72 protein-coding genes, 3 pseudogenes and 1 riboswitch are annotated in these 83,671 nt (G+C 58.7%); of the genes and pseudogenes, 34 read left to right on the forward strand and 41 right to left on the reverse strand.

The features are described 5' to 3' along the window. The 6 genes and pseudogenes from PH547_RS28490 to PH547_RS28515 form a co-directional block, all read right to left on the reverse strand. A pseudogene (locus PH547_RS28490) lies at nucleotides 1-412 on the reverse strand (Re/Si-specific NAD(P)(+) transhydrogenase subunit alpha); the annotation flags it as partial. Between the two features lie 180 nt (nucleotides 413-592). After that, the gene (locus PH547_RS28495) at nucleotides 593-1,720 is read right to left on the reverse strand and encodes an S-(hydroxymethyl)glutathione dehydrogenase/class III alcohol dehydrogenase (protein ID WP_285170042.1); all 1,128 of its coding nucleotides are present in this window, start codon (nucleotides 1,718-1,720) and stop codon (nucleotides 593-595) included. A 240-nt stretch (nucleotides 1,721-1,960) separates the two neighbouring features. Beyond that, entirely contained in the window at nucleotides 1,961-2,545 is a 585-nt protein-coding gene (locus tag PH547_RS28500; protein ID WP_104827956.1) for a YceI family protein, read from the reverse strand. A gap of 18 nt (nucleotides 2,546-2,563) precedes the next feature. Then, the gene (locus tag PH547_RS28505) at nucleotides 2,564-3,391 is read right to left on the reverse strand and encodes a hypothetical protein (protein WP_285170043.1); all 828 of its coding nucleotides are present in this window, start codon (nucleotides 3,389-3,391) and stop codon (nucleotides 2,564-2,566) included. A gap of 389 nt (nucleotides 3,392-3,780) precedes the next feature. After that, nucleotides 3,781-4,386, reverse strand: a complete 606-nt coding sequence (locus tag PH547_RS28510; RefSeq protein WP_483315590.1) for a TetR/AcrR family transcriptional regulator — start codon at nucleotides 4,384-4,386, stop codon at nucleotides 3,781-3,783. Nucleotides 4,387-4,452: 66 nt separating this feature from the next. Next, nucleotides 4,453-4,803: a DoxX family protein gene (locus PH547_RS28515; protein WP_285170044.1), complete on the reverse strand. Its 351-nt coding sequence runs from the start codon at nucleotides 4,801-4,803 to the stop codon at nucleotides 4,453-4,455. Between the two features lie 151 nt (nucleotides 4,804-4,954). Between PH547_RS28515 and PH547_RS28520 the strand changes: the two genes are divergently transcribed. Together PH547_RS28520 and gfa are read left to right on the forward strand one after the other, a co-directional pair. Continuing rightward, complete coding sequence (locus PH547_RS28520; RefSeq protein ID WP_285170045.1) at nucleotides 4,955-6,061, forward strand: alcohol dehydrogenase catalytic domain-containing protein; 1,107 nt, start codon at nucleotides 4,955-4,957, stop codon at nucleotides 6,059-6,061. Between the two features lie 261 nt (nucleotides 6,062-6,322). Further along, nucleotides 6,323-6,895, forward strand: coding sequence for an S-(hydroxymethyl)glutathione synthase (gfa, locus tag PH547_RS28525; RefSeq protein ID WP_283052300.1), 573 nt, complete (start codon nucleotides 6,323-6,325; stop codon nucleotides 6,893-6,895). A gap of 110 nt (nucleotides 6,896-7,005) precedes the next feature. Here the strand turns inward: gfa and PH547_RS28530 are convergent, their stop codons facing one another. After that, a complete protein-coding gene (locus tag PH547_RS28530) occupies nucleotides 7,006-7,950 on the reverse strand; it encodes a LysR substrate-binding domain-containing protein (protein WP_285170046.1) in 945 nt (314 codons plus the stop codon). Between the two features lie 88 nt (nucleotides 7,951-8,038). On the opposite strand from PH547_RS28530, the gene PH547_RS28535 reads away from it, so the two are divergent. Next, nucleotides 8,039-9,589, forward strand: coding sequence for a trimethylamine methyltransferase family protein (locus PH547_RS28535; protein ID WP_285170047.1), 1,551 nt, complete (start codon nucleotides 8,039-8,041; stop codon nucleotides 9,587-9,589). A 152-nt stretch (nucleotides 9,590-9,741) separates the two neighbouring features. After that, nucleotides 9,742-11,400: a choline dehydrogenase gene (locus PH547_RS28540; protein ID WP_285170099.1), complete on the forward strand. Its 1,659-nt coding sequence runs from the start codon at nucleotides 9,742-9,744 to the stop codon at nucleotides 11,398-11,400. A 69-nt stretch (nucleotides 11,401-11,469) separates the two neighbouring features. On the opposite strand, the gene PH547_RS28545 is transcribed toward PH547_RS28540, so the two are convergent. Further along, entirely contained in the window at nucleotides 11,470-11,925 is a 456-nt protein-coding gene (locus PH547_RS28545) for a hypothetical protein (protein ID WP_285170100.1), read from the reverse strand. 248 nt (nucleotides 11,926-12,173) lie between these two features. After that, nucleotides 12,174-13,226, reverse strand: a complete 1,053-nt coding sequence (locus tag PH547_RS28550; RefSeq protein WP_483315591.1) for an AraC family transcriptional regulator — start codon at nucleotides 13,224-13,226, stop codon at nucleotides 12,174-12,176. Nucleotides 13,227-13,463: 237 nt separating this feature from the next. Here PH547_RS28550 and PH547_RS28555 point away from each other — a divergent pair, with 237 nt between their 5' ends. Then, nucleotides 13,464-14,615 carry an ROK family transcriptional regulator gene (locus tag PH547_RS28555; RefSeq protein ID WP_285170049.1) on the forward strand — a complete coding sequence of 384 codons (1,152 nt, stop codon included), beginning with the start codon at nucleotides 13,464-13,466 and terminating at the stop codon, nucleotides 14,613-14,615. A gap of 36 nt (nucleotides 14,616-14,651) precedes the next feature. Here PH547_RS28555 and PH547_RS28560 read toward each other — a convergent pair whose 3' ends face one another. From PH547_RS28560 to ssuD, 4 genes are all read right to left on the reverse strand, one after another. Next, a complete protein-coding gene (locus PH547_RS28560; RefSeq protein ID WP_483315589.1) occupies nucleotides 14,652-15,899 on the reverse strand; it encodes an ABC transporter substrate-binding protein in 1,248 nt (415 codons plus the stop codon). A gap of 61 nt (nucleotides 15,900-15,960) precedes the next feature. Further along, on the reverse strand, nucleotides 15,961-18,054 hold the full coding sequence (locus PH547_RS28565) for a putative bifunctional diguanylate cyclase/phosphodiesterase (protein ID WP_285170102.1): 2,094 nt from the start codon (nucleotides 18,052-18,054) through the stop codon (nucleotides 15,961-15,963). Between the two features lie 490 nt (nucleotides 18,055-18,544). Continuing rightward, complete coding sequence (locus PH547_RS28570; protein WP_285170050.1) at nucleotides 18,545-19,600, reverse strand: hypothetical protein; 1,056 nt, start codon at nucleotides 19,598-19,600, stop codon at nucleotides 18,545-18,547. 320 nt (nucleotides 19,601-19,920) lie between these two features. Next, complete coding sequence (gene ssuD / locus PH547_RS28575; RefSeq protein ID WP_260304369.1) at nucleotides 19,921-21,084, reverse strand: FMNH2-dependent alkanesulfonate monooxygenase; 1,164 nt, start codon at nucleotides 21,082-21,084, stop codon at nucleotides 19,921-19,923. Nucleotides 21,085-21,532: 448 nt separating this feature from the next. Between ssuD and PH547_RS28580 the strand changes: the two genes are divergently transcribed. Continuing rightward, the gene (locus PH547_RS28580; protein ID WP_285170051.1) at nucleotides 21,533-22,750 is read left to right on the forward strand and encodes an SfnB family sulfur acquisition oxidoreductase; all 1,218 of its coding nucleotides are present in this window, start codon (nucleotides 21,533-21,535) and stop codon (nucleotides 22,748-22,750) included. 73 nt (nucleotides 22,751-22,823) lie between these two features. Here the strand turns inward: PH547_RS28580 and PH547_RS28585 are convergent, their stop codons facing one another. Together PH547_RS28585 and PH547_RS28590 are read right to left on the reverse strand one after the other, a co-directional pair. Next, a complete protein-coding gene (locus PH547_RS28585) occupies nucleotides 22,824-24,032 on the reverse strand; it encodes an acyl-CoA dehydrogenase family protein (protein WP_285170052.1) in 1,209 nt (402 codons plus the stop codon). A gap of 78 nt (nucleotides 24,033-24,110) precedes the next feature. Continuing rightward, nucleotides 24,111-25,157, reverse strand: a complete 1,047-nt coding sequence (locus tag PH547_RS28590; protein WP_285170053.1) for a substrate-binding domain-containing protein — start codon at nucleotides 25,155-25,157, stop codon at nucleotides 24,111-24,113. A 232-nt stretch (nucleotides 25,158-25,389) separates the two neighbouring features. On the opposite strand from PH547_RS28590, the gene PH547_RS28595 reads away from it, so the two are divergent. From PH547_RS28595 to galE, 6 genes are all read left to right on the forward strand, one after another. Further along, nucleotides 25,390-26,874: a sugar ABC transporter ATP-binding protein gene (locus PH547_RS28595; RefSeq protein ID WP_285170054.1), complete on the forward strand. Its 1,485-nt coding sequence runs from the start codon at nucleotides 25,390-25,392 to the stop codon at nucleotides 26,872-26,874. Next, nucleotides 26,871-27,923, forward strand: a complete 1,053-nt coding sequence (locus PH547_RS28600; protein WP_285170055.1) for an ABC transporter permease — start codon at nucleotides 26,871-26,873, stop codon at nucleotides 27,921-27,923. The genes PH547_RS28595 and PH547_RS28600 overlap by 4 nt, the downstream gene beginning before the upstream one ends. A 17-nt stretch (nucleotides 27,924-27,940) precedes the next feature. Continuing rightward, the gene (locus tag PH547_RS28605) at nucleotides 27,941-29,332 is read left to right on the forward strand and encodes an LLM class flavin-dependent oxidoreductase (protein ID WP_285170056.1); all 1,392 of its coding nucleotides are present in this window, start codon (nucleotides 27,941-27,943) and stop codon (nucleotides 29,330-29,332) included. A 223-nt stretch (nucleotides 29,333-29,555) separates the two neighbouring features. Next, nucleotides 29,556-30,176 carry a DUF2799 domain-containing protein gene (locus tag PH547_RS28610; protein ID WP_285170057.1) on the forward strand — a complete coding sequence of 207 codons (621 nt, stop codon included), beginning with the start codon at nucleotides 29,556-29,558 and terminating at the stop codon, nucleotides 30,174-30,176. Between the two features lie 302 nt (nucleotides 30,177-30,478). Then, on the forward strand, nucleotides 30,479-31,450 hold the full coding sequence (locus PH547_RS28615; RefSeq protein ID WP_285170058.1) for a UDP-glucuronic acid decarboxylase family protein: 972 nt from the start codon (nucleotides 30,479-30,481) through the stop codon (nucleotides 31,448-31,450). Further along, on the forward strand, nucleotides 31,447-32,421 hold the full coding sequence (gene galE / locus PH547_RS28620; RefSeq protein ID WP_285170059.1) for a UDP-glucose 4-epimerase GalE: 975 nt from the start codon (nucleotides 31,447-31,449) through the stop codon (nucleotides 32,419-32,421). Before PH547_RS28615 ends, galE begins: the two co-directional genes overlap by 4 nt. 3 nt (nucleotides 32,422-32,424) lie before the next feature. On the opposite strand, the gene PH547_RS28625 is transcribed toward galE, so the two are convergent. The 8 genes from PH547_RS28625 to PH547_RS28660 all read right to left on the reverse strand — a co-directional run bounded on the left by PH547_RS28625 (nucleotide 32,425) and on the right by PH547_RS28660 (nucleotide 42,877). Then, nucleotides 32,425-33,654 (reverse strand): glycosyltransferase family 4 protein, encoded by a 1,230-nt coding sequence (locus PH547_RS28625; RefSeq protein WP_285170060.1) that lies wholly within the window; start codon nucleotides 33,652-33,654, stop codon nucleotides 32,425-32,427. Beyond that, the gene (locus PH547_RS28630) at nucleotides 33,651-34,391 is read right to left on the reverse strand and encodes a class I SAM-dependent methyltransferase (RefSeq protein WP_260304379.1); all 741 of its coding nucleotides are present in this window, start codon (nucleotides 34,389-34,391) and stop codon (nucleotides 33,651-33,653) included. The genes PH547_RS28625 and PH547_RS28630 overlap by 4 nt, the downstream gene beginning before the upstream one ends. Then, nucleotides 34,388-35,572 (reverse strand): glycosyltransferase family 2 protein, encoded by a 1,185-nt coding sequence (locus PH547_RS28635; RefSeq protein ID WP_285170064.1) that lies wholly within the window; start codon nucleotides 35,570-35,572, stop codon nucleotides 34,388-34,390. Before PH547_RS28635 ends, PH547_RS28630 begins: the two co-directional genes overlap by 4 nt. A 119-nt stretch (nucleotides 35,573-35,691) precedes the next feature. Next, nucleotides 35,692-36,915 carry a glycosyltransferase family 2 protein gene (locus tag PH547_RS28640; protein ID WP_285170066.1) on the reverse strand — a complete coding sequence of 408 codons (1,224 nt, stop codon included), beginning with the start codon at nucleotides 36,913-36,915 and terminating at the stop codon, nucleotides 35,692-35,694. Then, a complete protein-coding gene (locus tag PH547_RS28645; RefSeq protein ID WP_285170068.1) occupies nucleotides 36,912-38,720 on the reverse strand; it encodes an ABC transporter ATP-binding protein in 1,809 nt (602 codons plus the stop codon). Before PH547_RS28645 ends, PH547_RS28640 begins: the two co-directional genes overlap by 4 nt. Then, the gene (locus tag PH547_RS28650) at nucleotides 38,717-39,781 is read right to left on the reverse strand and encodes a glycosyltransferase family 2 protein (protein ID WP_285170069.1); all 1,065 of its coding nucleotides are present in this window, start codon (nucleotides 39,779-39,781) and stop codon (nucleotides 38,717-38,719) included. Before PH547_RS28650 ends, PH547_RS28645 begins: the two co-directional genes overlap by 4 nt. Nucleotides 39,782-39,955: 174 nt before the next feature. Continuing rightward, the gene (locus PH547_RS28655; RefSeq protein ID WP_285170070.1) at nucleotides 39,956-40,963 is read right to left on the reverse strand and encodes a GlxA family transcriptional regulator; all 1,008 of its coding nucleotides are present in this window, start codon (nucleotides 40,961-40,963) and stop codon (nucleotides 39,956-39,958) included. Between the two features lie 42 nt (nucleotides 40,964-41,005). Next, nucleotides 41,006-42,877 carry an amidohydrolase family protein gene (locus tag PH547_RS28660; RefSeq protein ID WP_285170071.1) on the reverse strand — a complete coding sequence of 624 codons (1,872 nt, stop codon included), beginning with the start codon at nucleotides 42,875-42,877 and terminating at the stop codon, nucleotides 41,006-41,008. 324 nt (nucleotides 42,878-43,201) lie between these two features. Between PH547_RS28660 and PH547_RS28665 the strand changes: the two genes are divergently transcribed. After that, nucleotides 43,202-45,319 (forward strand): carboxy terminal-processing peptidase, encoded by a 2,118-nt coding sequence (locus PH547_RS28665; RefSeq protein ID WP_285170072.1) that lies wholly within the window; start codon nucleotides 43,202-43,204, stop codon nucleotides 45,317-45,319. A 107-nt stretch (nucleotides 45,320-45,426) separates the two neighbouring features. Here the strand turns inward: PH547_RS28665 and PH547_RS28670 are convergent, their stop codons facing one another. Then, nucleotides 45,427-46,806, reverse strand: a complete 1,380-nt coding sequence (locus PH547_RS28670; RefSeq protein WP_285170073.1) for an aminomethyl transferase family protein — start codon at nucleotides 46,804-46,806, stop codon at nucleotides 45,427-45,429. A 129-nt stretch (nucleotides 46,807-46,935) separates the two neighbouring features. On the opposite strand from PH547_RS28670, the pseudogene PH547_RS28675 reads away from it, so the two are divergent. Then, a pseudogene (locus tag PH547_RS28675) lies at nucleotides 46,936-47,235 on the forward strand (amylo-alpha-1,6-glucosidase); the annotation flags it as partial. 544 nt (nucleotides 47,236-47,779) lie between these two features. Here PH547_RS28675 and PH547_RS28680 read toward each other — a convergent pair. Continuing rightward, entirely contained in the window at nucleotides 47,780-48,028 is a 249-nt protein-coding gene (locus PH547_RS28680; RefSeq protein WP_104827436.1) for a hypothetical protein, read from the reverse strand. A 650-nt stretch (nucleotides 48,029-48,678) separates the two neighbouring features. Between PH547_RS28680 and PH547_RS28690 the strand changes: the two genes are divergently transcribed. Beyond that, nucleotides 48,679-48,891, forward strand: coding sequence for a hypothetical protein (locus tag PH547_RS28690; RefSeq protein WP_285170075.1), 213 nt, complete (start codon nucleotides 48,679-48,681; stop codon nucleotides 48,889-48,891). A 35-nt stretch (nucleotides 48,892-48,926) separates the two neighbouring features. On the opposite strand, the gene PH547_RS28695 is transcribed toward PH547_RS28690, so the two are convergent. Continuing rightward, entirely contained in the window at nucleotides 48,927-49,811 is an 885-nt protein-coding gene (locus PH547_RS28695; protein ID WP_285170076.1) for a hypothetical protein, read from the reverse strand. 142 nt (nucleotides 49,812-49,953) lie between these two features. Here PH547_RS28695 and PH547_RS28700 point away from each other — a divergent pair, with 142 nt between their 5' ends. After that, nucleotides 49,954-50,457, forward strand: a complete 504-nt coding sequence (locus PH547_RS28700; protein WP_285170103.1) for a metallophosphoesterase family protein — start codon at nucleotides 49,954-49,956, stop codon at nucleotides 50,455-50,457. Nucleotides 50,458-50,542: 85 nt separating this feature from the next. Continuing rightward, complete coding sequence (locus tag PH547_RS28705; RefSeq protein ID WP_016553206.1) at nucleotides 50,543-50,692, forward strand: hypothetical protein; 150 nt, start codon at nucleotides 50,543-50,545, stop codon at nucleotides 50,690-50,692. 102 nt (nucleotides 50,693-50,794) lie between these two features. Here PH547_RS28705 and PH547_RS28710 read toward each other — a convergent pair whose 3' ends face one another. Next, complete coding sequence (locus PH547_RS28710; RefSeq protein WP_283052353.1) at nucleotides 50,795-51,028, reverse strand: DUF2171 domain-containing protein; 234 nt, start codon at nucleotides 51,026-51,028, stop codon at nucleotides 50,795-50,797. Between the two features lie 150 nt (nucleotides 51,029-51,178). On the opposite strand from PH547_RS28710, the gene PH547_RS28715 reads away from it, so the two are divergent. Beyond that, entirely contained in the window at nucleotides 51,179-52,072 is an 894-nt protein-coding gene (locus PH547_RS28715; RefSeq protein WP_285170077.1) for an alpha/beta fold hydrolase, read from the forward strand. Between the two features lie 34 nt (nucleotides 52,073-52,106). Here the strand turns inward: PH547_RS28715 and PH547_RS28720 are convergent, their stop codons facing one another. The 3 genes from PH547_RS28720 to PH547_RS28730 form a co-directional block, all read right to left on the reverse strand. Then, nucleotides 52,107-53,129: an ABC transporter permease gene (locus tag PH547_RS28720; protein WP_104827443.1), complete on the reverse strand. Its 1,023-nt coding sequence runs from the start codon at nucleotides 53,127-53,129 to the stop codon at nucleotides 52,107-52,109. After that, nucleotides 53,113-54,633: a sugar ABC transporter ATP-binding protein gene (locus tag PH547_RS28725; RefSeq protein ID WP_285170078.1), complete on the reverse strand. Its 1,521-nt coding sequence runs from the start codon at nucleotides 54,631-54,633 to the stop codon at nucleotides 53,113-53,115. Before PH547_RS28725 ends, PH547_RS28720 begins: the two co-directional genes overlap by 17 nt. Before the next feature lie 161 nt (nucleotides 54,634-54,794). Beyond that, nucleotides 54,795-55,781, reverse strand: coding sequence for a sugar ABC transporter substrate-binding protein (locus PH547_RS28730; RefSeq protein ID WP_104827444.1), 987 nt, complete (start codon nucleotides 55,779-55,781; stop codon nucleotides 54,795-54,797). Between the two features lie 335 nt (nucleotides 55,782-56,116). On the opposite strand from PH547_RS28730, the gene PH547_RS28735 reads away from it, so the two are divergent. Beyond that, a complete protein-coding gene (locus PH547_RS28735; protein ID WP_285170079.1) occupies nucleotides 56,117-57,127 on the forward strand; it encodes a LacI family DNA-binding transcriptional regulator in 1,011 nt (336 codons plus the stop codon). Between the two features lie 115 nt (nucleotides 57,128-57,242). On the opposite strand, the gene PH547_RS28740 is transcribed toward PH547_RS28735, so the two are convergent. The 7 genes from PH547_RS28740 to PH547_RS28770 all read right to left on the reverse strand — a co-directional run bounded on the left by PH547_RS28740 (nucleotide 57,243) and on the right by PH547_RS28770 (nucleotide 64,338). Next, the gene (locus tag PH547_RS28740) at nucleotides 57,243-58,142 is read right to left on the reverse strand and encodes a carbohydrate ABC transporter permease (protein WP_104827446.1); all 900 of its coding nucleotides are present in this window, start codon (nucleotides 58,140-58,142) and stop codon (nucleotides 57,243-57,245) included. 15 nt (nucleotides 58,143-58,157) lie between these two features. Then, nucleotides 58,158-59,093, reverse strand: a complete 936-nt coding sequence (locus tag PH547_RS28745) for a carbohydrate ABC transporter permease (protein WP_285170080.1) — start codon at nucleotides 59,091-59,093, stop codon at nucleotides 58,158-58,160. 66 nt (nucleotides 59,094-59,159) lie between these two features. After that, nucleotides 59,160-60,473 (reverse strand): ABC transporter substrate-binding protein, encoded by a 1,314-nt coding sequence (locus tag PH547_RS28750; RefSeq protein WP_285170081.1) that lies wholly within the window; start codon nucleotides 60,471-60,473, stop codon nucleotides 59,160-59,162. A gap of 153 nt (nucleotides 60,474-60,626) precedes the next feature. After that, nucleotides 60,627-61,694, reverse strand: coding sequence for an ABC transporter ATP-binding protein (locus tag PH547_RS28755; protein ID WP_104827449.1), 1,068 nt, complete (start codon nucleotides 61,692-61,694; stop codon nucleotides 60,627-60,629). A gap of 100 nt (nucleotides 61,695-61,794) precedes the next feature. Beyond that, nucleotides 61,795-62,571, reverse strand: a complete 777-nt coding sequence (locus PH547_RS28760) for an SDR family oxidoreductase (RefSeq protein WP_285170082.1) — start codon at nucleotides 62,569-62,571, stop codon at nucleotides 61,795-61,797. Between the two features lies 1 nt (nucleotide 62,572). Then, nucleotides 62,573-63,556, reverse strand: a complete 984-nt coding sequence (denD, locus tag PH547_RS28765; RefSeq protein WP_285170083.1) for a D-erythronate dehydrogenase — start codon at nucleotides 63,554-63,556, stop codon at nucleotides 62,573-62,575. Between the two features lie 29 nt (nucleotides 63,557-63,585). Beyond that, on the reverse strand, nucleotides 63,586-64,338 hold the full coding sequence (locus PH547_RS28770; protein ID WP_104827452.1) for a FadR/GntR family transcriptional regulator: 753 nt from the start codon (nucleotides 64,336-64,338) through the stop codon (nucleotides 63,586-63,588). A 199-nt stretch (nucleotides 64,339-64,537) separates the two neighbouring features. After that, nucleotides 64,538-64,670: riboswitch (TPP riboswitch) on the forward strand. A gap of 92 nt (nucleotides 64,671-64,762) precedes the next feature. On the opposite strand from PH547_RS28770, the gene thiC reads away from it, so the two are divergent. The 5 genes from thiC to PH547_RS28795 are packed head-to-tail and all read left to right on the forward strand — an operon-like array spanning nucleotide 64,763 to nucleotide 69,161. After that, nucleotides 64,763-66,589: a phosphomethylpyrimidine synthase ThiC gene (gene thiC / locus PH547_RS28775; protein WP_285170084.1), complete on the forward strand. Its 1,827-nt coding sequence runs from the start codon at nucleotides 64,763-64,765 to the stop codon at nucleotides 66,587-66,589. Nucleotide 66,590: 1 nt separating this feature from the next. Further along, nucleotides 66,591-67,571, forward strand: coding sequence for a glycine oxidase ThiO (gene thiO, locus PH547_RS28780; protein ID WP_285170085.1), 981 nt, complete (start codon nucleotides 66,591-66,593; stop codon nucleotides 67,569-67,571). Then, a complete protein-coding gene (thiS, locus tag PH547_RS28785; RefSeq protein ID WP_283052375.1) occupies nucleotides 67,562-67,759 on the forward strand; it encodes a sulfur carrier protein ThiS in 198 nt (65 codons plus the stop codon). The genes thiO and thiS overlap by 10 nt, the downstream gene beginning before the upstream one ends. A gap of 2 nt (nucleotides 67,760-67,761) precedes the next feature. Continuing rightward, nucleotides 67,762-68,535 (forward strand): thiazole synthase, encoded by a 774-nt coding sequence (locus tag PH547_RS28790; protein ID WP_285170086.1) that lies wholly within the window; start codon nucleotides 67,762-67,764, stop codon nucleotides 68,533-68,535. Further along, nucleotides 68,532-69,161 (forward strand): thiamine phosphate synthase, encoded by a 630-nt coding sequence (locus tag PH547_RS28795; RefSeq protein WP_285170087.1) that lies wholly within the window; start codon nucleotides 68,532-68,534, stop codon nucleotides 69,159-69,161. The genes PH547_RS28790 and PH547_RS28795 overlap by 4 nt, the downstream gene beginning before the upstream one ends. Nucleotides 69,162-69,256: 95 nt before the next feature. Here the strand turns inward: PH547_RS28795 and PH547_RS28800 are convergent, their stop codons facing one another. Continuing rightward, entirely contained in the window at nucleotides 69,257-70,249 is a 993-nt protein-coding gene (locus PH547_RS28800) for an alpha/beta hydrolase family protein (RefSeq protein WP_285170088.1), read from the reverse strand. A gap of 142 nt (nucleotides 70,250-70,391) precedes the next feature. After that, a complete protein-coding gene (locus tag PH547_RS28805) occupies nucleotides 70,392-71,063 on the reverse strand; it encodes an ATP-dependent Clp protease proteolytic subunit (protein ID WP_285170089.1) in 672 nt (223 codons plus the stop codon). 238 nt (nucleotides 71,064-71,301) lie between these two features. Between PH547_RS28805 and PH547_RS28810 the strand changes: the two genes are divergently transcribed. The 3 genes from PH547_RS28810 (at nucleotide 71,302) to PH547_RS28820 (ending at nucleotide 75,861) form a co-directional block, all read left to right on the forward strand. Continuing rightward, entirely contained in the window at nucleotides 71,302-73,563 is a 2,262-nt protein-coding gene (locus tag PH547_RS28810) for a bifunctional diguanylate cyclase/phosphodiesterase (protein WP_285170090.1), read from the forward strand. A 224-nt stretch (nucleotides 73,564-73,787) separates the two neighbouring features. Continuing rightward, nucleotides 73,788-74,690: an alpha/beta hydrolase gene (locus PH547_RS28815; protein ID WP_285170091.1), complete on the forward strand. Its 903-nt coding sequence runs from the start codon at nucleotides 73,788-73,790 to the stop codon at nucleotides 74,688-74,690. A gap of 235 nt (nucleotides 74,691-74,925) precedes the next feature. Next, on the forward strand, nucleotides 74,926-75,861 hold the full coding sequence (locus PH547_RS28820; protein ID WP_285170092.1) for a sensor domain-containing diguanylate cyclase: 936 nt from the start codon (nucleotides 74,926-74,928) through the stop codon (nucleotides 75,859-75,861). Nucleotides 75,862-75,890: 29 nt separating this feature from the next. Here the strand turns inward: PH547_RS28820 and PH547_RS28825 are convergent, their stop codons facing one another. Both PH547_RS28825 and PH547_RS28830 read right to left on the reverse strand, forming a co-directional pair. Next, nucleotides 75,891-76,886 (reverse strand): aldo/keto reductase, encoded by a 996-nt coding sequence (locus PH547_RS28825; protein ID WP_285170093.1) that lies wholly within the window; start codon nucleotides 76,884-76,886, stop codon nucleotides 75,891-75,893. Between the two features lie 155 nt (nucleotides 76,887-77,041). After that, entirely contained in the window at nucleotides 77,042-78,040 is a 999-nt protein-coding gene (locus PH547_RS28830) for a LysR family transcriptional regulator (protein WP_260304390.1), read from the reverse strand. Between the two features lie 78 nt (nucleotides 78,041-78,118). Here PH547_RS28830 and PH547_RS28835 point away from each other — a divergent pair, with 78 nt between their 5' ends. The 7 genes and pseudogenes from PH547_RS28835 to PH547_RS28865 all read left to right on the forward strand — a co-directional run. Further along, complete coding sequence (locus PH547_RS28835; protein ID WP_104827464.1) at nucleotides 78,119-78,865, forward strand: RraA family protein; 747 nt, start codon at nucleotides 78,119-78,121, stop codon at nucleotides 78,863-78,865. Between the two features lie 5 nt (nucleotides 78,866-78,870). Beyond that, the gene (locus PH547_RS28840) at nucleotides 78,871-79,875 is read left to right on the forward strand and encodes a D-2-hydroxyacid dehydrogenase family protein (RefSeq protein WP_285170094.1); all 1,005 of its coding nucleotides are present in this window, start codon (nucleotides 78,871-78,873) and stop codon (nucleotides 79,873-79,875) included. Further along, complete coding sequence (locus PH547_RS28845) at nucleotides 79,872-80,660, forward strand: SDR family oxidoreductase (RefSeq protein ID WP_285170095.1); 789 nt, start codon at nucleotides 79,872-79,874, stop codon at nucleotides 80,658-80,660. Before PH547_RS28840 ends, PH547_RS28845 begins: the two co-directional genes overlap by 4 nt. A gap of 39 nt (nucleotides 80,661-80,699) precedes the next feature. Next, nucleotides 80,700-82,010 carry an MFS transporter gene (locus tag PH547_RS28850; protein ID WP_285170096.1) on the forward strand — a complete coding sequence of 437 codons (1,311 nt, stop codon included), beginning with the start codon at nucleotides 80,700-80,702 and terminating at the stop codon, nucleotides 82,008-82,010. Between the two features lie 198 nt (nucleotides 82,011-82,208). Continuing rightward, nucleotides 82,209-82,703, forward strand: a complete 495-nt coding sequence (locus tag PH547_RS28855; protein ID WP_285170097.1) for a cupin domain-containing protein — start codon at nucleotides 82,209-82,211, stop codon at nucleotides 82,701-82,703. Nucleotides 82,704-82,776: 73 nt separating this feature from the next. After that, nucleotides 82,777-83,223 (forward strand): RidA family protein, encoded by a 447-nt coding sequence (locus PH547_RS28860; protein ID WP_285170098.1) that lies wholly within the window; start codon nucleotides 82,777-82,779, stop codon nucleotides 83,221-83,223. A gap of 36 nt (nucleotides 83,224-83,259) precedes the next feature. Beyond that, a pseudogene (locus PH547_RS28865) lies at nucleotides 83,260-83,671 on the forward strand (Re/Si-specific NAD(P)(+) transhydrogenase subunit alpha); the annotation flags it as partial.

Consider the following 83,671-nt stretch of genomic DNA (forward strand, 5'->3'; position numbering starts at 1 on the left):
TATTGGCCATCGACGACAGGGCATCCATCTTCTGGGCTCGGCTGATGCGCGGCACCATGTCCATGGCGATGACGGTCGCTCCGCTGGACCTGGCCTGATCGAGAAGGTCCTTGTTCTGTGCCGGGTAGAAGAAGGAGATCAGCGTCTTACCCGGTGCCAGCCGATCGACCTCTGCGGCTTCGGGCGGACGGACCTTGGCAATGACGTCGGATGTCTCGTAGAGCAAAGCCGCGCTGTCGACCACCGTGACACCCACGCCACGATACGCCTCGTCCGAAAATCCGGCCGCTTTTCCAGCGCCGGTTTCGATGACGCACTCGTAACCGAGTTTCTGGAGCTGAAGAGCGGCCTCTGGTGTCAGAGCTACCCTCAACTCTCCAGGGGCCGTTTCCCTGGGAGATCCAAATTTCATCATTGCTGAACTTCCGGCGTAGCCGGCTCCTCTATCCCAATCCCCGTCGATGGTGAAAAGACCAAATGGGTGGCGAAAACGAGCAAACCGAATCCATTTTGTCTAGTGCACGGAGGCGTAAATTTGCAGGTTTTTGTCGCACTCAGGACTTCTTAAATCGATTTTTACTTTGCAACCATTTTAATAGACCACGACGCCGCGGATGCTTTCGCCCTTGTGCATCATGTCGAAGCCCTTGTTGATGTCCTCGAGCGGCATGGTGTGGGTGATCATCGGGTCGATCTGGATCTTGCCCTGCATGTACCAGTCGACGATCTTCGGAACGTCGGTGCGGCCACGGGCGCCGCCAAAGGCCGTGCCCATCCAGTTGCGACCGGTCACAAGCTGGAACGGACGGGTCGAGATTTCCTGGCCGGCGCCGGCAACGCCGATGATGACCGACTTGCCCCAGCCGCGGTGCGACGATTCCAGCGCCTGGCGCATCACCTTGGTGTTGCCGGTGCAGTCGAAGGTGTAGTCGGCCCCGCCGATGAGGTCGCCATTGCGCTTCGTCAGATTGACGAGATAAGGCACGATGTCGTCGCCGACCTCCTTCGGATTGACGAAATGCGTCATGCCGAATTTCTCGCCCCAGGCCTTGCGGTCGTTGTTGATGTCGACACCGATGATCATGTCGGCGCCGGCAAGCTTCAGGCCCTGCAGGACATTGAGGCCGATGCCGCCGAGACCGAAGACAATCGCCGTCGAGCCGATCTCCACCTTGGCGGTGTTGATGACCGCACCGATGCCGGTGGTCACGCCGCAGCCGATATAGCAGATCTTGTCGAAGGGAGCGTCGGGATTGACCTTGGCGACGGCAATCTCCGGCAGCACGGTGAAATTGGCGAAGGTCGAGCAGCCCATATAGTGATGGATCTTGTCCTTGCCGATCGAAAAGCGCGAGGTGCCGTCCGGCATCAGGCCTTGGCCTTGCGTGGCGCGGATCGCGGTGCAGAGATTGGTCTTGCGGCTGAGGCAGGAATAACATTCGCGGCATTCGGGCGTATAAAGCGGAATGACATGATCGCCCTTCTTGACCGAGGTCACCCCCGGGCCGACATCGACGACGATGCCGGCGCCCTCATGGCCGAGGATCGCCGGAAACAGGCCCTCCGGATCGGCGCCCGACAGGGTGAAATCGTCGGTGTGGCAGATGCCGGTCGCCTTGACCTCGATCAGCACCTCGCCGGCCTTCGGGCCTTCGAGCTGAACGGTCATGACTTCCAGCGGTTTACCGGCGGCAACGGCTACGGCGGCGCGTACGTCCATGATTAATATCCTCCTCGTTTGATCTGAAGGCAGCTATACGGCGCGTTGCTGCGGTCCCAGACAAATCGCATTTAACATACCAAAAAGAATTTGCATACTAAAAAGTATCTGAAATTCAACGATTGGTCGGCTACTGATCTCGGCCTTCTCCATGCATCGCCATGAAAAAAGGCACCGCCGATTTTCAGCCGACGGTGCCCCGCATTTATGAATGGTCGAAAATCCCTGAACCTATCGTGATCAGCCCTGATGCTCACGGCCTTCAACTTGGATCACCAGATCGACCTCATCGCCGATCATGCCAAGTGCAGCCTTCATCCCAAAATCGCTTCGCTTCACTTTCGTCGTTGCGCTGAAGCCTACGACATGGCTCTTGTCCCAAGGATTCTGGCCTTCCTTGTTGAACGTCACATCCAGGGTTGCGGGCTTCGTCACACCCGCGATGGTGAGATCTCCGACAATTTGGCCTGTCGTATCGGTCGTTTTCTTGAATTCTTTGCCGACGAATGTGATTTCCGGAAACTCCGTAGCATTGAACCAATCGGCCCCCTGGATGTCGCCGTCGCGCTGCTTGTTGTTGGTTGATATTCCCGCAACGCTTACCTTGACGGCGAGACTGCTGGCATCCGGTTTCGCGGAATCGAAATCGAAGGCTCCGGAAAACTCCTTTGCCACGCCGATAACGCGGGAAAAGCCCAGATGGTCGATATAGAATGCTATCCCGGAATGTACGGGATCAATGTCGAACTTCGTTGCCCATGCGGGGTTTCCCGCCAGCGTCAGCAGCGGCGCTGAAAGCAAGAGTGCTGCAAGTCGTTTTTTCATTTCCATCTTCCTCCTCAGTTAAACAGGGAAATCCGTGCCGTAGTTCAGGAACGCCACCAGTGCCGCCAATACGGCCGGCGCGACGGCGAACGTGATGTAGACAACGAGACGGGCAAAGGGCTTTGAAATGCCGATCCGACGGCATACGCGTTCCGAAACGAGCGGCGGGAGCACGACAGACAAGGCAAGCACAGCAAGAGCAACCAAATCGGTCTTGCGGGTAACCAGGACGACGGTGTCTGCGACCGATAGCAGCCCTCCAAGACCTCCCAGATAGGATACAGGCCCGAAGCGAAAGGCGGGCTTGGTCACATGCAGAACCAGAACTCCGAAGGAGGCGGCTGCATAAAGGAGGCAAAGCTGAAAAGTGGAAGACGACGCGCCAAGCAAGGCGATGGGGGCAAAGCCCAATGCAAGCACCGCAACACCGCCGCCCCGCCTGACATCGTCATCGCTAGCTTCTCCATTCCCGAAGAGAACGAACGCCATGACGGCTAAGCCCGCAATCGCCGCGAACAGAACCTCCAACGGCGCTGCGCCCAGGATCGGCTGGCCGATATAGAGGGCTGCCGCGATAGGTTGGAGCAATACGAGCATCTTTCCGAGACGCCGCAGCCCGCTGAATTCCAGGACAATGCCGACAAAGGTGCCCAATAGGGCGATATAGAAAATCTTGTTGACCGCACCGACCGGAGGGAATGCGGGTATCTTGTTGTAGACGAACCAATAGGCAGCCAGAAACGAAACCGGCATCAGAAGGTCGGTGGCCAGTATGGCTTTCCGCCATCGCATGAATGCCGAAACCACCGCCGTACCTGCAATGAAGGCAAGCACAGACGCGGCCATGATCTCCTGCGGGGAGTTGCCGAACCCTAGCATTTGAGCTTTTCCGATTATTACCGAGTGAAACGAAGATCGCACGCGATCTAGCGCGCGTTGCGATGTCCGCGAATGCCCTTAGGCCATGGTGGATGCAGGTTGATTCATTTTCCCCTCCCTTGACCGCCGCTCCTCAACGGCGTGGTCATTTTGACCAAGATACCATATAGACTTCACATACCATACAGTTTTCGAATTCAAAATAGTCTTCGAAATAATTTTTGCTGTCAAGTCGGAGAATTGGTTGGCCGGCCAGGGGAAGTGTAAGAGCACACCGCGTCCTGCCCGAATGCCTTGAGGGCGTTCGGACGGGACGCGCGATGGAACCGCCTAAAACTGAGAAGAGGCCGCGTGGCTTAGTTTACGCCGGAGATCGATTTCGCTTCTTGCGAAGAGCGGTACATCGCCCCGAGGACGATCCGCACCATGTCACCCGGCGCGCCGTCCTTCAGGAAGCTCGAAATACCGCCATAGGTCAGCTCAAGGACGATACCGCCGACGTAGAATGGGGTTGCCGGCGACCGCATCGTGAGATCAAGTTTGCGTATCAGGATTTCACCCACACCTTCCCACTGATCACGGAAAAGCTTGATGTGACGATCGCCAAGCGTCTTGTCGTGCTGGGCCATTCTCAAAAGCTCAATTGCGAGCATACCCCACTTGCGATCATCTCCGCGGTTGTTGGCCCAATTTGCCAACACGTCGATCAATTGCATCGGATCGTCGTATTTCCCCAGAAGATCGGTGAGTTCGACCACGTCCCCGCCTGCATTTCCGGCGAGGAGCTGAAGGAAGATGTCTTCCTTGTTGGTGAAGTTCGAATAGAAAGCGCCCTTCGAATAGCCGGCCTCTTCCGCGATGCGCTCAATCGACGCTCCCGCGTAACCAAACCGGGCCATAACTTCGTAAGCAGACTCGAGGAGCTTTTCCTTCGTCCTTGCCTGACTTTGCTCACGTGTCAGCCGTGCCATTTGCATTTCCTGTTCGTTCAGTATCTGGAAACTGACGCGTACCTCAAAATGCAATGATCATACAATAGCCAATAGCAAACAAATGAGCGCCCAGAAGATCGGATATTCCGGCCCCATCTTCTGCCAGCGCCAATTTGGGCCGTTGATTTTCACAATCGCGTAAGCTGCACCAAGCATGACAAGCGCGCCGACGATAGCGGCTATGCGCGGATAGATCGAAAAAACGAGACCGATCGCGGCGACGGCTTCCATCGCCATAGTAATGCCGACGAACAGCTTGGCGGGACGAAAACCTGCACTCTCGAATGTTCCGGCCGCCTTCTCGTAGTGGAGCCCCTTTCCGATCAGGTGCGGCAAGAACCAGATGCCGCAGAGGAGGCGGAGCCACTCAGCTAGATCGATATGCATTTGCTCCTCCTTGGACGCCCTGGCGTCTCCATTTTCCTTGGTTGCGAGAAAAATTGTGGCTTTCTTCGCTTGCCTTTTCGGATACCAAACGGTATTCACAATCTATATCGAATGTCAATACGATGCATTTTTTGAGAATGGGAGGATGGTTATGAATACGATGCGTGCTGCGCGGCTGCATGCGGTAGGCCAACCGATGAGCATCGACGAGGTCGAGCGCCCCGTCGCGACCGGAAGCGATGTTGTTGTCCGGGTAAAGGCTTGCGGAATGGTGCCGAACCTTGGGAACGTCCTGGCGAATTGGGAGACGTGGTATCCGCAAATGCCGCTGCCGCCGCGCCCCGCAATTCACGGCCTCGATCCCAGCGGGATCGTCCATGAGGTAGGTCCGCAGGTCGTCAGCGTTAAGCCAGGCGATCGCGTATATGTTAATCCGGGGCGCTTCTGCGGGGCTTGCCATCATTGCTCGTCGGGAAAGCCGCAAGCTTGCGAATATTGGACGCTCGGCGGCTATTTTGGCTATAATCCCAAGAGCTTGGAAATGTTCGCACGCTATCCGTATGGCGGCTTCGGCGAATATATGCTCGCTCCCCAGGCGCAGATCGTCAAAATTCCCGACAATATGAGTTTCGTGCAGGGGTCCCGTATGGGCTACCTCGGAACGTCCTACGCAGCGTTGAAAAAGTGCAGCCCTCTGATGGGCAAAACGCTGATCATCAACGGCGCAACCGGAACCTTGGGCCTCGGCGCAACACTGTTCGCTCTGGCGATGGGAGTTGCCAAAATCTATGCCGTCGCCAGAGGCGAGAAGCTGCTCGAGAGGCTGAGGGCGATCGCACCCGACAGGATCATGACGTTTTCCAATGCCAATGGATCCTCCGGAGCCTTCGTCAAGAAACAGACCAACGGCAGCGGCGCCGATCTGATGCTCGACACGCTTGGGGCGAAAGCGCCGCTCGAATCCATGTTGGATGCGATGGGTGGCGTCAAGCGCGGGGGCCGCATCGTGAACATCGGTGGCACCTCCGGCGAGCTCCCCGTGGACGTCAAATGGTGGATGGACGAGCAAATGGAATTGATTGGCTCGGTCTGGTTCACGGCGGCCGAAGGGATGGAGATCGCCGCCATGGTCGAAGCGGGGATCATCGATCTGTCGGTCATGTCGCCGATGGTTTGGCCGATCGAGAAAATCAACGAGGCGATTTCCGGCGTCGGCAAGGACGAGGGCGGCTTCACCTACTACGCCGTCGAATTGTAGTCGGGAGATCGGCACATTCCCATCGGTAACGGTCGAGCGGTTGGGGGCAAATCCCTGACCGCGACTGGAGCGATCGCGCGCCGGCGCGGGTTGTCGGGCCGACCCTGTGCACGCAGGAGGGTTATGGCCACTCCTACGGCTTCATCTCGACATTCATGAAAGACCATTTGAAGTGGCCCGCGGATCGGCTCATTCCCTGATCCGCCGCCTCGATGTTCAGGAAGCCGGGCATGGGGTCCGGCAATTTAGGAGGAAGCACTGATGGCAAGCATCGGAATACATCCCCATGTGGATGGCGGTCTTCGCAAAAGCGGCTCATCGTTTTCGGGAGGCACATTGGTCTGCGAGTGCACCACAAATCCCGTCCGCATCAGGATAAAGGGTGATATCGCCCACAATCATGCCTGTGGGTGCACGAAATGCTGGAAACCAACTGGCGCGAATTTTTCGATCGTTGCGGTGGCTCCTACCGAGACCGTTGAGATTCAGGAAAATGGCGACAAACTCGCTGTCGTCGACCCGAACGCCCTTATCCAGCGACATGCATGCCAGAAGTGCGGTGTCCACATGTATGGTCCCGTGGAACGCGACCATCCCTTCAAAGGCCTTTCGTTCATCCATCCGGAGCGCTTCGAGGAGAGCGGTTGGTCGGAGCCCGGCTTCGCCGCCTTCGTGTCCTCGATCATCGAAAGTGGTTTCGATCCCAGCAAAATGGATGAGGTCCGCACGAGCCTCAAAGACCTTGGGCTCGAACCTTACGATTGCCTGTCACCCGCATTGATGGACTATATCGCAACCTGGACTGCCAAGAAGAATGGAGTCCTGGCAGCGTAAGATGAGGTAAGCCTCCAAGATCGCTGACGCCTTTGGCTTGCCTCGATCACTCGACCGAGGCGAGCGCCACACTTCTTAGCGAAGGTCAGCTTTTGCGCCAGTGGCCGTCGCTATTGCGGACCGGGACGCGCCCTGCTTTCCTCGCGGCTGCGTCTTCCCTCCTCGACCAGCCAGTCACGTACTCGCCGCGCCGGGGTGTTCAGTTCCCGCGATTTCGGCCAAACGACATGAAACGCCAGATTGGTGTTCAGGACATGTCCGCCAACGGCGACCAATGCTCCTGAGGCAAGCTGCTCTTCGATCAGGTGCTGCCATCCAAGCGCTACGCCTTCGCCAGCTAGAACAGCCTGCATGACGAGCACGTAGTCGTTGATTGCCAGTCGCCGAGGCTGGGCAGAGTATCGCACGCCCGCGCTGGCGAACCATTCGGACCAGTCGCAGGCGGCTCTGACCGGCTCTTCGAGATGAATCAATGGCAGCGACAAGAGGTCTTCCGGACGCTCCGGACGTCCGCGTTTTTCGACGAAGCCGGGACTGGCAACGGGAAAGACGATCTCCGCGGCGAGCATGGCGGAGTGATAACGCGGCCAGTTTGCCGGGTCACCACCGCGCACGCCGAGCGGGATCGGCTCCTCATCCAAATCAAGGTCGCGCATGCTGGTCTGGATACGCAGGTCGATATCCGGAAGGTCGGCCCGCAGACGCGCCAGGCGCGGCAGCATCCACATGGAACCGAAGGCGGTCGACGCCGCCAGCGTGACGTTCGATTCACGTCCTTTCGTTCGAATGTCTTCCGCCGATTTCTGTATGCGCGATAGTCCGACGGTCACATCCGCGTGGAAGCGCTCGCCTATGTCGGTCAGTTCTACATTGCGATGCCCGCGATGGAAGAGAGGCACGCCAAGCTGATCCTCAAGTTTCCTGACGGCAAACGACACGGCCGCCTGGGTCATGCCGAGTTCCACGGCGGCCCGGCTGAAATTCTGGTGCCGCCCGGCAGCTTCGAAGATGATCAGCGCCGAGGCTGATGGCAAAAGCCTTCTAAAGGTTTCCATAAGCTCAGTTTATACAAAGGCCAAGTTTTTTCCAGCGTTACAGAACATCGAAGTCGACCTAGCCTCTATTCGGATTATGGAGGCGGATATGGCCGAAGCAGCAATTGACGAAAAGGCCGGCAGACGCGGACGCAGCGGTCGATCCGCGCGGCGCGATGGCGGCTCGAAGCCGCACGGCGTTCCCTATGTCGTTCGCAATATTCCGACCTACGACATCCTTTCGGAGGAAAATCTCCAGAAGATCGAACGGACGGCCGATCGCATCCTCGCGGAGATCGGCATCGAATTCCGTGACGATCCGGCAGCAATCGATCACTGGAAGCGGGCCGGAGCTGATGTCGACGGCGTCCGCGTCAAATTCGAACCCGGCATGCTGCGCGAGATCGTCGCTTCGGCTCCGCATGAATTCACGCAGCACGCCCGCAATCCCGCCAACAGCGTCCAGATCGGAAGCGACAAGGTCGTTTTCTCGCCCGCCTACGGCTCGCCCTTCGTCATGGATCTCGACAAGGGCCGCCGCTACGGCACGATCGAGGACTTCCGCAACTTCATCAAGCTCGCCCAGGCGAGCCCCTGGCTGCACCATTCCGGCGGAACGATCTGCGAGCCGGTCGACGTGCCTGTCAACAAGCGCCATCTCGACATGGTCTATAGCCACATCAAATATTCCGACCGCCCCTTCATGGGTTCCGTCACGGCAGAAGAGCGAGCCGAAGATTCGATCGAAATGACGCGCATTCTCTTCGGCGCCGACTTTGTCGACCAGAACTGCGTCATCCTCGGCAATGTCAACGTCAACTCTCCACTGGTCTGGGACGGCACGATGACGAAATCGCTGCGGGCCTATGCCCGTGCCAATCAGGCGGCCGTCATCGTGCCCTTCATCCTTGGCGGGGCGATGGGCCCCGTCACCAATGCGGGAGCGATTGCCCAATCCTATGCCGAGACGCTGGCGGGCTGCGCGCTCACACAGCTTGAACGCAAGGGCGCTCCGGTCATTTTCGGCAACTTCCTTTCCTCCATGTCGCTGCGCTCCGGGTCTCCCACCTTCGGCACGCCGGAACCGGCGATCGGCTCCACGGTCGTCGGTCAGCTTGCAAGACGACTGAAACTGCCCCTGCGCTGCGCAGGCAATTTCACCAATTCCAAATTGCCTGATGGCCAAGCCATGCAGGAAGGCCTGATGTCCATGCTGTCCGCCATCCACTGCGGGGCGAACTTCATCCTGCATTCGGCCGGTTTCCTGGATGGGCTTCTCGCCATGTCCTACGAGAAGTTCGTGATGGACGCTGACCTGTGCGGCGCGCTGCATTCCTATCTCGCAGGCGTCACGGTCGACGACAATACGCTCGCCTTCGATGCCTTCGAAGAGGTCGGCCCCGGCAGCCATTTCCTGGGTTCGGCCCATACGATGCGGAATTACCAGACCGCCTTCTGGGATTCGACGCTTTCGGACAACGAACCCTTCGAGAAATGGAGCGAGGAAGGCGGATCGACAGATATCGCTACCCGCGCCAATCGCCAATGGAAACGAACGCTCGAAGCCTACGAGGCGCCGCCGCTCGACGTCGCCGTTGACGAGGCCCTTTGCGACTTCATGGCGAGACGCAAAGCCTCGATGGCTGACGGCTGGTACTGACGGGAATTCCCGAAGAATGACGGTTTTGAAAGACCTGCTGCTGCAGCCGCACCGGCTGAGGCATCTACGATGCTGACCCTGATGAGGCGGCACAGAGCACGGGCAAACACGCCGGAAGACGGCATAGCTGATAGAGGGAAGGAAGATTGACCGTGATAGCATCGCCGTCCAAGGGGTACGACTATATCATTATCGGCGCGGGAACTGCCGGATGCGTGCTTGCCAATCGCCTCAGCGAAGACGGAACCGCATCGGTTCTTCTGCTGGAAGCCGGCCCGACAGACCGCAACTGGATCATCCGGATGCCCGCAGGACTGCGCTCGGCGTTCAAGCCGACGAGCAAATATAATTACTGGTTCAAGACCGTTCCGCAGCCACACCTGAACAACCGCGAAATCGATCAGCCGCGAGGCCGCGTTCTGGGTGGTTCGTCTTCGATCAACGGCATGGTTTTTCTGCGCGGCAATCCCAAGGACTTCGACGACTGGGCTGCACACGACGGCTGCGATGGCTGGTCCTTTGCCGATTGCCTTCCTTACTTCAAGCGCGTGGAGCGCCTGGACGCGGGAACGGAACCGTTCCGGTCCTCGCAAGGCAACGTCAAGATCAAGCAGCAGAAGGAACTCGGCGAGCTCAACAAAGCGTTTCTGGATGCTGGCCGTCAGGCGGGCTACGAGGAGGTCTCGGACTTCAACGGATTCCGACAGGAAGGTGTGGGCCGGTTCGATATCAGCGTCAACCAGGGCGTCCGGTCCAGCTCGTCAGAATCCTACCTTCATTCGCAGCCCTCCAGAAAGAACCTGCACGTCCGGACGGATTGCCAGGTTCTGCAAATCCTTTTCCAAGGATCGCGGGCAACCGGCGTCCGGATCAGACGCAACGGTCAGATCTCGGATGTGCATGTTTCACAAGAAGTGATCGTCAGCGCAGGGACATTCGGAAGCCCGCAAATCCTGATGCTGTCAGGGGTCGGTCCCGCCGACGATTTGAGGCGACTCGGCATCGACGTTCGCCTGGACTCTCCGAGCCTCGGGCAAAATCTGCATGATCATATCGAAACCCACATTCAGGTGGAATGCGACCTCAAATACAGCCTTAACCAGTACCTCCGGCTCGACAAGATGGTCACAGTAGGTATGCAGTGGTTCGCATTGAAGAAGGGCGTCGCCTCGGTCAATCAGTGCCATGTCGGAGCGTTCCTCCGCAGCGAGCCGACGGTCACGCATCCGAACCTCCAGATTCACTTTTTTCCTGTCTTCTTCGGGCCGAACTGGATTCCCGATTCCCGGAGAGGCGGATATCGGCTCGGCGTCGGTCCCATGCGTCCGGAAAGCCGGGGATCGCTGCGTCTGCGTTCGTCCAATCCGGCAGATTCGCCGCTCATCGATCCCAACTATCTCGCAACCGATCGCGATCGCCTCGAGATGCTGCAAGGCCTCAAGCTCAGTCGCGAAATTCTAGCGCAGCCCGCATTCGCTCCTTTCCGCATTCGCGAAGACGCGCCTGGCGAGGCCTGCCGAAGCGATGAGGAATTGCAAGCGTTCATCCGGGCCGACGCATCGAGTTCCTATCACCCCTGCGGCACCGCTCGCATGGGACGGCCGGGCGATCCGCGATCGGTGGTCGATCTCGACCTGCGTCTGATCGGAACCGACAACGTTCGGATCGTCGACGCGTCGATCATTCCCTCGATCCCAAGCGCAAACATCAATGCGACGACCTTCATGATCGCCGAGAAGGCGTCCGACATCATCAGACGCCGGCCCCATCTCTCGCCGACCAAGGTCGACTATTTCAAGGCGCCAACATAAGGGACAGCCACTTGCGAACGATCGGCGCGGTCACCTTCCGCGATAGCTCGCGACTTCAGGGGAAGCTCGTCATTCGATCTGAAAGTCGAGCGTCTTTGCAATGGCTTCGTAGTGTTTTGCGGAAGCGGAATTCTTCTCCGCGGCGTATTTGGAGCTGACCTGCCGCGCGGCGTCAGCCGCGATCCGAAATGCGTCGATCCTCACCTGAGGCTCAAGATCGGTTTGGTCGCCGATGTCGTCACCGCTGAACTTTCCAGCGCGATATCCGTCGCCGAGGTCGACAACACCGATCTCGGGAACTCCGTCTCGCATCTGCCCGAAGAATGCCGGCCCAATGCGATCACCGTCCCGACGCCGCAACATGCCGGCCCCGGAGGCCTTGCCGTCAACGCAGTCGCCCGTCCAAAAGGTAGGCCCGATCGTCAAGGAGGTTGGGATCACGAATTTGCAGTGACTGGCCGGATCCTGCGACCAATTTTCCGAGCCTGCGATGGCGCGGTCATGGGCGAACAGCAGTGCTGCCATTGCAATGCAAGTAATCAGGGATGTCGCATTCATTCAGCCGAACTCAAGTTGTTTCTTTCGCCATCTACTCGTCAGAAATTCTCGAATATCGGATTCTCCCACCGGTGGCGAATAGAAATAACCTTGTACTATGTGACCACCCAGATCCTTAAGCGCGGCCAATTTTTCCGTTGTCTCAACACCCTCGATGACGCCTCACAAGGCTCGAACAGCCTGGATCGAAATCGTCGAGCGGCGTGCCGTAGCCCTCACGTCTGCGCACCTAAAACCTGTGCGGCCTCAGAGAAGTTAACCGCGGCTCGTAAGCGTGTATCTCTCGGGCTTTCCCCAAAAACGCTGCGGTAAACTGCGGAAAACCTGCCCGGATGGAAGAAGCCCCATGTCGTACAAACCTCGTGAACGGACTGCTCGTTCAGGGGATCTTGTAGCTGGTTGCGAGCGGCTTGCAGCCTGATTGTGCGCAGATAATTGCCCGGCGAGGTTCCCCTGAAGGCCTTGAAGCCCATTTGCAGCGTGCGAAGTGAAACGCCAACCTCATCCGCCACCGTCGACATGGTGAAGGGCTCGGCGATATTGGCGTGCATATAGTCGATAGCGCGTCGGACATGCCAAGGTGCGATCCCATGCACTTTCTTGTTTTCCAAATGCCCGGAAAGACGATGCTGGGCAAATCGGATCACAAGAAGCGCGAGCGTTTCGCTTATCGTCGACACGGCAAGGGGCGAGGATAGAAGCGGGCCGCCATTGCGCATGCCCTGCACGATTGTTTGCGCCGTGTTGCCAACAAGCCTGCCCGCCGGCGTTGTGAGGTCCAGAACGGGGTCGAGGTCGAGCGACTCGAGCATCGGCGCTTCGACAAGCGATGCAAGCGTTCGGCTCACCACTTTCCAATCCAGGAAAAGAACGTCCGAGCAGTGCGGATCGCCTTGGACGACACGCTCACCAGCCTCATGGTTGTTGATCATGAGAATACGACCGGGTCCACCTTCGACCGTCCTCTTTCCGACGTTCACTCGAAAGGATCCGGTGTGCGGAATATTGAAGGCAAGATGTTGGGGAGTTTCATCGAGCGTTCGAACTTCCCAGGGAGTCCGGTAGATCGAATGAAGCGCTGTCAGCGTTCCACTTCTTCTTAGATCCGCCGCCCAGGAAAAGGCCCGATCATTGCCCAGCGGCTTCGCGTCAAAGACTCCATAACCTGTCGTAAAGGCTTGCACCATCGATTCGAAGTCACTGCCTTCATGCGTCGGCGTAAAGCCATAATCACGCTCGCGGGGGCGCGCTGGATTTTCAGATCTCAACCATACCATGCAGCTCGATTCTTTCTCCTTTCCACAACCCGCCGGCCAAGCGCCCTCTCCTGCCACACCCGGAAATAGTCCCCTCGTCCCGCAAAATGCCCTCATCTCGGCTGGTTTGGCCGACCTTGATGAGGTAAGCAGGACCTACAAATACGGGGTCAATCCTCGGTTTGACAGAAGCAGAGCATTTCCCTCGGCAAGTTTCACACTTGCAGTGTAAATCAAAATGATGCGAAAATGAAGTACGCTCCTCTAAACCATGTGGCTGCACATTTTTTGCGGGATACTCAACCAGCGCGTGTTGCGTCGCGCAACGAACGAGATCTGTTGCGACTGATCTGGAAGTCTCCCGGGATAGAGCGTTCCGATCTGACCGAGCCGCTCGATCTGACCCAGCAATCGTTGCATAGGATTGTTTCGCGGCTTCACGATCGAGGGATGATTGTCTTTTCTCCATCGGAGACTCGGCGTCCCGGACCGCCGAGCCCGGAGCTCACTCTTTGCAGGGACTGGTGCTTGACCCTCGGCATCTCGGTGAATGTCGGCACGATCGGCCTCTGCCTCATGGGTTTCGGAGAGCCCCTGGAACACATGGAGATCGCGCAGGCCGGATCGTCGCTGTCCGCGGAGATGGGGCGGATCGAAGCGGCGGTCGAAGAGCTTCTTGCCCGCCGTGACGCCAAACGGCGGAACGTCCTCGGTGTCGGTCTGGCGGTCGCAGGCCATCGTATGCTGGACACGGCCTTCAATTGTCCTTTACCGCTTGCTCACTGGTCATTGATCGACCTGGCGCCTGTGCTTGGAGAGCAACTCGGCTTGCCGGTCTGGGCCGACAATGTCGCCAGAACCGCCGCTTTAGCCGAAGCAATTTTCGGAGTCGGCCGCAATACAGCCGATTTCGCTTACATCGCCCATCTGCATGGCTACGGCGGCGGCCTCGTTTCCGGCGGCATGCCGTTTCGCGGCAGTTTCGGTAACGCCGGCGAATTTTCCGTTCTCTTCAACCGTCCGGACTACGAGGAGCGCCCCGCACTCAGCCTCTTGCTTGAACATCTGCGCGCTAAAGGGCGGGTTGATTTGACGCTGAAGGACCTGAAAAACGAGCGCTTGATGGATTGGGACGGCGTTGCGGAATGGGTCGACCGCGTCGCCCCGGCCCACAATCGCGCTATCAACGCGATCTGCGCGGTCTTCGACCCAGCCTTGATCGTCCTTGGCGGTGAGCTTCCGCATTCGCTGGCAAGAATGCTTATCGAACGGACGGAATTCAACAATCTGCCTCGGCATGGCGTATTGCGCGACGTCCCCAGGCTTGCCGTGGCGCAGGTCATCGATGCCCCCGGCGCAATCGGTGCGGCCTTGATCCCGCTATTCGAGACCGTTTTGTGAGATCATAGAAGCCAGGCGCTTCCGTACCCTCCCGGCTTATCGCTGCATCATGATATCGTACAGCCGCTTCTGCGCCTCGTTGGGAGACATGTTCTTGTTGTTAAAGAAGTCGCCGACCACGCCGATCCAGCCTTCCGACATCTGGCTCGGCATTGCCTGCGACTGGGCGCTGACCTCGCCCTTCTTCGCCCGGATCATTTGCAATCCAAGCTGACCGCAGCGATCGAGACCTGTCGGATCGACATCGGTGCGAACCGGAAGAGATCCCTTGATCCGGCTGAAAGCGACTTGATTGTCTCGATCAAGGATCATGCGTGCAAACGCCTTTTGCGCATCTGCCGTGCCATCGCGGTTCGTCAGCGGAAAGGCGAAGGCATCGATGACCATGAAATACGCAATTGAGGTGCCGGGAACGAGCGTGCAGTCGAAGTCATTATCGACCGCATAGCCCCGTGCGATAAGTTCGCCTTTCGCCCAGTCGCCCATGAACTGCATGCCAGCTTGACCGGCGCCAACCGCTGCCGTGGCATCTGCCCAGGTCTTATCTTTTCGCGTGGCGAACGGCTCCACATACTGCGACAACCGCGCAAGCATTTCCAGTGCCTCGATCATACGCGGATCCTGGACCAAGGCCGCGTCACCACTCATAAGGCGTGCATATCCCTCCGGTCCGAACTTCTGATAGATCATGTCATTGAAAATGAGGGACACTTCCCACCGTGAACCGCCGAGTGCAATCGCAACATGTCCGGCGGCTTTGATCTTTTCGGCGATGGCGAAAATATCATCCCAGGACGCCGGCACACTCAAGCCGGCGTCATTGAATATCTTTCTGCTTGTCCATAGCCAGTTTTCCGCATGAATATTGGTCGGCGCGAAGTACACTTTTCCTTGGTACGATATCCGCTCAAGGACCGTCGCGGGAATGATGTCCCGCCAGTGATCTGCCTGCGCAACGTCGTCGATATCCTGCACGATTCCCATCTCGGGCAGTTCGCGCGATCCGATATTCGCGTTCCATTGCATCACCGCCGGCGGATACCCATTGGCGATACGGTCGCTGACAACGCGCTGGACGGCGACCTTGTTCTGGGCAGGCATGTCAGCCCACTGATTACCAGACGCCGTCCAGGCTTTTCGAAACACATCGAGCGCTGCAGATTCACTTTTCGATATCCAGAAATGCACGACGTCCACCGACATTCCCTCGCCGGCAAACGCTGGCATCGAAGTGCCTGTGACCATCAAAGCAACCGCAAGCCATGCCCGCATCGTTCTATTCATCTGCAGTTCCGTCATCGATAAGTGTCGTTCGATCCGCCAAATGCGGAAGTCCTTTTGAAAGTTACGCTACGATCCGCCGCTTACGCAGCGGTGCGATGGGCGTGCCCCGGTCAGAGACAGTCAGGCGGTCAACCGCCGCCGAGGCGGGTTCGGGCTTGGCAAACAGATAGCCCTGACCGATCTCGCAGCCGGCGCGCAGAAGGAAATCGCGCTGCGTTTCGGTTTCGATGCCTTCCGCGACACAGCGCTTGCCGAGACTGCGGGCAAGATCGATCATCGCCCGCACGATCTGCTCCGATCGGACATCGCTACCGAGATGGGCAACGAAACTGCGGTCGATTTTCAGTTCATCAAATGGAAAGTCACGTAAATGCACGAGTGACGCGAAGCCGGTGCCGAAATCATCCAGAGACACCGACATGCCTCGTTTTCGAAAGCGAGTGATCGTCTCCAATATCTGGCTGGAGCCACGATTGAGGAACACATCCTCAGTCACTTCGACGGCAAAATCGGCCCATTCGAGCTCGTTGGTTTTGATCGCCGCAGCAATGAGATCATAGCCGTCGCCACCGACCAGCAGGACCTCCGGAAGGTTGACGGCCACTGATCCAGGACGCAGCCCGGCAATCTTCCATGCCTTGAGGTCCTGTGCGACTATATTGACCACGCAACGCGTCATGCTGCTGATGAAATGGGATCCCTCCATGAGCGGCAGAAAGCGCCCCGGCGGGAGGATGCCGAGCCGAGGATGATGCCAGCGCACCAGCGCCTCGAAGCCCAGATGTTCTCCGGATTCAACATTCACCTTCTGCTGATAGTGGACCACGAATTCGTTGCGGTCAGCGGCGAAGGCCAGGGCGGCTGCTAGTTGGTTCTCCTCAAGACGTTGTGCAAGGGATGCTTCGTCGAAGATCACTGCGGTATTGCGCTTGGCTTTGGCGGCATAAAGCGCCAGATCGGCAACGCGCATCAGCGTTGCTTCCTCTGCGGCATGCGTCGGTACAACCGCTCCGCCTATGCTGGCTGAGACCGGTAGAACCCGGCCGTCGAAACGAAATTCCGTTGCAATCGCAGTAACCGCGCGCTTGGCGAGCGCTTCCAGCGGCGTAAGATCGGAAAGCCCGGGGAGCAGAATGGCAAACTCGTCGCCACCAAGCCGCGCCACGATATCGGTGGAACGAAACGTTCCTTTAAGCGTGTGAGCGACATGGCGCAGGACCGCGTCACCCGCCGGATGCCCCGAGCTGTCGTTGACGCCCTTGAAATGATCGAGATCGACCAGCAGCATCGAAAAGCCCGTACCGGTTTGGGCGAGCGACACAAAAGACTGGTTCAGCGCTTCATTGAAGGAAGAGCGGTTGTTGAGACTGGTAAGCGCATCGGTGTGGGCTTGATGGGTTAACCTGGTCTCGAAATCCATGGTTCGCCGGTGCTCGTTGCGAAGCTTCTTCAGAAGCGGCATAAAGAGGACAGCAGTCGCCAGAATGAGCGCCGTGGCTGTCAGGGCAAGGAGCACCGCGCTGATCAGGCGCGCATGATCTATGCTTCCATCGCTGCGATCATGCGAACTGTCGATCAACTCGCTGAACCGACGCATGAGGAAGCTATCTGAAGACGCCGCAAAGTCGATCGGCCCCCAGAAGGAATAGCGCTGACGCCTGTCTTCCAATTTTGTCGACACGACCCTGTCGGCCCGTTCGAGAAAATCCTCCAGTCGCCCTGCAAGTTCGACCCGCATCTTTTCCGATGCGACATCGCGCGGATTGAGCTTCTCAAGCAGATTCCGTTCCAACCTGTCATGCAGCTCATTTAGCTGTCCGCTCATGGCGCGGATGTCGCCGATTGCCTTTCGAACGTCCTCAACCATCGGCTCGATGATGTATTCAGGCATGTCCGGGTTGATCGAGGCGCTCATAACGGCGCGCGTCTGATTGGCAAGCTGCTGAAAGCGGATGAACTGGCGCCCAGTAAGATAGCTGATGTCCTGCTGCAGCGAATGGCGATCGAGTGCGATCTCGACGGTCTGATACGTCGCACCGATCAGCATCGTCATGACAATCACAGCGGCGACATAGTGCCGGCCGATGGAGCGGATATATCCCTCCAACGAGGAGTGGCGTTTGTCGCGCGGGGCGGTCTCGGCGAGTTTCGGCATGTCGATCGGATTGGCGCTCGTGGAAACCACCGACTTGGCTGCCGTGAGGGCGCCCTCCGGCTGCCACTCGACATGGGAGGCATTGCGCGAAAGTAAGGGCAGCTTCATGGAGATCCTCGTGGCTGCAACGAGAACTGCCATCCATCCGGTCAGTTCTCATTGGGAGAGCCGCGCGACTCATTCGAGCGGAGACTACAGCGCTCAGCGTCCGGATATCCGAGGGTCGGTGCTGCAGGTGCATTAACCCTTGAAAAGTTTAATAGAATGCTGTGCATGCCATCCCGCACCGCCCTTGTTGCGCAATATGGATATGGCACGAAAAAAATGGATAATTCTGACTAGGCGTCGACCCACAAACCTCATTTGCCAAGTAGACGGCTAGAGCCGCCCTTTGGATATTCGTTTGTCGTGCTCGACTGGCGGCGAATGGACATCATGCCGAGATAAACGCGAGCTCTTAGGGAGCCCGCGTCAGGTAGAATTCAATCCATCACTTCCAGCTCGTGTAGTCTGAAGCGGTGCATCCGAAAGGCGCCCGTTGATCACCGAAACGCTTCTTGAGCTGATCGCACCCCCATCGGTTAAGGGGAGCCGGCATCATATTGTTGAGATCCATGGCAGGCGAAGTGAACTGCGAATCCGCACTGGTCACATACCAGAGCCAATAGCCAAAAACGCAGCCGACGATCAGCAGCACGACGAGGAAGAATCTGGCGAACCGCACCCAGATGGTCGGCCCTTTCTTTCTCTGCGCGAGGAGCTGCGGTGGACGCCCGCCGAGTTCGGCAACCAGCGGCGCAAGGGCTTTTGCTCGCTCTTCCGCCGCCATATCAATCCGCTCCAGACGCTCATCGAGAAGCACCGGTAGAGCCGTGCCTCCATGCCACACGGCGAGTGCCACGGCCTTGCCACCCTTTTCGCCGATGAGCAGAGGTTCCTGCCCGGGCTCGAATTGTGTCTGCGCCGTTCGTCCGGTCTTTCGGCCGGCTATCTTATCCGCATAAGTCACCGCCAATCGCTCGCGCCGCCGATCGAATGCCGTGATTTCCACCGGGACCGGCACGAGTTGAGCGGGATGGCGCAGTTGCCCGCGGACACGCATGGCGCGCAAGATCTGAAAAATTATGGTGATGGAGGCACCGCCGAGAACAGCAACGAAAACGACAAGCGTTATGATTCGGTTCCAGAGCATATCAATGCCGAGGCTAAGGGTCGCCAAATCCGGGTGGTCCCCGGAAATGACGAGATTCGTTTCATAATCACCGACATGGAGGTCGACAAACATGATCTCGACATCCTTGTCATAGGTCTGAGCATTGTACGTATAGTTGAGATGAGCCGAGCAGGTGGTGAAGAAGCCCTTTTGGGTCGAGCATTTTCCGTCGCGAATATCCCCGCTATCAAGCATGACGGGATTTTGATTGATCACCCAATCCCTCAGGATGCCCGGCACTTCATAAACCGCCATGAAAACGGTCAGGCCGATCACTATCAGCAACGAGAAGTAGCTGATTTTCGGCGTTGAAATCACGCCCTGAGCAAGCATGAGAGCTCTCTGGGGAAGCTGTATCGTCGGGGATGTGATCATTGTCAGCCTGAAACTCCGAGTGGTTGCGTAGGCATCCGCAAAGCAAGGGCGAAGCGGAAGCCTCGCAAAATCCTGGGGTTCGACTTTGCGCCCACATTTTTCAGCACGGAAAAATAGACATTTTTCCTCGAAGCTCAATATTCGGTTGTGTGACATCCACTGACTTCATGGGCGACCACAAGCATTTTGGCGGCCGCCGGCGAGCGAGGTCCGATGCAGTTTCGGACTCGGCCGGCGGTTCGTCCAACCGCAGTTCTACGACCTCTTCCCGTCCCGCCTTACTGCCTTTTGAATGCCGGCTTGTGATCACCGGCGATGGTCTCGCCAAATGGACCGGTATTGACCAATGAACTTGCGGCCTTGACGGGATGGGCAAGTGGCAGATGAGGCAGAACCAGTTCGCCGAAGCGATAGGCCTCCTCCAGATGCGGATAGCCCGACATGATGAAGGTATCGATGCCGATCTCGCGGTATTCTTCCATCCGCTGCTTTATCTGATCCGGGTCGCCGACGAGCGCGGTGCCTGCGCCGCCTCTGACCAGGCCGACACCTGCCCATAGATTTGGACTGACCTCGAGCTTGTCTCGCTGACCGCCATGCAAGCGGCTCATGCGGTTTTGGCCGACGGAATCCATTCGCTCGAACACTTTCTGTGCCTTGGCGATCGTCTCGTCGTCCAGAAATTGAATGAGGTCTTCAGCCGCCTGCCATGCCGCTGCGGCCGTCTCACGCACGATAACGTGCAGCCGGATACCGAAAGTAACCTCTCGGCCCTCCCTGTCCGCCAGCGCTCGCACCTCGGCGATTTTCTTCGCCACCTCTTCCGGCGGCTCTCCCCATGTCAGGTACTTGTCGATAGTGCGGGCGGCGATTTCCTGCCCGATGCCGGAAGAGCCACCGAAATAAAGCGGCGGGTGCGGCGTCTGATACGAAGGATAGAGAACCGAACCGTTTTCAATGTCGAAATGCTTTCCCTTATGGTTCACCGTCTCGCCACGCAGCAGCGCCTTGTAGATGTGGAGAAATTCCTCCGTGATCTCGTAACGCTCGCTATGCGCATAGTGGATGCCATCGCCCTTGTTCTCGACGGGATCGCCACCTGTGACGACATTGATCAGAAGCCGGCCCTCCGAGATGCGGTCGAGCGTCGCCGTCATACGCGCGGCGAGCGTCGGCGAAAGCAGACCTGGCCTCACGGCAATCAGATAGCGCAGCTTCTCCGTCAGCGGCGCCAGCGCTGAGGCAACCACCCAACTATCCTCGCAGCTTTTGCCGGTCGGGATCAGCACACCGTAATATCCAAGCGAATCCGCTGCTTGGGCCACTTGCTTCAAATAGGCGAGATCCACATTCCGCCCGCCGAACGAGGTGCCGAGATAGCGGCTATCGCCGTGGGTTGGCAAAAACCACAGAACATTGACCTTTTCGGGAGCGGAGCTCATCGGGATGTCTCCAGAATAAGCGATTGCGCGCCCAGCAGCCTTGCGACCCCAAACCTTTTCGTAGTGCTCATGTCAGACCCTCGATGCAAGATTTGCCGAGGGTATGAAGCTTCACGCTTAATACATAGAATTAGTGTTCTATTTTATCTGCAAATCGCGGAAGAAGATGGTTCAGGTGAGTGCAATCGAAGCAACGGCATGCCGCGAGCGGAACCAGGCGCGCGAAGCTTGATGCTTTCTCAACGTCCTGCCAAGGGGCGCACGGATCGCAAGAGAGTTCGCGCAATCTCGATGGCCTGCCCCATCGTGCTCCATTGCGCCGCTCAACGTGTCGAACACATGCCGCCGGAGCAAGACTTTCCAAATTGCATTAAAACTATAGAAATTACCGCCTTAAGAAATGCGCTGACTTCGCGCACCTATTACCCGTTATTTCAAGGAGGCCCCCATGACCGTAATAACGGGACGCATAGCGCCTACCCGTCTTGTGCCCACTCGATTGGAAAGCGACGAAGAGGCGATTGCGGCGGCCCGCACACTCGCCGGTCGGTTCGCCGCGAGCGCCGCCCGGCGGGATGCTGATCGCATTCTGCCTTTCGACGAGCTCGATCAACTGTCACAGTCGGGGCTTCTCGCAATTGCCGTGCCCGCCGAATATGGGGGGCTGGACGTGTCGAATTCGGTGCTCGCGGAGGTGACGGCGATCATCGCCGAGGCTGACGGCTCCATCGGCCAGATTCCTCAAAACCATTTCTACATTCTGGAGGCGCTGCGAACGGACGGAACCGAAGAGCAGAAGCGCTTTTTCTTTGGCCGCGCGCTCGCCGGCGACCGCTTCGGTAATGCGTTGTCGGAGCGCGGAACGAAAACGGTTGGTCACTACAACACCCGGATAGTGGGTGACGGCTCCGGTTACCGCTTGAATGGAAGGAAATATTATTCGACCGGCGTGCTTTTTGCCGATTGGATCACAGTTTTCGCGCTTGATGCGGATGACCGGTTGGTCATGGCTTTCGTGCCGAAGGGGACGGAAGGCATAGAAATCGTCGACGACTGGGACGGCTTCGGTCAACGCACGACGGGCAGCGGCACGACTGTTCTCAATAATGTTTACGTCAGCGCCGACGCGGTCGTGCGCCATCACAAGGGGTTCGAACGTCCGACGACGATCGGCTCGGTCGGCCAGATCATCCATGCCGGCGTCGATCTCGGTCTTGCGCGGGCCGCCTTCGCCGAGACGATCAGCTTCGTGCGCACCAAGTCCCGCCCCTGGATGGATAGCGGCGTGGACAAAGCGTCGGACGATCCACTCACGATCGCTAAGGTCGGCCAGATCGCGATCAAGCTCGAGGCTGCAGCCGCACAGGTCGAACGCGCCGGCACCAAGGTCGATGCTGCCCAAATCGAAACGACTGAAGAGAGGGTCGTCGAGGCGACGATCGCCGTTGCCGCAGCAAAGGTGTTGACGACGGAGATCGCCATCGAGGCTTCCAATACCCTCTTCGAACTCGCCGGCACCTCATCCGTGCAATCGGGCCTCAATCTCGATCGCCACTGGCGCAACGCCCGCACGCATACGCTCCACGATCCCGTGCGCTGGAAATACCATGTGGTCGGCAACTATTATCTGAACGGCGTCCTGCCGCCCAAAAACGGTGCTCTCTAATTCCTCCCCGGGCAAACGAAAGCCCCATGCCTACCTTTAGGCATGGGGCTTTCGTTGAGGGCTGAGCCGCCGATCAGCTATAGAGGCTGACGTCCGGAATCTTGTCGTTCAAGACGAATTCGCCGACTTCCTTGGCTTTGTAGAAGACCGGGTCATGAAGCGTATGGGTGCGCACATTGCGCCAAAAGCGGTCGAACCGGTATTTGTCGGCAGTTGAGCGCGCGCCTGTCAGCTCAAAGACGCGAGACGTGATGTCGAGCGAGACATTGGTCGCGTGGACCTTGGCAGCATAGGCTTCGGCCGCCGCCGCGCCGCGTTCGCGGGCGGTGACGGAATGCCCCTTTGCAAGCTCCGTTTGAACGGCTGCGGCAGCACTGTCCGCCAAGGCCGCTGCAGCCTTTAGCGAAGCTGTGAATTCTCCGACACGTTCGAGAATATAGGGATCGTCGGCGGCGTGCTCGACGCCTGACGTGACCCAGGGCCGCGTCGTCGCGCGCACATAGTCGAGCGCTGCCTGCAATGCCCCTTCGGCTGTACCGAGATAGAAATTGACGAAGACCAACTGGATCAGAGGCGTATTGAAGGTCGAAAGCACCGGGGGTGCCGCATCCGGCGCGACTGGCTGGCCGACAAAATCCTCGGCATAGACAGGGAAGTCGCGGAAATCGACGCTACCGCTGTCCGAAAGGCGCTGGCCGAAATTGTCCCAGTCGTCATTGGCGATATAGCCCGGCCGGTTGGTACGGATGGTGAAGCCGACGACCTTGTCGTCCAATGCGGCGTTTGCATTGATGTAATCGGAGACGTGGGCGGCCGTCGAAAAAGTTTTCCGCCCGTTCAGGACATAGCCACTACCGCGCCGTGTTAGAACCAGCCCCGGATCGCGCGGATTGACGGCGGCTCCCCAATAAAGGTTTTCCGCGACCGTCTCTTCGCCGAGCGCCTCGGCGCGCACGGGATCAAGCGCCCAGTAAATGTACTGGCTGTTGACGAAATGATAGCCCAGGAGCTGCCCGATGGAGCTTTCGCCCCTGGCAAGTATGCGCACCAAGCGCAGGCCATCGACCCAGTCCAGCCCGCCGCCGCCGATCTCCCGCGAATGCAGCGCGTTCAGCAATCCGGCCTTCTTGAGTTTGATAATCTCAGCAAGAGGAGGTCGGCCCTCGCGATCGAGTTCAGCGGCGCGCTTGGAAAGATCCGCAGATATCTCAATGGCACTGGCGAAAAGGTCCTTGCGTGTCGTGCCCGGATTGGTCGCGAAAAGGACGTTGGACTGGCTCATGGATAGAGAACTCCCGTTCTATGAAACAAGACCGATGACGGTCGTGCGATCGTCACCGGAAGATCGATCTGGCCGAGCCTAGAAAAGCTTGGCCGGGATCCAGCTTGCGGTTGCGGCGTCGCTGGTGCTGAAAGCCGGGATTTTCTGCGCGAGCTCCTCGATCGTCTTGACGCCGGCTGCCCGCAGCGACTCCTGGGTCAGGAGCGCTGGCTTGACCGAGATCTGGTGGGGAACATCCTGCCCGGCGATCTGCAGCGCCGCGGCACGGACCGAGACCGCGCCGACCACGGCCGGATTGGTCGCGACCGTCGCCACCCAGGGGCTGCCATCCGCGGTGATCTCCTGGATATCGGCGGTCGATACATCAGCCGAATAGATCTTCAATTTGCCGGCAATGCCGAGGTCGGAAGCGGCAAGCTTTACCCCGCGGGCAAATTCATCGTAGGGCGCAAAGACGACGCTGATATCCGGATTGGCCGTCAGCGCGGCCTTTGCCTGGTCGGCTGTGGTCGTTGCCGTCGTATCGCTGACATTGCCGAAACGGGCCTTTTCAACGACGCCCGCATTCTCGGCCTTGAACTTGTCCCAGATCTCGTTGCGGCGATCGAGCGGTGCAAAGCCCGCGACATAGACATAACCGGCATTGAACTTGGTGCCGTTGTCCTTGACGGCCTGTTTCAGGGCGAGGTCGGCAATCTCGTGGTCGCTCTGCTCGACCTGCGGGATTTTCGGATTGTTGAGATTGACGTCGAATGCGACAACCTTGATGCCCTTGTCGAGCGCCTGCTGCACGACGTCGCCGAGCGATTCCGGCAAGCCATGGTCAATGACGATGCCGGACACACCGAGATTAATGGCCTGCAAAATCTGCTCACGCTGTTCGGCGGCATCTTGCCGTCCCGGGAAAACGCGCAGGTCGATGTCGAGAGACTTTGCCTGCGCTTCGGCACCGGCCTGATAGGCCTGGAAAAAGTCGCCTGCCGATATGTAGCTAATCAGCGCAACCTTGACGCCGCCCTTGTCGAAGGGAGCAGGCGCACCGGCAATGCCTCCGGCAACAGCAGCTTGCGTAAACAGGAATGGAATGGCAGCGGCAGACAGAGCGAGCTGTGCGAGGGGTTTCATTGTCGCGATCCTCTTGATCAATCAAATGCGTCGTCTCACGGGTCGGCAGCTCCAGCGACGCAAATTTATTAGATATAAAGCCTATAAATTTAGTAGATTAAATCATCTGATTTTGGCGAAATTGCTAGATTCTTTGTTTCCTTCGGCTGACCGCGGCAGCAAAGCCTTGCCTGGAGATTCGAGGCTCGGCTGAGCAGTATCAAGGCTTCCAAACTCACCGGAATGCCGTTTGATGCCCCTGCTGACAATCGAAAATCTAACGCATAGCTTCGGCGCAACGCGTGCTCTTGCCGGCGCCGGATTGGCGATCGAACGCGGCGAGATCGTCGCGCTGATGGGCGCAAATGGCGCGGGCAAATCAACACTGGTGAAAATTCTCTCCGGCGTGATCGCAGCCGATGGCGGGACGATCAATTTCAGCGGTCAGGCTTTCAAGCCGCGCAGCCCGTCGGATGCAGCGCGCGCCGGCATCGTCACGGTTCATCAATCCACAGATCTGATCGGAGCGCCGGGATTGACCGTCGCCGACGCGCTCATGCTCAACCAATTTGCCGATCGCGGCACCCGCTTCTTCGTCTCGCGGCGCAGCGTTCGGCGCGATGCCCAGGCGATGCTCGACGCCGCCAACATCTCTCTTCCCCTCGATCGCGACTTCGGCGATCTCTCGGCTGCAGACCGCCAGCTCGTGGCGATCGCGCGCGCACTCGCCCACCGCGCCGAACTGCTGATCCTGGATGAACCGGCGGCGAGCCTGTCTCTCCAGGAAAGCCGGCGGCTCTTCGATATCCTCTTGCGGCTCCGCAGCGAAGGGCTCGCCATCCTCTACATTTCGCACCGCACCGCCGATATCGAAGCCATAGCCGATCGCGCAGTGGTCATGCGGGGCGGTCGCGTGGTCGGTGCCTTCGCTCGACCCATCGATTCTTCTGCCGCAATCGAAACCATGATCGGCCGGAAGCTGGATGTCGCACAGGCGGATGCCAGAGAGATGACGGGCCCAATCGTCTTCGGGCTACGTGACGCGCAGCTCCTTCCGACGAGCGAACCCTTCGATCTGACGCTTCGCCAAGGTGAAGTCGTCGCCATTACCGGCGTGCTCGGCGCCGGAAAGAGCCGGTTGCTCTCAACAATCTTCGGTCTCGGGCGATTGGCGGGCGGTGAAATGTTTCTCGACGGCAAGCCGCACCTTCCAAGGTCGCCGGCGGATGCAATCGCTGCCGGCATAGCCATGGCTGCAGAAGATCGTCACCGTTCTTCGCTCATGCCTCCGGCCTGGCCCGGCAACTCCCTGGCCGCGACCATCAGCCTGCCGCATCTCGCCAGATGGTATCCGCATGGTTTCCTGCTCGGCGGCCGCGAGGAATATGAGGCCGAGCAGGCAATCCGTCGCCTCGGCATCAAGGCGGCTGGCCCCCTCGCCTCCGTCTGGACGCTTTCCGGCGGAAATCAGCAAAAGACGGTCATCGCACGATGGGAAGCCGAGCCCAGCCGATTGCTTCTGCTCGATGAGCCTTTCCAGGGTGTCGATGTCGGCGCCCGTCGCGACATCATCGCGGCAATACGATCCCGCACGGATCGTGCAACGCTGATCGCAACATCCGATCCCGAGGAGGCTTACGAAGTGGCCGACAGGATCCTCGTTATGGAACGCCACACGTTGCGGCCAGCTTCCGGCAGCGCGGCCGCCAATACCGTCATTCAAGGAATTTCAGCATGACGACGATCGACAATGACACACCAGCCAAGGTCGCGACGCGCCAGCCGGGAAACGACAGCTTTAACCTCAGCGCAATCGGCGCGTTCCTGCGGGCCGGTGCTGTCTTCATCCTTCTTGCGGCGATGCTCATCGGCTTTGCCGCCGCCGAGCCTGCCTTTATCAATATCGGCAATCTGATGAGCATCCTGCAGGCGGTCTCCGTGGTTGCAATCCTCGGCGCCGGCGTGACCGTGACGCTTGCCGTCGGCGGTTTCGATCTGTCGATCGGCGCTGTCGCCGCGTCGAGCGTGATGGCGGCGAGCTATGCGATGATCGTCTGGCATCTCAATGCCTTCGCAACGGTGCCGCTGGTGCTTGCCTTCGGCGCCATCATCGGTCTCCTCAACGCCATTCTCATCGTTCGCCTTCGCGTTCCAGATCTGCTGGCGACGCTTGCAATGATGTTTCTATTGTCGGGTCTGCAACTTATTCCGACGGCCGGCCGATCGATCTCCGCCGGGCTCATTCTTCCGGATGGCTCCAAAGCGACTGGCGCCTATGATCCCGCCTTCCTGACGATCGGCCGCTACAGCATTGCGGGCACGGTGCCCGTGTCCGTCGTACTGACGCTGGCCGTCGCGTTCGGCCTCTTCGTCCTCACCGAGCGCACCCGCATCGGCCGGCTACTGTTTGCGACCGGCGGCAACGAGATCGCGACCCGGCTGGCAGGCGCCTCGACCGTGAGGCTGAAGACCCTTGCCTATGTCATCTCCAGCACGCTGGCGTCCCTCGGCGGCATCATCATTGCCGCCCGCGTCGGCCGCGGTGACGTTTCCTCCGGCGGATCGTTGCTGATGGATTCGGTTGCGGCAGCTTTGATCGGCTTTGCCGTCCTCAATCTGCGCCGCCCCAACGTACTCGGGACGATCGTCGGTGCCGTCTTCGTCGGCGTGCTCCTGAACGGCCTCACCATGCTGAACGCACCCTATTACACGCAGGATTTCATCAAAGGTGCCGTGCTCGTAGGAGCCTTGGCGCTGACTTACGGCCTCGGCCGCAGCAATCCTTAAATCCGAGGAGAATCAATATGACCCGAGAAATCAGGCTGAACGCCTTCGATATGAATTGCGTCGGACATCAGTCGCCAGGGCTTTGGAGGCACCCGCGGGACAGGTCCTGGACATACAAGGATCTCGATTACTGGGTACATCTGGCAAAGACGCTGGAACGCGGCAAATTCGATGGCCTGTTCATAGCCGATGTGCTCGGCGTCTATGACGTGCTGAATGGAAACGTCGATGCCGCGCTTCGCCATTCGGCGCAGGTGCCGGTCAACGATCCGCTGCAGCTCATTCCGACCATGGCTTATGAGACCGAACATCTCGGCTTCGGGCTGACGGCCTCGCTCTCCTTCGAGCATCCCTACACGTTCGCGCGCCGGCTCTCGACACTCGACCACCTGACCAAGGGACGCGTCGGCTGGAATATCGTGACCTCCTATTTGAACAGCGGCGCGCTCAACATCGGGCAGCCGGCACAGACGAACCACGACGATCGCTATGATCTCGCCGAAGAATACCTCGAGGTCTGCTACAAGCTCTGGGAAGGTAGCTGGGAAGACGATGCGGTCGTGCGGGACCGCGAAAAGGGCATCTTCACCCATCCGGAAAAAGTGCATCCGATCCGTCACTCCGGAAAGTATTTCAATGTTCCCGGCATTCACCTGAGCGAGCCGTCACCGCAGAGAACGCCGGTGCTCTATCAGGCTGGCGCCTCCAGCCGCGGCAAGGATTTTGCCGGGGCGCATGCCGAATGCATCTTCGTTGCCGCCCCCTCCAAGCCTGTGCTGAAGCGCTATGTCGCAAATGTCCGCCAGGCGGCGGAACGACTTGGCCGAAATCCGAGGGACATACTTGCCTTCAATCTGCAGACCGTCGTCCTCGGCGAGACGGATGCGGAAGCCCAGCGCAAATTCAACGAATATCGAAACTATGCGTCTTTCGAAGGCGCGCTGACGCTGATCTCGGGTTGGACCGGCATCGATTTCGGCCAGTTCGGCCCGGACGAAGTGCTGCGTCACCGCCATACCAATGCTGTCCAATCGGCCGTAGAGACCTTCACGACGATCGATCCGAGCAAGGAATGGACGGTCCGAGAAATGGCCGATTGGGTCGGTGTCGGCGGCTTCGGGCCGGTGTTCGTCGGCTCGCCTTCGACGGTCGCGGATCTCATGCAGGAATGGATCGAGGATACCGACGTTGACGGTTTCAACCTCGCCTATGCCGTAACGCCGGAAAGCTTCGAGGACGCCGTGGATCTGCTGGTGCCGGAGCTGCAAAGGCGCGGCGTCTACAAGACCGATTATCGGCAGGGAACGTTGCGCGAAAAACTCGGCGGTAGCGGGCCACGGCTCGTTGCGCCGCATCCGGGAGCGAGCTACCGCAATCTTCGTCCGACCTTTGCTCAATCGGCCGAATAGTCCCCTCGCAACACGGCAAGATCGCCATTCAGATCGCGCTGCGCAGGCTGATTCAGAAAGGCGGCGACCTCCTCCTATTCGACCTGACTATCTGCAGGAGATGGCCGCTGTAGTTTTGACACGTAAAAACCACAGAATTGCCAGATTCCAGCCATGGCTGCGGTGACAGGTGGGATTTTCGCAGTTACGGTGTGCTCCATTATTTTAGCCCTAATGGATCACTATGTTTCGCTTATTACTTTTACTTGCAGCCATCGGCTGCAGCCTTTTTCTGGTTTCCTGCAATACTCTTTCCAAGGAGGAATGTATTGCCGCCGACTGGCGGGTCATCGGTGAGACCGATGGGGCGGCGGGATATGATCCGCAACAGCGCTTCGCCGCCCACGCCAAATCCTGCGAGAGGGCCAAGATCGTGCCCGACCAGACGATCTGGTATCAGGGTTATCAGACAGGCCTCGTCCGTTACTGCACGCCGATGAGCGGGCTTGCGAGCGGACAGGCCGGCAGCGCCTATGCCAATGTCTGCCCGCCGGCGACTGCGGCAGGATTCCTGCGGGGCTATGGGCTGGGCAACCGGCAGCACTCGCTGCAATCGCAACTGAGCTCCATGCAGGACGACCAAAGATTCAAGGAATCCAACATAGACGCCCTTTCAAGGAAACTCAGGGAGGCAAAGGATCAGGACAGATCGGATTTGCGTCGACAGATCGAGGACCTGGAAGACCAGCTTCACGATACCCGCCGCAATCAGCGCGATGTCCAGGATCAGCTTGACCAGGTGGCCCGCGATATCGAGTGGTTCCAGCGCAATCCGGACGCGCCGCTGCCGGTACAGGGATATTGAGCCGACCAAAACGGCAACGCCACGGCTTGAGAAACTTCGCTCTGCCTCAGACTAACGTCCGGTTCATTATAGGACCTTCGTCCAAAGACAACAATCTTTGGTCCTAACGCCATAGATTATACCTACCGCTGCGCCACGTCTCCCCGGCGATGGAAGCGGCGGGCAATCCGACCGCCTTCGTAAAGCGTTGGAGAAGGGTCGAGAACATGAACGACGTCCTCAAGAACAGCATCGTCGCCCTGGTGCTTGCCATGGTTTCCGCCGGCGGCAACGTCACCGAACTAGCTGCGAGATAATCGGCCATGCAAACGAAGCGAATCCTAGTGACTGGTGGTGCAGGCTTCCTCGGATCGTTCCTGTGTGAACGGCTTTTGCGGGAAAAACATGAAGTTATTTGCGTCGATAATTTCTTTACGGGACGCAAAAGTACCGTCGCGCACCTGCTTGACGACAGGTCTTTCGAGATCATCCGCCACGACGTTACCTTTCCCCTCTACATAGAGGTCGATGAAATTTACAACCTCGCCTGCCCGGCAAGTCCGGTTCACTACCAGTTCGATCCGGTGCAGACGACGAAGACCAGCGTCCATGGCGCGATCAACATGCTGGGCCTCGCCAAGCGGGTCGGCGCAAAGATCCTCCAGGCCTCCACCTCCGAAGTCTACGGCGATCCCGAGATCCATCCGCAACAGGAGGATTATTGGGGCCGGGTGAACCCGATAGGACCGCGCTCTTGCTACGACGAGGGCAAACGCTGCGCCGAGACCCTGTTTTTCGATTACTGGCGACAGCACCAGCTCCGGATCAAGGTGGCGCGCATCTTCAACACATATGGCCCAAGGATGCACCCCGATGACGGTCGTGTCGTTTCCAACTTCGTCGTGCAGGCGCTGCAGAACAAGCCGATAACCGTTTATGGCAATGGCCAGCAGACACGCTCGTTCTGCTACGTCGACGACCTCATTGACGGCCTGGTTCGTCTGATGGGGACGAAGGACGAGATCACAGGCCCGATCAATCTTGGCAATCCGGCGGAATTTACGATGCTGGAGCTTGCCAATCTCGTCATAGAACTGACTGGAAGCCGATCGACGATAAAATACTTGCCCTTGCCTGCCGACGATCCCAGGCAGCGGCAGCCGGACATTGGCTTCGCCATGCGCGAGCTTGGCTGGAAGCCGAAGGTCCAGTTGCGGGGCGGGCTTGCCAAAACGATCGCCTATTTTGACGACCTGCTTTCGTCGGACCGCTCACAGCAGGTCGCCGCGGAATGAGCACTGTCCTAGTCACAGGCGGAGCCGGTTATATCGGATCGCATTGCTGCAAGGCTTTCGCCGAGGCGGGCTGGTCGGTGGTAACCTACGACAATCTCTCCCGCGGCTGGCGTGAAGCGGTCAAATGGGGACCGCTCGTCGAGGGCGATATAGCAGACGCCGAGACAATGGCGGCAGCACTGCGCCAGTACCGACCGGATGTGGTGGCGCATTTCGCCGCCTATGCTTACGTCGGCGAATCCGTCGAATTGCCTGAACTCTACTACCGGAACAACACTTTTGGGACGTTGGTGCTCATCGAGGAGATGCTCAAGGCCGGGATCGACAGGCTGATCTTTTCAAGTACCTGCGCTTCCTACGGCATTCCGGTGCGCACCCCGATCGACGAAGAGCATCCGCAGTGGCCAATCAATCCCTATGGATGGTCGAAATTCATGATCGAGCGGATGGTAGAGGATTTCTCGCGTGCGCGCGGCCTTAATGCGGTGATGCTGCGATATTTCAATGCAGCCGGCTGCGACCCTGATGGCGAGATCGGCGAACGGCACGAACCTGAGACACATGTCGTTCCGCTCGCCATAGAGGCGGCGATCAAACCGGGTCGGACCTTTACCATCAACGGCACCGATTTCGACACACGGGACGGCACCGCCATCCGCGACTACATCCACGTCAGTGATCTGGCGCATGCCCATGTCCTTGGGGGTGAAAAGCTATTGCGGGACCGAGGCGTGCATGTCTACAACCTCGGTACGGGCACCGGAACGACTGTCAAAGAATTGGTCGACGCCGTCGGCCGCGTTTCCGGACACAAACTTCCCGTTGCCTATGGTCCCCGCAGACCCGGTGACCCGCCGGCGCTCGTCGCTGCGGCCGGCAAGGCAGAGCGGGAGCTTGGATGGGTGCCCAGGCATTCCGATATCGACACCATCATAGAGACGGCGCTCGCCTGGTATCGCAGTCGGGTGTGACCCTTACCTTCGGGGCTTTGTCAGAAAATCATCGAGAGCGGCACCGACCGCCTCGATCGAGAATTTTTCTGTAACCCGTTTCCTGGCCGCCGTACTGAGTTGTGCTCGAAAGGCTCTATCGTCTTTCAATCTCGCAAGGGCCTGCGCAATTTCCTCTGGCCGCTCCTGCCCCACCATCAGGCCGCCGGAGGCCTCTCCATCAGCCAGAATGTCCGGCAAACCCTGCGCGTCCGTGGCGACGACAGGAAGGCCGCAGGCCATTGCCTCCAATGGCGCGACCGGCATGCCTTCGATGCGCGAGGCCGTGACGTAGGCATCCGCGGCCGAAAGCCAGCGCCGGATCAGGGGCCGGTCGGTCGTATAGCTGGAAAGCCATTGCACATTCGACAGGCCGCTTTCGCCAAGAAGCCTTGCAAACGCCTCGCTGTCCTGGCCCGAACCGATGATCACCAGCTCGCCGGCTGAATTGTCGGCAAAGCGCGCCCAAGCCTTCAGGAGAACATCGAGCCCCTTGCGGCGGATATCAATGCGCCCGTGATTGAAGACGATGAAACCATCCTGCGGCAAGCCAAGGCTTGCTCGCGCCTCCACGCGGTCCATCGCCCGCCATTCCCCGGTATCCAGCGGATTCGGGATATTCGCGATGTCGAGCGCAATGCGCGGATAAGCCTTGGCGAGGCGGTCGCGTTCCGCAGAGGAAGCGACGATGAGGCCGGAGCACGCGCGCAACGAAAGCTGCCGCGCAACGGCCTCGATCCAGGACAGCGTACGATCTCCGCCCTGGAAGCTGGCGTAGAGAGGGACCTTCATGCGGCGCGCCAGCCATGCAAGCGCATCAAAGCGAATATATTCATATTCCTGGGCAAGCAGCACATTGCATCGGGAGCGGATGAGTATCTCGCGGAAGGCTGCGAGCGGCGTCGCGGCCCAGCGCCGCAGGCTAGAGGCGGCGGGAGAATGGCCCTGCCGGGACCGCCTTGCCGGGGCGACCCAGATAGGCGTGCCTGTGCCGGAATGCACGTAGCATTCAATTCTGCTCACCCGCTCGGATGCGCAGACAATGATGGGCTTGTGGCCCACCGAGCTCAGCGCGGCGGCATAGCCGAATAGCCAGCCTCCCGTCATCCGCTCGACGAAATCCTGGAGCTCAAGCCCAATCGGCTCGAGAAATTCCTCGATCACGTCACCCCAAGGAAAGAGGGCGATCACCCGCGGCGTCCGATGACCGGTCATTTGCGCCAGGCGAATGCTGTCTCGGTACCCCGCGTGGAGGGCCGGTGCATCAGATAACCAATGGCCGTTACAGGAGCCGCGAGCGCATAAAGAACTTTGCGGCGGCGGCGTCCGAGGTGCGAAAACGAGACGTCATGGAAGAACGCCGTCGCGGGATTGATGAACGTGGCACGCCGTTCCGGCGGCCTGTCGAAAAGAGCTGTGAGTTCCGGGTCCTTATACCCACGCCTGACATGCCCCCACTCGCGCATCAACTCGCTCTCATGCGGGCAATGGCGTTTCATGGCTCCGAAATAGGGATAGTGCCATTTGGATTCAGGGGTGGAGATGAGGACATATCCGCCCGGCCGCACTACCCGCAACGCCTCATGTGCGGCGAGGCGATCGTCCCTGATATGCTCCAGCACGTCGAACAAGGTGACGATATCAAAGCTGCCGTCGGCGAAGGGCAGCGAACAGGCATTGCCGCAAATGAAGGTCGATCTCGCCCACGAGGGCTGGTGCTCGCCCAGTTCCGGGTCGATGTCGAGCGTGACGATCTCTGCTTCCGGGTAGAGAATGCTGGCAAGGCCGCTGCGACCGCCGCCGATTTCCAACACCCGTCCGAAGCCGCCGGTTTCGGTCGGGGCGACACGATGGATGGCGCGCATCTTCTCACGATAGAAGAGGCCATCCGTCAGACCATTCGGATAAGGGTTCCCAGACAGGAACCGGCCAAGCGGCGCCTTCTTGATCATTTCGCCATTCCCTTCGCATCGGCGGCTACACGCATTGGTATCCGCCGCTTTCTCCAACCGAAGCGCAGAAGAAACGGCAGCCCGGCCCACCATCCCCGCATTTCTGAGGCCAAAATTCCGAGCCTGCCCGGCTGACCCTCGAAAAGCGTTTTGACGAACGTCTTCAGGAAGTAGACCGGCAGTTGCTTACAGATGCGCACGATGTTTCCACGGTCGCCGAAATTATCGTACTGCACCACAAGCGCCGCCACATGGCCCTTCATGTAGGCGCTCATTTGCCGCTTTAGGCCCGGCCAGTCGCTTCGATGGTGGTGGAAGACGACGGCCCGCGGTTCGTAGAGGCACGCCCCGCCGGTCGCCAGAAGCCGGTACCAGAGTTCTGAGTCTTCGGAGCACCCCGCAGCTCCTGCGCCGAGGCGTTCGTCGAACAGGCCGACCCGCTCGAATACGGATCGTTGAAAGGCCATGTTGGCGCCTGCGCCCATCTTCCACACATGCGCCCCGCTCGGCCGCGTCTCTTCAAAGAAGCGACTGTCGAAGGTGAGCGGCACGAAAGTGGTCCCGAAGCCGCCCATGGTGAACTGAAAGCAGCGTTGCGCTGGTGTGTCGAGGCGCGCCGGCAGCACCAGACCAGTGAGCGCATCCACATCCCGGTCCGCAAAGGCGCGCGCGATCTCTGCGGTCCAGCCGGGATGGACTTCGACATCGTCGTCGGTGAAGGCGACAATATTCAGCCGGCTTGCACGAATTCCCGCGTTTCTGGCACGGCTCAAGCCAGCCTGCGGCTCATGGACATAACGAACGCCAGGGAACTCTCCGCACACGCCCTTGGCATTTCCGTTGCTGGAATTGTCGACGACGATAATTTCCCCCGGGGCGCTGCGCTGTGCTGCCACGCTGCGAAGGCAATCAGCCAGCGCCGGACCGCGATCGCGCGTGCAGATCACCACGGAGATGTCATGCGCCGAAGCGGAAGACGCGGTTGCGAACTCATCGAGGCTTCCGATCAGAACTTCCGCTTTCAGCGCGGCCTCGAGCGAGAGTGCGCGCTTGGGCCATCCTTCGTAGGTGGCGCGCAGCGGTGCGCTAAGACTGATGCTGCGCGCTTCCAGTTGCGCGGCTGCATATTCGGCGGCGAGTTGGCGCAACTGAGGGATTCCGTAAGGCAGCTCATCCTGCAAGGATGCACGTGTTCCAAGCGGCAGGTCCTTCCACCAGAAGATGGACAATGCTGGCCCACTCTCGGCGCCGGCATTGGCAGCGGCGAGATCGATATGCCGCACCTCAAAGCGCTCTTTCATCATGGGTTGCGCTCCCGGATCGCCTGGATGCGTGCGCGCGAGCGGTCGTATTCGCCCGCAAGGCCGTAGATTCCGCCCCACAGCTCTGCCATGCCGAAACGCAGCTCGTGGCCGCGCAACCGTCTTGCGGCGCGAGCAAGCGCCTTCAACTGGTCGTAGAACCACCAACGGACCATGGCGCGATGCTGCGCGCGCATTTCATCGTCGGTGCGATAGCTTTTGACGAGAAATGCCATCATGCCGAGGCCCCACGTCCAGTATTGTCGCCTGAGCTGCAGAATGGTTTCGCGATGCTCGTGATAGACTGCGTATTGCGGCTCATAGATCATGGGGCGGCCCGAACGCAGCACGCGGTAAAAAATGTCGAGATCGCCGCCGCCAGGCAGCGGCGCTCCCGTATCAAGCGCTTCATCGAAGCTGCCAAGCTGGATCAGCAGCGCGCGATCGAAGGCCATATTGCAGCCGGCACCGAGAGTGCCGGACCCGACGGGATGGAGTGGATTGTCGAAACGGGTTCTGTGAAACTCCCTTCGAGCAAAGCCGCGGCCAAACCCTCCTCGTCGTTCGAAAAAGATCTGCGCCTCGGTGTCGAGGCGATATGGCAGCACCAGGCCCGTGAAACCGCCGACGCCAGGATTCTCACGACAAGCCTTGGCAAGACCTGCGAGCCAGTTGCGGTCCACCACGACGTCGTCATCCAGATAGGCGATGATATCGCCCCTGGCCGCATGAAGGGCCGCGTTACGGGCAAAATCCAGTCCCGCCTTCGGTTCGAAAACATAACGGACATCCCTGAAACCCGCGACGGCCTCGCGTGTAGCCGCATCCACCGAAGCATTGTCGACCACGACGATTTCGACGAATTGGAAGGAATGATCGCCTCGAACCCGATCGAGCGAGCTTAGCAGCCGGGAAAGACGCTGCGCGCGATCCTTGGTACAGATCGCAATGCTGAGGCTCGGCAGCGCCGGTTCCTCCACCGGCTGCCGTTCTCTCAGCTCCTCTTCCAGCTTTGCAACGACGATGCGCCCGGCAAAGCGCTCGTCGGCAAGCGCTTTCAGCCTTTCGACCGTCATCACCGATCCGGCCGATAGTTCGATCATTTCGAACCCAATCAATCGTCCCTGCCAACGGGCGATGAGGCCGACCCCGTTCTGCTCGGTCGAGAGCTCGATCGGCGCCAACGGTTCCGACAGTTCGATGTCAGTAAGCTTGTAGCTCATCGATTAATTTCCATCGTCGCGGCGCGGCCGTGTTGAAACTCGTGCAGCCGGGAAAAATGGCCGCCTCGTTTGAAGAGCTCTGCCGGCGAGCCAGTCTCGATTACGCGACCCTTCGACATCACGATGATCTGGTCGGCGGCCTGAATGGTCGAAAGCCGGTGAGCGATCACGACAACGGTGCGGTTATGCGAGTATTCGTCGAGCGCGAGCTGAAATGCCTGTTCGGTCTCGACATCGAGCGCGTTCGTGGCCTCGTCCAGCAGCAGAATATCGGGATTGCGAAGCATGGTCCGGGCGAGCGCTATGCGCTGCCTTTGTCCGCCCGACAGACGCATCCCCTGGTCGCCGATGCGCGTCTCATAGCCATCTGGAAGCAATCGGATGAAATCGTCCGCCTTGGCGATCTCGGCCGCCTTGCGGATCTCCGCCCTGCCGGCCTCAAGGTCACCATAGGCAATATTGGCCGCGATCGTGTCGTTGAAGAGATGGACTTCCTGCGACATGAGCGACAGGCGCCTTCGCCAACTACGGAGTTCGAATTCTGGAAGGCGCACCCCATCTGCGACGACCTCACCGGACGTGGGATCCATGAAACGAAAAAGCAGAGCCATGACCGTCGATTTGCCTGCACCCGACTCTCCGACGATCGCCGTGGTTTTGCCTGCGGGAACGCTGAAGGAGATGCCCTGCAGGGCCAGCGGCTGGTCGGGATCGTAGCGGAAGGAGACGTTCCGAAACTCGACGGCCTTGTTGAGCGCTGCCGCCGGTAGAAGCCCGTGGGTGAGAAAGGGCCTCTCCGTCCTGCGGAGAAAATCATCGACGTCGTCGATGCTGCCGGCAAGTCCATCCAGTGCGATCTTCGACTGCAGCAGTTCCCGGGTCGGACCTTGAAGACGGTAGAGCAGCGATAGAAAGGCGGCCAAGGCGGCAATGCCGACGTCTGTCGACTGAGCTATGAGAACGAGAGCGCCGATCAGCATCGTGATCGATATTTCCGAGACCGGTGCAGGAGTAGCCCATAGCATGTCGAGTTTCAGGAGACGTCGCCGCACCGTGTCTGACGTCTGCAGGAAGCGATTGCGTTCATAGTCTTCCTGGGCGAAAGCGCGGATCAATTGCAGCGCGTTGATGCTTTCCCACATCCTGAGGCCGAACTGCTTGTTCTCTTCGACAACGGCCTTGCCGGTCTCGTCGGCGCGGCGCGTCGCCAGGCGAATGGCCATCGCGCCGAAAAGCAGAAACATCATCGAGAAAAACGTCAGCCGGACGGAAATCAGGAGCATCAGCAGAACAAAAACGACGAACGTGCAGAAACAGATCATCAATCGATAGGCAAGGCTCAGTCCCTGGCTGACCTTCCAGGTGTTGTTGGCAATCGTCGTGATGATGTCCGAACGCTTGTTCTCGACCCTGTAGTCGATGCACGAGCTTATCGTCTGATCGAAGACCTTCGCCCGCAATTGATGTGCGACCAGACCGTCCACGTACCGGGTCACCCAGGTGTTGATGAAATGGACCACATTTTTGAGGAGGATGGTGAAGCACAGAACTGCGACCAGGAACGCCGTTAAATGGTGTTCGGGAATGGACGCCAGCAGTTGGCCGAAAATCGCCTGCCATCTGCCCGGCTGCGGCGTCAAAGCGCCGAGGCTCTGAATGAGAGGAATGAAAAGGAAAAGACCGGCACCCTCGAGGACCGCCGCGGCCAGCCCGAGCCCTACTATGGTCGGTCCAGCCCAGGCAGGTGCCGCTGCCAGACGGAAAAGCCGTCGCAAGCTCGTGAAGAATGGCGCGACGACCATCATCGGATCGTTTCCATATAGAGAGGGCGAAACTTCCCGTTCTGGCTTCGCAAGCGCTTCAGCCGAGCCTTGATCCAGTGGGGAACCAGCCTAGCTCGACAATACACATTCAGCATGTTGGGCATGCTCGAAATCGCCAGGCGTGGTTCTAACACCAAGAATCTCTTCAACAGATCACAGCCATCGAAAAATCGCCCGCCGACGAAACCCCTTACGGCGAGCCAATGGATCATGTCGGCCAGATGAGCGTCTAGGTCGGTGCCATACCCAGGATATTTCTCGCGAAATTCATCCAAAACGATTTCGCACGAACGAAGCATCTGCATGACATCGCTGGACATGTTCGTGTTAGTCATGCGGTAGCCCACAAGATGTTGCGGCACCACGCGAAATTCGTAATTCTCCGCAACTCTGAGGCACATCAGCAGGTCCTCGCAGCCTTGAGCCTTGCGCGCCCTCAGCGAGGGGTCGAATCCGCCTGCCTTTTCGAACGCGGAACGACGCATGAGCATCGAGCTGCCATTGCCGACGAAATTCTTTCTGCACATGCGCTGGAGCACATTTCCTTCGGCGGTCGGCCGATTGTAGAGCGAGAATACACGACTATCCTCGTCGATGAGCGCGAACCAGCAGTAGGCCAATCCGGCCGACGAGCCGCCCCTCTCAAGCGCCTCCCGCTGAAGCCCGATCTTCGACGGCGCCCATAGATCGTCCGCATCGACAAAGGCCAGAAACTCCGCGTCGGTCGCAGCCGCACCATTGTTGCGTGCTGCCGCGACGCCGCTGTTGGACTGATGGATGATCCGGATCCGCCGATCCTGCTTCGCATGAGCGGCCGCGATCGATGCAGAACTGTCCGACGAACCGTCATCGACAATGATGATGTCCAGCGCCTCATGGGTCTGCCGACAGATACTGGCCAAGGTCGCGCCGATCGTTCGTTCGGCATTGAACATTGGCACTACCACCGCAACGGTGGCACTTCGCTCACTTGCCACAATCAATGCTGCCCCTGACAACGGTGTCGGCAAATCCAGTGACGCCGCCGACGGAACCTGCAGCAAGCACCGGGGCGAGGACGCCGTTTTTGAGGACGCCGTTCATGTTCATCCAGCTTCTCCATGCCTGACGAAGGCGGTGGGATACCCCCGCCGCTTCCATCGCCGGAAAAAGCTGGCGCAGCACCAGGCATAATCTATGGCATTCGGACTAAAGATTTTCGGCTTCAGACATAAGTCCTATAAGGAACCAAGACCTTGGTCTGAGGAAAAACGACTATCTGCCATCGATTTCCGGCGCTCTTCGCTGGGGCTATGTCCGAACAGGCGACGGTAGGCGCTGCCGAGGTGCGATGCCGACACGAAACCACAGCGAAGGGCAATTGCTGCAATAGTCTCGGAACTCTCTTTGATCAGTCGGCGAGCCGCGTTCAGCCGGACATTGAGATAGAAGCGCTGCGGCGTCATTTCGAAATGCTGACGCCACAAGCGCTCCAACTGCCGACCGGAAAGATTGCTCCTTTTCGCGATGTCGTCGATCGGAACGATGTATTCGAGGTTCTGCTCCATGATGCCGATCGCGGCTGCAAGGCGGGCGTCGTGTATATCGTAGCGCCATTGGATCGCCATCCTCTGTTGCTCTTCCGGCCCTCGGATACGGGTGTGCAGAAACTGCTCGGCCGTGTCGGCGGCGAGCTGAGCTCCGTGGTCACCCGATATCTGAGCTAGCATCAGATCGATTGCGGCGGTACCGCCCGCGCAGGTCCAGCGGTTCCCGTCCCGGACATAAAGCTCGCGGGTGACTTCGATGTCTGGAAACTCTTCGGCAAACTGCGGAAGGGATTCCCAATGAAGGGTACACCGCTTGCCGGTCAGCAACCCTGCCCGCGCAAGTATGAATGTGCCCGTACTCAACGCTCCGATAGGCATCCCGCTTACCGCAAGTTTCCGCAGGAATTGCAGGATCGGTTTTGGTCGCTTGCTTTCGATATCGAGGCTGGCGACAACGAACAATCTATCGAGCCGCGGGGCCTCGCTGATCGAGATAGTGCGCGTTTCAAAGCCGCTGCTCGAGGTAATTATACCGCCTTCCTCCGAGAGGAGGCACCAGTCATATAGCTTGCGACTGGCTAACCTGTTCGCTGCGCGGAGGGGTTCGCTCGCCGATGCGAGCGCCATCATGGAAAACTGCGGAAGAAGTAGCAATCCGACGCGTATCGGATGTCCTTCATCGATACCCTGCTGCATCATTCCCGCCGGACGCCTTCTCCCCCGCCAATTCATCCAGTGTCAGGCAGAACGGATCGCCCGGTCAATGTCCTTGATGAGCTGGTGGAAGATGGGATTGTCGGTCTGGTTCTGCTGGCCGTGCATCATGCCCTCGATGATAAGCGGCTCGCCACCTGCGCGGCCGGGATAGAGCTTCTGTAGGCGGATCGACTCTTCAGGCATGTGTAGAGTGTTCTGAGCGCCATGCACGATGAGTGCCGGCGGAAAGCCGCTGGCGCCATTGAGGCTCTTCTCAGGGTCGAAGCCTACATACTCCTTATAGGACTTCGCCGTCACATGACTGCAACCCGGCCAACGATCGACCCCGCCAATCTCGGTGTATCCGCCGAGCTGGCGATCGACATATTCCTGCGTGTCGGTATCGAGCGGGTAATAGCCGAGTTTGGTCGCCTCGGTTCCGGTGTCGAACGGCGGGATCGCCGCATCGTCCGCCAGCCTCTTGATCGCAGCGTCCGCACCCGACTTGTCCGCCCGAAGATCCTGAAGGGCTGCAATGCTGGTGTAGTTCATAGGCACCCAAAACGCGATCTGCTCCTTGCCCTGCTTGGCCAGTTCAACGACTGCCGCAAGGCTGACGACCGAACCCATCGCCCAAGACGCGACGACGGGCATTGAACCGAAGTTTTCCCTCGCCCACCGCACGGCAGCCAGGACCTCGGCCGTCTGATCGACAAGGCTGACATTCGTTACGGTGATACCGTCTTTCTTCGCAGTGTTCCGCACATCCCTGTTGGTGAAGAACCCCGCGACATCATAGGTCATCACCCGATAGCCGCGCTCGGCCAAGGCCCGGCCAAAAAGCTGGCCATACATCGAAACGCCGCCCGTAAAACCGGAGTTGAAAACCACCGGCGGCAGGCTCCTGTCCGGTGAAGCCGGCTGAAACACGCTGCCGGCCAGATTGATCGTCGCGTCATTGTACGCAACGGGAAATGTGATGTTTTCGACGATGATGTCCGTCATGATTTCACTTTCTTCTGGACAAGGGAAAAGGTCGTTCGCCGCAGCGTTCAGCAGCCGAAAGACAGGTATGTCAGTGGCGGCACTCACCGCCGAAGCGAGCGTCTCCGAGAATTTGAGCGCCGACACAGAATCGAAGTGGCTTGTAAAACTGTGGCCTTGGCTGCCCGCCCCAACGTGCGGAGCGTCGCTGGCCGAGAGCAGAACGCGGTTCGCTCCGACGGTCGCGATGATTGCCGACACGAAAGGAACGACATCATCGATATTGGTCGAAGTCCGGTATCCAGGCCCCTTGAACCACACGTTTCCCCTGCGCTTGGCCTCCTCAAGCAAGGCGTGATAGCTGGGCTCGTCAGCACCGCGCTCGGCATGGCATGAGCCGAGGTGATCGATGACGACGCGGATTGTCTCCGGCATTTGGCGCAGCACTCGCAGGTTCGTCTCCGCCTCTTTGGCGTAGATGTGGACGTGTTGTTGCACCCGGAGCCTGCCAATGAGCGCGACCCAATCATCGCTGCGATAGGCGCGATCCGATATGCTTTCCGGCGGAGCATCGTGAAGAACGATCCTGATCCCAAAAACATCGGGATGGGATAGCCGTTCGACGGTCGCGTAGGCCGGGTCGGCCTTGATCGTTCCGACTAGCCGGACGTCTCCGTATCGTTCCGGCCATTTTGCCCTCAGCGCTGCCATCTCATCGAACGACGCGAAGACATTGGACGAATCCGGCAAAATGCTGAGATGCACGTTGTTCAGGAGTTTTGGATGAAATCCGGCGCTCGCCAGGTCGGCAAGATAGTCGGATAGCGAATGGGGTGACGGCAGCGAATAAGGGAGCTGTCCCTCCACAGCCGCAAGATCGGAGGCTGTGAGGAAATGAACGTGCCCGTCGATGGATAGATTTTCTGTCACGACGATCTTTCTCCCCTGTTGGGAGCAAGATATCGCGACAACACCAAGGTGATGCCCTGACTACCCGACAGCTTATATCAAAACTTCGCCATTGGTGTTTGCTCGTCGACACATGTCAAATGCGAACGCTTCAATGAAGAGGCGCAAATTGTCAGATCGGTGCCCACAAAAATCGATCTAAATCCGCCCTGCCGGAATCTGTGGTCGGGACTTGCAAAACCCACATTCAGATAGAACGCGTTCGTTTAGTTGCCAAAAGACCATAATTGTTCCACGAACATCGCACATTAAAGACTCAAACGATGTGAATTGGATCGAAGCTTGATGCGTCTACAATGCGGTTTCTTCTGTGCGTTCCTGGCAATTGCTCCCTCGGCATATGCTCTGGAAACCGGCTCACCACCAGTTTTGACGCCGCTACAGCAACAAGCGCAAGCCGCTCATCTGAGCGCGCAATTTCTCACGCGCTTCCACTATAGGCCCGTTCCGCTGGATGACGCCTTATCGGGCACGATCATGAATCGGTTTATCAAATCCCTGGACCCGGATCGTGTCCTTTTCCTGCAGTCAGATATCGACAGGTTCATGGCTGACGGCGCCAAGATTGACGATGCCATCAACCATGAAGACTTGAAGATCCCATTTTCGATCTTCAACACTTATGAGCAGCGGGTGGTCGATCGCATGAGTTATGCGCGTAGCCTGCTCAACCAGAAGCTCGACTTCACCGTGCAGGAAGACTATCCGCTGGTCCGCGACAAGGAGCCCTGGCCGCAATCCGAAGCGGAAAGCAATGACTTGTGGCGCAAACGCGTCAAGAGCGACTGGCTACGCTTGAAACTGGCAGGCAAAGACGACGCCAGCATTCGCGACACGCTCGATAAACGCTATGAAAACTCCCTCGAGCGCGCCTACAAGTACAAGAGCGACGATGTTTTCCAGACGTTCATGGACGCCTATACGACATCGATCGACCCGCATACCGACTATTTCGGCGCGAGCGCTTCGGCTGAATTCGACATTTCCATGAAGCTTTCGCTGGTTGGTATCGGTGCGGTCTTGCAGGAAAGGGACGACTACACGACGATCCGCGAGCTCGTGGCTGGAGGCCCGGCACAATTGTCCGGCAAGCTTGCCGTCGGGGACCGCATCATCGGCGTCGGTCAAGGCGAGGATGGCCCGATAAAGGAAGTGGTAGGTACACGCCTCGACGAAATCGTGCAGATGATACGCGGCGCAAAGGGTTCCACTGTGCGCCTGGACATCTTGCCGGCGGAGGCAGGCCCGGATGCCAAGCACCATGTCATCAGCCTGGTGCGCGATAAGATCAGCCTCGACAAACAGGCCGCCAAGAAGACGATCCTTTCGGTAAAGGATGGCGATGCCACTCGCAAGATCGGGGTGATTACCCTGCCCGCCTTCTACGAAGACTTCGAAGCGCGGCGAAAAGGCGACAAGGATTATAGAAGCGCAAGCCGCGACGTCGCCAAGCTTCTCGCTGAACTGAAGCAAGACAACGTCGACGGTGTGCTCGTTGACTTGCGGAATAACGGTGGTGGTTCGCTGTCCGAGGCCATCGATTTGACGGGCCTGTTTGTCGGCAAAGGCCCGGTCGTTCAGCAACGCGATGCCGGCGGTGACGTGAACGTGGAAAGCGATGATTTTCCCGCACCCGCATGGACAGGTCCGGTTGGCGTGTTGATCAACCGTGGCTCGGCCTCGGCCTCCGAAATTTTTGCCGCAGCGATACAGGACTATGGTCGCGGCGTGATTGTCGGAGAACCCAGCTTTGGTAAGGGCACGGTGCAAACTGTGGTCAATCTTGATCAGGTGGCGCACACCAGCAAGCCGAAATTCGGTGAGCTGAAATTGACGGTTGCCCAGTTTTTCCGTGTCAATGGCGGCACGACACAGCTGCGCGGCGTGGTGCCCGACATCAGCTTGCCAGGCCTTTCAGACCCCAAGACCTTTGGTGAGGCGAGTTTTGACAATGCCCTGCCCTGGACGCAGGTCAAGCCAGCGAAATATGCGCCTGCCGGCGATATAAAGGCATTGCTGCCGCAACTGCAAAGCCGCCACGATGCTCGGGTGCAGAACGATCCGGATTTCCAACGCTTTGTAGCAGATGTTACAGAACTGAAGGCGCAGCGTGAGAAACAGGTTGTCTCCCTCAATGAATCCGAACGTCGCAAAGAGCTGGCTGCTCAGGCAAGTCGTCGCAAGGCGAGCGAGCAAATCAATGATGGCGTGGATACCGGTAACGACGACGGCCTGGAAGCCAACGAGCGCAGCCTGAGCGCTGATCTTGCCATTGAAAATGCCCGCAGGAACGCCAAAGACGTTTTGCTCAGCGAAGCCGCCGCCATTCTTGCCGACGAAGCGGATTTGCAGAATGACGGGCTGAAGGCTGCCGAACGATCTGGAAATATCGGCAAAAAGTAATTTGCCGGGGATGGCGCGCCCGATGCAAGGGCATGCGTCATCCGCTTCATCCATGGCTGAGAGCGACAACGCCGCGCCGCAGGGCGCAGCGTTGTCTTGAGCTGCCGTTACTGCTTGCCGGTCTTGATGACTTTGTCGAAATACGGCGCCGGTGCCACCGTCACCCGGATTTCGCGCATCTCGTGCCGGTCCACCGTCCGCCTGCGCGTGCCTGGTTCGCCCCAAAGCAAGGTCAGCTCGGTGCCGGGCTCAGCAGAATCGACATCGACCAGCGCAAGCGAGATGAGATGACCGGCATTGGCCGAATAGGCCGACCATTGCGAGACGCCGGCGACATTGCCGCCTTTCATGACGGCGTCGGATTCGAAGGTCGCATACATCGGCGTCGGAAGCGCCATGAAACGGCCGGCCCGTTCAAGGTCGAACAGTGACGCCTTGATCGTCGCCGCCACGTCGTCGTCATTCCAGACGAGTGTGACCTTTCGGCGCTTCTGGTTGGCCGCTTTCTCTTTCAACGCGCCCCGGCCGAGGAAGTCGCGATTCCAGTCGACCAAGCCACCGTAACCCACCTCGATTGGATCGACGTAGTAATCCTCGATCCTATCGGAGACGAGGCTGCCGCCGAGCGAGCCGATCGCCTCCAGATAGTAGTTGTTGAGCCATTCGCGATAGGGCTTCATCTCGGCGCTGTGGTAGATGGCGGGCAGAGGCATCGGCATCCATCCGGATTCCTGGGCGGTGGTGGAATAGGCAAGCGCGCCGATCTTGCGCATGCCATATTTTTCGCCGGCTTTTTCGAATGCCTCCCGTACGACGTGCTGATCATCCCATTTGCCATAGATTTCGAAGCCGGGCATCCCTGCCATGCCGTGTCGCAGCGCCCGCACCGGCCTGCCCGCGACCTGGAATTCGCCGATGAAGAAGAACTTGATTTCTGGCAGCGTATTGCCTGTCACCTCTTGCATGAGCGCCAGCGCCCGCGGCCCCTGGATCTGAAACCGGAACACGTCGCGCGGCGCCTGGCGGACCGACCAATTGTCGTTCTTTTCCGCGACAACATCGAGAGATGTGCTCTCAGCATTGTAGAGCAGCCAGTCGCTGGCAAAAGGCGCCCCGACGATGCGGAAGAAATCCTCTTCCTCGCGGAAGAGAATCGCGTCCGCGATCAAGTTGCCGTCGTGACCGGCAAGAACGATCTGCTTGGCGCGCCGGACCTGGAACGGGTCGAATTTATTGACCGCAAACTGCGACAGGAAGGGGATGACCTCCCGCCCACGCAGATGAAGTTCGGTCATGTGGTAGGATTGCTCGAGAAGCGCAACGCTGTCCGACCAGGCGCTCACCTCATCACGCCAGTTGGTGAACTCCGGCGGAATGCCTGGAAAAACGTAGGGACCGATATTGGAACCACGCAGCAGCGGTACGGGACCACCTGCTTCAATTATCAGTGTTTCGAGACTTTTCGGAGTACCTGCGCCAATAGCCATGATTTCCTCCCTTGGCTTGCGTCCTCTGCTCCTCGGATGATTGCTCCTCTAATCTCCACGGCAACCACACGAATACCAATTCGTATTTAAAGTCCAATTGGTATGTCAAGCATTAATGGTGACGCGAGCCTGCCGCGTCAGCGGGCGCAGGGGCCGACCTTTTACCCCGTGGCCTGCTCCCCGCAAGCCTGGGCGTCGGCGGCGCCGCTCTTCCTGTGACAATCCTGTTTCGGCCTCGGTTTCAATCCGAACAAGTTGCAGATCAGCTTTCATGAGCCGCAGCTTCCGGTATTTCTTGATGAAGTCATTCTGCGGCACTTGCAGATCGGCTCCGGCTCGGCAGACGTTGCTTTGCGCCGCTCCGGCCGCCATGTCGTGGTCGACGTTATTGATCGCAAAGGCGATGTCCGGATTCTCACGACCGTATAGGCGCCGAGGCAATTCCAGAGACGGGATGATCCGCCGCCATTTCGAGGCGATTTGACGCCTACGACTGCGGATTTAACAAGCTGAGATAGATGTGGACTTCCTTCTCCAGATCGTCGCAGATTTCCTCGTATTGTCCCAATTGATGGGCATCGGCCCGAGCTAGCCGCAGACGATCGCGATGCATCACCGCTTTGCTATAGCTCCTGCATAAATCCCTGAACCATGGAGCATTGCTGGGGTGCGAACGAAGGCCAGGGCATCTCAACGCGAGCGAAGCCCAGCCATGTCTGAAAAGATTGATACGTACGCTTTCCATAACTGGTGATAGTAGATCAGCACAGACTAATCTTGCACTTGACCGATTGGCTTCGTCCATATGGCTATGGAACAAGCCGCGCCAGCTCGGGACATTATAGTTTGGATCGATCAAGAACCCGTCGCCGGCGGGGACACTACCAGCGACGGGCTGGCTTTGGAGGCCAGTTGGAAAGTGGGGGAACTTCCCAACCAATTCCTCAAATAGAGTTGCGCTCAATTTGTTCCATCAAGGCGCGAATTTATCGCCACTGAGCGGACGATGGCTGTCGTTAATACCGACGAGAGCGACGAGCTGATCTTCGTCATGGATCCCTTCTCGGAAGAGCTCGATAATCATCGCTGCCACTTCCTCGCCTTCTTCACTTTCGCGCGTAATATTCCTTTTGAGCAGAATGGCATCAAAAGCGCGCTGACAAATGTCCAAGTCTATTGAATCGAGAGCCAAATCACGCTTGCTGAGATACCTGCTGATCATTCCTTTCCTCCCATCCAACGCATGTTACCAACTGGAAATGATGTATTTTCGGCCCATCCCAATTTCAAGAATTGGCGTGGAACCGGAAACCGGGAGTGACGTTTTCTGATCAAGTACGCTAAGCCCCTGTCATTAGACTGAACGTCGCTCTTTTCGGCTTAGTTCTCGGAGCGACCTGCTGGAAAAGTTGCCCGCCACCCACATGGGTGGCGGGCTTTGCTTGACAGACGCCCATAACCGAGGGAAACCGCCTGCCGCTCACGCCTCCGCAAATCAACGCCATTTCGGCCTGCGCGTTGTGTTGTATCGCAATTCGCTAGCCGTCGCGAACTGCCCAAAAAGCTGGAGAAGTCGTGCTTCCTCTTTGCTGCACAGCCTGTGCCGTTTGCAAAAATCCTTGACTGACCATACGCGCGTCGCGGTGTTGTGACTTACCTTCTTTGGCTCGACGTATTGCATCCAACTCCTCCTATGGAATTGCCGAACGATAGCGAAACCTACATTAGTTAGAAATAAAATATGACATGTCGGGAGGAATTGTCCGATCCTCGGCGATCGACCGCACGGCGTCGACCAGGACGCCTTGCCCTGCCTCTCGACATCTTCGAGTTTTCGATGCAAGCTTGGAAGCTGTCCGGGGGGACGGTGGTATGTACGAGCATTATTTGAAGCCAGCACTCTTTGGTCTGGCAATCCTCATCGCAACCGGAGTTCCGACTTATTGGTTGGCGAAGAAAACATTCGAAGCCGCGATCTTCGAGAACGGGCTTTATCTAGCATTGCTGCCAGTCTATCCGGTCGTATGGATCGCCGTCTTTCTGATTTTATCCCATCGCGCCGTGAAGACTTTCAGGCGTCGCTAGAAGCAACGGCGTTCTGCGCCAAGCTTTGAAACCCCTCAAAAGGAATTGTCCTTGTTCCGGCGCTGTTTGGCCCGCCATCGGGATTTGGCATCGCGTCGCGCGACTCGCAATTCCTCCAGCGTCGGTAACCACCAGCCCCGGTCGAGGTCGTCTTGACCCGGTGCCACTCGTGCCGGCCAGGTTGTCACCAATTCTTCCAGCCCGCCTTGCCGCCAGGAGACCCAGACGTATTCCCTGCCTTCGGCGGGAAAGTAGTGCGCGCTGATTGTCGCTGGGTCCGCCAGCTCTCCGTCCGTGCCGGTGAAGAAGACGACCCCGACATGCGTGCCGATTGCATTGCCGAAGGGCGGGCAATCATCGGCGGGGACGGGATATCGCTTCCTGCGACGCTCCCTTGTTCGTGCCTTGGATGCCTCGTCCTCTTGGGTTCCCTTGCTTGCTTCCCGCCACGCCCGCCTTACGTCCGGCTCGCTGCGCTTGGCAGCAGTCTCGATCGCCGGCCAGTGCTGCCGGAGTTCGCCGAATGAGCGGTACGGCACGGTCCAGAGGCGCCGATCCGCGTCCCAGCGGGCATAGGGGATTTCGCGGATCTCGTTGATGACGGTCCGCGAATACGGCGTTCGGATTTGGAAGGATGCTGGCGCTGCTTCGAGATAGCGGCTTTCGATCGGATCGAATGCGAAGGCGTCCCTGCCCTTTTCGTCCGCGAATGTGTCGGCTTCCGCCTCCATCTCGGCCAACCAGCGGCTGATGCGCCTCTGAGCCGTACGGCCAGGCACGAACCACGCATTGAGACTGTCGCTCCAGCGCGCACGAGGGAACGCCTCCCGAAATCGCTGCACCGTCATTCGATCGTGCGGCAAGTCAGTCGTTGCACCCACGCGTGGGGTCGCGGATTTGTCGTTCGTTTCTTCGTCCATGTGCATGATCCAAGAACTACCCTTTGGAAGTCCTCGCCGAGATGGCGTGACGGTCCGCCTGAAGAACTGCTCAATCCCGCCTCGAATATACAAATCACGAAAGAGCTCTTGGTTTCCTCTCGAACTCCGCCATTTTGGCCGAATGATCTATTTCACAAGCGATACCCATTTTGCCGATCCGCGCGTCCTAAGGATCGACCGGCGCCCCTTCCCCGATATGGCATTCCATGACGTCGCCCTGATCGACAACTGGAATGAGATCGTCGGAACCGGGGACGATGTCTGGCACCTTGGCGACTTCATGTCATCACGCGGCGGGGATTGTGATCAGCTTCTCTCAATGCTGAATGGCCGCAAGCATCTCGTCATCGGGAACAACGACCCGGACGCTACGACTAAAGCAAGCGGTTGGGAGAGCGTTCAGCACTACAGCGAGATCACCCTGGACGACCACCTGCTGATCCTCTGTCACTATCCTTTTCGAACCTGGAATAAGATGAGCAAGAAATCGATCAATCTCCACGGTCACTCCCACGGAAAGCTCAAACCGCTTCCCCGACAGTACGACGTCGGCGTGGACGCGCAAGGTCTGCGGCCGGTGTCGCTCGAGATTCTCCTGAATCCGGCTGGCGGTGCGAAGGCATAGGTGTCGAGAGCTGCGACGATATTTCGGATCAATCGGGGAACCGACATTGGCCGGTAGCGGTTATGACCTCACATAGGAGGCTGTCATGATCCGCAAGCTGAAGTCCGGCGAGTATCGTCTCTACTCGCGCAAGGTCGATCCGAAGACCCACAAACGCAAAAATCTCGGCACGTTCAAGTCACGCGAGGCAGCCGAGAAGCACGAGCGCGAAGTTCAGTACTTCAAGCACCACTAGCCGCATTCATTGATGCACGAAATGGCGGGAGCGTCGGTGCCGCAGCAGCCCCACGTGTCCTTCTGCGGCAGGCCGCGACCCAAAGGTCGCGGCTGATCATCTTTAATTGAGCGTCGACCACTCACTGCGGACGTCGTCTGCATTCTTCGAGAGATGAACGTGAGCGTCGACATGATCGACCCAATTCAGCGGAATGAGGTGGTGCTTGCCGTCATCGGAGTCGCGCTTGGTCAACTTGATACCGGTGTCGCCATCCAGTTCGTCGACGGTCCCGACATGCACACCATCGGCGGCTAATACTTCCATATGCTCGCGAATATTGTCTGCGGAAAACATTGTTTCCTCCTATTGCTTGCTACAGGACGGGAACGAGGCGGCGGGGACTTGGTTCCCGTGTGGCTGCTCCAACGTCCTGCGTCGATTGCGCGGCAATGCCGGCGCGTCTTGTCTTGGGAACTTTGCGCAAGCAGGCGCGTTTCTTTGGCCATGTCAGGGAAGCAGCCCATCTCGCCGAAAGTCGGCACAGTATGGTCCATCGGCGATGGACGGGTTCATTTTCTTGAAAAGGGCGCGCGCGACAAGGAACCGGTAATCCTTCTTCACGGCTGCGGCAGCATTGCCGAAGAATTGCTATTGCCTTTCGAGAATAGCGAGTTTCGCGTGATAGCCCCCGACCGCCCGGGATATGGCCTCAGTACACCCATACCAGCGGCTGAATGTGGCCCGATCGGCCAGTCATTCTGGCTTGAGCGTTTCCTCGATTGCGCTGGTTTTACCGGCCTGACCATCGTTGCTCATTCGATTGGCAGCGCGCCCGCGCTGCACCTGGCTGCGCGAAGGCCCGATCTCGTAAGCAAGCTTTTCCTCATATCACCCTGTTGCAGCCCGGTACCGCCGAAAGCGATGCTCATCTTAAGGGCCGCCTCGGCTCCCTTGGTCGGAGGCCTGGTGCGTCAATACGTCATCAGCCGTTGGGCAACCTTCTTCGTCGGCCAAGGCCTGAGGGCATCTTCGTTTCCGAACACAGTCCCAGCTTGCCTCGGCGGCTTACCCGCCAGTCACCTCGTCAATCCACTCGCGGTACAAACCATGGCCGACGAGTTGCGGGCATTCAACCGCGATATGCAGCTCTTGCCGAGCCTGCCGCCCCATCTCATCATCCACGTGCTCTTCGGCCTGTCGGATGCGATCATCCACCCGGCGCTGCACATAGACTGGTTACGCCGCAAGCACCCTGCGGCGTTTATCAAAGTGCTGGAAGGCGTGGGGCACTTGCCTCATCATGTTGCGCCGGACGAAGCTCGGAACATGCTGGCAAATCTCATCTACCCGCAAATGCCACAAGGGACCGACCAGCTACCCCTCGACGATGTCGCGTAAGGATTGCGCTAGATTTCCCGAGTGTTGCGATTAATTATCGCGTTTCCAATATCCGCATCAAACGGCCGCGATAGCTGTCCAGGATAACGGCAAGCACAATGACCGCACCGATGACGATCGGCTTGATGTTGTCGTCAGCTCCCAATAGCTGCAATCCCGTCGACAGCACCTGCAGAATGCAGGCACCAACCAGCGTTCCAACGATCGATCCCTTGCCGCCCGAGAGGCTGGTGCCGCCGATGATGACCGCAGCGATGGCATTCAATTCATAGCCGATGCCCGCAACCGGGCTGCCAACGTTAAGGCGCAGCAGATAGACCATGGCCGCAATGCCCGCGGTGAACCCCGAAATCGTGAACACCGCAATCTTGTATCTTTTCGGCTCATGCCCCGACAGTCGGACAGCCTCTTCATTGGTGCCGATTGCAAAGACGAAGCGCCCGAAGACCGTATAGCGCAGCACGAACCAGCCGATGAGAACCACAACGATCGCAATCAGGAAGATCGACGGGAAGATGCCCCAGAAGATCAGATTTCCGAAATCGACGAAAGGCTGTGGCAGGCCGGTGATGGTGGAGTTATCGCTGACAACGCGCGCCAAGCCGCTGGCGACATTGAGCATGCCGAGCGTCACGATGAAGGACGGAAGCTTCCACTTCTCGCATACCCAGCCGTTGATCGCGCCAAGGACGGCTCCGGTTCCCATGGATGCGATCGAAGCCAGAACAATCGCCTGCCATGGGGAAAACCGTGGATCGATCATGATCGTCGCGCCGATGACCGTGCAAAGGGCAAGCAGCGAGCCGACGGAAAGATCGATGCCGCCAACGAGGATGACGAAGGTCATGCCCGAGGCAAGCACTGTGTTAATGGCAATCTGGACGAAGATCTTGAGGAAGTTTTCCGGCGTCGCGAAATAGGGTGCCGTCGCCGAGAAAAACGCCAGGATCAGGACGAGGGCGATTGCAACGCCGGCTTCCTTCATCGAAATCCGAATGAGGCTGTCCCAAAAACGGCTCTCTTTCATATCGGTCTTGTTTTCAACGTTCCCGGACACGGCTGTACTCCTTGTAAGCGAGTGAGAGGATGCTGCTCTCTTCAAATTGTTCCCGCGCTATTTCCCCGGCTATCTTCCCGTTCGACAAAACGATGATGCGGTGGCAGATACCCATGAGTTCCGGCAAATCGGAGGAGACCACCAGAATACCCTTGCCCTCGGCGGCGAGTTTCCAAAGAAGCTCATATATTTCGACTTTCGCGCCCACATCGATCCCCCGGGTCGGCTCATCGAAAATCAGTACCTTGGGGCCACGGAAAAGCCATTTGGCAATGACCACCTTCTGCTGATTGCCGCCGGAAAACGTCCTGACCGCCTGGCGGATCGATGGGGTCTTGATGCGAAGCTCGCGCACGAGACGCTGCGAATGCTCGTCCTCGACCTTGCGCAGGATCAATCCCTTGCGGGAGATCTTGGCTGGGTCCGTTATGGTGGTGTTTTGCGCGCAGCTCATGTCGAGCATCAAGCCTTGCATCTTGCGGTCTTCAGTCGCCAGGCACAGGCCCGCGGCAACCGCTTGCCTGGGCGAATGGATCGAGACCAGCTCGCCATCGATGCGGATCTCGCCGGCGGCTTTGACGTCGGCGCCGAATAGCGCCCGGACGGCTTCGGTGCGCCCGCTGCCGACAAGGCCGGCTATGCCGACGATTTCGCCCTTGCCGACGGAGAAGGACAGTTCCGGACTATGTCGCGTCACTTTCAGACCGGAAACGCCAAGCGCCTCGCCGGACACCACGCTGTCCTTGCGAAAGACGCCATGATCCGCAATCGTGCGACCGACCATGAGTTCGACAATATTCGGGATGGTCAATCCTGCAAGCGGACGGGTTATCACATGCTGGCCGTCGCGCAGGACCGTGACGTCATCGCCGACCTCGAAGATCTCCTCAAGCCTGTGGGAGATGTAAAGCGTCGTAACGCCGCGGCTTCTCAGCCGCTTCAGAATTTCGAACAGGCGATCGACCTCCTTGGAGGTCAGGGTTGCCGTCGGTTCGTCAAGGACCAAAAGCTTGCTTTCGTAGCAAAGCGCCTTGGCGATCTCGAGCAGTTGGAGCTGCGCAACGCTGAGACGGTTTGCCAGGGTCGTAGGGGCGACATCGAGGCCGACGTCGGCCAGGAGCTCGGCGGCCCTACGATTCATTTCCTTGTAATTGACCAGACCGTATCGGCGCGGAAGATGCTCGAAAAGCAGATTTTCGGCGACGGTGAGATTGGAAAGGGGATGCAGTTCCTGGTGGATGACCCGGATGCCCGCTTTGAATGCCTCCAGCGGAGAGGCCGGTTGATAGGGCTTGCCGTCAAAGGAGATGTGGCCATCGTCCGGCCTGAAGACGCCCCCGAGCAGATTGATCAGGGTGGATTTGCCGGCGCCATTCTCGCCAAGAAGAACGTGGCCCTTGCCGCGGCCAACCCGCAGGGAAACATCCTTGAGCGCCACGACGCCCGGGAAGCGCTTGCCGATCCCTTCCAGTTTCAGGATGTAGTCATCTGGTGCGTCTGACACGTCCACCTCATGGTCTATTTCGAATTCGAGATGGCCAGCCTCTACATAGCGCACTCAGAGGTGCGGAAGCGAGTCTCTCGGCGATCAACGCGCAAATCGGCTGGTAGCGGTCAGCGCCGGCCAGTGGCCGGCGCTTCTTTTAGCCCCGCGGGCAATCTCAATTATTTGAGATCCTTGGCGGTAATAAGCTTGACGTCCGTCTTGACCCAGCCGGTGAATTTTTCGCCGGCAAGTTCACGCAGACCATAGTCGATGCCCATGACCGCCATCTGCGCACCATACTGCTCGACGGTGGCAAGCATCTTGCCGTCCTTGATCAGCGGCTGTACCGGCGGGATGTTGTCGAAGCCGACAACCTTGATCTTGCCGCTCTGACCGGTCGCATCGAGAGCCTTGACGACGCCGAGAGCCATGGAGTCGTTGGCCGCCATGACGCCCTGAATATCCTTATACTTCGTCAGGAAGTTCGTCATGACGGTATTGGCTTCTTCCGTCTCCCAATGGGCAGTCTTGCTGTCGAGAAGCTGAAGCTTGCCGCCATTGACGGAGTCCATGAAGCCTTCCTTGCGCTCCTTGGCGTTGTCGGCCTCGGGGTTGCCCTCGAGGATAACGACCTTCGCACCGGGCCCGAGGTCCTTGGCGAGCGCATCGCCAGCAAGCTTGGCACCTTCCCGGTTGTCCGGACCGAAGAACGCGAGATCGATACCGGCTGCCTTCTTGGCGTCGGCGTCGAGCGGCACGTCGATGTTGATGACCTTCACGCCGGCCTTCACGGCCTTCGCAATGGGGGTAGCCATCGCCTTTGAATCGGCCGGCGCGACGACGATGATGTCGTATTTCTGCGTCACGAAGTTTTCGACGGCATCGACCTGCGCGGCGAAATCACGCTCGTCCTTCATGCCGACGGCCTTGAAGTCAAACTTGTCTTTGTTCTCCGCGGCATATTTGTCGGCGCCGGCCTTCATCTGCTTGAAGAACTCATTGGACAGAGACTTCATGATCAGGCCCACCTTGGGCTTGCTGGCCGCAAAAGCGGGCGACACGCCGCACGACAGCGCGAGCATCAAGGTGCCGGCGAGCCCGAGCTTCAATGCCGCACGCCGCGACGCACTCATCATGACGGAATCACGCTTAATAGAATTGGACATTTTCTTTCCTCCCCACCTTCTGGGCTCAGCTCCATCTGAGTTGCCAGCGGCAATGAACCGTTTCCAACATCTATTGGGTAGCAATGGCCATAAGTGTTGTCAAGACGTTGATGGAGAGCCTAAACCGGTTGAAATTTGAAATAATTATTGCTTGCAGATATGCGCTACGATGAACCGTTTCCATTGAGTGCGCATTTGCCTTATGCTATGGAGCTTAAGCGGCACAAAATTGAGATGTGCCCTTTGACTGAGACGATAGAGACCATTAGCTGGAAGCCCGGATCGGGCGCCTTTCGGTGTTCGGAAGGCGAAGATGAAGGACATGTGCTTCTGTTATGTCAAAGGTCGGAATTCGAGACGTTGCCAAGCTCGCGGGAGTTTCCACCGGAACCGTTTCAAGGGTTTTGAACGATCACCCCTCCGTGACGGATGAATTGAGAGCGCGTGTCAGGCGCATCATCGAAGAACTCGGCTATATGCCCGACCCGTCTGCAAGAAGCATGCGCAGCAAGGTCAGCCGCCTCATCGGCATCGTTATTCCGGACCTGACCAACCCCTTCTTCTCGGAACTTGTGCAATCCGCCGAACAAGCGGCGGCAGGTCATGGCTATAACATCATTGTCATGACCTCCCTTGACCACGCGGCCAAGGAGGCAGACCGCATCGGGCAACTGATGAGCCGGAAGGTGGATGGCATCATCCTCGTTCCCAGCATCGATTTCCACACGATCAAGCTGCCGAAGGGATTGCCGATCGTCGTCGTCGACCGCCTTATGCCAGGATATTCCGGCATCGCCTCCGATCACCGCCATGGAGTCCGTCTCGGCGTCGAACATCTTCTGAAGCTCGGCCATCGCCGCATCGGCTTCATTTCGGGGCCCAAACACTCCGTACCAGCCAATGATCGCCTCAAGGGCTACCTCGACGCAATGGGGCAGTCCGATGATGGCAAGCAAATACAAGGATCGTCGCTCATAGCCGAGGCGGCTTTCGACTATGAAAGCGGTCGATCAGCAGGAAACTACCTGCTTGCACGCGCGCGCTACGAGCGCCCGACCGCCATCTTTGCAAGCTCGGATCAGCAGGCGATCGGCTGCATGAGAGCGGCACATGATTTGGGAATCCCGATACCCGCAGCCCTTTCCATCGTAGGCTTCGACGGCATCCCGCTCTCCAGCATGACAACGCCGCGCCTGACAACGGTCAAACAGCCGATTCAGAAGATGGCGGCAGCGGCGGTCGCGGTCCTGTTGAACAAGCAGCCTACGCCTGGCCTCGACCATCCAATCCTGCTCGCTTGCGAGCTGTCGGAGGGAGAAACGACCTCTCCACCCCAACCCGATTAAAACGGCGTACACGTAGTCCAATGCGCTCTATCGGGACTGCGCCTGCCGGTGCATCCCTGTCTTTTGTACAGCTCAATCCAAGTTGGCTGTCGCGAAAGAGACAGCCGCTCTCCCATTATTCTTTCACAGCACCAGTCATCGACGAAACGTAGTAGTCGACGAAGAAGGAGTAGAGGATGACGACCGGCAATGAACCGAATAGAGCGCCGGCCATGAGCGAACCCCACTCGAAAACGTCGCCGCGCACCAACTCCGTCAGAACACCAACCGGGATGGTTTTGTTTTCCGACGATTGGATGAAGGTGAGCGCGTAGATGAATTCGTTCCAGGAGAGAGTGAAGGCGAAGATCCCGGCCGATATCAGCCCAGGCACCGCCAGCGGGAGGATAATTTTGACAAGGATCTGCCAGCGGCTGGCGCCATCGACCAGCGCACTTTCTTCCAGTTCGAAGGGTATCGATCTGAAATAGCCCATCAAGAGCCAGGTGCAGAACGGGATAAGAAACGTCGGGTAGGTGAAGATGAGCGCCAGCCTGGAATCGTAGATCCCGAGCTTGAAGACAATAAAGGCCAAAGGAATGAAGAGGATCGAAGGCGGGACGAGGTAGGCCAGGAAGATCAGCAAGCCGATCGAACGCGAGCCGGTAAAGCGCACGCGCTCGATTGCATAGGCGCCGAAGATTGAGGCTAAGAGCGACAGCGCAGTCGATCCGACCGCCACCAATATCGTGTTCCATAGCCAGCCCGGATACGACGTTTCAAAGAACAGGTACTTGATGTGATCGAGTGTCGGCCCCACCACCCAGAAGGGGCTGTAGTTATTGTAGTCGGTCAACTGTGCGTTCGGCTTGATGGCCGTGATCGCCATCCAGTAGAAGGGAAACAGAAGCACGAAGACGAAGACCGCCATCGGCAGATAAAGCATGACGATGCGTCGAGGCAGGCGGTTGAGATAGCCCATGCCTTCGACATTATCGGTGAGTACCGGATTGGCGGTGTTGGCTTTGGTGTTCATGAGGTTCTCCCGATCTCAGTCCTGTCCGCCTTGCTGCCATTTGCGGCGCTGCAGACCAAAGAAGCTGAACATGATGGCGGCAAGCAGGAAGGGAATCATGGCAACCGCGATTGCCGCCCCCTCGCCGAGCTGCCCTCCGGGGATGCCGCGCTGGAAGGAAAGCGTCGCCATCAGATGCGTCGCGTTGACCGGCCCGCCCTTGGTCAGCACATAGATGAGCTGGAAATCCGTGAACGTGAACAGTACCGAAAACGTCATCACCACGGCGATGATCGGCGTAAGCATCGGCAGCGTTACGTAACGGAAGCGCTGCCAACTCGTGGCCCCATCCAGGGATGCCGCCTCCTGAAGCGAAGCGGGAATGGTCTGCAGACCGGCAAGCAGGGAAATCGCCACGAAAGGGATACCGCGCCAGACATTGGCGACGATGACCGAGATGCGCGCATTGATCGGATCGCCGAGGAAATTGATCGGGCCATGGATCAGGCCGATCTTCATCAGAGACCACGAGATAATGGAAAATTGAGAATCGTAGATCCACCAGAATGCCAATCCTGACAGCACCGTTGGAATGACCCAGGGCAGCAGCACGATCGCCCGGAAAAACGACTTGAATGGCAGATGCTGATTGAGAAGCAGCGCCAGCCAGAGGCCGAGCACGAATTTCAGGACAGAGGCTACGAAGGTGTAAAGCAAGGTATTGAAGACCGTCAGCCAGAAGACGGAGTCATGGGCCAGGAATTGATAATTCTCCAGTCCGATGAAACTCCCGGCACGCCCGATCCGCGTGTCCGTGAAACCGAGCCAGACGCCGAGCCCCAGCGGATAGGTAAGAAAACAAATCAGAAAGATGGCCGCCGGCAACATGAAGAGGAAGCCGAGCATATTGTTGTTTTGCATGAGCGATCTGATCGGGCTGCGCGTGATATCCCCGGATGGCACAGTCGACATGATATTATCTCCTGATGGACAGTCGCAGCATGCCGTTGCCGGCACGCTGCAGATCTTCGCGAAGGATCAAACCTTGTAGTAGCGGTTCGCCCGGCGCTCGGCCTCTTTCATCGCATCCTCCGGCGACATCTGGCCGGTTACGGCGGCGGCGAACATGTCGACGAGCACGTAATCGGCCATCACACCTGCCGAAGCATAGCCCAGAGGACCGGCATAGCCGTTCGGGCGCAGCGTTTCCGAGGCGCGGGCATAGGGTGCGTGGACCGGATCGGCAGTCCAGACGGGGTTGTTGGCAAAGGCCTTCAAGGGTTGGCAGCAATAGGCGCTCGACCCTTGGATCCAGGCGTTCATCTGATCGCCTTCCATCATGAACTTGATATAGGCCTTGGCGGCTTCCGGATATTTGGTATGGCTGAACAGAACCAACGAGCTTGTTTGGTGCAGCTCGACGCTCTTGCCGACCGGGCCGATCGGGAAGTTTGTGGTTCTGATATCGGCGGCGATCTCGGCGAGCTTCGGGTCCTTCTTCGCCGCATAATAGACCGATACGCCGTTTGCGATCAGCGATACCTGCCCGGCAAGGAAGGCGCGGTTGTTGTTGATGTCCTGCCAGCTTTCCGTACCGGGAATGAAGGTCGCATAGAGATCCATCGCATAGTGGATGGCCGCCAGCGTTTCAGGGCTGTTGATAGTCACCTTGCCGCCTTCGTCCACCATCTTGCCGCCATGGCTCCAAAGCAGCCAATGGGCATAATTGTTGCCATCGCCCACGGCCTTGCCGTGCGGGAAGCCGGCCGGCGTGCCTTTCGCCTTCATTGCCTTGCAAAGCTCCAGGAACCCCGCGGTATCCTTGGGGAATTCGCTGAAGCCCGCCGCCTTTACGTGGCTGTCGCGATAAACGACGGCATTGCCGATCGCCGTCAACGGCATGGCGATGAACTTGTCGCCGCGGGTTGCGTAACCGCGCACGCCGTCATACCAGCCGCCGTATTTATTGCCGAGATAGTTGCCGAGTTCGGTCAGGTCGACGAGTTTGTCAGGATACTGATGAGCATCGTCGAACCAGCACATCACCATGTCGGGACCGGAACCGACATTGGCGGCGACAGCGGCCTTCGGTCGGATGTCTTCCCAGCTTTCCTTGTCGACACGAACCTCGACGCCCGTTGCCTCCGTGAACTTCTTGGTATTGGCAAGCCAGGCATCCTCGTCGCCCTTGACGAAGGGTGTCCAGCGAAGAAGCCTGAGACTTGCGCCCTTTTCGGGCGTGTAGCTGGGTTCGGTCTGGGCGAAAGATGGGCGAATGCCGAGCGGCGCAAGGCCAGCGATGCCGGCCGCGGCCGCGGATGCGGCAAGAAAGTCACGTCTCTTGAATGTCATGATACTCCTCCTTTGAAAACGGGAGCAAATCCCCCCGGCGCCCACCTTCCCGTGTGGTGGACGACGACCATCGCATCCGACCTTGCCGGATATTTCCGCACCGACGGGCGAGCAGGAAAACTCCTCTTTTTCCTGCTTCCCGCCGAAGCGGTATCAGATCGTCAATCTCCGACCGCTTTCGGCGTCGAATAGATGGACATGCGGCGCGTCGATGGAAACGCGCAGCGTATCGCCGGGTCGGGCATTGATCCGTTCCCGGAAGATGCAGTTGACATCACTGCCGCCAAACCTGACGGTCATCTGCGTTTCATACCCGGTAGGCTCGATCACGATGATTTCCGCCGGCAGACCGTTGGCGTCGAGCGCGATGTATTCCGGGCGCAGCCCATAGACGAGATCCCGGCCCTTTGCGCCAGCGGGCGGATTTGCCACCGGCAGGACAGTTCCGTCCGACGCGATGAACCGGCTGCCATTCTCCGCATCGAGGCGGCCTTTGATCATGTTCATCGCCGGCGAACCGATGAAGCCCGCGACGAAAAGATTGGCAGGCGTGTCGTAGAGATCCAGCGGCTTTCCCACCTGCTCGACGACGCCGTCATGCATGACGACGATCTTGTCGGCCATCGTCATGGCCTCGATCTGATCATGCGTGACGTAAACGGTCGTGGTGCCGAGACGTTGATGAAGCTCCTTGATCTCCGCGCGCATGGCGACCCGGAGCTTGGCATCGAGGTTAGAAAGCGGTTCGTCGAAAAGGAAGACCTGCGGATCGCGCACGATCGCCCGGCCCATGGCGACACGCTGGCGCTGGCCGCCGGAAAGCTGGCGGGGATAGCGGTCGAGAAGTTTGGTAAGGCCCAGGATTTCCGCAGCCTTCTTGACACGCATATCCATGTCGGCTTTCGGCGCGCGCTTAAGCATCAGCGAGAAAGCCATGTTCTGCGCCACCGACATATGCGGATAGAGCGCATAATTCTGAAAGACCATGGCTATGTCGCGGTCACCCGGCGCTACACCGTTGACGGCACGATTGCCGATACGGATCTCGCCGGCGGAAATGTTTTCGAGGCCGGCAAGCATTCTCAGAAGCGTGGATTTTCCGCATCCGGACGGTCCGACCAAGATCACGAACTCCCCGTCGGCAATCTCAATGTTCACACCCTTGATAACCGGGAACGCCCCGAATGATTTCCTGACATCGACAAACTCGACACCTGCCATAAAAGTCCCTCCCAGAACTTGTCACTTTCTTGGCTCTGCCGGTCATCTCCTCCTCCGAGACATTCACCGCCAGAACGCCAACCAATTCAATTTCGACGTCCTATCCCCTTCCGACGAGCGGCATCTTTGTCGCCATCACGGTCATGGTCAGGACGTTTGCCTCCAACGGAAGGCTTGCCATGTAGACGACCGCGCGAGCGACATGCTCGGCGGAAATCGTCGGTTCGGTGGCAATTTCTCCATTCGCCTGCAGCACACCGGAACTCATTCTCGCGGTCATGTCCGTTGCGGCATTACCGATATCGATCTGGCCGCAAGCGATATCGAATGGGCGTCCGTCGAGCGCGGTCGATTTCGTAAGGCCGGTGATCGCATGCTTGGTCGCGGTATAAGGGGCGGAATTTGGCCGGGGCGTTGTCGCCGAAATCGACCCGTTGTTGATGATGCGGCCGCCGTGAGGCACCTGCGACTTCATCAGTTTGAAAGCCTGTTGCGTGCAAAGAAACGCGCCGGTGAGGTTGGCCGCCACCACGCCGTTCCACTGGTCGAAGGTGAGCTCTTCGAGCGGTATCGCAGGCGCACCGCTGCCGGCATTGTTGACGAGAAGATCGAGCCGGCCGAATTCGGATTTGATCTTGCCGAAGAGGTCAGCGACCTGTTCAGGAGCCCCGATATCGCAGGCAATCGCCCGCATCGTGCCGCCAGTCTCGGCGGCGAGTTCGCTGGCTGCCTTTTCCAGCACATCATGACGGCGCCCGGTGAGGACAACGGTATAACCTTCCGCGCTCAGCGCTTTGGCGATGCTGCGGCCGATGCCGGTACCTCCGCCGGTGACAAGGGCGATCTGCGTTTTTGGTGCGATTGCGGGCTGCGCCATCTCAGATTTTCCCTCCAAGTTCATCATCGATGTGGATCCTTATGATCTCATCGAAATTGGTTTCCGCCCTGAAGCCGAGTGCCGTTGCGCGCCGCGCATCGAAATCCGTCGCCCATCCGGAAACAATCGAGCGGATTGTGGGGTCGATCTCACGGCGGATGAGCTTGACCGCCTTTTCGCCGGCAACGCGGCGCAGAGCCTCGATCTCCTCGCCAACAAGCGCGGACAGTCCGGGCATGGTGAGATTTCGGCGCGGCCCGATCTTGCTGCTGTCGATGCGTGCGGCATGGATGAAGAAGCCGACTGCGGAACGTGGGCTGGCAAACCAGTGTCGGACATTCTCGTCCACCGGCAGCACGGCTTCCTGATTGACAAGAGGCTCGCGCAGAATGTTCGAGAAGAAGCCAGAGGCCGCCTTGTTCGGCTTGCCGGGGCGGATGCAGATTGTTGGAAGGCGAATGCCGATGCCGTCGAAGATGCCGCGCCTCGAATAATCGGCAAGCAGCAGTTCGCAGATCGCCTTCTGCGTACCGTAGCTCGTCAGAGGGGTCGTGAAGAAATCATCGCCGATCTTCTCCGGAAAGGGTTGGCCGAAAACAGCGATCGACGAGGCAAAGATGACGCGGGGGTTATAGGGCTCCTTCAGCCCCTCGTGCCGGATGGCCTCGAAGAGCGAGCGCGTGCCATCGAGATTGGTGTGGTAGCCCTTATCGAAATCCGCCTCGGCCTCGCCGGATACGATCGCCGCCAGATGAAAGATCATATCCGGCCGCAAGCCGGAAAGCTTGGTGGCACTCGCGGGATCAGAAAGATCGGCCGTCATCGCCGTGGAAACGGATACAAGCGCGGCCGGAACCGGCGGCGGAACAACGTCGACAAGCGTCAACCTGTCGATCCCGCGGCCAAGCACATCTGCCTGCAGACCAATCTTCTCCACCAGCTTGCGGCCGATCATGCCAGCCGCCCCGATAACCATCACATGCATATCAGCCAGATCTCCTCATGCTCAGCGGCTCAAACCGTATTGCCGGTATTGCCGGTCGCCAGCAGAACCTTGGTCGTTTCGTAAATACGCGTCAGATGATGCCGGAACGCGTCGACGACGGCATCGCGGTCATGCCGTGCGAGAGCCTCGTAGATCGATAGATGATCGTCGTAGCTCGCTTCGATAGCGCCCGGCTTGGACATAGCGTTGCGGCGGTAATTCATCATGTAGGTGTATAGGTCAGTGACAAAGTCGGCGAGCAGCGGGTTTCCACCGGCGCGATAGATCGCAACGTGGAATTCGCGGTCGCAAATGAGGAAACGCATCACATCGTCTCCGCCAAGCCGCTGCGCCTCCAGAAGAGCCTGCAACTTTGCCAGCGTCGCATCGTCGATCCGTTCGGCAGCGTCGCCGACGACCTTGAGCTCGACATGGAGACGGGCCGCGTGAACCGACTCCAGATCGTAGCTGTCGATTGCATTGGGGGAGGCGATTGTCACCGTGATGTGGCTGAGGTCGACCTTGCAAACGCGGCTGCGGCTGCCATGCGAAACCGCGATGATACCCTGCGCGGCCAGGGTCTGGATGGCGCCGCGCACCGTTTCGCGGCTGACATGGAGAACGCTTGCCAGTTCGCGCTCGCCCGGCAACTCGTCGCCCGGCCGCAACATGTTGGTTGCTATCAGGACCATCAGCTTCTGAGCGATAACGTCACGCGCCGTCCGGCGGGCGAGACCACGCGCGATATTCGGCACCTCGGTTAAGATCGGACTTTCGTCCATCGCACCCTCCGGTCCACTGGTTGGTCCAGCAGATCAGTTTATTAAGAATGGTTGAGCAAATCAGTCAAGCCAATTTCCTCCTGTAACCGCCAATACGGACATCTTTCATCAGCCAGGCTCGGGACAGAGATATCGCTCGACGCCCGAGCCGCAATGAGAGCAAGCTTGACATCATCAGCAGCGGCCCTTTACGATCACCGACATTCACCAGGGGGGTCCCGGCAAGGGGCTGAGATACTGCTGAACAATACGGCTTTGCCGATTGTGGGCGCAGTGACCCGTTGAACCTGATCCAGTTCATACTGGCGTAGGGACGGTGCAAGCGCTCGAAGGCTTTGGATTCATGCGTGGAATCCGTGCCGGCGTCTTTCCATCATTCCGGCTGATTGACTGGGTCTCCAACTGCAATTTGGAGCCTCAAACCATGACCATTGCCGCAAAGAATCTTACCCCGACCGTCACGACTGGCCCGATGCCGGCATCGCGGAAGATCCATATTTCTGGAGATATCCATAGCGATATCCGCGTACCGATGCGCGAGATCAGCGTCCATCCGACCGCAGGCGAGCCGCCTGTCGTCGTCTATGATTCCTCCGGTCCCTACACGATAGAGGGCGCCGAGATCCGCATCGAGCAGGGCCTGCCCCAACTGCGCCGTGACTGGGTGCTCGCCCGCGGCGATGTCGAATCCTATGTGGGCCGCCATGTCCGCCCCGAGGACAACGGCTTTGTCAGCGGCGAACGGCTCACACCGGAATTCCCAGGGCGACGCCGGCCGCTACGTGCCAGGGACGGTAAAGCCGTCACCCAGCTCGCTTATGCACGGGCCGGCATCATTACGCCGGAGATGGAGTTCATCGCCATTCGCGAAAACCTCGGCCGCAAGGCCAACGCCGAAGCACTGATTCGCGACGGCGAGAGCTTCGGCGCTCATATTCCGGATCATGTCACGCCGGAATTCGTCCGCCAGGAAGTCGCCGCCGGCCGGGCGATTATCCCCGCCAACATCAATCACCCCGAAAGCGAACCGATGATCATCGGCCGGAATTTTCTGGTGAAGATCAACGCCAATATCGGCAACTCCGCCGTCACGTCATCGATGGCGGAGGAAGTCGAGAAGATGGTCTGGGCTGCCCGATGGGGCGCCGATACCGTCATGGACCTTTCGACCGGCCGCAACATCCACAATATCCGAGAATGGATCATCCGCAATTCGCCGCTGCCGATCGGCACGGTGCCGCTGTATCAGGCGCTGGAAAAGGTCGGCGGCATCGCCGAAGACCTCACCTGGGAAATCTATCGCGATACGCTGATCGAGCAGGCCGAACAGGGCGTCGATTATTTCACTATCCATGCCGGCGTACGGCTGCATTACATCCCACTCACCGTCAATCGCGTGACCGGCATCGTCTCGCGCGGCGGCTCGATCATGGCCAAGTGGTGTCTTCACCATCATCGCGAGAGCTTCCTCTACGAACATTTCGAGGAAATCTGCGATATCTGCCGCGCCTATGACGTCTCCTTCTCGCTCGGCGACGGCCTGCGCCCCGGCTCGATCGCCGATGCCAACGACGCGGCGCAATTTGCCGAACTCGAAACGCTCGGCGAGCTAACGAAGATCGCCTGGGCGAAGGATTGCCAGGTGATGATCGAGGGCCCCGGCCACGTGCCGATGCACAAGATCAAGGAAAACATGGACAAGCAGCTCGCCGTTTGTGGCGAGGCGCCTTTCTATACGCTCGGGCCGCTGACGACCGATATCGCGCCGGGCTATGACCACATCACCTCGGGCATCGGCGCTGCCATGATCGGCTGGTTCGGCACGGCGATGCTCTGCTACGTCACGCCGAAGGAACATCTTGGCCTGCCCGATCGCAATGACGTCAAAACAGGTGTCATCACCTACAAGATCGCCGCCCATGCTGCCGATCTTGCCAAGGGGCACCCGGCCGCGCAGGTGCGCGACGATGCATTGTCGCGCGCCCGCTTCGAGTTCCGTTGGGAAGATCAGTTCAACCTGTCGCTCGATCCCGACACCGCCCGCAGCTTCCATGACGAAACCTTGCCAAAGGAAGCCCACAAGGTTGCGCATTTCTGCTCGATGTGCGGCCCGAAATTCTGCTCCATGCGGATTTCGCACGACATCCGCGCCGAAGCGCAGAAGGAAGGGCTGGACGCGATGGCGGCGAAATACCGTGAGGGCGGCGATCTCTATATGCCGATCGACACCCCAACCCATAAGGCAGACTGACATGCGTGTCCTTGTGAAGGGGGCCGGCGTCGCCGGCCTCACGGTCGCACGCGAATTGCACGCCCGTGGTGCGAAAGTGATCGTCTTCGACCCGCACCCAAACTTCGCTCGCGCTGCTTCCTGGCTCGCCGGCGGCATGCTCGCGCCTTGGTGCGAGCGCGAAAGCGCGGCTGAGACTGTGCTTAAACGCGGCCTCGATGCCGCCGATCGGTGGGAAGCGATCCTGCCGGGCAAGGTCGTCTGCAACGGAACGCTGGTCGTCGCATCGACCCGCGACCATGGAGAGCTGAGGCGATTTGCCAGCCGCACGACAGGTCATCAATGGGTGGAAGAGGACGACATTGCTTCACTCGAACCCACTCTCGCCACTCGCTTCAGACATGGCCTGTTCTTTCAGCGTGAAGCTCATCTGGATCCTCGCCAGGTGCTGCGTGCGTTGAAGGAGTTGCTGTCGGCAGAGGGCGTCGTCTTTACCGACGAAGATGTGAGCGAAGACGATTTCTCCGATATCGTTGATTGCACAGGTGCTGCCCGCATCGGGCAAAGTCGCGATCTGCGCGGCGTGCGTGGCGAAATGCTCTATCTGCATACGGAGGAGATCACGCTCGCCCGGCCCGTCCGCCTGCTGCATCCACGCTTTCCCGTCTATATCGTCCCCCGCGGCGAGGGTCTGTTTATGGTCGGCGCGACGATGATCGAGACCGAATTCGACGGCCCGATCACTGCGCGCTCGATGATGGAACTGCTGAACGCAGCCTATACGCTGCATCCAGCCTTTGCGGATGCCACTATCGTCGAAACCGGCGCCGGCATCCGCCCTGCCCTCCCCGACAATTTTCCGCGAGTAATGCGGGAAGGCAAGGTCACATACCTCAACGGTCTTTATCGCCACGGTTTTCTGCTGGCGCCGACAATGGCGGCAGAAGCCGCCGATCTCGTCTTTTCCGAACGGACGACGCAAAGGAGTTTCCAATGCACCTGATCATTAATGGCGAAGCGCAGACGATTGCCGCCACGACGCTTTCGCAGCTTTTGGCCGCCCTCGACTACGAAGGCGACTGGCTGGCAACCGCCGTCAACGGCGAACTCGTTCATCGCGAGGATCGCGACGGACATATTCTGGTCGACAACGACAGGATCGAGATCCTGACACCCATGCAAGGAGGCTGACCATGCTCGATCTCTACGGAAGCCAAATCGGGTCGCGACTTCTTCTCGGCACCGCGCGCTATCCCTCGCCAGCAGTCCTCGCCGAAGCGGTCAAGCGATCAGGGACCGAGATCGTCACCGTATCGTTGCGCCGCGAAGCGGTCGGCGGTCGCAACGGTGGCGCATTCTTCGACATGATCCGCGCGCTCGACGTTCGCGTTCTTCCCAACACGGCCGGCTGCCATGGCGTATCGGAGGCGGTGCTGACCGCCAAGATGGCCCGCGAAGTGTTTCGAACCAACTGGATCAAGCTGGAGGTGATCGGCAACCACGATACGCTGCAGCCGGATGTCTTCGCACTCGTCGAGGCGGCGCGCATTCTCACCGGTGAGGGTTTCGAGGTCTTTCCCTATACGACGGACGATCTGGTCGTCGCCGAACGTCTGCTCGAAGCCGGATGCCGGGTGCTGATGCCCTGGTGCGCCCCGATTGGTTCTGCGGCAGGCCCCCTCAATCTTTCCGCACTTCGATCCCTGCGGGCACATTTTCCCGACGTGCCGTTGATCGTGGACGCCGGTATCGGCCGACCTTCGCATGCTGCTGTTGTCATGGAGCTCGGCTTCGATGCCGTACTGCTGAACACCGCGGTTGCCGGCGCCGGCGACCCTGCCGCAATGGCGGAAGCCTTCGCCAAGGCGATCGACGCCGGCAGGCAGGCGTTCGGCGCCGGTATGCTGGAGCCGCGCGACATGGCAGTGCCTTCGACACCCGTAATCGGAAAGGCGGTTTTCGCATGAAGCTCGATCCTTTCTACCTGATCGTCGACAGTGCCGCATGGATCGAAAGGCTGGTGCCACTGGGTGTCAAACTGGTGCAACTGCGCATCAAGGATCGCACTCTGGCCGAGATACGGGCAGACATCCGCCAGGCAAAGGCGGTCTGCGCCGCCCACGAATGCCAGTTGATCATCAATGACTACTGGCAACTTGCCATCGAGGAAGGCTGCGATTTCATCCATCTCGGCCAGGAGGATCTGGCGGTGGCCGATCTTGGCGCCATCCGCGAGGCAGGCTTGAAGCTGGGACTTTCGACGCATGACGAGGCGGAGCTGGCGATCGCGCTGGCGGCGCGTCCGGACTATATCGCGCTCGGTCCGATCTACCCCACCATTCTCAAGGCCATGGCCTGGGCGCCGCAGGGTCTCGACCGCATCGGCGAATGGAAGGCGCGCATCGGCAGCATACCGCTGGTGGCGATCGGCGGGCTGACCGTGGAACGCATTGCCGGCGTCTTCGAGAACGGGGCGGACAGTGCTGCGGTGGTCACGGATATCACCTTGAACAAAGCACCCGAAACGAGAACCATGCAGTGGCTGGGGATGACCGACATCTACCGCTCCAATGTCTGCGCGGACCCGATTTAGATACGAAGAGGCGTCTTTGCTGCAGCGGACGCCCCACTTCTGGCCAGAACTGCTTCAAGAGCATCAACGACCAATTCGGCCATCAGATCGGCCGGTTAGTGCTCCAAGTGCCTCCGGAAGAACGCCAACACCGCGGAATTGAACTCCTTGTGAAAGGCCACTCGGTCGAACCCGGGTCTGTCGCCGCATATGTCCGGACGCTTCTTAGCCAAATCCGGCGTGCAGGGCGTAAGGAAGGCAAAATGACCGGCACCTTGTACGATATGGTAGTCGGGCTTGGCCGGCAGATCGCGATCGATAGCCGAAACAAAGTCAAACGACACTTCACCGCCAGTTCTGTCTTCTCCGCTGTGTTCCGACGCCCAAAGTTGAATCGGGGTTTTCACGTTCTCTAAGCCGTCTGGGCCGAACAATGGACCGAAAGCCGGATCGGCAATGACAAGGGCCTTCACGCGAGGGTCATGCGCGAATGATTGTGTCGGCATCTCGTTTTTCTGCAGTTGTGCGCAACTGGGCTTCGGAGAATTCTCCGGGCAGAGCGCAAGAGCCTTTCGAAGATCGGGAGTGCCGCCTGCAACAACCAAGCCTGTATAGCCACCTCTCGAGAAGCCAAAGAACCCTATATTTTCGGGGTCGAGTTTCGAATGATCGGGCCATGCGGTGAGCATGTAGTCGATCAATCGCGTGATGTCGGCCGGACGCTCCGCGAACGGGGCAAGAGTGTCGGCACGGCTCATATCGCCGCCGGATCCCGCGTCGACTGGATGGTTGAGCGCAACGACAACGAACCCACCATCTGCGAGCATCTCGGCTGTGTCATGGTGGCTGACGAAGGATCCTCCATAGCCATGCGAGATCACGATCAATGGCAGTTTTTCGCCGGACACGGCACAGTTCTCCGTGGCCGGCAGCGTCGTCATGCGAAATTTCACCTCGCCCGCCTCTTCGGCGCAAGGAGACCAGACGGCTGCTTGTAGCATCGGAAGGCCGGGCTCAACCGGCACGCTGATGAAGCGAAGACCGGCAGCCTGGGCGAACGTAGCCATCAAGCAGAACGTGGCCAGGAGCGTGGACTTGAAAAGGCGCATGCATTGCTCCGATCAAGAGATTTGAACTTGCCGTAGACGGCTTCCAGGATGCTGAGAATTCGCCTCTGTTTATGCGGAGCATTGTCTCGCTCAGGTAGCTCCCATACGAACGCCACCCGGCCAAAGAGGCATTTCACCAAGACTACTTGCCGCCGGAGGATTGAACAAAAAACAGCCCATCATGCGGTTGTATGCTCACCTCGCCGATCCGTGTTGCCAGGCCCATATTTAATGCCTCAGGTGCCCTTACAAATCGAAGTTTCGGGCTCAGGAGGTCGGCATATTGCTTGTCGCTGATTGAAAGCCGCCCCTCGAATATTTCCTTCATTCGATCATCATCGATTGCAAGGGCGTTATATCCCTCATTGATTTGATCGGCGGTCAGTTTTTCGCTGCTGAAGGTTTCTTGGCCGGAGTGAAATGCAAAAAGAGATTCTTTATTTGCAATTCTTTCTTTCCCAGCCAGGAATAAAAGAACTGCCGCCGATTCAACATTGGCAATTGCATACGTATTAATTTGAACGTCCATGGAAGACAGTATGTGGTATAGGGCGATGCCCGAAGCGATATTTCCACCCATGGAATTTATCATCAGGTATATTGTGCCATAACCCTTTGATCTGAGATTTATGATGCCGCTCGTAAGATCGAGCGTAGACTTTTCATCAATCGGCTGGGAGAAATACAAATAGGCGGCCGAGCCGCTATTCACATTTTCCTTCTCTTGAGCAAAGACGACGCTGGATTTGAAGGTACCGATAGCTAAGGCAGATAGACCTAAGCAGACATTCCGGCGATTCAACATTACCGACATATCAGACAGCCCTCGAATGGATTAATCACTCCGGTAAGATACGCGGCACTTGCGAGCCTCGGCAACTTCAAGCGAACGACCTTACTTCAAAGTCACGTGATCTCATGCGCTGCAGGATGCCGTCATCACCCGGCAAAAGACCTCGTGTGGAGGGTAAAATTCTTTGCCCTAACCGGTTTAGTGTTGCTTTAAAGAAACTGTGTCAGGGTACAGGCGTGTCCTCTATACCGGCAACCTGATGAAGTTTCGAAGAAATCCAAAGATACTGCGCGGCTTCGCGAGCTCTGTAATAGGCCATACTGGCGCATTTGCTCCGGCAATATTTGCGGCAACTATTGCAGTCATCGTCGTCTGTGTTGCAACGAACTGGCGGCGGGAACGATCGCTGGCCGATGAACGCTCCATTGTTGCCGGCGAGATTGCCACCATTTCATCCCGGCTTCAGACGAACCTCAATAGCAATGTGAAGCTGCTGCAAGGCCTGGCGGCTGGTGTCGCAGTCAATCCAACGATGGACCAAACCGCCTTTTCCAAACTTGCTGCCGAAATCTTGCAGCCCGATTCACAATTGCGAAGCTTCGCCGCGGCGCCTGGCATGGTGGTGAAGTGGGTTTATCCGGAAAAAGGAAACGAAAAGGCCATCGGACTCGACTACCGAAAGAATGAAAAGCAACGCGACGGCGCGATGCTGGCGCGCAACACCCACAATATCGTTCTGACCGGGCCTGTTGAGCTCGTCCAGGGCGGGACTGCTTTCATAGTCAGGTGCCCAGTTTATATCAATGACGGAACAAGTCAGATCTTTTGGGGTCTTCTTTCTGGAATCGTAGATATTCCGAGGCTTTACCAAGATAGCGGCCTTGAATCGACCGACTTTGAGATTGCCATTAGCACCGTACCGGAGCCGAACTTGCCCAAACAAGTTTTTCTCGGCAGCCTGGACACTTTTTCGAAGCAACCGGTCGTGACATTCGTTGATATGACGTATGGCCGATGGACCCTCGCCGCGGTGCCCAAGCACGGATGGGGCCAAAATAGCGGGATTGCCACTTTTGAGCTCTATGCGAGCCTGTTGGCATTCTGTGTCGTTGCACCGATCATCTGGGTCGGCTTTCTGACCAAATCACGCCAAAAAACTATTGAAAAGCTTCGCCTTCACAAGAAAAAGCTCGTTCGAGCACGGCAAAGGCTGGAATACCTGTCGTTGCATGACGCCCTCACAGGGCTTCCTAACAGGCGATTTATCGACCAGATGATCTCGCAACCGACGAGACCGGGTCCGGAAGATTGTCTGATCCTCATTCATATCGACCTGGATCGATTTAAGGAGATCAACGACACGAAAGGTCATGCCGGAGGTGACACGGTGCTACAGGCAACGGCTTCGCGCCTTGCCAATTTGGCCGGCCCGAACGACGTCGCGGCTCGGATCGGCGGAGATGAGTTCATCTTCGCTAGCTGGAGCACCGATGCCGAGCCTAAGGCAAACGCATTGGCGCAACAGATTGTCGATACGCTCGAGCAGCCCCTCTCCATTGATGGGGCGGAGTGTGTGGTGGGTGCAAGCGTTGGCGTCGCCTGGGAGACTGAACCTGCTGCGCGCCGGCGGGACCTCAGTCAATTGCTTCTCAATGCCGATTTGGCCCTGTACGAGGCGAAGAAGACGGGCCGCGGCCGCGCCGCCATTTTCACCGAAGAGCTTCGTAGCGCCACAATCCATTCGAAAGAACTGGCAGACGAATTCAATCATGCGCTCGATCGCGATGAACTGGTCGCATTCTTCCAACCGCAGTTTAACGCAGACACATTGGATATCGTCGGCGTCGAGACACTCGCCCGCTGGGATCACCCGCGAAAAGGTCTGCTCACCCCGGACAAATTTCTTGACGTCGCGGAAAGGCTGGGGCGCAGCGGCGACATGGACAGGCTGATCCTGCAAAAGGCCCTGTTCGAGCTTACAAGATGGGACAGCCTTGGGATGGACATCCCGCGTGTCTCAGTCAATATTTCAGCGCGTCGACTGGCGCAGCCAAATCTGCTTGCCGAGCTTTCCGCACTTCCCTTGGCGAGAGGTCGCCTGTGTTTCGAGCTGCTTGAGACAATCTCCTTCGACGATCTTCAACCTGTTCTCAATGAGATCATTCCCGCTGTCAAAGAGCTTGGGATCGAAATCGAGATTGATGATTTCGGCACCGGACATGCCAGCATCGTCAGCCTACTTAGATTTGAGCCACGAAGGCTTAAAATCGATCGGGAAATTATCAAGCCGATTGTCACATCTCCATCCCAACGCCGTCTGGTCTCCTCAATTATCGAAATCGGCCGATCGCAAAACATCGACATCGTTGCCGAAGGCGTGGAGACCATGGAGCATGCGAAGATCCTGAAAGATCTTGGTTGCCATTTGCTGCAAGGTTACGCGCTAGCACGACCAATGAGCTCGCAGCAGTTGATCGAATTTTGCCGCCCGAAGAATAAAGGACTTACAGAGGCGGGGTAATAACGTCGCAATGACTCAATCAGCGATTACTGCCTGCGACGTTCTTGCAACAGCGCAAACGCGATTCTATTCTGTGACTGGGACCAACGAAGCTTAGACGGCATTCTCAAAGAACGTCCCAAAGCGACAGAACGGCCCGACGAAATAGCGTCCGGCTGCCGCAATCACATCTGCATCGACTGAAATCCAGCAATGATCCGATCCGGGCCTACACGGAGATCAAGATGGCGGACCACCGCGAAATCGATGCTATTCGAACCCTATTAAGTTCCAGGCCCCGCCCCGTCGGATGGGCGGAGCGCCGGCATAGAATCGAGGAAGTCGGTGCCGCCTGGCCGATTGCCGACGATATCGAACTGGAAGAAGTCGAACTGAACGGCTTCTCCGCGGAATGGTCATTGGCGCCGGGCAGCAATGCCGCGCATGTGCTCATGTTCTTCCACGGGGGCGGCTATTGCTCGGGCTCGATCGTCAGCCATCGCCGTTTGCTAACCGAAGCTGGGCGCGCGGCGGGCGCGCGGACGCTCGCCGTCGGCTATCGCCTTGCGCCGGAAAATCCGTTTCCCGCGGCTCTCGACGATGCCATCGCCGCCTGGCGCTTTCTGCGCGGACAGGGCATAAATGCCGAACATATCGCCGTTGGCGGCGATAGCGCCGGCGGCGGCCTGACCGTCTCGCTGATCAATACACTGCGCGCTGCCGGTGAAGCCTTGCCGGCATGTGGCTGGCTGATTTCGCCTTGGACTGATCTGACCATGTCCGGCACGACGCTTGCCACGAAGGATGCGATCGATCCGCTCATTCACAAAGACTATTTGCTTGAGCTCGCCGAGGCCTACGTGCCCCCGCATGTGGACCGCAGGGATCCTCGCGTTTCCCCGCTCTATGCCGATCTGAAGGGAACGCCGTCGCTCCTCATTCAGGTCGGATCGGATGAAAGCCTGCTTGCCGATGCCACAAGATTTGCAGCGGCTGCCGGCGAAGCCGACGTCGAGGTCACACTCGAGATCTGGCCGCGCATGATCCACGCATGGCCGCTATGGAACGCACAGCTCGAAGCAGGACGGCAGGCAATCATACATGCCGGAAACTTCATCCGGCGATGCATCAGCGGAGAGCCAAGATAGCGGGCCGCGGATGCCGCCGATACTTCACCACGCTGGCGCGAGTTACGATGGTCGTTGTGACATCCAACGAAAAAACCACTTCATGGGAGAATGCATGCGAGAACCGAGCGCTCTGACACCTGTCGATGTTACTTAAGCTTGACCTGATCATCGTTCGGCGACAAATAGACCCTGAGGCGCCTGCATACCGTCCGGCTTCATGAAAACACGCACGAGGATTGTCAAAGTCGATCCCATGGATAATGACATCAGCCGACTGTTTGAACTATTCGAGAGCGCCCCTGTTCTCGTAGCTGCCTATGATGAATTCGACCGATTGCGCTACGCGAACAAGGCGTTTCGGACAGCCTTTTTCATAGAGCCCGATGAGACGCCGTTGTGGCCAGATCTGATGCGGCGGAATTTCCATGCGAAACGCGGCACTGTCATCCACGCTGCAGACTTTGAAGAGTGGTTGATCTCTACTCAATCTCGCCGCGGAAAGATCGGCTACAGGGCCTTTGAGACCGATCTCGTCGACGGTCGTTGGCTTTGGATGACGGAGATGGTTCAAAAAGATAGGTGGATGCTGTGTGTCGCCAGCGATGTGACGGGTTTGAAGGCAAAGACGCGCACGGTCCGGCAGGACCGGGATCTGGCGATAAAGGCCTCCTATACCGATGAACTGACCGGTATTGCCAATCGCCGCTTCGTCACCGCCCGTGTCGAAGACATGCTGCAGCCGCGAGCGGACGCCGAGCCATCGTCCGGCTGCCTCTGCGTCCTCGATATCGACCGCTTCAAAAGCATCAACGACCAATTCGGCCATCAGATTGGCGACTTGGTGCTCAGAGACTTCGCAAAGCGGGTTCATAGCCTCGTCCGGCGCACCGATTGCTTCGGACGCATCGGCGGGGAGGAATTCGTGCTCACGCTTCCAGCCACTCCCATCGGCCAGGCACATTTGATCGTCGAACGGATGCTCGTTTCCGTTCGCAAAGCCAGACCGCTGCCGGAGCATCCAGAATTTCAGTACACATTTTCGGCAGGCATAGCGTGCGCGCAGCCGGGTGACACAGCCCTCAGCCTATATGCCCGCGCGGACCGGGCACTTTATATGGCAAAGCTCGGCGGCCGTGATCGAATTCACGCAGATGGTTCAGCGGACGATCGATCCGCCAGCGCGGGATGAAAGCAGGACCTTGTCGCGGCATGACCGGGCTAGAGGCCAGCCAGCGCTTTATCGATTTTCGCCATTACATCTGGCTGCAGCGGTCCCTTCGCGAGGGCACCGGCATTTTCCTCGACCTGGGCCACCGTGCGGAAGCCGGGAATTGGCAGCGTGCGCGACGAGCGCGCCCATAGCCATGCAAGCGCACCCTGCGTCAGCGTGCGGCCGTCTTCGGTCAGCAGATCGCGGACCGCTTCCAGACGGGCGGCAAATTCAGGAGCGATCCTGCCCTCCTTGAAGTAGATCATCCAGCCGAGGCTTGCGCCACGCACATCCTTCTCGCCGACCGTTTTGTCAGGCGTGAACTTGCCGCTGAGCAACCCCATGGCGAGCGGACCGCGATTGATGGAAATCAGGCCATTGCGCTCGATGATATCGATCATCGCCGAAGCCGGCTCGAAAACATTCATCGTATGCTGGATCGACACGAATCCTGCGCGATGCAGATGACGTGCGGCACGATCCGGATGGTCCGTGCTCCAGCCGAAAGCGTCGATCTTGCCTTCGTCCTTGAGCGTTTCCAGCGTTTCAAATACCTCGTCCGACGCTTCGAGCGGAAAATCGTTGAGATGGAACTGCAACAGGTCCAAACGATCGCGGCGCAGCCGGCGCAAGGACGTCTCGGCGGACTGCCGGATGAAGGCCGGGTCGGCGAAAGCGCCGATCGCTTGTTTGGTCTTCTCGTCCGTCGCGGAACCGAATTTGGTCGCGATGACGATATCGCCTCGATTGCCAATCGCCCGACCTAACACCTCTTCGGAATGGCCAGCCCCATAATTCGAGGCGGTATCGAAGAACCGAATGCCAAGATCCACCGCCCGCTCGATAGCGCGGATCGATTCATCGTCATCGACTTCGCCCCAGCCAAGTGGCACGTCGCCGGCATAAAACGGCCCGCCGATCGCCCAGCATCCCATGCCGAGGCGCGGAATCTCGCGGCCATTCCAGAGAACCATTGTGGTAGCATTGTCGGGTTCAGTCAGCATGTCATCCTCCGCGATCGTTTGCCGTTGCGGGTGGAGATAGGGGCAGCGGCCCGAGTGGCAAACAGCCAAATCTGCAGGGTATTTTTCACGGATGAAAAACGGTCGTTGGCGGCTACCCGATGGAAAAACTCCGCATTGAATGTATGACCACAGCCTCAGCCGGCATTATCCGCTCCGACGTTTCCGCAAATACCGGCAACAAGCGAGCGGAACCATTGGTGAGCGGGATGGGTGTGAACGCGTTCATGCCACACGAGCTTATAGACCAGCTTCTCGGCCTCGAAAGGAAGATGACGAACGACCAATCCATGCTGGGAGACGAGCGATCGGCCATGTCCGTTGATGAATCCGCTGGGCACACAGGTCATCAGGTCGCTTCCCGCGACAATGCGCAGCGCATCGACAAAATGGTTGACGACGACGGCGATTGTCCTTGTGCGACCATGCAGGCTCAACCAGCCATCGATCACGCCCAAATCCATCCCCGATGGCGTCACCAGCACATGCGAAGCTGCGACGAACTGATCAAGGTCCATCTCTCCCTCTAATGCATGTCCTCGCCGCATCACGCACATGTAGTGATCTGTCCGAAGCCCCTGAACATGGATGTCTCGTGGGAGCGACGGAAACATACCGACGGCGCAGTCAAGCGTGCCACGCTCTATCCCCTCAAGAGAGCTCGCATTGGTATGGAAAGAAAATGCCAAGCGGGCATAGGGTGACATCGCGCGCAGCTTCAGCGCAATGCCGCAGACCGCTTCCTCGGCAAGGCTATCCGTAACGGCAATTCGGAAGCTGGTCGGGTCCGAGCGCGGGTCGAATTGCTCCGGTGCGATTGAGGCTCTGATGACCGCGAGCGAACGGTGAAGCTCGGGCCAAATGGCGAGCATCCGTGAGGTTGGCTGAACGCCGTCCGCAACTTTTAGGAAAAGTTGGTCGTGCGTCAATTTTCGGGCGCGCCGAAGCGCGTTGCTGACTGCTGGCTGGCTCATCGACAGACTGGCTGCGGCTCGCGTCACGTTCCGCTCCAGCATAATCGCTTCAATGACCACCAGCAGGTTGAGATCAAGCCGCATGTTATTCACCACGATGATAATCGTGCCCTCTAAATCTAAATTGGACGATTCAAACCTTTTGGGCAACTGTATCGACAAGAGCCAGAACGATGATGTCCTGCATCGGAGATAAGGCTGCGACAGACAACTGCGCAATATACTGCGAGGATTTATCTCATGAATGATGCTCCTGCCGGAGACCTGTTGCCGAAGCTGACCGGTAAGATCAGCCCCGATCGTATTCGTCTGATGCGGGCGCCACGTCCGCCGCATGGCCTCATCGAGAAGTTCAAACGCATCCCCGATGCGACGAGCGTGGTCGCCGACGTCATGGACGAGCTGGGCATCACCGGCGCTATCGGAGCATCGGTTCTCAAGCCGACCCTGCCGAACGCAAGCATCGTCGGGCCGGCCCTGACCGTGCGCAATATCATGCAACGCGACCATGTCTACGAAACTGCCCGCAACCATGTGAACCGCATGGCGGAGTTCGAGGCTCACAATCTGGCGCTGCCTGGTGACGTCGTCGTCATCGATGGTGTTGCCGGCATATCCAACATGGGCGGCATTTCGGCGCAGACCGGCAAACGGCAGGGCGAAGCCGGCGCCATCGTCTTCGGTGGCATCCGTGACGTCGGCCATTCCCGTCGTGTGGAATATCCACTCTGGGCCACCGAGATCACCCCGGTTACGGGCAAATGGCGCATCGAGACGGTGGAAATCAATGGCGATATCCAGATCGCCGGCATTCGCGTCGCGCCCGGCGATATCGTCGTCGCCGATGAGACCGGCGTCTGCTTCATCCCGATTGCGCGCGCGGCCGAGGTGCTGGAGCGGGCGCTGGCGAAGGCTGCCTTCGAGCACGAAAAATGCGGTGCAATCGATGCAGGGACCGCAGTTGCCGACTTGCCGAGCAAAGAGTGACTATAATGGCCAATCTCAACCCTAGACTGCGTGTGGCTATCCTCGACGACTATCAGGATGTCGTTCGTACGCTCGACTGCTTCAGCAAACTTCAAGGCCATGAGGTGACGATCTGGAACGATGCAGTAGCCGACGTGAACATGTTGGCAGAGCGACTTGCCGATGCCGACGTACTCGTGCTGCTGCGCGAGCGGACCAAGGTGGACGAAGCGCTGGTCAGCCGACTGCCGAACCTCAAGCTGATCAGCCAGAATGGCCATGTGCCGCACATCGATCTCGCCGCATGCACGCGGCACGGCGTTCTGGTCTCCTCGGCTCTGACGCAACGGCCTTCATATCCAACCGTGGAGTTCACCTGGGGCCTCATCCTCTCGGCGATGCGCAACATTCCGCTTGAAAGCGCCGCGCTTCGGGAAGGGTCATGGCAGACGACCGTCGGACTCGGACTGCGCGGCCGCACACTCGGGATCTATGGCTTTGGCCGGCTTGGCGCGATGGTGGCGCGGATCGGCGTCGCCTTCGGCATGGAGTTGCTGATCTGGGGGCGCCAGGGGTCTCTGGACCGGGCGCGACAAGAAGGCTTTCCAATCGCAGCAAGCAAGCAGGTCCTGTTCGAGCAATCGGACGTGCTCAGCCTGCACCTGCGCCTGAATGCCGAGACTGCCAGCTTGATCGACGCCGACGACCTTGCCCTGATGAAGCCGACAGCCCTGCTGGTGAACACGAGCCGCGCGGAGTTGATCAAGCCTGGGGCGCTGGTCGCAGCCTTGCGCAACGGCCGACCCGGAAAGGCGGCGGTCGACGTGTTTGAGCACGAACCTTTGACGGACCCGAGCGACCCCTTGCTGATGCTGCCAAACGCCTTGTGCACGCCACATCTCGGCTATGTCGAGCGCGACAACTACGAATATGCCTACGGCAATGCCTTTGACCAGATCGTCGCCTTTGCCCAAGGCGCGCCGATCAACATCCACAATCCGGATGTGCTGAAACAGGAGAATGCGCAATGAACCTCGAGCTGGACGGGAAAGTCGTTTTGATCACGGGCGGCAGCAAAGGCATCGGTCTTGCCTGCGCCCGGGCCTTCGCCAGGGAAGGCGCCCGCGTGGCTATCATATCGCGCGGTGCGAATAATCTGGCCGCCGCCCAGGCAGCACTTGCGGCTGATAGCATCGATGTCGCGCCCTTCGCCGCGGACCTGTCGGATGGCACCGCAGCCGAGCGCGCAGTCATTGCGGTTGAGGAGCAGGTCGGGCCGATTGCTGTGCTGGTCAATTCCGCCGGTGGCGCCGTGCGCGTACCCCCGAGCGAACTGACGCCGGACAAGTGGCGCATCGCGATGGATGCGAAGTTCTTCACCTACATGAACGTCATGGACTACGTCTTGCCGCGCATGGTGTCGCGGCGCGCGGGTGCGATCGTCAACATTATCGGCACTGGCGGCAAGATCGCCTCGCCGATCCATATTCCTGGCGGCGCTGCGAACGCGGCGCTGATGCTGGCCTCGGCCGGTCTGGCTGCAGCTTGGGGACACGCGGGCATACGCGTCAACGTCATCAATCCCGGGGCCACGATGACCGATCGGGTGCAAATGTCGCTGGACGCGGAATCGCGCGCCACCGGAAAGCCGCCGGAGGAGCTGCTGCGTCAAAACCAGCAGCGCATACCGCTTGGGCGCTATGCCACCCCAGAGGAGGTGGCCGATGCCGCGCTTTATCTCGCCAGCGTTCGAGCATCCTACGTGACCGGCGCGTCGTTGACGATGGATGGAGGACTGACGCCGCTCGTTGTGTGACCGGCTGAGTGCGAAAAATCAACATTGGGAGGAGACCAAATGTTCGGCTGGTATCGCGAACTAACAAATAGAGAGCGAAATACGTTCTGGGGATGCTTTGCGGGGTGGGCAGTGGACGCGATGGATGCGCAACTGTTCAGCTTCGTGCTTCCGGTGCTGATCGCAGCATGGGGATTGACGACGGCGCAAGCGGGCTATCTCGCCACAGCGACACTCCTCTCAGCCGCCGTGGGTGGCTGGGCATGCGGTTATCTGGCAGACCGCTTCGGTCGCGTCCGCGTCATGCAGTTCACCATTTTATGGTTCTCGGTGTTCACTCTCATCGCCGGCTTCACGCAGAACTTCGAACAGCTCATCGTCGTGCGGGTGCTGCAAGGGCTGGGCTTCGGCGGTGAGTGGGCCGCTGGTGCCGTGCTGATGGGCGAGATCATCCGGCCTATCCACCGCGGCAAGGCGGTGGGCAGCGTTCAAAGTGGTTTTGGCGTCGGCTGGAGTGCCGCGGCGATATTGGCCAGCATCGTTCTGGCCTACGTACCGGCGGAATATGCATGGCGGACCCTGCTGATGATCGGCGTGCTGCCCGGACTTCTGGTTCTGCATCTGCGCCGAACGATCGAGGAGCCGGAACTCTATCAACAGACCCGAGCTGCGATAAAGGCCACCGGCCGCGACCCGGGCCTCAGCGCGATCTTCCACCCTGGCATGCTGCAGGTGACGATCCTTGCTTCGCTGCTGGCCTTCGGCGTCGTCGGCGTGGGCGGAGCAATTGTCAACTGGCTGCCGACGTTCATGAAGACGGTCCGTCACCTCTCGCCAAGCGCCTCAGGCTACTACGTATTTCTGGTTACCGGCGGTTCGTTCTTCGGTTTCCTGGCAAGCGCATACCTGTCCGACGTGCTCGGACGGCGACGGACATTCCAGTTGTTTCTGGTCTGCTCATGGGTGGTGACCATTGGCTATATGTTCCTGCCGCTGTCGGGCTGGGGACTCATTCTGATGGGTGTGCCATTCGGCTTCTTCACGATCGGCAACTACGCAGCGCTGGGTCCCTTCTTTACCGAACTCTTCCCGACAGCGGTGCGCGGCAGCGGTCAAAGCTTCGCCTATAACTTCGGCAAGGCGGCCGGTGCGGTCGCAGTCTCCTGCATCGGCATTCTGGCACAGTGGATCACCTTGGCAGAGGCCATCGGGCTGATCGCGTTGCTCGGCTACAGCATCGCGATCGTGGCAACGCTGCTGCTTCCTGAAACGAAAGGCATCAATCTTGTGCCGGGCCTCGGTCCAACGGCGGATGAGGACGACGACCAGTCCGCCGCAACGAGGGAACAAACCGCTGCGGGCAGCCCCTGACCCCACCGGGACCGTTGGAACCCGGCCGCACGCGATATGCGATCCACAGAGATGACATAGGACCTCGGGCCCGCGCCCCGAGAGACGAAACGACCAACCACCGGTTTGCCGAGCGCATGCGCTTGGGACAAATCGCAACCCTCCACGACGCAACCTGGATGCTTCCGTGGAGCTTCTTCCTGGACCAAGGAGAGACCAATGAAATCAACTTTCCCGTACCTGGTTCTTGCCATGACTTTGGCGATACAGGAGAGCATCGCCCAAGCGCAAGCCGCAGGCGGACCAATGCAAATCATGGTTGCGACGCCCCAGCAACTTTCGATTACTCAGAGCGCCTCGAAGACAGTCGGTGTGTCCCAGGTCTCCGGCCAGAGCGCTGAGATGCTTTATGGCGATCCGACGAAAGCAGGACTTTACACGGTTCTGCTGCGCCTCGAACCACACAAGCGCATCATGCCGCTATCGCATCCCGATTCCCGCTTCGTAACCGTCTTGTCGGGCACCTTCTACGTTGGGTTTGGCAATACCTACGATGAAACCAAGCTCAATGTGCTTCCGGCGGGAGGCATCTACACCGAACCCGCCAATGCCAACCATTTCGGGGAAACGCGAGACGAGCCAGCCCTCGTCGCGATCACAGGATATGGGCCGAGCGGCACAAACTACGCAAACCCCGCGGATGCGCCAAAATAACTACGTGCGCTGCCAGAGACCATGCACCCTCGGCGCCCGATGGAGCGCTGAAGTGAGATGACAGGAGAAACACATGTCTCAATCGCCAATGACCAATCCGACCGATGTGGTGCAGGGAAGCTCCGCCACAAGCCACCGCAAGAGCGTCACCGTCGAACGTCTAGCACACAAGTTCCCTGTCCCCAACGCGTGTCGGATCGGGAACCTGGTCGTATCGGGTGCGATCCACGGCGTAGATCCCGAAACGCAAGTCATGCCGGAGGACCTCACATCCCAGTGCGCCCATGTGTTCGCAAATATGAAGGCGATCGTCGAGGCCGCCGGCGGCAGCACCGAGGACATCATCAAGATGACGGTCTATCTGCGCGACCGCAACAATCGAGGGCCGCTCAATGAGGAATGGGTGCGCATGTTCCCGGACCCCGAAACCCGACCGGCTCGACACTCTCAGCCCTTGTTGGTGGAAGGACCTTCGCTGGTTCAATGCGATTTCATGGCAGTGATTGGAAGAGCAGGCTGAAGGCGTCGCGGAGCGATCGTCGGGGGATAAGATACGATGAAGATCGGAGCAGTTAAGGAAACGAGCAAGCATGAAGCGCGCGTTGCTCTGACGCCAGAGGCCGCTCTTCAGCTCCAGAAACTCGGTTACGAGTGCGTGATCGAAACCGGTGCTGGAAAAGCGGCCGGATTTTCGGACGAGGCGTATCGTGGCGTGGGTGTCACGGTGGTCGACAGCGCGGCTTTGCTCTACGAGACATCCGACGTCATTGCCAAGGTCCGTCCGCCCGAAGCCGCAGAGGTCGATCGGCTGGCACCGGGTAAGACGCTGATCTCCTTCTTCTACCCGGCACAGAACAAGGACCTTCTCGATCAGGCCAGGTCCAGCGGAGCGACCGTCATCGCCATGGACATGGTGCCGCGCATCAGCCGAGCCCAGAAGATGGATGCCCTGTCGTCGATGGCCAATA

Source organism: Rhizobium cerradonense (assembly GCF_030182455.1).
In the GTDB taxonomy this organism is placed as follows: Bacteria; Pseudomonadota; Alphaproteobacteria; order Rhizobiales; family Rhizobiaceae; genus Rhizobium.

Bases quoted from the DNA above. Each gene is read 5' to 3' on its own strand.
- PH547_RS28495 (WP_285170042.1), bottom strand. From the start codon at position 1,720: ATGGACGTACGCGCCGCCGTAGCCGTTGCCGCCGGTAAACCGCTGGAA.
- PH547_RS28500 (WP_104827956.1), bottom strand. From the start codon at position 2,545: ATGAAAAAACGACTTGCAGCACTCTTGCTTTCAGCGCCGCTGCTGACG.
- PH547_RS28505 (WP_285170043.1), bottom strand. From the start codon at position 3,391: ATGGCCGCGTCTGTGCTTGCCTTCATTGCAGGTACGGCGGTGGTTTCG.
- PH547_RS28515 (WP_285170044.1), bottom strand. From the start codon at position 4,803: ATGCATATCGATCTAGCTGAGTGGCTCCGCCTCCTCTGCGGCATCTGG.
- PH547_RS28520 (WP_285170045.1), top strand. From the start codon at position 4,955: ATGAATACGATGCGTGCTGCGCGGCTGCATGCGGTAGGCCAACCGATG.
- gfa (WP_283052300.1), top strand. From the start codon at position 6,323: ATGGCAAGCATCGGAATACATCCCCATGTGGATGGCGGTCTTCGCAAA.
- PH547_RS28530 (WP_285170046.1), bottom strand. From the start codon at position 7,950: ATGGAAACCTTTAGAAGGCTTTTGCCATCAGCCTCGGCGCTGATCATC.
- PH547_RS28535 (WP_285170047.1), top strand. From the start codon at position 8,039: ATGGCCGAAGCAGCAATTGACGAAAAGGCCGGCAGACGCGGACGCAGC.
- PH547_RS28545 (WP_285170100.1), bottom strand. From the start codon at position 11,925: ATGGCAGCACTGCTGTTCGCCCATGACCGCGCCATCGCAGGCTCGGAA.
- PH547_RS28555 (WP_285170049.1), top strand. From the start codon at position 13,464: ATGAAGTACGCTCCTCTAAACCATGTGGCTGCACATTTTTTGCGGGAT.
- PH547_RS28560 (WP_483315589.1), bottom strand. From the start codon at position 15,899: ATGAATAGAACGATGCGGGCATGGCTTGCGGTTGCTTTGATGGTCACA.
- PH547_RS28565 (WP_285170102.1), bottom strand. From the start codon at position 18,054: ATGCCGAAACTCGCCGAGACCGCCCCGCGCGACAAACGCCACTCCTCG.
- PH547_RS28570 (WP_285170050.1), bottom strand. From the start codon at position 19,600: ATGCTTGCTCAGGGCGTGATTTCAACGCCGAAAATCAGCTACTTCTCG.
- ssuD (WP_260304369.1), bottom strand. From the start codon at position 21,084: ATGAGCTCCGCTCCCGAAAAGGTCAATGTTCTGTGGTTTTTGCCAACC.
- PH547_RS28580 (WP_285170051.1), top strand. From the start codon at position 21,533: ATGACCGTAATAACGGGACGCATAGCGCCTACCCGTCTTGTGCCCACT.
- PH547_RS28585 (WP_285170052.1), bottom strand. From the start codon at position 24,032: ATGAGCCAGTCCAACGTCCTTTTCGCGACCAATCCGGGCACGACACGC.
- PH547_RS28590 (WP_285170053.1), bottom strand. From the start codon at position 25,157: ATGAAACCCCTCGCACAGCTCGCTCTGTCTGCCGCTGCCATTCCATTC.
- PH547_RS28595 (WP_285170054.1), top strand. From the start codon at position 25,390: ATGCCCCTGCTGACAATCGAAAATCTAACGCATAGCTTCGGCGCAACG.
- PH547_RS28600 (WP_285170055.1), top strand. From the start codon at position 26,871: ATGACGACGATCGACAATGACACACCAGCCAAGGTCGCGACGCGCCAG.
- PH547_RS28605 (WP_285170056.1), top strand. From the start codon at position 27,941: ATGACCCGAGAAATCAGGCTGAACGCCTTCGATATGAATTGCGTCGGA.
- PH547_RS28610 (WP_285170057.1), top strand. From the start codon at position 29,556: ATGTTTCGCTTATTACTTTTACTTGCAGCCATCGGCTGCAGCCTTTTT.
- PH547_RS28615 (WP_285170058.1), top strand. From the start codon at position 30,479: ATGCAAACGAAGCGAATCCTAGTGACTGGTGGTGCAGGCTTCCTCGGA.
- galE (WP_285170059.1), top strand. From the start codon at position 31,447: ATGAGCACTGTCCTAGTCACAGGCGGAGCCGGTTATATCGGATCGCAT.
- PH547_RS28625 (WP_285170060.1), bottom strand. From the start codon at position 33,654: ATGACCGGTCATCGGACGCCGCGGGTGATCGCCCTCTTTCCTTGGGGT.
- PH547_RS28630 (WP_260304379.1), bottom strand. From the start codon at position 34,391: ATGATCAAGAAGGCGCCGCTTGGCCGGTTCCTGTCTGGGAACCCTTAT.
- PH547_RS28640 (WP_285170066.1), bottom strand. From the start codon at position 36,915: ATGAGCTACAAGCTTACTGACATCGAACTGTCGGAACCGTTGGCGCCG.
- PH547_RS28645 (WP_285170068.1), bottom strand. From the start codon at position 38,720: ATGATGGTCGTCGCGCCATTCTTCACGAGCTTGCGACGGCTTTTCCGT.
- PH547_RS28655 (WP_285170070.1), bottom strand. From the start codon at position 40,963: ATGCAGCAGGGTATCGATGAAGGACATCCGATACGCGTCGGATTGCTA.
- PH547_RS28665 (WP_285170072.1), top strand. From the start codon at position 43,202: ATGCGTCTACAATGCGGTTTCTTCTGTGCGTTCCTGGCAATTGCTCCC.
- PH547_RS28670 (WP_285170073.1), bottom strand. From the start codon at position 46,806: ATGGCTATTGGCGCAGGTACTCCGAAAAGTCTCGAAACACTGATAATT.
- PH547_RS28680 (WP_104827436.1), bottom strand. From the start codon at position 48,028: ATGATCAGCAGGTATCTCAGCAAGCGTGATTTGGCTCTCGATTCAATA.
- PH547_RS28690 (WP_285170075.1), top strand. From the start codon at position 48,679: ATGTACGAGCATTATTTGAAGCCAGCACTCTTTGGTCTGGCAATCCTC.
- PH547_RS28695 (WP_285170076.1), bottom strand. From the start codon at position 49,811: ATGGACGAAGAAACGAACGACAAATCCGCGACCCCACGCGTGGGTGCA.
- PH547_RS28700 (WP_285170103.1), top strand. From the start codon at position 49,954: ATGATCTATTTCACAAGCGATACCCATTTTGCCGATCCGCGCGTCCTA.
- PH547_RS28705 (WP_016553206.1), top strand. From the start codon at position 50,543: ATGATCCGCAAGCTGAAGTCCGGCGAGTATCGTCTCTACTCGCGCAAG.
- PH547_RS28710 (WP_283052353.1), bottom strand. From the start codon at position 51,028: ATGTTTTCCGCAGACAATATTCGCGAGCATATGGAAGTATTAGCCGCC.
- PH547_RS28715 (WP_285170077.1), top strand. From the start codon at position 51,179: ATGTCAGGGAAGCAGCCCATCTCGCCGAAAGTCGGCACAGTATGGTCC.
- PH547_RS28730 (WP_104827444.1), bottom strand. From the start codon at position 55,781: ATGTCCAATTCTATTAAGCGTGATTCCGTCATGATGAGTGCGTCGCGG.
- PH547_RS28735 (WP_285170079.1), top strand. From the start codon at position 56,117: ATGTCAAAGGTCGGAATTCGAGACGTTGCCAAGCTCGCGGGAGTTTCC.
- PH547_RS28740 (WP_104827446.1), bottom strand. From the start codon at position 58,142: ATGAACACCAAAGCCAACACCGCCAATCCGGTACTCACCGATAATGTC.
- PH547_RS28745 (WP_285170080.1), bottom strand. From the start codon at position 59,093: ATGTCGACTGTGCCATCCGGGGATATCACGCGCAGCCCGATCAGATCG.
- PH547_RS28750 (WP_285170081.1), bottom strand. From the start codon at position 60,473: ATGACATTCAAGAGACGTGACTTTCTTGCCGCATCCGCGGCCGCGGCC.
- PH547_RS28755 (WP_104827449.1), bottom strand. From the start codon at position 61,694: ATGGCAGGTGTCGAGTTTGTCGATGTCAGGAAATCATTCGGGGCGTTC.
- PH547_RS28760 (WP_285170082.1), bottom strand. From the start codon at position 62,571: ATGGCGCAGCCCGCAATCGCACCAAAAACGCAGATCGCCCTTGTCACC.
- denD (WP_285170083.1), bottom strand. From the start codon at position 63,556: ATGCATGTGATGGTTATCGGGGCGGCTGGCATGATCGGCCGCAAGCTG.
- PH547_RS28770 (WP_104827452.1), bottom strand. From the start codon at position 64,338: ATGGACGAAAGTCCGATCTTAACCGAGGTGCCGAATATCGCGCGTGGT.
- thiC (WP_285170084.1), top strand. From the start codon at position 64,763: ATGACCATTGCCGCAAAGAATCTTACCCCGACCGTCACGACTGGCCCG.
- thiO (WP_285170085.1), top strand. From the start codon at position 66,591: ATGCGTGTCCTTGTGAAGGGGGCCGGCGTCGCCGGCCTCACGGTCGCA.
- thiS (WP_283052375.1), top strand. From the start codon at position 67,562: ATGCACCTGATCATTAATGGCGAAGCGCAGACGATTGCCGCCACGACG.
- PH547_RS28790 (WP_285170086.1), top strand. From the start codon at position 67,762: ATGCTCGATCTCTACGGAAGCCAAATCGGGTCGCGACTTCTTCTCGGC.
- PH547_RS28795 (WP_285170087.1), top strand. From the start codon at position 68,532: ATGAAGCTCGATCCTTTCTACCTGATCGTCGACAGTGCCGCATGGATC.
- PH547_RS28800 (WP_285170088.1), bottom strand. From the start codon at position 70,249: ATGCGCCTTTTCAAGTCCACGCTCCTGGCCACGTTCTGCTTGATGGCT.
- PH547_RS28805 (WP_285170089.1), bottom strand. From the start codon at position 71,063: ATGTCGGTAATGTTGAATCGCCGGAATGTCTGCTTAGGTCTATCTGCC.
- PH547_RS28810 (WP_285170090.1), top strand. From the start codon at position 71,302: ATGAAGTTTCGAAGAAATCCAAAGATACTGCGCGGCTTCGCGAGCTCT.
- PH547_RS28815 (WP_285170091.1), top strand. From the start codon at position 73,788: ATGGCGGACCACCGCGAAATCGATGCTATTCGAACCCTATTAAGTTCC.
- PH547_RS28820 (WP_285170092.1), top strand. From the start codon at position 74,926: ATGGATAATGACATCAGCCGACTGTTTGAACTATTCGAGAGCGCCCCT.
- PH547_RS28825 (WP_285170093.1), bottom strand. From the start codon at position 76,886: ATGCTGACTGAACCCGACAATGCTACCACAATGGTTCTCTGGAATGGC.
- PH547_RS28835 (WP_104827464.1), top strand. From the start codon at position 78,119: ATGAATGATGCTCCTGCCGGAGACCTGTTGCCGAAGCTGACCGGTAAG.
- PH547_RS28840 (WP_285170094.1), top strand. From the start codon at position 78,871: ATGGCCAATCTCAACCCTAGACTGCGTGTGGCTATCCTCGACGACTAT.
- PH547_RS28845 (WP_285170095.1), top strand. From the start codon at position 79,872: ATGAACCTCGAGCTGGACGGGAAAGTCGTTTTGATCACGGGCGGCAGC.
- PH547_RS28850 (WP_285170096.1), top strand. From the start codon at position 80,700: ATGTTCGGCTGGTATCGCGAACTAACAAATAGAGAGCGAAATACGTTC.
- PH547_RS28855 (WP_285170097.1), top strand. From the start codon at position 82,209: ATGAAATCAACTTTCCCGTACCTGGTTCTTGCCATGACTTTGGCGATA.
- PH547_RS28860 (WP_285170098.1), top strand. From the start codon at position 82,777: ATGTCTCAATCGCCAATGACCAATCCGACCGATGTGGTGCAGGGAAGC.